The sequence below is a fragment of the Erwinia sp. S38 genome (assembly GCF_016624545.1).
Lineage (GTDB): Bacteria > Pseudomonadota > Gammaproteobacteria > Enterobacterales > Enterobacteriaceae > Erwinia > Erwinia coffeiphila.
On the sequence record NZ_JACVTS010000017.1, the window covers coordinates 1 to 113,150 of the forward strand.

General features: G+C 52.7%; 118 protein-coding genes (1 of these 118 running past the window's edge). 90 read left to right on the forward strand and 28 right to left on the reverse strand.

Annotation, left to right across the window (positions count from 1 at the left end; all coding sequences use genetic code 11):
• Positions 1–172: 172 nt before the first annotated feature.
• The gene (locus tag IBT46_RS18070; protein WP_200546778.1) at positions 173–397 is read left to right on the forward strand and encodes a hypothetical protein; all 225 of its coding nucleotides are present in this window, start codon (positions 173–175) and stop codon (positions 395–397) included.
• On the opposite strand, the gene IBT46_RS18075 is transcribed toward IBT46_RS18070, so the two are convergent.
• Positions 394–801, reverse strand: coding sequence for a hypothetical protein (locus tag IBT46_RS18075; protein ID WP_200546779.1), 408 nt, complete (start codon positions 799–801; stop codon positions 394–396). The two genes, IBT46_RS18070 and IBT46_RS18075, sit on opposite strands and share 4 nt — an antisense overlap.
• A 286-nt stretch (positions 802–1,087) precedes the next feature.
• Entirely contained in the window at positions 1,088–1,684 is a 597-nt protein-coding gene (locus IBT46_RS18080; RefSeq protein ID WP_200546780.1) for a helix-turn-helix domain-containing protein, read from the reverse strand.
• Positions 1,685–1,793: 109 nt separating this feature from the next.
• On the opposite strand from IBT46_RS18080, the gene IBT46_RS18085 reads away from it, so the two are divergent.
• The 7 genes from IBT46_RS18085 to IBT46_RS18115 all read left to right on the forward strand — a co-directional run bounded on the left by IBT46_RS18085 (position 1,794) and on the right by IBT46_RS18115 (position 6,148).
• Positions 1,794–2,024 (forward strand): helix-turn-helix domain-containing protein, encoded by a 231-nt coding sequence (locus tag IBT46_RS18085; protein ID WP_200546781.1) that lies wholly within the window; start codon positions 1,794–1,796, stop codon positions 2,022–2,024.
• Between the two features lie 25 nt (positions 2,025–2,049).
• Complete coding sequence (locus tag IBT46_RS18090) at positions 2,050–2,574, forward strand: YmfL family putative regulatory protein (RefSeq protein WP_200546782.1); 525 nt, start codon at positions 2,050–2,052, stop codon at positions 2,572–2,574.
• An 18-nt stretch (positions 2,575–2,592) separates the two neighbouring features.
• Positions 2,593–3,030, forward strand: a complete 438-nt coding sequence (locus tag IBT46_RS18095; RefSeq protein WP_200546783.1) for a hypothetical protein — start codon at positions 2,593–2,595, stop codon at positions 3,028–3,030.
• Positions 3,027–3,191: a DUF4222 domain-containing protein gene (locus tag IBT46_RS18100; RefSeq protein ID WP_105595576.1), complete on the forward strand. Its 165-nt coding sequence runs from the start codon at positions 3,027–3,029 to the stop codon at positions 3,189–3,191. The genes IBT46_RS18095 and IBT46_RS18100 overlap by 4 nt, the downstream gene beginning before the upstream one ends.
• The gene (locus IBT46_RS18105) at positions 3,188–4,282 is read left to right on the forward strand and encodes a conserved phage C-terminal domain-containing protein (protein WP_200546784.1); all 1,095 of its coding nucleotides are present in this window, start codon (positions 3,188–3,190) and stop codon (positions 4,280–4,282) included. Before IBT46_RS18100 ends, IBT46_RS18105 begins: the two co-directional genes overlap by 4 nt.
• Positions 4,279–4,728, forward strand: a complete 450-nt coding sequence (locus IBT46_RS18110) for a PerC family transcriptional regulator (protein ID WP_200546785.1) — start codon at positions 4,279–4,281, stop codon at positions 4,726–4,728. Before IBT46_RS18105 ends, IBT46_RS18110 begins: the two co-directional genes overlap by 4 nt.
• A gap of 115 nt (positions 4,729–4,843) precedes the next feature.
• Entirely contained in the window at positions 4,844–6,148 is a 1,305-nt protein-coding gene (locus IBT46_RS18115) for a chromosome partitioning protein ParB (RefSeq protein ID WP_200546786.1), read from the forward strand.
• 1 nt (position 6,149) lies between these two features.
• On the opposite strand, the gene IBT46_RS18120 is transcribed toward IBT46_RS18115, so the two are convergent.
• Complete coding sequence (locus IBT46_RS18120; protein ID WP_200546787.1) at positions 6,150–6,566, reverse strand: hypothetical protein; 417 nt, start codon at positions 6,564–6,566, stop codon at positions 6,150–6,152.
• A 272-nt stretch (positions 6,567–6,838) separates the two neighbouring features.
• On the opposite strand from IBT46_RS18120, the gene IBT46_RS18125 reads away from it, so the two are divergent.
• The 7 genes from IBT46_RS18125 to IBT46_RS18155 all read left to right on the forward strand — a co-directional run bounded on the left by IBT46_RS18125 (position 6,839) and on the right by IBT46_RS18155 (position 10,962).
• Entirely contained in the window at positions 6,839–7,240 is a 402-nt protein-coding gene (locus IBT46_RS18125) for a hypothetical protein (protein ID WP_200546788.1), read from the forward strand.
• 56 nt (positions 7,241–7,296) lie between these two features.
• On the forward strand, positions 7,297–8,112 hold the full coding sequence (locus tag IBT46_RS18130) for a KilA-N domain-containing protein (protein WP_200546789.1): 816 nt from the start codon (positions 7,297–7,299) through the stop codon (positions 8,110–8,112).
• A complete protein-coding gene (locus IBT46_RS18135) occupies positions 8,112–9,155 on the forward strand; it encodes a DUF968 domain-containing protein (RefSeq protein ID WP_200546790.1) in 1,044 nt (347 codons plus the stop codon). The genes IBT46_RS18130 and IBT46_RS18135 overlap by 1 nt, the downstream gene beginning before the upstream one ends.
• Complete coding sequence (locus tag IBT46_RS18140) at positions 9,148–9,540, forward strand: antiterminator Q family protein (protein WP_200546791.1); 393 nt, start codon at positions 9,148–9,150, stop codon at positions 9,538–9,540. The genes IBT46_RS18135 and IBT46_RS18140 overlap by 8 nt, the downstream gene beginning before the upstream one ends.
• A gap of 269 nt (positions 9,541–9,809) precedes the next feature.
• Positions 9,810–10,148: a phage holin, lambda family gene (locus IBT46_RS18145; protein ID WP_200546792.1), complete on the forward strand. Its 339-nt coding sequence runs from the start codon at positions 9,810–9,812 to the stop codon at positions 10,146–10,148.
• Positions 10,149–10,150: 2 nt separating this feature from the next.
• Positions 10,151–10,777 carry a glycoside hydrolase family 19 protein gene (locus IBT46_RS18150; RefSeq protein WP_200546793.1) on the forward strand — a complete coding sequence of 209 codons (627 nt, stop codon included), beginning with the start codon at positions 10,151–10,153 and terminating at the stop codon, positions 10,775–10,777.
• Positions 10,778–10,785: 8 nt separating this feature from the next.
• On the forward strand, positions 10,786–10,962 hold the full coding sequence (locus IBT46_RS18155; RefSeq protein WP_200546794.1) for a hypothetical protein: 177 nt from the start codon (positions 10,786–10,788) through the stop codon (positions 10,960–10,962).
• A gap of 37 nt (positions 10,963–10,999) precedes the next feature.
• Here IBT46_RS18155 and IBT46_RS18160 read toward each other — a convergent pair whose 3' ends face one another.
• Complete coding sequence (locus IBT46_RS18160; RefSeq protein ID WP_200546795.1) at positions 11,000–11,131, reverse strand: entericidin A/B family lipoprotein; 132 nt, start codon at positions 11,129–11,131, stop codon at positions 11,000–11,002.
• 342 nt (positions 11,132–11,473) lie between these two features.
• Between IBT46_RS18160 and IBT46_RS18165 the strand changes: the two genes are divergently transcribed.
• From IBT46_RS18165 to IBT46_RS18275, 24 genes are all read left to right on the forward strand, one after another.
• Entirely contained in the window at positions 11,474–11,719 is a 246-nt protein-coding gene (locus IBT46_RS18165; protein WP_200546796.1) for a DUF2560 family protein, read from the forward strand.
• A 36-nt stretch (positions 11,720–11,755) separates the two neighbouring features.
• Entirely contained in the window at positions 11,756–12,106 is a 351-nt protein-coding gene (locus tag IBT46_RS18170) for an HNH endonuclease (RefSeq protein ID WP_200546797.1), read from the forward strand.
• A gap of 158 nt (positions 12,107–12,264) precedes the next feature.
• Positions 12,265–12,765 carry a phage terminase small subunit P27 family gene (locus tag IBT46_RS18175; protein WP_200546798.1) on the forward strand — a complete coding sequence of 167 codons (501 nt, stop codon included), beginning with the start codon at positions 12,265–12,267 and terminating at the stop codon, positions 12,763–12,765.
• 3 nt (positions 12,766–12,768) lie between these two features.
• Positions 12,769–14,499 (forward strand): terminase large subunit, encoded by a 1,731-nt coding sequence (locus tag IBT46_RS18180; RefSeq protein ID WP_200546799.1) that lies wholly within the window; start codon positions 12,769–12,771, stop codon positions 14,497–14,499.
• A gap of 11 nt (positions 14,500–14,510) precedes the next feature.
• Positions 14,511–14,696, forward strand: a complete 186-nt coding sequence (locus IBT46_RS27325; protein ID WP_234480189.1) for a hypothetical protein — start codon at positions 14,511–14,513, stop codon at positions 14,694–14,696.
• Positions 14,696–15,934 carry a phage portal protein gene (locus IBT46_RS18185; RefSeq protein WP_200546800.1) on the forward strand — a complete coding sequence of 413 codons (1,239 nt, stop codon included), beginning with the start codon at positions 14,696–14,698 and terminating at the stop codon, positions 15,932–15,934. The genes IBT46_RS27325 and IBT46_RS18185 overlap by 1 nt, the downstream gene beginning before the upstream one ends.
• On the forward strand, positions 15,921–16,574 hold the full coding sequence (locus tag IBT46_RS18190; RefSeq protein ID WP_200546801.1) for an HK97 family phage prohead protease: 654 nt from the start codon (positions 15,921–15,923) through the stop codon (positions 16,572–16,574). The genes IBT46_RS18185 and IBT46_RS18190 overlap by 14 nt, the downstream gene beginning before the upstream one ends.
• A gap of 14 nt (positions 16,575–16,588) precedes the next feature.
• Positions 16,589–17,797 carry a phage major capsid protein gene (locus IBT46_RS18195; protein ID WP_200546802.1) on the forward strand — a complete coding sequence of 403 codons (1,209 nt, stop codon included), beginning with the start codon at positions 16,589–16,591 and terminating at the stop codon, positions 17,795–17,797.
• A 199-nt stretch (positions 17,798–17,996) separates the two neighbouring features.
• A complete protein-coding gene (locus IBT46_RS18200; RefSeq protein ID WP_234480190.1) occupies positions 17,997–18,422 on the forward strand; it encodes a head-tail connector protein in 426 nt (141 codons plus the stop codon).
• A gap of 69 nt (positions 18,423–18,491) precedes the next feature.
• On the forward strand, positions 18,492–18,695 hold the full coding sequence (locus tag IBT46_RS18205; protein ID WP_200546803.1) for a hypothetical protein: 204 nt from the start codon (positions 18,492–18,494) through the stop codon (positions 18,693–18,695).
• Positions 18,696–18,698: 3 nt separating this feature from the next.
• Positions 18,699–19,031, forward strand: a complete 333-nt coding sequence (locus IBT46_RS18210) for a phage head closure protein (RefSeq protein ID WP_200546804.1) — start codon at positions 18,699–18,701, stop codon at positions 19,029–19,031.
• Complete coding sequence (locus tag IBT46_RS18215; RefSeq protein WP_200546805.1) at positions 19,024–19,491, forward strand: HK97-gp10 family putative phage morphogenesis protein; 468 nt, start codon at positions 19,024–19,026, stop codon at positions 19,489–19,491. Before IBT46_RS18210 ends, IBT46_RS18215 begins: the two co-directional genes overlap by 8 nt.
• 1 nt (position 19,492) lies before the next feature.
• The gene (locus IBT46_RS18220; protein WP_200546806.1) at positions 19,493–19,858 is read left to right on the forward strand and encodes a DUF3168 domain-containing protein; all 366 of its coding nucleotides are present in this window, start codon (positions 19,493–19,495) and stop codon (positions 19,856–19,858) included.
• A gap of 55 nt (positions 19,859–19,913) precedes the next feature.
• Entirely contained in the window at positions 19,914–20,405 is a 492-nt protein-coding gene (locus tag IBT46_RS18225; RefSeq protein ID WP_200546807.1) for a phage tail tube protein, read from the forward strand.
• Between the two features lie 52 nt (positions 20,406–20,457).
• A complete protein-coding gene (locus IBT46_RS18230) occupies positions 20,458–20,808 on the forward strand; it encodes a phage tail assembly chaperone family protein, TAC (protein WP_200546808.1) in 351 nt (116 codons plus the stop codon).
• Between the two features lie 143 nt (positions 20,809–20,951).
• Complete coding sequence (locus IBT46_RS27330; RefSeq protein WP_234480191.1) at positions 20,952–21,107, forward strand: hypothetical protein; 156 nt, start codon at positions 20,952–20,954, stop codon at positions 21,105–21,107.
• 58 nt (positions 21,108–21,165) lie between these two features.
• Positions 21,166–21,561 (forward strand): hypothetical protein, encoded by a 396-nt coding sequence (locus IBT46_RS18240; protein WP_200546809.1) that lies wholly within the window; start codon positions 21,166–21,168, stop codon positions 21,559–21,561.
• Between the two features lie 62 nt (positions 21,562–21,623).
• Positions 21,624–24,047: a phage tail tape measure protein gene (locus IBT46_RS18245; protein ID WP_200546810.1), complete on the forward strand. Its 2,424-nt coding sequence runs from the start codon at positions 21,624–21,626 to the stop codon at positions 24,045–24,047.
• Positions 24,047–24,517 carry a hypothetical protein gene (locus IBT46_RS18250; RefSeq protein ID WP_200546811.1) on the forward strand — a complete coding sequence of 157 codons (471 nt, stop codon included), beginning with the start codon at positions 24,047–24,049 and terminating at the stop codon, positions 24,515–24,517. The genes IBT46_RS18245 and IBT46_RS18250 overlap by 1 nt, the downstream gene beginning before the upstream one ends.
• Positions 24,514–24,996, forward strand: a complete 483-nt coding sequence (locus IBT46_RS18255) for a DUF1833 family protein (protein WP_200546812.1) — start codon at positions 24,514–24,516, stop codon at positions 24,994–24,996. Before IBT46_RS18250 ends, IBT46_RS18255 begins: the two co-directional genes overlap by 4 nt.
• 9 nt (positions 24,997–25,005) lie before the next feature.
• Positions 25,006–25,386, forward strand: a complete 381-nt coding sequence (locus tag IBT46_RS18260) for a nitrite transporter (protein ID WP_200546813.1) — start codon at positions 25,006–25,008, stop codon at positions 25,384–25,386.
• Positions 25,383–28,466, forward strand: a complete 3,084-nt coding sequence (locus IBT46_RS18265; RefSeq protein ID WP_200546814.1) for a host specificity factor TipJ family phage tail protein — start codon at positions 25,383–25,385, stop codon at positions 28,464–28,466. Before IBT46_RS18260 ends, IBT46_RS18265 begins: the two co-directional genes overlap by 4 nt.
• Positions 28,467–28,518: 52 nt before the next feature.
• Positions 28,519–31,503, forward strand: coding sequence for a hypothetical protein (locus IBT46_RS27335; protein ID WP_234480192.1), 2,985 nt, complete (start codon positions 28,519–28,521; stop codon positions 31,501–31,503).
• A gap of 15 nt (positions 31,504–31,518) precedes the next feature.
• Positions 31,519–32,241 carry a hypothetical protein gene (locus IBT46_RS18275; RefSeq protein ID WP_200546815.1) on the forward strand — a complete coding sequence of 241 codons (723 nt, stop codon included), beginning with the start codon at positions 31,519–31,521 and terminating at the stop codon, positions 32,239–32,241.
• A gap of 137 nt (positions 32,242–32,378) precedes the next feature.
• Here IBT46_RS18275 and IBT46_RS18280 read toward each other — a convergent pair whose 3' ends face one another.
• A complete protein-coding gene (locus tag IBT46_RS18280; protein ID WP_200546816.1) occupies positions 32,379–33,506 on the reverse strand; it encodes an acyltransferase in 1,128 nt (375 codons plus the stop codon).
• A gap of 194 nt (positions 33,507–33,700) precedes the next feature.
• Between IBT46_RS18280 and IBT46_RS18285 the strand changes: the two genes are divergently transcribed.
• The 6 genes from IBT46_RS18285 to IBT46_RS18310 all read left to right on the forward strand — a co-directional run bounded on the left by IBT46_RS18285 (position 33,701) and on the right by IBT46_RS18310 (position 38,798).
• Positions 33,701–33,940 carry a DNA polymerase V gene (locus IBT46_RS18285; protein WP_200546817.1) on the forward strand — a complete coding sequence of 80 codons (240 nt, stop codon included), beginning with the start codon at positions 33,701–33,703 and terminating at the stop codon, positions 33,938–33,940.
• A gap of 4 nt (positions 33,941–33,944) precedes the next feature.
• Positions 33,945–34,268 carry a hypothetical protein gene (locus tag IBT46_RS18290; RefSeq protein WP_200546818.1) on the forward strand — a complete coding sequence of 108 codons (324 nt, stop codon included), beginning with the start codon at positions 33,945–33,947 and terminating at the stop codon, positions 34,266–34,268.
• Between the two features lie 408 nt (positions 34,269–34,676).
• Complete coding sequence (locus IBT46_RS18295) at positions 34,677–35,291, forward strand: hypothetical protein (protein ID WP_200546819.1); 615 nt, start codon at positions 34,677–34,679, stop codon at positions 35,289–35,291.
• A 361-nt stretch (positions 35,292–35,652) separates the two neighbouring features.
• The gene (locus tag IBT46_RS18300) at positions 35,653–36,342 is read left to right on the forward strand and encodes a YafY family protein (protein WP_200546820.1); all 690 of its coding nucleotides are present in this window, start codon (positions 35,653–35,655) and stop codon (positions 36,340–36,342) included.
• A gap of 70 nt (positions 36,343–36,412) precedes the next feature.
• A complete protein-coding gene (locus tag IBT46_RS18305) occupies positions 36,413–37,159 on the forward strand; it encodes an SDR family NAD(P)-dependent oxidoreductase (RefSeq protein WP_142981843.1) in 747 nt (248 codons plus the stop codon).
• A 925-nt stretch (positions 37,160–38,084) separates the two neighbouring features.
• Positions 38,085–38,798 carry a YoaK family protein gene (locus IBT46_RS18310; protein WP_200546821.1) on the forward strand — a complete coding sequence of 238 codons (714 nt, stop codon included), beginning with the start codon at positions 38,085–38,087 and terminating at the stop codon, positions 38,796–38,798.
• A 99-nt stretch (positions 38,799–38,897) separates the two neighbouring features.
• Here IBT46_RS18310 and IBT46_RS18315 read toward each other — a convergent pair whose 3' ends face one another.
• Both IBT46_RS18315 and IBT46_RS18320 read right to left on the reverse strand, forming a co-directional pair.
• Positions 38,898–39,482 (reverse strand): RraA family protein, encoded by a 585-nt coding sequence (locus IBT46_RS18315; protein ID WP_200546822.1) that lies wholly within the window; start codon positions 39,480–39,482, stop codon positions 38,898–38,900.
• Positions 39,483–39,523: 41 nt separating this feature from the next.
• Positions 39,524–39,991 carry a GNAT family N-acetyltransferase gene (locus IBT46_RS18320; RefSeq protein WP_200546823.1) on the reverse strand — a complete coding sequence of 156 codons (468 nt, stop codon included), beginning with the start codon at positions 39,989–39,991 and terminating at the stop codon, positions 39,524–39,526.
• Between the two features lie 154 nt (positions 39,992–40,145).
• Here IBT46_RS18320 and IBT46_RS18325 point away from each other — a divergent pair, with 154 nt between their 5' ends.
• The 4 genes from IBT46_RS18325 to IBT46_RS18340 are packed head-to-tail and all read left to right on the forward strand — an operon-like array spanning position 40,146 to position 44,742.
• Positions 40,146–40,577, forward strand: a complete 432-nt coding sequence (locus IBT46_RS18325; protein ID WP_105592844.1) for a MarR family winged helix-turn-helix transcriptional regulator — start codon at positions 40,146–40,148, stop codon at positions 40,575–40,577.
• Between the two features lie 60 nt (positions 40,578–40,637).
• On the forward strand, positions 40,638–42,275 hold the full coding sequence (locus IBT46_RS18330; RefSeq protein WP_200546886.1) for an MFS transporter: 1,638 nt from the start codon (positions 40,638–40,640) through the stop codon (positions 42,273–42,275).
• A complete protein-coding gene (locus IBT46_RS18335; RefSeq protein ID WP_200546824.1) occupies positions 42,275–43,366 on the forward strand; it encodes an HlyD family secretion protein in 1,092 nt (363 codons plus the stop codon). Before IBT46_RS18330 ends, IBT46_RS18335 begins: the two co-directional genes overlap by 1 nt.
• Positions 43,366–44,742 carry an efflux transporter outer membrane subunit gene (locus IBT46_RS18340; protein WP_200546825.1) on the forward strand — a complete coding sequence of 459 codons (1,377 nt, stop codon included), beginning with the start codon at positions 43,366–43,368 and terminating at the stop codon, positions 44,740–44,742. Before IBT46_RS18335 ends, IBT46_RS18340 begins: the two co-directional genes overlap by 1 nt.
• A gap of 35 nt (positions 44,743–44,777) precedes the next feature.
• On the opposite strand, the gene IBT46_RS18345 is transcribed toward IBT46_RS18340, so the two are convergent.
• A complete protein-coding gene (locus IBT46_RS18345; protein WP_200546826.1) occupies positions 44,778–46,787 on the reverse strand; it encodes a bifunctional diguanylate cyclase/phosphodiesterase in 2,010 nt (669 codons plus the stop codon).
• Between the two features lie 759 nt (positions 46,788–47,546).
• On the opposite strand from IBT46_RS18345, the gene IBT46_RS18350 reads away from it, so the two are divergent.
• Positions 47,547–47,720 carry a hypothetical protein gene (locus tag IBT46_RS18350; RefSeq protein WP_172606586.1) on the forward strand — a complete coding sequence of 58 codons (174 nt, stop codon included), beginning with the start codon at positions 47,547–47,549 and terminating at the stop codon, positions 47,718–47,720.
• Here the strand turns inward: IBT46_RS18350 and IBT46_RS18355 are convergent.
• Positions 47,702–48,865 (reverse strand): beta-glucosidase, encoded by a 1,164-nt coding sequence (locus tag IBT46_RS18355; RefSeq protein ID WP_200546827.1) that lies wholly within the window; start codon positions 48,863–48,865, stop codon positions 47,702–47,704. The two genes, IBT46_RS18350 and IBT46_RS18355, sit on opposite strands and share 19 nt — an antisense overlap.
• A 124-nt stretch (positions 48,866–48,989) precedes the next feature.
• Here IBT46_RS18355 and IBT46_RS18360 point away from each other — a divergent pair, with 124 nt between their 5' ends.
• On the forward strand, positions 48,990–50,456 hold the full coding sequence (locus tag IBT46_RS18360) for a phospholipase D family protein (RefSeq protein WP_200546828.1): 1,467 nt from the start codon (positions 48,990–48,992) through the stop codon (positions 50,454–50,456).
• A gap of 25 nt (positions 50,457–50,481) precedes the next feature.
• On the opposite strand, the gene mdoC is transcribed toward IBT46_RS18360, so the two are convergent.
• Complete coding sequence (gene mdoC, locus IBT46_RS18365) at positions 50,482–51,606, reverse strand: glucans biosynthesis protein MdoC (RefSeq protein ID WP_200546829.1); 1,125 nt, start codon at positions 51,604–51,606, stop codon at positions 50,482–50,484.
• 253 nt (positions 51,607–51,859) lie between these two features.
• On the opposite strand from mdoC, the gene IBT46_RS18370 reads away from it, so the two are divergent.
• The 3 genes from IBT46_RS18370 to IBT46_RS18380 all read left to right on the forward strand — a co-directional run bounded on the left by IBT46_RS18370 (position 51,860) and on the right by IBT46_RS18380 (position 56,351).
• Positions 51,860–53,413, forward strand: coding sequence for a glucan biosynthesis protein G (locus IBT46_RS18370; RefSeq protein WP_234480194.1), 1,554 nt, complete (start codon positions 51,860–51,862; stop codon positions 53,411–53,413).
• Positions 53,406–55,946, forward strand: a complete 2,541-nt coding sequence (mdoH, locus tag IBT46_RS18375) for a glucans biosynthesis glucosyltransferase MdoH (RefSeq protein WP_200546831.1) — start codon at positions 53,406–53,408, stop codon at positions 55,944–55,946. The genes IBT46_RS18370 and mdoH overlap by 8 nt, the downstream gene beginning before the upstream one ends.
• 171 nt (positions 55,947–56,117) lie before the next feature.
• Positions 56,118–56,351 carry a YceK/YidQ family lipoprotein gene (locus IBT46_RS18380; RefSeq protein WP_200546832.1) on the forward strand — a complete coding sequence of 78 codons (234 nt, stop codon included), beginning with the start codon at positions 56,118–56,120 and terminating at the stop codon, positions 56,349–56,351.
• 26 nt (positions 56,352–56,377) lie between these two features.
• On the opposite strand, the gene IBT46_RS18385 is transcribed toward IBT46_RS18380, so the two are convergent.
• Positions 56,378–56,776, reverse strand: a complete 399-nt coding sequence (locus IBT46_RS18385; RefSeq protein ID WP_105592833.1) for a MysB family protein — start codon at positions 56,774–56,776, stop codon at positions 56,378–56,380.
• 292 nt (positions 56,777–57,068) lie between these two features.
• On the opposite strand from IBT46_RS18385, the gene IBT46_RS18390 reads away from it, so the two are divergent.
• Complete coding sequence (locus IBT46_RS18390; RefSeq protein WP_200546833.1) at positions 57,069–58,418, forward strand: carbohydrate porin; 1,350 nt, start codon at positions 57,069–57,071, stop codon at positions 58,416–58,418.
• A gap of 66 nt (positions 58,419–58,484) precedes the next feature.
• On the opposite strand, the gene IBT46_RS18395 is transcribed toward IBT46_RS18390, so the two are convergent.
• Positions 58,485–59,405, reverse strand: a complete 921-nt coding sequence (locus IBT46_RS18395; protein ID WP_200546834.1) for a Kdo(2)-lipid IV(A) acyltransferase — start codon at positions 59,403–59,405, stop codon at positions 58,485–58,487.
• A gap of 444 nt (positions 59,406–59,849) precedes the next feature.
• Between IBT46_RS18395 and IBT46_RS18400 the strand changes: the two genes are divergently transcribed.
• Positions 59,850–60,896 (forward strand): rhodanese-related sulfurtransferase, encoded by a 1,047-nt coding sequence (locus IBT46_RS18400; RefSeq protein WP_200546835.1) that lies wholly within the window; start codon positions 59,850–59,852, stop codon positions 60,894–60,896.
• Positions 60,897–60,947: 51 nt separating this feature from the next.
• On the opposite strand, the gene IBT46_RS18405 is transcribed toward IBT46_RS18400, so the two are convergent.
• Entirely contained in the window at positions 60,948–61,520 is a 573-nt protein-coding gene (locus tag IBT46_RS18405; RefSeq protein ID WP_200546887.1) for a YceI family protein, read from the reverse strand.
• A gap of 25 nt (positions 61,521–61,545) precedes the next feature.
• A complete protein-coding gene (locus IBT46_RS18410) occupies positions 61,546–62,100 on the reverse strand; it encodes a cytochrome b (protein ID WP_200546836.1) in 555 nt (184 codons plus the stop codon).
• Positions 62,101–62,694: 594 nt separating this feature from the next.
• On the opposite strand from IBT46_RS18410, the gene proP reads away from it, so the two are divergent.
• On the forward strand, positions 62,695–64,173 hold the full coding sequence (gene proP, locus IBT46_RS18415; protein WP_200546837.1) for a glycine betaine/L-proline transporter ProP: 1,479 nt from the start codon (positions 62,695–62,697) through the stop codon (positions 64,171–64,173).
• A gap of 52 nt (positions 64,174–64,225) precedes the next feature.
• Here the strand turns inward: proP and solA are convergent, their stop codons facing one another.
• The 6 genes from solA to IBT46_RS18445 all read right to left on the reverse strand — a co-directional run bounded on the left by solA (position 64,226) and on the right by IBT46_RS18445 (position 68,393).
• Positions 64,226–65,341, reverse strand: coding sequence for an N-methyl-L-tryptophan oxidase (solA, locus tag IBT46_RS18420; protein ID WP_200546838.1), 1,116 nt, complete (start codon positions 65,339–65,341; stop codon positions 64,226–64,228).
• Positions 65,342–65,449: 108 nt separating this feature from the next.
• Entirely contained in the window at positions 65,450–65,707 is a 258-nt protein-coding gene (gene bssS, locus IBT46_RS18425; RefSeq protein ID WP_105592827.1) for a biofilm formation regulator BssS, read from the reverse strand.
• A gap of 211 nt (positions 65,708–65,918) precedes the next feature.
• Positions 65,919–66,194 carry a hypothetical protein gene (locus tag IBT46_RS18430; RefSeq protein ID WP_105592826.1) on the reverse strand — a complete coding sequence of 92 codons (276 nt, stop codon included), beginning with the start codon at positions 66,192–66,194 and terminating at the stop codon, positions 65,919–65,921.
• A 121-nt stretch (positions 66,195–66,315) separates the two neighbouring features.
• Positions 66,316–66,561: a DNA damage-inducible protein I gene (gene dinI / locus IBT46_RS18435; protein ID WP_105592825.1), complete on the reverse strand. Its 246-nt coding sequence runs from the start codon at positions 66,559–66,561 to the stop codon at positions 66,316–66,318.
• A 76-nt stretch (positions 66,562–66,637) separates the two neighbouring features.
• Positions 66,638–67,690: a dihydroorotase gene (gene pyrC, locus IBT46_RS18440; protein WP_200546839.1), complete on the reverse strand. Its 1,053-nt coding sequence runs from the start codon at positions 67,688–67,690 to the stop codon at positions 66,638–66,640.
• Positions 67,691–67,829: 139 nt separating this feature from the next.
• Complete coding sequence (locus IBT46_RS18445; protein ID WP_105592823.1) at positions 67,830–68,393, reverse strand: lipoprotein; 564 nt, start codon at positions 68,391–68,393, stop codon at positions 67,830–67,832.
• Positions 68,394–68,716: 323 nt separating this feature from the next.
• Here IBT46_RS18445 and rimJ point away from each other — a divergent pair, with 323 nt between their 5' ends.
• The 4 genes from rimJ to murJ all read left to right on the forward strand — a co-directional run bounded on the left by rimJ (position 68,717) and on the right by murJ (position 72,581).
• Positions 68,717–69,310 carry a ribosomal protein S5-alanine N-acetyltransferase gene (gene rimJ / locus IBT46_RS18450; protein ID WP_105592822.1) on the forward strand — a complete coding sequence of 198 codons (594 nt, stop codon included), beginning with the start codon at positions 68,717–68,719 and terminating at the stop codon, positions 69,308–69,310.
• A gap of 7 nt (positions 69,311–69,317) precedes the next feature.
• A complete protein-coding gene (locus IBT46_RS18455; protein WP_200546840.1) occupies positions 69,318–69,971 on the forward strand; it encodes a DUF480 domain-containing protein in 654 nt (217 codons plus the stop codon).
• Complete coding sequence (locus IBT46_RS18460; protein WP_200546841.1) at positions 69,972–70,895, forward strand: Gfo/Idh/MocA family protein; 924 nt, start codon at positions 69,972–69,974, stop codon at positions 70,893–70,895. It begins immediately after the preceding gene.
• Positions 70,896–71,042: 147 nt separating this feature from the next.
• On the forward strand, positions 71,043–72,581 hold the full coding sequence (gene murJ / locus IBT46_RS18465; RefSeq protein ID WP_200546842.1) for a murein biosynthesis integral membrane protein MurJ: 1,539 nt from the start codon (positions 71,043–71,045) through the stop codon (positions 72,579–72,581).
• 461 nt (positions 72,582–73,042) lie between these two features.
• Here the strand turns inward: murJ and rne are convergent, their stop codons facing one another.
• On the reverse strand, positions 73,043–76,816 hold the full coding sequence (gene rne / locus IBT46_RS18470; RefSeq protein ID WP_200546843.1) for a ribonuclease E: 3,774 nt from the start codon (positions 76,814–76,816) through the stop codon (positions 73,043–73,045).
• A gap of 590 nt (positions 76,817–77,406) precedes the next feature.
• On the opposite strand from rne, the gene rluC reads away from it, so the two are divergent.
• The gene (gene rluC, locus IBT46_RS18475; protein WP_105592817.1) at positions 77,407–78,363 is read left to right on the forward strand and encodes a 23S rRNA pseudouridine(955/2504/2580) synthase RluC; all 957 of its coding nucleotides are present in this window, start codon (positions 77,407–77,409) and stop codon (positions 78,361–78,363) included.
• A gap of 46 nt (positions 78,364–78,409) precedes the next feature.
• Here rluC and IBT46_RS18480 read toward each other — a convergent pair whose 3' ends face one another.
• Entirely contained in the window at positions 78,410–78,991 is a 582-nt protein-coding gene (locus IBT46_RS18480; protein WP_200546844.1) for a nucleoside triphosphate pyrophosphatase, read from the reverse strand.
• Positions 78,992–79,133: 142 nt separating this feature from the next.
• Here IBT46_RS18480 and yceD point away from each other — a divergent pair, with 142 nt between their 5' ends.
• The 22 genes from yceD (at position 79,134) to IBT46_RS18590 (ending at position 97,897) form a co-directional block, all read left to right on the forward strand.
• Complete coding sequence (yceD, locus tag IBT46_RS18485; protein ID WP_200546845.1) at positions 79,134–79,655, forward strand: 23S rRNA accumulation protein YceD; 522 nt, start codon at positions 79,134–79,136, stop codon at positions 79,653–79,655.
• A 14-nt stretch (positions 79,656–79,669) separates the two neighbouring features.
• Positions 79,670–79,840 (forward strand): 50S ribosomal protein L32, encoded by a 171-nt coding sequence (rpmF, locus tag IBT46_RS18490; protein WP_013025362.1) that lies wholly within the window; start codon positions 79,670–79,672, stop codon positions 79,838–79,840.
• A gap of 25 nt (positions 79,841–79,865) precedes the next feature.
• Positions 79,866–80,900 carry a phosphate acyltransferase PlsX gene (plsX, locus tag IBT46_RS18495; RefSeq protein ID WP_200546846.1) on the forward strand — a complete coding sequence of 345 codons (1,035 nt, stop codon included), beginning with the start codon at positions 79,866–79,868 and terminating at the stop codon, positions 80,898–80,900.
• 6 nt (positions 80,901–80,906) lie between these two features.
• The gene (locus tag IBT46_RS18500; RefSeq protein WP_105592813.1) at positions 80,907–81,860 is read left to right on the forward strand and encodes a beta-ketoacyl-ACP synthase III; all 954 of its coding nucleotides are present in this window, start codon (positions 80,907–80,909) and stop codon (positions 81,858–81,860) included.
• A gap of 16 nt (positions 81,861–81,876) precedes the next feature.
• Positions 81,877–82,806: an ACP S-malonyltransferase gene (fabD, locus tag IBT46_RS18505; protein WP_200546847.1), complete on the forward strand. Its 930-nt coding sequence runs from the start codon at positions 81,877–81,879 to the stop codon at positions 82,804–82,806.
• A 13-nt stretch (positions 82,807–82,819) separates the two neighbouring features.
• Positions 82,820–83,554: a 3-oxoacyl-ACP reductase FabG gene (gene fabG / locus IBT46_RS18510; protein ID WP_105592811.1), complete on the forward strand. Its 735-nt coding sequence runs from the start codon at positions 82,820–82,822 to the stop codon at positions 83,552–83,554.
• A gap of 154 nt (positions 83,555–83,708) precedes the next feature.
• The gene (acpP, locus tag IBT46_RS18515; protein ID WP_004157115.1) at positions 83,709–83,945 is read left to right on the forward strand and encodes an acyl carrier protein; all 237 of its coding nucleotides are present in this window, start codon (positions 83,709–83,711) and stop codon (positions 83,943–83,945) included.
• An 88-nt stretch (positions 83,946–84,033) separates the two neighbouring features.
• A complete protein-coding gene (gene fabF / locus IBT46_RS18520; protein WP_200546848.1) occupies positions 84,034–85,275 on the forward strand; it encodes a beta-ketoacyl-ACP synthase II in 1,242 nt (413 codons plus the stop codon).
• A gap of 223 nt (positions 85,276–85,498) precedes the next feature.
• Positions 85,499–86,293 carry an aminodeoxychorismate lyase gene (pabC, locus tag IBT46_RS18525; RefSeq protein WP_200546849.1) on the forward strand — a complete coding sequence of 265 codons (795 nt, stop codon included), beginning with the start codon at positions 85,499–85,501 and terminating at the stop codon, positions 86,291–86,293.
• A 17-nt stretch (positions 86,294–86,310) separates the two neighbouring features.
• Positions 86,311–87,336, forward strand: coding sequence for a cell division protein YceG (gene yceG, locus IBT46_RS18530; RefSeq protein WP_200546850.1), 1,026 nt, complete (start codon positions 86,311–86,313; stop codon positions 87,334–87,336).
• Positions 87,326–87,958: a dTMP kinase gene (tmk, locus tag IBT46_RS18535; RefSeq protein ID WP_200546851.1), complete on the forward strand. Its 633-nt coding sequence runs from the start codon at positions 87,326–87,328 to the stop codon at positions 87,956–87,958. Before yceG ends, tmk begins: the two co-directional genes overlap by 11 nt.
• Positions 87,955–88,953 (forward strand): DNA polymerase III subunit delta', encoded by a 999-nt coding sequence (gene holB / locus IBT46_RS18540; RefSeq protein WP_200546852.1) that lies wholly within the window; start codon positions 87,955–87,957, stop codon positions 88,951–88,953. Before tmk ends, holB begins: the two co-directional genes overlap by 4 nt.
• Before the next feature lie 11 nt (positions 88,954–88,964).
• Positions 88,965–89,756 (forward strand): metal-dependent hydrolase, encoded by a 792-nt coding sequence (locus tag IBT46_RS18545; protein WP_200546853.1) that lies wholly within the window; start codon positions 88,965–88,967, stop codon positions 89,754–89,756.
• Positions 89,757–90,053: 297 nt separating this feature from the next.
• The gene (ptsG, locus tag IBT46_RS18550) at positions 90,054–91,487 is read left to right on the forward strand and encodes a PTS glucose transporter subunit IIBC (RefSeq protein WP_200546854.1); all 1,434 of its coding nucleotides are present in this window, start codon (positions 90,054–90,056) and stop codon (positions 91,485–91,487) included.
• Between the two features lie 199 nt (positions 91,488–91,686).
• Complete coding sequence (gene hinT / locus IBT46_RS18555) at positions 91,687–92,037, forward strand: purine nucleoside phosphoramidase (protein WP_105592803.1); 351 nt, start codon at positions 91,687–91,689, stop codon at positions 92,035–92,037.
• A gap of 26 nt (positions 92,038–92,063) precedes the next feature.
• Positions 92,064–92,432, forward strand: coding sequence for a YcfL family protein (locus tag IBT46_RS18560; RefSeq protein WP_200546855.1), 369 nt, complete (start codon positions 92,064–92,066; stop codon positions 92,430–92,432).
• Positions 92,433–92,455: 23 nt separating this feature from the next.
• Positions 92,456–93,052 (forward strand): penicillin-binding protein activator LpoB, encoded by a 597-nt coding sequence (lpoB, locus tag IBT46_RS18565; protein ID WP_234471848.1) that lies wholly within the window; start codon positions 92,456–92,458, stop codon positions 93,050–93,052.
• A complete protein-coding gene (gene thiK, locus IBT46_RS18570) occupies positions 93,036–93,884 on the forward strand; it encodes a thiamine kinase (protein WP_200546856.1) in 849 nt (282 codons plus the stop codon). Before lpoB ends, thiK begins: the two co-directional genes overlap by 17 nt.
• 41 nt (positions 93,885–93,925) lie before the next feature.
• Positions 93,926–94,945 carry a beta-N-acetylhexosaminidase gene (gene nagZ, locus IBT46_RS18575; RefSeq protein WP_200546857.1) on the forward strand — a complete coding sequence of 340 codons (1,020 nt, stop codon included), beginning with the start codon at positions 93,926–93,928 and terminating at the stop codon, positions 94,943–94,945.
• A 35-nt stretch (positions 94,946–94,980) separates the two neighbouring features.
• Positions 94,981–95,523 carry an alpha/beta hydrolase YcfP gene (ycfP, locus tag IBT46_RS18580; protein WP_200546858.1) on the forward strand — a complete coding sequence of 181 codons (543 nt, stop codon included), beginning with the start codon at positions 94,981–94,983 and terminating at the stop codon, positions 95,521–95,523.
• A 243-nt stretch (positions 95,524–95,766) separates the two neighbouring features.
• Entirely contained in the window at positions 95,767–97,071 is a 1,305-nt protein-coding gene (locus IBT46_RS18585; protein WP_105592798.1) for an NAD(P)/FAD-dependent oxidoreductase, read from the forward strand.
• Positions 97,072–97,357: 286 nt separating this feature from the next.
• On the forward strand, positions 97,358–97,897 hold the full coding sequence (locus IBT46_RS18590) for a glycine zipper 2TM domain-containing protein (RefSeq protein WP_105592797.1): 540 nt from the start codon (positions 97,358–97,360) through the stop codon (positions 97,895–97,897).
• Positions 97,898–98,620: 723 nt separating this feature from the next.
• Here IBT46_RS18590 and mfd read toward each other — a convergent pair.
• A complete protein-coding gene (mfd, locus tag IBT46_RS18595) occupies positions 98,621–102,064 on the reverse strand; it encodes a transcription-repair coupling factor (protein ID WP_200546859.1) in 3,444 nt (1,147 codons plus the stop codon).
• Positions 102,065–102,455: 391 nt separating this feature from the next.
• On the opposite strand from mfd, the gene dgcQ reads away from it, so the two are divergent.
• On the forward strand, positions 102,456–104,117 hold the full coding sequence (gene dgcQ / locus IBT46_RS18600; RefSeq protein WP_200546860.1) for a cellulose biosynthesis regulator diguanylate cyclase DgcQ: 1,662 nt from the start codon (positions 102,456–102,458) through the stop codon (positions 104,115–104,117).
• Here the strand turns inward: dgcQ and IBT46_RS18605 are convergent.
• Together IBT46_RS18605 and IBT46_RS18610 are read right to left on the reverse strand one after the other, a co-directional pair.
• A complete protein-coding gene (locus IBT46_RS18605; RefSeq protein ID WP_105592793.1) occupies positions 104,114–105,334 on the reverse strand; it encodes a glycosyl transferase in 1,221 nt (406 codons plus the stop codon). The two genes, dgcQ and IBT46_RS18605, sit on opposite strands and share 4 nt — an antisense overlap.
• Before the next feature lie 29 nt (positions 105,335–105,363).
• Positions 105,364–106,179 (reverse strand): mannosyl-3-phosphoglycerate phosphatase-related protein, encoded by an 816-nt coding sequence (locus IBT46_RS18610; protein ID WP_200546861.1) that lies wholly within the window; start codon positions 106,177–106,179, stop codon positions 105,364–105,366.
• A 643-nt stretch (positions 106,180–106,822) separates the two neighbouring features.
• Here IBT46_RS18610 and IBT46_RS18615 point away from each other — a divergent pair.
• Together IBT46_RS18615 and dsrB are read left to right on the forward strand one after the other, a co-directional pair.
• The gene (locus IBT46_RS18615) at positions 106,823–106,981 is read left to right on the forward strand and encodes a YqaE/Pmp3 family membrane protein (RefSeq protein ID WP_034824466.1); all 159 of its coding nucleotides are present in this window, start codon (positions 106,823–106,825) and stop codon (positions 106,979–106,981) included.
• Between the two features lie 70 nt (positions 106,982–107,051).
• Positions 107,052–107,240 (forward strand): protein DsrB, encoded by a 189-nt coding sequence (gene dsrB, locus IBT46_RS18620; protein ID WP_105592791.1) that lies wholly within the window; start codon positions 107,052–107,054, stop codon positions 107,238–107,240.
• 41 nt (positions 107,241–107,281) lie between these two features.
• Here the strand turns inward: dsrB and rcsA are convergent, their stop codons facing one another.
• The 3 genes from rcsA to IBT46_RS18635 all read right to left on the reverse strand — a co-directional run bounded on the left by rcsA (position 107,282) and on the right by IBT46_RS18635 (position 110,277).
• Positions 107,282–107,923 carry a transcriptional regulator RcsA gene (gene rcsA, locus IBT46_RS18625; RefSeq protein ID WP_200546888.1) on the reverse strand — a complete coding sequence of 214 codons (642 nt, stop codon included), beginning with the start codon at positions 107,921–107,923 and terminating at the stop codon, positions 107,282–107,284.
• A gap of 578 nt (positions 107,924–108,501) precedes the next feature.
• Positions 108,502–108,711: a DUF2767 family protein gene (locus IBT46_RS18630; protein WP_200546862.1), complete on the reverse strand. Its 210-nt coding sequence runs from the start codon at positions 108,709–108,711 to the stop codon at positions 108,502–108,504.
• A 171-nt stretch (positions 108,712–108,882) separates the two neighbouring features.
• Positions 108,883–110,277, reverse strand: a complete 1,395-nt coding sequence (locus IBT46_RS18635; protein WP_200546863.1) for a GGDEF domain-containing protein — start codon at positions 110,275–110,277, stop codon at positions 108,883–108,885.
• A gap of 459 nt (positions 110,278–110,736) precedes the next feature.
• Here IBT46_RS18635 and lolC point away from each other — a divergent pair, with 459 nt between their 5' ends.
• The 3 genes in view from lolC to lolE are tightly spaced (each overlapping or abutting the next) and all read left to right on the forward strand, a layout consistent with a single transcriptional unit that may run on beyond the window.
• Positions 110,737–111,936, forward strand: a complete 1,200-nt coding sequence (gene lolC / locus IBT46_RS18640; RefSeq protein WP_200546864.1) for a lipoprotein-releasing ABC transporter permease subunit LolC — start codon at positions 110,737–110,739, stop codon at positions 111,934–111,936.
• Entirely contained in the window at positions 111,929–112,633 is a 705-nt protein-coding gene (gene lolD, locus IBT46_RS18645) for a lipoprotein-releasing ABC transporter ATP-binding protein LolD (RefSeq protein ID WP_200546865.1), read from the forward strand. The genes lolC and lolD overlap by 8 nt, the downstream gene beginning before the upstream one ends.
• Positions 112,633–113,150, forward strand: the start of a protein-coding gene (gene lolE / locus IBT46_RS18650; protein ID WP_105592784.1) for a lipoprotein-releasing ABC transporter permease subunit LolE. The gene runs 727 nt beyond the window's last position; only the first 518 of its 1,245 coding nucleotides appear in the window; the start codon lies at positions 112,633–112,635; the stop codon falls past the right edge of the window. Before lolD ends, lolE begins: the two co-directional genes overlap by 1 nt.

A 113,150-nucleotide genomic window follows, 5' to 3' on the forward strand; every position in this document is an offset into this window, starting at 1 on the left:
GTGAGCTGAGTAAAAAGGGCGGTTAACAGGGCTGTAAACTATCTACCCTGGGTGGCAATACCCTGCCAACCGCCAGGACTACACACAGCATTCGTACTACGTTGCCTGGTTACTTCTCCACCTCAGGCGGTGGTGGTATCCTCATGAACCTAAACATCAGGAGGAACTACTTGTGACAAATGAAGAATTAGCTGTTCGCCTTAGTGCGGTTGAGAAGGCTGTAACCTGTTTGGCGCTTACAGTCTCAGGCAACAGCACCTTTGATTTAGATGGCCATATTCTCTATTACAAAGAGAGAATTGGTCGCGGTGATTTATCACCAGAGCTAGAGCTCATTTACACACAGGTACTGGCACTTCTTGATCCACTTTCACCAAAGCCGGGAGATGAGTTCTAACCAACCCCATCACTGAGTAACTGGCTGGCTTGATAGCCGCGCTCAACAGAAGATCGGGACTTCAAAAATGATTCGGCAATCCTGATATTCTGACTGGTGCTGTGGCTTGGTTTGATTTCATGAAGCTCTTTTGAATCATTGAGCAGCAATTTAATCAAGGCCAAGTCACAGCCAGGATGACTGGCGCTGCCACCAATTGTTTCAATAGCAGCCTCAGCGGTCAGCTCATCAATTTCACGATTTAATTCAGCCAGTCTTATCTGCAGGCTCGATCTAGCTTGCAGGGCGTGATGCAATCTTTCGCCTGCGAATGCTTTCTGGCTTAACCAGCGGTGCAGTTCATCGTTAGTGAGATCACCCGCGATAATCTGCGGCTCACGCTTCTGCTGTTTAACATCTGGCATTCTAAACACCTCACTACATATGAAACGTCCCAATGAGTGAACTATGCTCTAAAGAATAATTTAAGTCAACAAGGAATAATTAAAAAAATTCTCTGGGTTGTTAGAGGTGGTTTTGACGGGTAATTTATTTTTGCAGTAAATGCTAAGGCGTGCTTATATACTGTATTAATATACAGTTGTTTGGAAGTGAATTTTATTCAACCGATGGGGGTGGTATGGGGGCTTTGTTGATCAGAACAGGTCCAGGGGAATTCGAATACTCCCCTGTGCCTGATGACAGGATTGTTCACCTGCTCAATTCGGGGATAAAAATTTGTTCAATTGGGCCGATGACAACTCCATCAGAAGCCACGGGAGCCAAAGGAATGCGGGAGTCATCGACTGAAAGAAATCCCGCACCATCTCCTGATAAGTGATATCTAAAAACGGAAATTTTGCCAGATATTAATGTTACGACAAGATCATTGGTTGAAGGTGGCAGTTGAGGGTTGACTATAACCACAGCCCCTGCAGGCGCTTGAGATATACCACTATTTCTTTTTAAAACATATGCGCGATAATGATCAGGAACATCCACTATCCAGGTTATAATTTCGCCAGTATCACCGTTTTCATCAAATACTTTTACAGTTTTTGATACATCTACCTTTTGTAGGCTGCCAACAATCCCGCCAAACATATCTCCAGCACCATTTATCAGCCAATCGGCGCTTACACCCATTGCAGCAGCAAGCATTCCGCTGTACTTAGAGGTTTTACTCCCGCCTGCAATAATTTTCGATATGACGGACTGATCCACGCCAGAAGCTTTTGCTAATTGCGTCTGGCTGATAAAGCCTGTCTCTGTCATGGCTTTCGCCAGTCTTTCTGAAAGTGTTTTCATAAAACAAAAGTTATTCCCAGAGGCATATCCTGTCAAAGGAGCTAGGGTGTTGCGTAAAATTATTCTTTAGCGCATAATTCATTCAAACTATGATGCAGGGAATATTTTTATGAATCTTGTAATTGAAAAAGCTATTGCTATCGCCGGGTCACAGTCGGAGTTGGCCAAACGTGTCGGTGTCGGTCAGTCAACAATCAGCAAGTGGTTGAAGGGTGCTGAAATCAGCTCTCGCTATATATCGTCTATCTCAGCGGCGGCAGACGGAAAGATTACACCTGCTGAAATCCTCAGCTCACTTGAGTTTTCAGCAAGTGCTAATCGTAACGGCACTGTTGTTTGAAATTAACTACTAAAAGGGATCGCAAATGGTGGATTTACAGGCGTTAGTCATACGGACCTGCAGAGAGAGTAGCTTCACGAACACTCAGATAGCAGATCAGCTGGGTATGACGTTCTCAGAGTTTAACAACCGGCTGCACATGAAGAACGGCACACGCTTTTTCGACATCCAGCACATGGACATGCTGCAGCGCGTCGTCGGCCATCCGTTCCTGGCTGACTACTTCGCTGCTCAATTCGGAATGCTCGTGGTTAAAAACCCGTTACCGGAGGAAATGGACAACGTTGAGCTGTTCAGTATTCAGATGCATGCAGATGCAGCCCGCGGGCTTGTCGCACAGGCAAAGCTGAACGCAGAAGAGGATGGGGTTGTAGACCGTGCAGAGCTGAAGCACGTCGGCGCTCAGGTGATGAATTACATGAAGTACACCGCAAAAGGTTTTCTGGCCTGGGCGGCATTACATGGTGTTCAGGCGGACGCGATGGATTTACTGACCTGCAGAAAGGTTGAGAGCCACCAGGTTGCAGCCCGTGGCTCTCGGTGCGGATGATTCTTGGGAGAACATCACATGAACAGTTTACTCATAAACGCTGGCATTCCGCAATTACGTTGTGTTTTCGCTGGTGGCCGTTTCGTCTATGAAGAGAAGTTACCTTGTGCTTCACCGGCTGACAACTACCAGGCCGAGTGGAAACAGGTGGATGTAGAAAGTCACTGGAAGAATTTCAATGCGATAGGGGGGGGGTACGCCGTGAACCCTGTCGACTTCATTCAAAAACACATCATTGAGAAGCTGGTTTCAGAGGGCTTTCCTGAAGATGTGGCCATAGCCAGCACCCGTGCTGGTGTCGATCACTATCACCGCTGCAGTCAGGCATCGAAGAAAGGCGCGATGTTTGACGACTGTCTTTACCACGCCCGGCAGGCGGCGACATACACCACACCGAAAAGCGAGCGCCCTAAGCGTGGTCGCGGCTCAAAGAGCGCATCTGGTGGCCTGCTATGACAGAGCTCAACCGAATCTATCGCGACCCGCGCGGCGTGCTCGTACGCGTCGTGCGCTGGGATGCAGAAAAGCAACAGGTTATTTATCTGCGGGAAGGCTATGAGCATGAGTGCATGCAGCCGCTGGAACTGTTCCGCAAGAAATTCACGAGGGTCTTATGAGTAAGATTTTCGAAGCCGTGCAGGCAATGTCAGGGCAGGGGAACTGCATAACCATTCCTGCCCCATATCTCGATTACTTCTCTGGTGACCCTCAGGCGCACCTGCTTGGAGCGATCCTGAACCAGTTAGTGTTCTGGTCTGGAAAGGCGTCAACACAGGGTGGTGGATGGTTTTATAAGACGCATGAAGAGATGGCTTCAGAGATTCGAGGTGTCACTGGCGAGCAGGTCAGAAAGGCCGTCAAAAAGCTTATCACTGCTCATCTTTCCGATGTGATTTTTACTGCAAAACGCAAAGTCAACGGCACTCCAACTATGCACTACCGAGTGGATGGCGATGCGTTAATTACCCGTATTTTCCCGGATTCACTGGAAACGGCAATATTGCCGAATGGAAACGTCAATATCGACGAATCCAAACGTCAATATCGCCGAATGGAAACGGCAAAAAAGACGAATCCTGGAAACGGCAATATTGCCGAATCTTATCTCTATACAGATCACTACACAGAAGATCACTTACAGAAAAAAAACACTTCTGGCCAACCGCCTTCAGCGGCTGACCGGGGGGGGGATTTTTCTGAAGAAATTCACATCACCGATCAGGCCATTCTGGTTCTGAAGCACCTGAACCTGATGACCGGGTCCAAATACACCACAGCAAAAACCACGCTGGAGAACATCCGTGCTCGTCTGGTTGACGGTAACACCCAGGAAGAGTTGGAAACCGTGGTCGAGTACATGGCGGACCGCTGGCTGGGAACTGAGTGGGCCAAATACCTGACGCCCGCAACGATTTTCCATCCTGGCAAATTCTCCGCGAATCTGCTCGGCGCTCAGGCATGGGCGAAAGCTGGGCGTAAATCCCACCAGGACAATCGGCCTGATGATTCCACGGAACGCGACGCTGCTTACCGCCGGTTCATTGGGAGTGCTAAGCCGCTTCGCAACCCAAGCCAGCTGGAGCAAACCGTTAAGGCTGAGGCCAGCAAAGCAGGTGTTCGTGGGATGCGTGCAGATTTCGCAGTAAGCCGCTGGAACAGCATCTGGAAAGACTGCGCAGGGCGTGTGTCGGGAGGAAAAGCAGCATGAATATTCGTGATAAGGCCGTTGAGTTCGTACGCAGTCACCCTGACAGCTCCGCTAAGCAGATTGCCGATGGTGCCGGGATACCTCGCCGGGTGATTCAGACGTTGCTGGCGGAACTGTTGGTGTGTGAAGTGCTTCAGCGCCACACGGTGAACAACAACCCGTATTCATACCGTCTGGTTCAGGAAGAAGAATTTACCGAGTCAAACCAGAAGTACCGCGCTCTGCGTGAAAAGGCGCTGTCTCGCGAGAAAGCAGGTTTGTGGCGTCGGGCAGCTCACTTCTGGTTGCTGGCGATGGACGCAGCGAAAGACGAGGAAACACGGGGCCGTGCAGCTGCCCGCCGTGAGCACTGCATCAGCTGCGGCGGCGCACTTCGGACACATCCTGAGGGCAGCAGCGTTAGTTCGGTATCAGTTCCACATCTGGACCTCTGGAGAGACTTTTGAAAAGCAAAATTAAGGCTCACTTCAGCCGCAACGAGATTTTTTATCACAGCATCCAGACGGCATGCGTTCTGATTTTCCTGCTCTTACTGGCACTGGTAATGGAGATGGTAAGCAAATGAGTTCACTTTCAATCGTACATAAAAACCGCGAAGAATCCGCCACCGATATTGTGCCACGCAAAACCTACTTTGCCGGGCTGAAAGAGTTCTACGTGGAGCCGGGTTACAACGTTCGTGATATTGACCAGGACCACGTCCGTGAATTCCGCGACGCATTCATCGCGGGTGAAGAGGTTCCGGCGCTAATCGTGCAGGTAACGGAGCAGGGTCTGAAAATCATTGATGGCCACCACCGTTACTACGGCGCAGTGATGGCCACCGAAGAGGGCCATGAAGTTGCACGTCTGGAATGCAAAGACGCGAAGGGCACAGAGGCGGACCGTATTGCGCTGATGGTCACCAGCTCACAGGGTCGTGCACTGCTGCCGCTGGAGCGAGCCGGTGCATATCAACGCCTGAAAAATCAGGGGTGGGAAAACTTTGAGATAGCCAAAAAAGTAAAACGCTCAGTCGCAGACGTTGAACATCACCTGCAGTTACTGGAGTGTGGCGACGAGCTTATCGGCATGGTGAAGGCCAAAGAGGTATCTGCCACCACGGCTGTTTCGATGTCCCGTGAGTTTGGAACCAAAGCTGGCGCGGTTGCCACCGAAAAACTGGCCGAGGCCAGGGCATCAGGCAAAAAGAAACTGACCAAAGCTGTCGCTATCCCGCAGTTCAACGCAGGTAAAGCCCGTCGGCTGGTGGAGTTGATGGCAGTATTTGATTTCACTGATGACGGCTACACCGCGCCGGATGATGTGTATCTGGAAGCGATGGGAATCCTGGCTGAGTACCGCGAAAAGCATGGACAGCCACAACCAACAGTTAAACCTTCAGAACCTGAAGCAAGCGACGAATACCTGCCATTGTCCAAACAGGACATTATCGATCACAGCGGCGTGGCAGTATGGGCCTGTGCAGCAGCTGCGTTCGGCGAGAAGGATGAATACACCTTCCACGAATCAAAATACGCGCACACATGGGCAGCAGACTCAGTAGAAAACCCGCAGGTTGTGACTATTCCCGCTGATGCCATTCAGAGAGCGTTAGACCTGATTGATCAGCATGACAGTTCCAGCGCTTTGCGTGAGTGGGTCGATAAGACATACACCGACGAAGGCCAGCGCGAAGACATGTTCGATCGCTTCCTGACGGTCTACCGGGAGAACCGCACTGCCATCAAATCCGTACCGGCATACCTGAGCCTGCTGCAGTGTACCCTCAGTGCCAGCTGGTCAAACATTCGCACGCTACGCTTAGCGATACGGCAAGCAATCTATGAACTAACTGATAAACCTGCTATCGCTAAAGCGAATTGATTTAGCGCCGAATAATTAAGTTGCAGCGCCTGGCGTCCCAAAGATGCCGGGCTTCACTGATACGGTTTTCCCCATTGTCAGTGATTCCTTTTGTATTAAGCGATTCAGAGATTAAAGCATTCGCATTTGCGACGCCAATCTGCTGATAAGCGAGTGCAAAATCGGTAGTTAATGTATCAGGAGATAATTTATAGGAGTACAGTACCTCTTCAGGCATTGTTTTTTTATAGATGTTAAGTGCTGATGATAATGACTCCCTAACATCTTCTCCATTTTTATCAAAATCGAACCCTTCCCCGGCAAGACCTGCACATTCGAAGACTGCCTGCATCTTTTCCAAAATCCCGAGTTTGACTGATGCAGTGGAAGTGCAAATGTTGAGTAGTATTAACGTAGCAATAAATAATTTTTTTCTCATTGAAATCTCACGTTTTGAGCATCTGTTCCATATGTGAATTTCACTATTCTTAAAGTGGGTTGTGCCAACTGTACCATGGCTAAAGATTCAGCCTGCGTTTATTTATTATTGCTCACGATTTTATAGGGGTATAGCAGTGTGACATGTCACGAAAAACAGTATTAACTAGCAATAAATTTCTAAGATGAATCGCTGTTTTGTGGTTGTGATGCCAGACTAGAACATGTAAATTTATACAGGCTGAAAATAGATGATAATTTCACGGATAGATTATGAATATTAAACACAGTGTTTTGTTAAGTGCAGTTTTATCCTTGTCAAGTTTCAGTGCCCTGGCCGCTGATTTTTCTGAGGCAGAAGTTTGTAAAGCTACAATCGCGTTCGAGTTCGGAAAGAACCTTGGCATTATCGATGCTGCCAGTGGAGACGGATATATTTCTCTTCAATATATCCGTCCGGACGACGAGACACTTTGGAAATACCACTGCAGAGTTCAGAGCGGCAACAAAATCTTGTGGCGTACAGCAGGTAGTGCTTCGGAGCCAAATTACATCGGGCGCTGGAGAAACGATCCTATGGACCCAACGATCACATATTCAGTTAGCGGTGATGTACTTACTATCACAGACAGCGAGATGGGTGATAAGAGCTTTAAGCGCTCTGAACTAAAGTAATACCAACCTGTGCCGTGCAGTTGCAGCTGTGCGGCATGAAAAAATTGGGAGAGCACATGAATCAGTTGTTAGTAATTGATGGCGTATCTGTACGTCAGGATAAAGACGGGCGTTACTGCCTGAATGATTTACACAATGCCGCTGGTGGGGTAGAGCGCCATAAGCCGAAGTTCTGGTTGAGCAATAATCAAACCCAGGAGCTTGTTCAAGAATTAATCGAGGGTGGAAATCCTCCCTCGGTCGAAATACAACCAGTCATTACCATTCGGGGTGGTCTTCAGCAGGGAACCTACGTTTGCAAGGAGCTGGTTTATTCCTATGCCATGTGGATCAGTGCTGCATTCCATCTGAAAGTTATTCGCACCTTTGACGCCGTTGTGACCGGTCACGCTAATCATTCAGCGCACGACATGACACAGGCAGGCATCACGCTTATTGGATTCATGCGGAAAGAGCTGAATCTGTCTAACTCCTCAGTGCTCGGTGCATGCCAGAAATTACAGAGTGCAGTAGGACTGCCAAATCTGGCACCGCAATACGCGATTGATGCGCCCGCAGACGCTGTTGATGGTTCCAGTCGCCCTACAACATCCCTGACAACACTCCTCCGCGATAACCAATTGTCCGTTACCACAGCAGAGGCATACAAGCGCCTGCAGCACTTGGGCATCGTTGAGCGCCTATCACGCCCCAGCAATTCCGCTACTGCCAGAAATGGCCGCAAAGAGTTCTGGTCTGTAACGGCTAAAGGGATGCGATTCGGTAAGAACATGACCAGCCCCGGCAATCCAAGAGAGACACAGCCGCATTTCTACACGTCAACGAAAGCGGAGCTTATCCGGTTGATGCTCACCTCAACAAAGGGGGAGTAATGCGAGCGATCCTTATGCCGTTCCGTGTTGAACAGCTTGGCACCGTGCTGTTAAAGCCGGGTAGCGAGGCTATGCCTTTGTTTCAGTCTGGCCGTGTTCTGATAAGCACCCTGCCGGAGTTCATGCAGAGCCTGCCCTCAGGCCGCCTGGTTGATGTTGCACAGCCGCTGCTGGATGATCCTGATGTTGTGATGTTCCTGTCTTCTGATGCGGTAATCAGTGCTGCTGGTGGCCGTGACGCGCTGGCCAACTGGCTAATCTCGCCAAACCAACGGCGTATCGGCACCGGATGCCAGAATACCGGACCTGACCACAGTCACGGTCAAACCATTCTTAACATCGGCAAATCAGCAGTGCGGCTCTGCTATCAGTGCGACAACCGCCTGAGAGAGCAGGAGTCATCTCCGGCACTGGAAGCAACGGCACGCAGAAATGCCGCTGAATGGTTGCTGTACCGCGTGCAAACAGGTTTCCAGATGCCTGAGGGGCATTACGTCACACTGCCCGAAGTAACGCTGTGGGCTTCAATGAAAAACGTCGCAGATAAGATGCCTGACACTCTGGCCCGGCGCGTTCTGAAGTTACCGGCACTACCATCTCCACGCGGAACGCTGAAAGAGACAGATATCAGGCACGAGCCAGCTGCAGCTGCAGAACTGGTAGAGAAAGTTGCTCAGGTGGTCGAGCTGGCAATCGATCCGGAGACTCCCGAATCCTTTATGAAACGGCCAAAGCGCCGACGCTGGACGAACGAGAAGTACACCCGCTGGATAAAGGAACAACCCTGCCTGTGTTGCGGAAGGCAGGCAGACGACCCACACCACCTGATCGGTTACGGTCTGGGTGGTATGGCAACAAAGACGCATGACTTATTCGTGATACCGCTTTGCAGGGCGCATCACGATGAACTTCATGCTGGTGTGGGCGCGTTCGAAGAGAAGTACGGCACCCAGCCTGAGCTGCTTCTGCGCGTTCTGGACAGAGTCCTGGCGATCGGCGTGATTGCCACGGGAAAAAAAATCTTGGGAGAGAAGAATGCGTGATATTCAGTTGGTACTTGAGCGTTGGGGTGGATGGGCCGCGAATGAGGGTAGTCAGGTTGGCTGGTCACCGACGAGCGCCATGTTTAAAAGCCTGCTGCCGCATAGCAGTAAGCCCCGGCCTTTATGCAGCGATAACGATGGATTAATCATTGATACTGCAGTGGGGATGCTTAGCAAAGCGAAGCGTCAGGATGAACTGGAGCTGATAATGCTGCATTACATGTATGACGTTTCCAAATCCACAATAGCCCGATGGAACAAATGTTCAGAGGGGAAAGTGAGACAGCAGCTCATGATCGCTGAGACGTTTATTGATGCCTGCATTTTGATGACTGAATCAGAGCTGGAAATGGATACATGGACGCAAAAGGTAATTCAAAAATAAGTTACACAAACGCTATTCGTTACGAATTTCAGCGGTTATTGTGTTAAGAGTGGTCACTTCGACACACAGCTTAATCATCGAAACCTCGCCAAACGGCGGGGTTTTTGCTTTCTGGTTCGCATCCTGCTGGCCGAACATCAATAAAAATCTTTGAATCAGATGTAAGGTGAGGCGAATAGCTCTGGCAATCGCCTCACCTTACATCTGATTTGCCCATTCCCCATAATCCAACACACAGCGCCCAACCGGTAATCCCGGAGGTGAGAGATATGCGTATGCCTAACAACCCCCACAACTGGGCTGAGTTCAGTGAAATCATTGCCGCGTGGTGGCGCGGAGATACGCCGGTTGGCTCAGTTCTACTGGCGTTTGTAATGGCCGTCTTGCGTATTGCCTACACCGGCGGCGGATGGAAAAAAATGGTGTTAGAGGGATTGCTTTGCGGTGCTCTGACATTGAGTGTCGCGTCTGGCCTTGAGTATCTGGAGCTTTCTCGCTCCCTGTCGATCGCTATTGGCGGCGGTATCGGCTTTATCGGGGTGGAGCAGTTCAGAAAAGTTCTTCTCGCCATCCTGAATACCCGCTTCGGAAACTCTCCAAGGGCATAATAATGAACCAATCACAATTTCAACGGGCGACTGGCATCAGCGCCGGGTTAGCTGCGCGCTGGTTTCCGTACATTGATGCAGCAATGACCGAGTTTGGCATCAACAGCCCAACAGCTAAGGCGATGTTTATTGCTCAGGTTGGCCATGAGTCCAGCGGCTTCAGCGCTACACGCGAGAGCTTCAATTACAGCGTGCAGGCTCTGATTGTCACGTTCGTACCAAAGCGCCTTACAAAAGACCAGGCGCTGACGCTTGGCAGAAAGCCGGGTGAAAGCGCTTTAACCATTGAACGGCAGAAGGCGATCGCAAATCTGGTATACCAGAAGCGATTCGGCAATAACCTGCCAGGCGATGGCTGGAAGTATCGCGGCGGTGGACTTATTCAGACCACATTCCTTGATAACTACCGAGCAACAGGCAATGCCATAAAGGTTGACCTCGTCAGCCAGCCAGAGCTGCTGGAACTGGAGCAGAACGCTGCCCGTAGCGCGGCATGGTTTTTCGTTTCTAAAGGCTGCATGAACTGGTTGCACAGTATCGAAAACGTAACCCGGATTATTAACGGCGGGACTAACGGCCTTGATGACCGCAAAGCCCGCTACACCCTGGCAAAAAGCATTCTCGTATAAGGAGTCTTATGAACTACCTGATTAATCGCCTGAAAGAGGCATCTACCTGGCGCGGCATTATTCTCGTTGTTGCAGGGGTTTTTGGCTGGCAGATGCCGCCCGGTATTCAGGAAACGGTCATTGCCGGTGGTGTGGCACTGGCTGGTGTGATCGGTGCTGTGGTGCCAGATAGCGTGAAAAAGTGAGCTCAGGCCAATAATTGAAATTGGCCTGATGAATTAATTACTGAGTGCTTTTCTGAATCGCTTTACCGCCTGCTGAGATATCTTCTCCGACTCCGCGAGTGGTGTTGCAGGCAGTTAATACAGAAGAAAGAACAACGACAGAGAGGATGGATAAGACGAATTTTTTCATCTGAACTTCCTTTTAACGATTGTTGAATAACCGGAATTTGGTCCTGGTTTCCAGGGGGTGTCAGACCTCATTAATCAATCATGAAAGACTGATATATGGAGGACGCCTTATGGATTTACCGGAAGATGAGCTATCGGAATAAATTAAGTGCTGCGCTGTTTTGTATCTGAAAAAAAAACCGCGTCAGGTAAGGGGTGAAAACTCTGACGCGGTACTTTCAAAGAAAACAACAATAACGAATTCCAGATAGACAAGATAAGTAATAGCGGATAATTCTTACATTTCCAGCTACGTATGAAATATTTTGAAAAATATTTCCAAGTCCTGCCTGCCGAGGTATCTATGACTGAAATTACAACTGAACAGACCAACCAGCTGGAACTGCTTGCCACGCTGGGCTATGACACTGCAGCAACAAAGGTGGCTGTAGCATTCATTCAGAACGACCCGTTTAAACATCGCCTGTTCATCCAGCAGTTCAACCGCGTATTTGGCGAGGCCGAGCTGGTAGCCCGTGCCACGAAAGCAGTGCAGGAATCAGTCGAAGCACTGGCCGTAATCAACGACACCACACCTGCGGCAGAATAATCAGCCCTCACCGGGTCAGTCAGCTTTGAGAGATCTATGCCTAAGTCCATACCCCGCGCATGCCGTAAACATGGCTGCGCAGCCACTACGACCGATCGTTCAGGATATTGCGTAACACATCGTAATACTGGGTGGGAACAGCATCAGCAGGGCAAGAGCAGGCATGAACGCGGGTATGGAAGCAAGTGGGATATTATCCGCGCCCGCGTTCTCAGTCGTGATAAACATCTTTGTCAGTCATGCACGAAGCTGGGGCGTGCAAAAGCGGCATCAACCGTTGACCACATTATTCCCAAGGCACACGGCGGAACGGATGACGATCGTAATCTGCAATCACTTTGCTGGGCATGCCACAGGAGCAAAACGGCCACTGAAAGATCCAAATGAGAATTGTTATCGTCTAATTCTTTTTTGGGGGAGGGGCGGGGAAAATCTCTGGAGCCTTTCGCCTAAAGGACCGCCGCCTAACCTTTTTTTACACCGCCGCAGGTTAGAAAACCTTTTTTTAGGTTCTGACCCGGCTTCATTAATAGGAGTTTTCGATTATGCCAGGACCGCCGAAAACCCCGACACACCTTGCTTTGGTGAAGGGGAATCCGTCAAAACGCCCGATCAATAAAGACGAACCAAAACCCCCTTCAGGGGTACCCCCAATTCCGAAGCATTTTGACCGACAGGGTAAGTACTGGTTTAAGCGGATCGGAGAAGAGCTGGACGCGATCGGCGTCATTACCCAGTTGGATGCGCGGGCTCTTGAATTACTGGTCGAGGCTTATACCGAGTACCGCCATCACTGCGACACCCTGGACCGTGAAGGTTACACCTATGCCGTTTACAGCGAGGATGAACCTGATGAGGGGAAGGAGCGTGAGGTCAGAATGATAAAGCCTCATCCGGCTTCTTTCATGAAGTCCGATGCCTGGAAGCGTGTCAGGGCAATGCTTGGTGAGTTCGGCATGACGCCAGCGACTCGTTCTAAAGTTGCGGGCAAAGGGGCTTCTGAAGTTGACCCTCTGGATGCATTTCTTAATAAAAAGCGCAAATGATGAATGGCAACCGTTCAGGCTGGTATTCAGTACGCAGAAAGCGTGCTGGCTGGCGAGATCGTTGCTGGCGAACTGGTGCGCCTGGCGTGCCAGCGTTTCCTCAATGATTTAGAGCAGGGGCCGGAGCGCGGCATCTACTTCAGTGAGGACCGCGCCCAGCATATTCTCGACTTTTATAATTTTGTTCCGCATGTAAAAGGTGCCCTGGCGGGTAAGCCGATTGAGCTGATGCCCTGGCATATTTTTATCCTGATTAATCTCTTTGGCTTCGTTATTCCGCTGATTGATGAAATGAGCGGCGAAGTGGTGCTGGACGAAGACGGCGAAACGGTCATGGTTCGCCGGTTCCGCACCGCCTATAACGAGGTCGCACGTAAAAACGCCAAGTCAACGGCATCATCGGGTATCGGTTTGTATATGACCGGCGCTGACGGGGAGGGTGGTGCAGAGGTTTATTCCGCTGCCACTACGCGCGATCAGGCCCGCATCGTGTTCGACGATGCCAAAAACATGATCAAGAAAGCGCCGAAAACCCTCGGACGACTTTTTGGCCACGTTAAGCTGAACATCCATCAGGAGCGCACGGCGTCAAAATTCGAGCCGCTTTCCAGTGATGCGAACAACCTTGACGGCCTGAATATTCACTGTGGGATAGTGGATGAACTTCACGCACACCGCACCCGCGATGTGTGGGACGTTCTGGAAACGGCAACCGGCGCACGTCTTCAGTCTTTACTGTTCGCGATAACTACTGCGGGAACGAATAAAGAAGGTATCTGCTACGAGCAGCGCGATTATGCCATCAAGATATTGCGCGGTGTGGTGGAGGATGACACCTATTTTGCTGTCATCTACACACTGGATGAAGGCGATGACCCGTTTGATGAGGCGAACTGGCCGAAAGCAAACCCCGGATTAGGCGTCTGTAAGCGCTGGGATGACATGCGACGTCTGGCCAAAAAGGCGAAAGAGCAGATAGCCGCCCGCCCCAACTTCTTCACCAAGCACCTGAACATCTGGGTAACCGCCGAAAGCGCCTGGATGGACATGGATCGCTGGGGGAAAATGCGGGGCATTGCACCGGCTGAACAGCGAAAACACTGGCCAATGTGGCTGGGTGTAGACCTTGCCAACAAAATCGACATTTGTGCAGCTGTTAAGGCATGGCAGGACCCGGAGGGGAAAACTCATATCCAGCCGCGATTCTGGATACCTGAGGGGAGGCTTGAGACTGCGCCGAATCACATTGCCGAACTGTATCGCAAGTGGTCGGATGCGGGGCATCTTCAGCTGACCGATGGTGATGTTATCGATCACGGCCTGATTAAGGCTGAAATCGTTGAATGGGTAGCGGGTGAAAGTCTGAATGAAGTTGCGTTCGACCCCTGGAGTGCCACGCAATTCAGTCTGGCACTGGCAGATGAAGGATTGCCCCTGGTCGAGGTGGCTCAGACGGTGAAGAACCTGTCTGAGGCAATGAAATCGGTGCAGGCAGAGGTCTACGGCAACAAAATTCACCATGACGGCAATCCTGTCATGACCTGGATGATGTCGAACGTCACGGTTAAACCGGATAAAAACGACAACATCTTCCCGAACAAATCCACACCTGAAAACAAAATCGATGGTCCTGTTGCACTGTTCACCGCCAAAAGCCGGTTACTGGTTAACGGCGGTGAACCTGAGCCATCACTTTCCGACCATATTACGAGCCACGGCATCCGCTCACTATAACGAGGCAACTTATGATTCTTGCGATACTCGCTCCACTGATTGGGGTGATTGGCGCTCTGTTGCTGTCGATCGGCGCATGGCTGATCTACGCACCGGCTGGTTATATCTCTGGTGGAGTGCTTTGCCTTCTCTGGTCGTGGCTTGTTTCGCGCGCGATTGGAACCCCGCAACCCGTAAAGCATGAGGAGGGTCAGTAATGTTTTTCCCTGCCATGTTCAAAAGTGGGGCCGCCGATACTGCAAGGGTTACAACGCCTGCCGAGTTGGCGGATTTGGCTGGACTTACCTACGACACCTATACCGGAAAAAACGTAAGCAGTCAGAAGGCCATGAGACTCACCGCAGTTTTTGGCTGTATCCGGGTGTTGGCCGAGTCGATCGGCATGCTTCCATGCAACCTGTACAAAGCGACAGACAAGGGAAAAGAAAAGGCAGCGAATGAGCGGCTGTTTAAAGTTCTTTCCCTGAAACCTAACGGTTACATGACCCCCCAGGAGTTCTGGGAGCTGCTGATTGTCTGCCTTTGTCTGCGTGGCAATTTCTACGCCTACAAAGTAAAAGCGCTGGGGGAGGTGGTAGAGCTGCTACCGCTTGATCCGGGTTCCGTGCAGCCAAAGCTTAACAGTCAGTGGGAGCCTGTTTATCAGGTTACTTTCCCGGATGGTTCGACGGATGTGTTAGGTCAGGACGATATCTGGCATGTGCGCATCCTTACCCTGGATGGCCTCATCGGCCTTAACCCTATCGCTTATGCGCGTGAGGCTATCGCGCTCGGCCTGGCGACAGAGGAGCACGGTTCCAGACTGTTTAAAAACGGCGCGGTGACTTCCGGTGTTTTGCGCACCGAGCAGACTCTGACGGATGAGGCTTACGGACGATTAAAAAAGGATTTTGAAGAGAGGCATACCGGTTTGGGTAATGCCCACAGGCCAATGATCCTTGAGATGGGGCTGGACTGGAAATCGATGGCACTCAATGCCGAAGACAGCCAGTTCCTTGAAACCCGCAAGTTTCAGCTGGAAGAGATATGCCGCCTGTTCCGCGTTCCGATGCATCTGGTGCAAAACACCGACCGTGCGACCTTCAATAATATAGAAAACCTCGGTATTGGCTTCATAAATTACTCACTGGTTCCTTATCTGACGCGCATTGAGCAGCGAATTAACATCGGCCTGGTGAGGGAGTCTAAGCAGGGGACATTTTACGCGAAATTTAACGCCGGGGCGCTGCTGCGCGGCGATATGAAATCGCGGTTTGAATCCTACGCCACGGCTATTAACTGGGGCATGTATTCCCCGAATGACTGTCTGGAGTTGGAAGATCGTAATCCGCGGCCTGGTGGGGATGTCTATCTGACCCCAATGAATATGACCACGAAGCCAACAACGAGTGAGGACAGCAAGCCCTCAGAGGAAAACAATAATGGCGATGACTAAACAGCGAATGGATATCCCGCTGAAGCTGAAATCCGTCAGCGAATCGGGTGAGTTCGAGGGGTATGGCTCGGTTTTTGGCGTGAAAGACAGTTACGACGACATCGTAATGCCCGGTGCCTTCGTGAACTCGCTTAACGCCTGGCAGGGAAAAAACAGCCTGCCGGCAATGCTCTGGCAGCACCAGATGCACGAACCTATCGGTGTATACACCGAGATGCGGGAGGATGATGTGGGGCTTTTCGTTAAAGGTCGGCTGTTGATCGACGATGACCCACTCGCTAAACGCGCTCACGCCCACATGAAGGCCGGTTCTTTAACCGGCCTTTCAATTGGTTACATGCTCAAAGACTGGGAGTACGACCGCACAAAAGACGCATTCCTGCTGAAAGAGATCGATCTGTGGGAGGTCAGCCCGGTTACGTTCCCTTCAAATGATGAGGCGCGTGTAAGCGATGTGAAATCGGCATTCGCACGAGGGGAGACGCCCTCGCCAAAAAGTATTGAAAGAGTCCTGCGTGACGTTGGGCTTTCGAGAACCCAGGCAAAAGCGTTCATAGCTTCCGGCTATGTCGCTATCGGTCAGCGTGATGCTGACGACCTGGGATCAGCATTAGATGCACTTAAATCCATCAAATTTTAATCTGGAGCAACAACATGGCCGTAGATATTAAAGACGTTGAACAAGTCGCGCAGGACCTGCAGAAGAAGTTCGACGAGTTCCGCGAAAAAAATGACAAGCGTATTGAAGCTGTCGAGCAGGAAAAGGGCAAGCTGGCCGGTGAGGTGGAAAACCTGAACGTTAAGTTGTCCGAACTGGACCAACTCAAGTCTGATCTGGAAGCCGAACTGGCGGCTGTTAAGCGTCCTGGCGGTGGTACGCAATCTAAAGCAGCCACTGAACATAAAACCGCGTTCATGCAGTTTGTGCGCAAGGGTAATGAAGACGGACTTCGTGAACTGGAGCAGAAAGCGCTTCAGACGGGTGTGGACGCAGACGGTGGTTACGCCGTCCCTGAAGAGCTGGACCGTACACTGCTGGATGTTCTCAAAGATCAGGTGGTGATGCGTCAGGAAGCGAACATTATTACTGTGGGAACCAGCGACTATAAGAAACTGGTTAATCTCCACGGCGCTGCTTCCGGTTGGGTAGGTGAAACTGATGATCGCCCGGCGACCAATACTCCCAAGCTGGCGCAAATCGTCCCATTCATGGGTGAGATTTACGGTAACCCACAGGCAACGCAGACCATGCTCGATGATGGTTTCTTCAATGTCGAAGAGTGGATTAACAGTGAATTGGCGCTGGAGTTCGCTGAACAGGAAGAAGTGGCATTCACTACCGGCAACGGCAGGCTGAAGCCTAAAGGCTTCCTGGCATATCCATCAGCACTGACCGATGATAAGACCCGCGCCTTCGGTACGCTGCAGCACATCCTGTCTGGCGCTGCTGGTGGTGTTACTGCTGACGCCATCATCAAACTGGTTTACACCCTGCGTAAGGTGCACCGCACCGGCGCCAAGTTCATGATGAACAATAACTCGCTCTTTCAGGTGCGCATCCTGAAAGACAGCGAAGGTAATTACCTGTGGCGTCCGGGTCTGGAGCTGGATCAGCCTTCCACTCTGGCTGGTTATGGTGTGGCAGAGAATGAGCAGATGCCTGATGTAGCAGCAGATGCAAAGGCTATCGCGTTTGGTAACTTCAAACGCGGTTATACCATCGTTGACCGCATTGGAACGCGCATCCTGCGTGATCCTTACACCAACAAGCCATACGTTGGTTTCTACACCACCAAGCGCACCGGCGGCATGCTGGCTGATTCTCAGGCCATTAAGCTGATGCAGATCGGCGCTGGCGCATAATCACCGGGGCTTCGGCCCCATTTTTCTTTGGAGTGAACTATGTTGCTCAAATTGCTTAAAGACCTTCAATGGTCACCGGATGGTTGTGTTGTAGTCACCATTCCTGCCGGGGATTACCAACAAGAAGAAATCCCCGAACGCGCTCAGGTCATTGCTGGCCAGCTCGGTATCATTGAAAAAGTTGCTGATGGACCGAAGAATGACAACATCCCGCCAGAGCCAGAGCCAGAGCCAGAGCCAGAGCCAGAGCCAGAGCCAGAGCCAGAGCCAGTCAAAAAAGGCCGAAAGTAATTCGGAGTCGATTATGTTCCCAACGATAAACGACCTGAAAGTGCAGTGCCGCATCGATCCCGATGATGACTCAGAAAATACTCTGATTGCTCTGTATGGCGATGCTGCACGCGAAAAGGCTCAAAAGTATTTGAACCGGCCTCTTTTCGACGACGAAGTACCGCCAGAGGTCACTAACGGTCTGCTGGTGGGCGCGACAGTGAAACTGGCGATCCTGTTAGCTGTGGGGCACTGGTATGAAAACCGGGAGGCCACTACCAGTACGGCTCTGTCAGAAGTTCCTTTGGGCTTCTTCAGTCTTTTGTCAGATGACCGGCACAGCCCGGGAACGTGAGGCCCTGTATGCCATGTGCATCCTGCCAACGCCGCCGAGAGTGGCTTAAAAAGTGGATGAAAATAGCCCATGAACGAGCAACTGGTAAACGCGCTGATAGCAGCGCTGACCGCCGAGACAGCGGCGAAGAAAGACCAGACGGCGGCTATAAACCGCCTGGCTGAGTCGAATGAATCGTTGTGCGCGATCCTCATTCAGTCGCTGGCCGAAGATACGGCTGAAGAAGAACAACTCGCCGCTCCGAAATACCTGAGCGGCAAACCAGTGGGGTGATGTATGCAGGCAGGTAAACTGCGCCATCGCGTGCGCCTGCAGCAAAAGGTCAGTCAGCAGGACCCGGTAACAGGCGCTGTCGAACCGTCCTGGCTTGATGTGGCAACATTGTGGGCAGAGGTATCACCTTTATCCGTTCGCGAGTTTATTGCCGCGCAGGCGGGGCAGGGGGAAGTAACCACCCGCATTAAAATCCGTTACCGGCCAGGCATTACCCGGCACCATCGCATTTTGTACCGTGAGCAAATTTTCAACATCGAAGGTGTTCTGCCCGATCCAAAAAGCGGTCGCGAATATCTGACCCTGCCGTGTTCTGAGGGGGTTAACGATGGCTGACGGTGTTGAATTCTCGCTTACGGGGATGGAGTCACTACTGGCCAAGCTTGATGTAATCCCTAAAGACCTCAAGAAAAAAGCGGGGCGTGCTGCGCTTCGTAAAGCGGCCAATGTCATTGTTAAAAAAGCCAAAGCAGGAGCGAGAAGGATTGATGATCCGGCCACGGGTCGAAGCATCGCTGACAATATCGCTCTGCGCTGGAACGGGAAATTGTTCAAGCGCACTGGCGACCTGGGCTTCAGAATTGGCGTGGTATATGGCGCGAAACTCAAGGACCATCCGGACAAGGCAAAAAACGCACCTACGCCGCACTGGCGCTTAATCGAGTTCGGCACTGAACATATGGCCGCTCAGCCATTCATGCGCCCGGCGGCAGAGTCCAGTATTAACGAGGTTGTGGCTACGTTCGGTATTGAGTATGAAAAAGCCATAGACAAGGCTCTGGCGCGGGGTAATTAACATGATGGCACCCATCTTTGAAGTATGTTCTGCCAGTGCCGGGGTTATTGCATTGCTCGGTAATATGCCGGTGCGTCTGTATCCGTTCGGGCAGTATGACGGTGAAATCCAGTATCCGTATGCGATATGGCAAAACATCGGTGGTGATCCCCCGCAGTATCTGGACCGAACACCCGATCATGATAACTATTCGCTGCAGGTTGACGTTTACGCGAAAACGGCCAGTGAGGTTCTGGCTGTTACTAAAGCGCTGCGTGATGCGATTGAACCTCACGCATACATAACGCGGTGGGGGGGACAGACGCGGGACACCGAAACTAAAACCTATCGCTATTCATTCGACGTTGACTGGATAGTGAAGCGTTAACGCTAATTCCAACAATACCGGCCGAGTGCCGGTTTTTTTATACCCGGAGATAATTATGTCTGTATTAACGCAGGGCACTCAGCTGTACGGTCTCATCAACGGTGCGGTGCATGAAATTGAATGCATTACCGCATTTAACCCCGGCGCTAACCCTGCCGATCAGATTGATGACACCTGTCTGAGCGACAGAAACAGTCGCAAGTATAAAAAGGGCCTGCGCACGCCGGGGCAGGCATCAGCAACTATCAACGCTGACCCGGAAAATGATTCCCATTATCTGCTATGGCAACTTGCTGAAGAGGATAGTGAAAGCAATGAAGATCAGTCCACTGTTCAGTGGGCGATCGGCTGGGCAGATGGAACAGCAGCGCCGACAGTGGTGAATGGTGAGATGAACCTGCCAGCAACACGCACCTGGTACACGTTCCAGGCTTATGTAAGTGATTTCCCGTTCGACTTCCAGGGCAATACTGTCGTTGCAACCAGCGCGACTATGCAGCGTTCCGGGCCGGGTGTATGGATTCGCAAAGCTCAGACTGGTTTGTAATCTGTCAGAGGGGCGCTGGCGCTCCTGATATTGAAACTAAAGGGATAATCACATGAAGCTAACTCTCGACTCTCTGAAAGAATCTGGTGCATTTACCGGACGACCGGTGGAAAAAGAAATCACCTGGAAACAGGGTGACACTGAACTGACGGCCACAGTTTTTATTCGCCCCCTTGGCTACCATTCAACAAAATCTGACCTGCTGGCGTATAACGGTAAATTTGATAATGTTGCCGGTCGCATCGCCGCATCTGTATGCGACGAGATGGGCCATCCTGTTTTTACACCTGCTGATATTACGGGGGAGGCCGATCCCGACCGTGGAGCCCTGGATGGCGATCTGACTATCAAGTTGTTGATTGCTATTCAGGAGGTCAATGACCTGGGAAAGACGAAGAGCTGACAGGCGACGATGAGTTCTGGTGCGAACTCGTTCTGAATGGCATCGGTGGTGCAACAATTGCCGAAGCGCAGGAGGCTCTTAGCATCTCGGAGTACCGGATATGGGTGAAGTATCGGGAAAGGTACGGGTCTCTTAATCACCTGATGAGAACAGAGATTTCAGCTGCGGTTATTGCCAGTACGCTGGCGAACATCAACCGTAAAAAAGATGCCTCTCCATTTACTGTCTCTGACTTCTCACCTCACCTGCAGGGCAGTCAGCCAATCAGTCTTGAGGATGCCATGAAAACATGGATGTAGAAAACAATAAAATGATGTTTTAATAGCAAAGATTTCTGAATATCTCATAGGGTATGTAATGAAAAAACTGCTGGTTCTAATTTTTTCCTTATTGCTATACGCTTGTGCAGCAACGCCGCCAAGTCAGATGCAATTGCATTCAGCTGATTACGGGGAACTACCTGAAAATTACCAACAGCAAGTGAAGAATTGGTGGGGGACAATGCTGAAAGACCCTTATTCAGCGCAGTATACCTTTGGTAAACCTTCGAAAGCCTGGTTTAAAGATGGAATATTGGCTGAATCTGGCGGCGCAATGAGATTTGGCTGGTTAATCCCAATAACTGTTAACGCTAAGAACAGTTATGGAGCGTATACCGGTTTGGAAGCTCACACAGTATTTTATTCTCATGGAAAAATAGAATCTGCTGACGCCCAGGTTGGTGTTGGCTATACCGGGAAAGCCCCTGATTAGTCAATATTAAATCCATTTATATAACCCGCTAACTGGCGGGTTTTTTTATGCCTGGAGTTCACATGGCAAGTAAATCCTTAGGCACACTTACAATAGATCTTATAGCCAAAGTTGGCGGGTTTGTTGCAGGTATGGATCGCGCTGAGCGCTCGTCAGAACAATGGCGAAGAAAAGTTGAAGCAAATATTAAAGCCACTGGTACTGTTATGGCCGGAATGGTCGGCATTGCTGCATCTGCATCAGCGGCGATTGGTGCTGTTGGTATTGCATTTCTGAAGAACACATCAGAACAGATAACCGAAACAGATCGCTGGGCAAAGTCGCTAGGTATATCTACGCAGCGTTTACTTGAATGGCAGTACGCTGCAAAACAGGCGGGCCTTTCTGGCGACAATATCGCTGATATCTTCAAAGATCTGAATGACAAAATTGGCGATGCTGTCCTTAACAATTCTGGTGAGGCTGCAGGGGCACTTGATACGCTAGGGTTATCAGCGAAAAAGCTGCAGGAAGTGTCACCTGATAAACAGTTGCTGGCCATAGCAGATGCCATGAAAGGCATGAATACTGCCCAAAAAACTAATATTCTAGAAAGCCTGGGTAACGACCTGTCAAAAATGTTACCCCTTTTCGATAACGGGAATGAGAAGTTAACCCAGTTTCTCAAACAAGCTCGGGATATTGGGGTTGCGCCGCCTCAGGAGGATATCGATAAACTGGTAAAGGTTAATACCATTTTTCAGGAGATTGAAGGCTCCTGGGATGGATTTAAAACAAAAATGGCGGTTGGCCTGGCCGATATAGACATTAAACCATTGGTCGATTCCGTTCAGACGCTTGAGAAAATTTTTACAGACCCCAAGGTGCTGCAAGGTATTGCCAATATGGCGACCGGCCTAACCAAAGTTGTGGGGCTGTTGGCCCAGGGCGCTAAGCTTGCAAATGATATGGCCTATGGGTGGGGGAAAACAGCGTCAACTACAAACGATTCATCATTTAACGACCTTCTTGAAAAACGTAAAGAGCTAAATGAATCGCTTGCATACTCAGAATCATTCCTGGGTAAAATTGACAGTGCTGCCGGGGTGATACGTAGCTCTGAGCAAATAAGAGCGGAAATTGCAAAAAACGAACAACTGATCAGTAGCTTTAATGGTAGATCAGGACTGCCCCTACAGCAGGCAGTAGTGGCAGAAAATCCGTTTTCTTTAGGTGCTGGTGAAACAAATGGCAAGCCAGCTAAAACCAAGAATAATAATACTGCGCTTAAACTTGATAATACTTTTAAAGCAACAGAGCAGGCTTATCTCAAGCAAATATCACTGATCGATATTACCGGAAAAAAGGCCGTTGAAGTTACAGAACAGCAAAAACTGGCTTTTGACTTATCTACAGGAAAACTGCATGGATTGAATGACGCACAACAGAAACGTCTGCAGCAGCTAGCAGAAGAAGTTGACCGCATCAATGCAGTAAAGAAAGCTAACGAAAACAGCATTAAAGCAGCGCAGTTCGCAACATCTTTACAGCGCGAAAATGCTGCAAAAAAGCAGGGCTTAGATGCTGATTTTATTGGAGCATATTCGGGAGGCGATCAGCGAGAACGGTTACGTAATGAGGCGTCAATCAGGCAGAATTTTGCGGGCCGACAGACAGATCTGCAATCACAGTTTGATGCGGGAGATATAGACAGAGACCTGTATGAAAAAAAGACTCAGGCCTTGTCTGACGCACTCGATAATCAGCTGGCTATGCAGGAGGAATATTACAAACAAGTCGATGAACTTAGAAATAATGGAACGGCAGGGTTTATGTCAGGGCTTGCTGATCAATTAACGGCGCAGTCTGACCTTTACGCAAATATGCAACAGGTTGGTGCTCAGGCGTTCAGCAGCCTGACGGATATGATTATTCAGTGGACAGAAACGGGTAAGTTAAACGTTAAAGATTTTGCCGCAACCTTCCTTCAGACGATGGGCGCTGCTCTTATGCAATATGCCGCTGCTCAGGTGGCAATGGCTGCGTTGCAGGCATTCAGTGCCATGATTGGCATTCCGTATGTTGGCCCAGAGGTTGCAGGGCCAGCGGCGATAGCGGCGGCAGCGGCTGCAGGCGTTTTGATGGTTGGGGTTAGTTCTGCGCTTTCCGGGCAGGCGCACGACGGTATCGACTCTGTTCCTGAAACAGGCACCTGGCTCCTTCAAAAAGGGGAGCGCGTTACTACTGCGAAGACATCCGCCAAGCTGGATGCAACCCTGGACAGGGTCGCCACTCAATCAAACAGTGGTGGTGTCGTCTATGCGCCTACGGTTCCCATAACCATTAACGGTAACCCATCTGATGCGACGATCGCGCTCGTGCGCAAAGCGGCAGAAGAAGGTGCAAATAAGGGATATCAAAAGGCGGTCAATTCTGTCGTGACAGGCACCGGTGATTTACACAAAGCTCTATCCACAAAAACGACAGCAGGAAGGAGGAAGGGCTGATGGCTATCACCACAAGCATCAATTATCCGCGTGATTACCTCCCTTTGCCGCTACAGGATGGGTATGGCTTAAAGCCCGTATCACCACTAATCCGAACACCGATGGTGTCTGGTCGTGCCAGACAGCGACGGCGGTATACGTCAACACCCACAGAGGCTTCTGTCAGCTGGTTGTTTACGGATACTCAGGCGCAGGTGTTTGAAGCCTGGTATCGGGATGCAATTAACGATGGCGCATCCTGGTTTAACATGCCGCTTAAAACGCCTGTGGGAACTCGGGATTATGTATGCAGAGTCCTCGATATCTATGAGGGACCAACACTTACCGGCGGACGATACTGGCGCTACAGCGCTTCACTTGAACTGTGGGAAAGGCCTCTACCACCGGTTGGCTGGGGTAATTATCCTGAACTTCTTGCTGGATCCTCAATAATTGATATCTCTATTAACCGGGAGTGGCCAAAAGCATGACGATACTCAACCGGCTTTATGCTTCCAGTGGTTCCGAAGTCATTATCGAAACGCTGCAGATCAATGTGGGCAGTCAGGTTTTTTACCTGTGCCGTGGCTGGGATGATGTGACGGCTAAGGATGAATCGGGAAACGCGCTGACATTCACGGCGTGTGGCATCGATATCGCTCTGCCGGCGCGTAACGCCGATGGCACGCAGGACCTGAAATTTGCGATCGGGAATATCGACGGTGAGGTTTCAAACACCATCCGCGACGCCCTCGCTGTTCTCGACCGCGCTTCGCTGACGTTCCGTCATTACGTTTCGACCGACCTTGCCGCGCCCGCATCGTCACCCATTCGCCTGGCTATCAAATCGGGCTACTGGACCGCATCGCAGGTGCAGATTACGGCTGGCTATATGAACATCCTCGACAGCGCATGGCCACGCAAGCGCTACACGCTGAACGAACACCCCGGCCTGCGCTACCTCAGTTAAGGAAATACCATGTTCGATCCTGATAAATACCGTTCAGTCACCTGGCTGAAGGGCGGGAGAGTGTTCCCGCAACTTGACTGTTTTGGAGTGGTTCTTGAAGTTCGTAAGGACCTGAAAATGAATGAATGGCCGGAATTTACAGGGATTACAAGAGATGATGGTGGCCTCGATAAAGAGGCGAAGAGATTTAATCTATCGCTGCTGCAATGCGATCCTCTCCCTGGAGCAGTTGCAGAGTGCTATACCGGCTCAAGCGTCACCCATCTTGGTGTTGTTGTCAGCATTGATAATCAGTTATTTGTTGTCGACTGTAACCCGCGCAGCAATGTCACATTTTGCCCGATTGAGCGGTTTAAACGGCGCTACGTGAAAGTGGAGTTCTGGCAATGACGATACGCATTTACCCATCTGTTTTACCTGGGGAGCCGCTGGAGGTGCATGAGCATAGAGATATGAGTTTGCATCAATGGATGGTTGAAAATGTACGGGAGTACAGTATAGAAAAACCAGCCCCGATTATTGCAGAAGTGAATGGCAAGCTAATATCTGCATCCGACTGGGGGCAGTGCCATATTTCATCGGGAACGATCGTCAACTTACGCCCAATTGCATACGGTGGATTTATCGGCGGTGCACTACAGGTCATAACCAAGCCTCTCCAGTGGGCATTTAGCTTGCTTGGGCTGACTCCAGATGTCGGGTTAAATTCAACGCCATCTGGCAATAGTCTTGATCTGACACCTACAAAGGCAAATTCGGCAAAACTGGGTAGTCCGATCCGTGAAGTACTGGGCCGCTACAGAGTGTTCCCGGACTATCTCATGCAGCCTGTCAGTCGTTTCGATAAGGACAATCCGCAAATCTACCGAACCAGCATGTTTCTTTCGCTCGGTGTGGGTAACTTCGCGATCAGCAATGCCGACATAAAAATCGGCAATACGCCCGTTTCGTCGTTCGGTGATGACGTCAGTTTTACGATTTATCCGCCGGGTGCGGATGTCAGCTCTGATCACCGTGCGGATAACTGGTACACATCAACAGAAATAGGCGGGACCACATCGGGCACAGCTGGCCTTGACCTCGCGTCAACCGGGCCATCGTCTGTCAGCATCTCTGCTGATGCGGTCAGCGTCTCAGGCAACGCCATTTCGATGATCGGCGGAACGTCCAGCGATGAAGATGACGACGATGATTCTGTTATCCCTGAATCGTGGAAAGAGGGCACGGTGATCACAGTGACCGCGCCGGAAACCTTCACTGTGGCCAGTGAAGAAGGGCGATCGGTTATCTACGGTGATATCACTGAGCTGGCTCCCGCAGTTGGCCAGCGTGTTGCACTGACCTGGAATAACACGGATTACGATCTGTATGTGTCGGCGTTTCACGCTGGCACGCCAGCGGTGCCCGGTGTTGGCGGTAATGCTGCGTCCCTAACCGGCAGCGCTGCGCCGGTAACATACGATTTCAGTGAATCACCGGTATCTTTCACACTGAGCTGGGCAGGCGCGAGTTATGTCGTTTCACTGTCTGCAAACTACACGACGATGGCAGGGCTGACGGATGCGATTGAGGACCAGCTGACGGGCAGCGGTCTGTCCGTTTCAGCAGTTGATACCCGTATTCGCATCGGTGAGGCAGACAGCCCCTACAGCGGTAACAGTATTGGTTACTCCCTGCTGCCGGTGGAGCTGTTTGGCGATGATCCTGCAGTTGTTGCTGGCGTGGCATCTTCGGGTGGTACGCCTGCTGTACTGCCGAGCGTATCACTTGCTTACGGCAGCGCATCAGGGCAGGCGTTTTCGGGTCTGCCTGTTGGCCAGCAGCGTCTGTCCCTGGCCCTGCGCGGGCGGCAGTACCGCATCACCGAAATCGACGGCCTGACAATTACCGTGCAACGGCTAGTCACGAACAATGATGGCTCTGTGATTACTGATGCCAGCTGGCCGGGATTCACTCCGCGCATTCTGCTTGACGCTGCTGTAACCGGGCTGAACGACGCCAGTGAGTGGATGGGGCCGTTTCTCTGCTGCCCGGCCAGCGAGACAACAACCCAGCTGGAGCTGAACTTTGTTTATCCGCAAGGGCTTGTCGATATCGGCAGTAAAGACGGAAAAATTCACTGGCATGACGTCGAAATTATGGCCCAGTACCGGCTCTCTGGCAGTGAGGCGTGGACCGATTTCAAAATAAAACACGGGAACGATACGGTTAATGAAATCGGCTATACCGAGTCCATCACATTCCCTGTTGCGGGTAACTACGAAGTCAGGATAAAGCGCATTACGCCCGTCTGGGGCGGCACCACGCGCGATTCTGTCCAGTGGCAGTCCATGAGAGCGAAACTGTCAGCCCGTCCGTTGAGATACCGCGATATCACAACGATGGCGCTGACCGTGCGCACCGGCAATCGCCTCGCTGCTCAGTCCGATCGCCGCGTGAATATCACCGGCACACGGCTGTACGGTAACGGCCTGCAAAATCGCAGTATCTCAGGTGCGCTTCACCATGTGCTGACGAGCGCCGGGATGGAGGCAGGGGAAATAGATTCAGCGGCAATTAACGCGCTTGAGGCCCAGTACTGGACGCCACGCGGTGAACGGTTCGACTTCTCTGCTGACAGTGACGACATTTCCGTACTCGATATGGTGCAGAAAATCACTAATGCCGGGATGGGGTACTTCCTGCTCAGCGACGGGCTGGCATCAGCCGGGCGCGAAGGGGTCAAGCCGTGGACTGGCATTATCAGCCCACAGGAATCCACGGAAGAACTGCAGACGTCGTTTTCCGCACCGTCGGCAGATGATTATGACGGGGTTGATGTGACCTATATCAACGGCACCACGTGGGCCGAGGAAACCGTGCAGTGCCGGACCAGTGACAATCCTGTGCCGGTGAAAATTGAGGATTACAAACTGGACGGCGTTACCGACCCGGACCGCGCATATCGCATCGGCATGCGCCGTTTAATGAAGTACCTGCATCAGCGGCTGGGTCACACGGTCAGCACCGAGCTGGACGCGCTCTGCTATGACTACGGCGATCGGATTGTGCTGGCCGACGATATCCCCGGTAGCAGCACCATCAGTTGCCTGATTGTGGATGTGGAAAGTGCTGGTGGTCTGGTCACGTTAACTGTCAGTGAACCGCTGGACTGGACCTTCACGAACCCGCGCTGCCTTATCCGGTTCCAGGACGGCAGTGCATCAGCCCTGCTGACGCCTACGCGCCTTGACGACTACACGCTGACCCTGCCTGAAACGGCTGCGTTGAGGCTCGATGAATGGGAAATGGATGACGGCGCGATTGAGCCACCACGGCTGGTGTTCTGTTCGTCGGAACGCGTGGGCTATGATGCGCTGCTGTCTTCGATCGAACCCTCTTCTGATGGCACGACGGCAGTTAATGCCATGCAGTACACACCGCTGCTGTATCAGCACGACGACGCGACGTATCCCGGCGATACCGTTTAACTAAATCAATTAACCTGCAACCCGCTCCGGCGGGTTTTTTTATGGAGTAAATATGGCTTCATTTACACCACCGCTGGGAAGTTCGAGCCCGGAAGTCCTGGCAGATAATGCCAGTCGCCTGGATAAATTACTTAACAGTCAGGAGTTGAACGTCCCTGATCGGTCAGGGGAAACACTGAAATCATGGTTCTCTATTCAGGATGGCTTCGACAAAATAGTCTTATCCCTTGACAGCGCTGGGGTCATCACTGTTCCGGATGAGGGGGCCGGCCTGGCTGCGACATCTAACGGGCAATACTTCAGAAAAATAATCGGCTCAGGCGATGATATCGCTTTTGTTTATTATCGAAATGTTGATGGTGCTGCTGTCGAAATCACATCAGTTGTAAGCTCCGATAAAGTTGAAGCGATTTCTTCTGATGTAACCGGGCTAATTAAGAAAACTGAGTCGCTGGATGAGTCTGAAGATTCTGTGTTTGATATTGCAACGAACAACGGTCTTCGGGTTTTTCGCATTCGGGAAGATCTTAAAACCGAGCTGACAGAAGTTGTTTCCCTCCAAACTGGCGACAGTGGGTTAAGTTTCTCTGGTAACGCAATTGATAATAACGCTCCTCCGGGCTGGGCATTCGTAATTCATTCCACAAATGGCCTGGTCATTGCGGGTGTGAAAGATGATGGCACTGTTGTTGGTTTTGGCGGCGGAGGGAGCAGCGGCGGGCAGTCGGGTGAAATCATTCCCGGCGATACCACTGCGACCTACGACGCTATCCGCCAGTACAGTGGTCCTGCGACAGTAAAAGATGTTGTGGGTAACCGTATTGCCGGTCGTTTCGTTGTGGATGCCAGCGACACGAGTTCGCCTGATGATGGCGGCGGCTGTCTGGTTGATGTGCTGGGGCGGCGCTGGATCAGACAGGCCGATTATGTGTCGTGGGATATGTTCGGTGCGCCACGTGTGCCCGGTGTCACTTATCTGGCATTTGCCGTTAAAGCCGCTAACGGCGACCGCGCTGGCGCTGCCGCGCTCATGGCTGACCAGACACCTGCGGATGACCGGATTGCCGCCTGTTTTGATTTTGCCAAAAAGATGAATATTCCGGTCAGGCAGAATGACGGCGTGTTTTTGTGGAAAAGCACTGAGTGGAATGTTTATACCAACACAAATCTGAACGGTTCATCCATTGTCACCACGGATATCTCCGGGGTTGCCGAGGACCGCTGGGGACCCATTCCCGGACTGGATGATGATGCGCCGGAGCCGGTGCGTATGTTTACCATCCGCAGCCGGAAAGCACGTATTCCGCTGACGATTGCGCAGGTTGCCGCGCTGAACACCACCTATGCAAAGTATCTCAAAGCGGGAAGCTGCCAGCTCCCTATGCCGGACCTGTATCCGTATCGCGGCGGGCTGCTGTTCGTGCGCTCCAGTGCGGTCAAGTACAACCGCAACGGGGACATGACCAACCCACGCCAGCGGGTGCTGTACCGTGATTTTTCCCGTATCGGAAAGAATGGCGCGCTGACGGATATGATGGTTGAGAACATCCCGAACGGGTCAGTGGCAGAAGCATTTATCGTTCCCAAAGAAGACAGCTATCTTACTTTCGAGCCGCCGTACTTCCATGAGTCCGGCAACAGTCGCCGGTTCTATAACATCGAAATTTACCGTCCGATGACCATTATCGGGGAAATGTCGCTGCGCACAGATGCCTATGGCTCAGCACCTGCCTGGGTGAAAATTTCCGCGCACGAGGTGTTCGACGTTAAATACAAAGGCGGTCAGTGCGATGGATCATTCCAGTATGCGGGGGCTTACGTGCTGTCCTTCCGCGACTGCATTAACATGCAGGTTCGTGACTTCACGGGCATGTATGGCTGGGGTGTTAACGGCCATCACGGTACCAAGGAAATCACGTTCCGCGACTGCATGATGAACCGCATTGACTGGCACACCTTCGGATATAACGTTACCGGTGAGAACGTGACCCTCAAGGGTGGTGGTGTCAATATGCACGGTGGAGGCACGTGGCGATTCAGAAACCTTACGCATATCATCTCGGCTAACAGTCAGGAAGCACGTGGTGAGTCTAAGCAAAATTATCTCGTCCAACTGCGGGAAGACTATGCGGCAGACTGCGATGGTGTTCTCGATATTGACGGATTAACCATCAAGTTTGACGTTACTGACATCCCATTCGCCGCATCCATTAATAGCTATGACGTTGTGCGCCTAGTGGGTACGCAGACGACCAATGATCGCCACGACACGCACACGCCAAACCGTATTGATATCCGCAATGTCACCGTGGACTGTCAGAACGTGCTCAACTTTGCAGCATCGCTGGGTAACTTCACCTTCACAGCGGTCCGGTCGGTGAGAAGCGAACGTATCGACTCCGCCTCAACGGGATACAAAACCTTCCTTCCTGAATTTATCCGGGTGGAGGGTATGACCGCTGTCAATGTTCCTGCAAGCCAGAACGTCTGGATGTCGGGTATTCGTTTCGCCAACGACCTGTACAAAAACACATTCGGCTCACGTACGAAAAAACGCGCCGATGGCACGAATGCGGATGTTGTGCTTCGTGACATTCGCAGCGTCGTCAACAATCCGTCATGCGAACTGAATGTGAACAACACGGTTTGGCTGCCGGGGTCGTCAGCTGACTGGACTGCGGCCTACCGTTCGTCAGATTACTCATGGGTGCCCCGCATCCAAATGGATAACTGTGTGCCTGCGATTATCGATACACGCGGGGCCATGTCAGTAATTTCGTTATCCGGTGGCGTGCTGGGGCGTTACCTGAACGGTAACCCGGAAAGCAGACTACGGGCGAACGGTGCGGATATTCAGCTTTATCCAGATGCGACAGGCACCACCTACTTTGACAGCGTGCACGCTGTTGCCTTTGGCTGCACCTGGCTTAATCCGGCTGGCGGCGTGTCATACGAAGGTTCGCTTCGTGGCGCGTCTAACGAAAACCGGGGGGATGTAACCAAAGCCCCGAATATCACTTCTTCTGTTTTTTTCTGAACGTGAGGTTTAAAAATGTCTGGCCTTCGCCTAGTGTCTAACAAATTCATCCCGGTTACATCGTGGGATCATGATTTCGTCGTTGTAAACTCACGGCTGGTGGATGATATCCCGCTGCCGTGCCTGGCTGCCTTTGATTTGTTAAATCCGCTTGATAACAGCGGTCATGGCTGGAAAGTTACGATAGGCGGGGGAATAATCAAAAAATACGGACTGGGATTCTCCCGTGTAGGCGGTGGTGCAGGCACTGACTTTATAGCTAATAAAGAGTCTATTTCTGTAGTGTGTGCAGTAAAACCTAACTCATTCGATGCATTTTCAACATTCATTGATTCACGAACTATTAACAACGGTGCATCAAGTGGTTTTGCTGTGGATTTTTCAAATGCTACACAAAAAATGCGTCTTAACCTAATCTATCCATCTGGAGTTACTGAGGCTGTGCAGTTTCCGACATTTGTTATGGGTGAGTGGAATATTTTTTGTTTTACCTTGTCGCCGAGATCCGTACGCGGTGAGAATCACTTAGGAGAAATCATTACAAAAGAATTTTCCACTCCAGTTAACGTAGGATTTTGGAGTATTCCATTGAAATTAGGAACATCTGTAACAAACGGAACTTGCGACGGGGATGTCGGATTTGTGGCTATTTATGATGGATACATGACGCCTGAGCAACGTAAGAATTCTGTTTCTGTTGCGAAAGATATTATTTCAAAAAGAAATAATGAATATTAAAAGCCAAGCAATTAAAATTGTATTCATTAAGAAACAGACTGGATTATCTTGATGGTTTTTTAAAGAACATCATTAAGTTAGCTGACAACTCACACAAGTTAGTGAGTTGTCAGTAATCTTCAATTTCGTTTGGGGGTTTATTCTTTTTTTGTTATTAAATATCTTCCCAGTTTGATTCCGGGTTTTTCAATGAATTTATAAAGCATGACAGCCGAGCCATATGTTATAGGGATTATTATGATGCAAGATAAAGCAAATCTAGTAATCCCGGGGAATTCTGAGAAGGAGGTGCTGGATAGTAAATATGAAACAACAGGCAGTACAATTAGCAAATGCAGTAGGTATACAGAATATGAAACATCACCCAAAAAAACGCTAAAGCGGTTGGTTAATATCAGTTTGGGATAATGTAATTTTCTAGCCCATTTACTGTCTTCTTCTCGTTGCCAGAGAATGATAAGCATCATAACTACCATTGAGACCTGAGCCGCAATATGAAGAACTTTTATCTGATTAGGTAGATAAACGCTTGCTGAGATAGCCAATAAAGAAAATATTGTGTACTTTAAACTTTTCCTTCTAACCGCCTCAGCTATAAGCATTCCTGAAATGAATACATTTAATTTCATGAGGATAAGTGATGGCATCGGGAAGGCGTTGAAGTAGGAGTGTGCTATAAACTTACATGTCGCGCATACAACAATTGCTAAAAAACATGCTCTGGCAAAACCAAGTTTAGTAACAACCAGCATTATAAAAGGGAACAAAAAATAAAATTGCATTTCCAGACCAATACTCCAATCTGGGAGTACGGTGTTGAAAGAGTATGATGGTATTATTCCAAATAAGAAAGTAACGTGGCTAATTATGTTTGCAAATGAATTGTCACTATATCGCGAGCTATTTGTTTGCGTTGCACTATAGAAATCACCAATTACATCGCGAGCTTCACCATAGTAGCTGCCCATCGTGATAGCTAAAATAAGTAACACATAATATAAAGGCGCGATTCTAAAGAATCGTCTCATCCAGAATTTTTTTATAGTATCGAGATCGTTCCAAGGTTCTTTATCTTTTCTCTCGACATAATTTTTTGCCATAAGATAACCTGAGAGTAAAATAAACAAGTCAACGCCCATTGCTGGATCTGCGAGGATTGGGAACCAAAAGTTGGTTAAAATACATATGTGGCCCAAAACAACCCATAGAGACGCTAAACCACGCAAGCCCTCAAGCTCTTGTGACCATTTTTTAACGGGTTGCATAAACCCCTCCCCTCAAGAAATTTTTCATATTTGAATCCAATTATTTATTGTTATTAGCACTTTAACACAACAGAGTTTGAGCTGTAAGTTGGCAAATTCTGAATGTAAAAAAATCAATCATAAAAAACTCTTGAACCCTTCGGAAAAGCAATGATACTGTTTATACATACAGTGTTTATTGATGAGAGGGTATCATGCCTCGCTACTACGAAATCCCCCACGCGTTTAAAAACAGTATCAAAAAAGAACCCAGCGGCCGCCGGGTAGTCCACACCGTCGATTTCGTGCGTGAACTCGCCGCCCTGAATCACCACTGGTCACTTAAAGAGGCGAATCGCTGGATCGAGCATTATCAGAGTTGCTTTAAAGACATCTCCACGGAAGAGGGCGAGCGCCGGATTTTCTTCTTAACCAATTCCGACCATATGAGGTAACAGCATGGGCTTTCCATCACCGGCTTCTGATTACGTCGAGACGCGGCTTGACCTTAACGAGCTTTTTATTCCTCACCCGTCAGCAACCTCACTGATTGAGCACAACGGCACGCGATATCTCGTTGATCGTGCGATAGTGCCTAAGAACGGTGGCAAGGTCTGCTATGAGCTTTTTGGCGAGGTTGGATTGGCAAGAGTTAGCCGTGGTTGCCTGATATCGGAGGATGGCAATACCATCGAAGGGGAGGTGATGCAGGACGTGCTCATAATGGGTTGCGTGACGCTGGAAATCCTGTCTGTGTACGACGAAAACCGGCCCACGATCTGACGATAATCACATGAAGATTTGACCGGGTTTCTCCCCCATTTTTCCCCATTGGCTCCCCGTACAAATTTCAGGCACAAAAAAACCAGCTGTAAGAGGCTGGTTTTTCTAAGGTATTTGGTCGGCACGAGAGGATTTGAACCTCCGACCCCGGACACCCCATGACCGTGATCTGTTATAAATCATTGGATTTCAGATATGTTTAAGATGAGCGTCTGCTTTGAGCGAGTAGCGGATATTGCTAACAGCATTTTGTTTGAATCAACGGGGAGGGGGGCAGATCTGATGCTTAATGCTTGTAAAAAGTGTTACATGCATGGCATTGATTCTGAATTTTTTGATTTTTTATTGGCTTACAACGGATTTTCCTCTTGAATAGTAGCGACACTTGACGAAGACCATAGGAATAAAATGAAAAATTATTTATACACCTTAAACCGCGCAATACAGATAGCGTTGCCTTTTGTCGCCTTTTCTGCGATGTCAGCGCAGCCGACCCATCCCGTAGATGTAAGAGCTTTTGACATTGCCGGGGTTAAGACAGGGATGAGCATTGAAGAAGCTCGTACTGCAATGGAGAAAAATTTCGGTGTGTCATCTAACTCTATCACCGAGTCAAAATCGTTACCGAGCCAAGTGACGACTCTCATCACTGGCACTGAACAGATTATGTATCTTGTATATGAAAAAAACGGCACGAGGATGCAGGTTAGTTTCGAGCCTCGCGTGCCATATGATAAGAATAACCCTATGGCCGTTTCTCAAATCACTTATGAGATCCCCTGGACCAAAGATAACGAAAGCGTGATGAAAGATGCTGCTCTGAAAAAATATGGGCAGGTGTCATCAAATAGCATGTATCCATTATGGTGTGACAAGCCTTTACCGGGGACAGGTATGGGATGTGCGCCTGACTCAGTAAAACTGGAAATGGCAAGCACTAAGTTGAGAATGTATGATCCGGTATGGACGAATGCCAGAATAAAGTTTATGGAAGATAAAAACGCTACAAAACCTCAGTTCTAAATTGTATGTGACATTAGCCTTTTTTAATTTAAACCCGATAATCAAGAAAGGCTAATATTATAATTATCCTGCCTTAGGATGACACTGAATGCTGATCCGTTAGAATGAACTAAAAGATTAATGGCTCAGACTTGAACTGACAGGTTTCGCAAGTAGAACATTATCAAATCCTACAGTCTGCTTTGAGCGAACTGCGGACCTTTACACTCACGAACACCGCTTATGTATGCATTACGAACATTACGCTGTAGTAATCATCGGTAGCAGTTCAACTTAGCCCTGTACACTTGCTCTGTACTAAGATGCTATATCTAATAGATGATTTAAGAAATCATCTCAAGATCAAGATGGATTTATCAACATGACTAGAACAGAAAGACTTCTCGAATTACTACAGATATTGAGGGCACAAAGATATCCGATCACTGCATCCACCCTCTCAGAAAGATTGGGAATAAGTGTGCGCTCCCTTTACAGAGATATAAGAACGCTGCAGCATCAAGGAGTATGCATTGAAGGTGGTGCTGGAATTGGTTACATCGTTAAGTCTGACTTTCATTTGCCACCCTTAAACCTTTCTCATGAAGAAATCAATGCCATTACACTTGGGTTAAATTGGGTATCTCATAATACAGATTATAGTTTCAAAATTACCGCAAAGAATGCACTTGCGAAAATACACGCCGTTATTCCCGGTGAATTAAAAAATCTTATTGAGAATCAATCCTATCTGATCGGTCCTTCAGAAAACAATGAGATTTTTTTTGAAGACATTCGCAATGCTATTAAAAATAGGAAGAGAATCAAAATAAAGTATTGTGATAAGAAGGATTCTTACTCTTCTCGAGTCATATGGCCCATCGGATTGGTATACATGGAGTCATGCTGGCTTTTGGTTGCATGGTGTGAGATGAGAAATTATTTTCGTCATTTTAGAACGGACAAAATTCAAGATATTGTGCAACTGGATTCCACATATAGTGAAAGTAGGGCTGTTTTATTGAAAAAATGGAGACTAAAAGAAGAGATCTGCGAGGAGAAAGAGTACTGACAAAAACTGTCACAGCTAATTTGTATACTAACCCAGATGAAAGACTCAATTCTACTTCATAGGGGGGATTATGAATTTCAAGAATAAAGTTGCTGTCATAACAGGAAGTACTGCAGGTATAGGTGAGGCAGTCGCAGAGCAATTACACAAACATGGATCTAAGGTCGTTATTGTATCCCGTTCGTCAGAACAGGCTAAACAAAAAGCGGAACAATTATCTTCACAGGGACAACAAGCCATGGGGATCGGATGTGATGTGTCACAGCCCGAGCAAGTACGGAAAATGATAGATGAGATTATCGAACATTTCGGCAGACTTGATTATGCTGTAAATAATGCAGGTTTAACAGGTGAACATGGTAAAAATATATCAGAGCAGACAATTGAAAACTGGGATAAGGTTATTGCCACCTCATTGAGCGGAGTTTTTTACTGCCTGAAATATGAAATACCCCAAATGATGAAGTTTGGTGGCTCTATAGTTAATTTATCTGCAGTAAATGGTCTGGTTGGCATTCCTGGATTAGCACCTTACACCGTGGCTAAACATGGTATAATCGGTTTAACCCAAACCGCAGCGTTAGAGTTTGCATGTCAAGGCATTCGAATCAATGCAATCGCTCCGGGCTATGTCCAAACCCCACGAATGAGTGAGTTCCCTGAAAAGATTGTAAGTAGTTTCGCAAATAGCCACCCTATGAAAAGGATGGCAAAAATGCAAGAAATAGCAGACTTCATATTGTTCTTGCTGTCAGACAATTCAGCCTTCTGTACTGGAGGAGTTTATCCAATCGATGGCGGTTATTTAGCTGAGTAAAATCCCCCTAACGTCTTTTTAATTTTAAGAAATTCCTTGCCAAAGTGGTATGCTCAATGAGGGCGTTAGAATATATAGTTAACGCTTCCATTATAGGGCCAGTGAAAACAATATTTCCGCTGTGGATTAATATGTGTAGAGATGATCGGTTCTCCATTGGTTTATACATCATCCATTAACAATGTCCGCTTCTGGCACATAGCAGACGTTAGGGCTACTGTCTACCATAACAGCAGAAATGTTACTGTTACTTCTAAACTTATGTTTAGGCCAATCGATATGCAAAAGGTTGGGTGTCAAAACAAGGCACAAAAAAGCCCGCAAAAGCGGGCTTTTTCATCGCTCAAGAGCCGCGGCTCCTTTACGTATCCTTTTTTGTCCGTTTACAGTCTGGTTACTGTCCGGACTCAGTGACTAACTGCATGAAAAATCAGGTGCTGTCCTGTCACTGTCCTGTCTAGATTGGTGGAGCTGGCGGGAGTTGAACCCGCCGCCGAACCTTCATAAAATGTAGCATAATCAATTTTTAACCATATGATTTATATGCAGTAAAATGATAGTGATTATTATGAAACATCAAATCATCTAAATGATTTATTTAGTAAAAGCACGCAATTTAAAATCCCTCGGCTTATGGCTGTGTGGGTTCAAGTCCCACTCCGGGCACCATATTCGCACTGTCGATTAAAACGAATAAAATCAAAGCAATATGTAGTAATGTCGTGACCGCCCAAGGGCGGTTTTTTTGTTTTTGTCCCGCAGTTTCCTGATAACCTCTCCTGATATTATTCAACTGAGCCCGGCCACTAACATGCGTCCGCGTATCGCACTCCACGATTAACAACAACATAGGTTCCTCCACTTGTTCTCCGGAACAATTAAGCCGATGATGGCGGCTCCTCCGCCAGAAAATGAGCCATCGCAGATGTTAATCAGTACCGACGAAGCCAGAACCATCAATACCGACAGCCGTCTGGCCTGTACGCTTGCCGCCGTTGCGGGTGCACTGAATACGGCGGCTTTTGAGATCGTTGGTTTTTTCTCGGCGAATATGACCGGCAACGTTTCGTCACTGTCGGACAATCTGGCGAAAGCAAATCTGAAGGCGGGCGTTCTGTTCCTGGCGGTTCTGCTGCTGTTTATTGCCGGATCTGCTTTTTCTACGCTGATCATCAACGCCGGGCGTAGAAGGGGAATTCGTACCATTTTCGCGGCAAATATTCTCGTTGAGGCACTGGCGCTGGTTGCGCTGGGCATCGTTGAAATGTGGTGTAATCCATCATATCCCGGTCTGCTGCTGATTTTTTCATTGAGCTTTTTGATGGGATTACAGAATGCGGTAGTCACGCGGATCTCTAATGCCAGGGTCAGAACCACCCATGTTTCCGGCACCGCCACAGATATTGGCATTGAGGTTGCGATGCTCATTGATGTCTTCCGACGTAAAGAATCGCCCAAGGATGCACCGCTTTACCTGGATCGCCTGGGGCTGCACTCATCAACGCTTTTAGCGTTTTTTGTGGGTGGAATCGCCGGGATCTGGCTATCTAAGCTGTTTGGCTATGTTTTTCTGATCATTATCGGTGCCGGGCTGCTTTATCTTTCGCTGGCAACGATATTCAGAAAACGCTCAGCATAAAAACGCCTTCAGGCCGAAATCACCAATATAGCTCTCCCATAACACCGATTCAGCCCGGCAAGCCACCGGGCAGATATCGACTTAAAAACGCAGAACGGTTTATCGCGGGAAGCGTTGTTCAAGCCTGTCGGCGACGTCGGCGACATACTGCAGCGGAATAACGCAAACGCCATTACGATCGGCAAATACAATATCTCCAGGATTTACCACTACGCCACCGCAGCTGATCGCGACGTTGATTTCACCGGTGCCCGTTTTTCCTGAAGCGCCACAGGTCAGCCCTCGGGCAAAAATCGGCAGGCCAATTTTCTCGCAGTCATCAATGTCGCGAAACGCGCCGTCAATAATCACCCCAATCGCACCGGATTTAAGAGCCAGGCTGCTGCGCTGATCGCCCCAGTAGGCGCTTTCAGTATTGCCTTTCCCGTCAACCACCACGATATCACCGGGCTGCGCCAGTTCGATGGCGGTGGGAATGATACCGCCTTCGCCCGGCGGCACCCTGACGGTCAGGGCCGGGCCAACGATTTTACCCGCTGATACCCACGGTTTGATGCTGCTGGTCATGCAGTCGAAGATACCCGCAACATCACATAAATCCGGTGTGGCATAAACCGCCAGCCGTGCCAGAACCTGCGGGTCAGGGCGTTCAAAGGAAGCGTTAATGCGTTTACCGTAGCTCATCGTCATTACCTTTCTTAGTCGTTGTGGGTTATCTATCGCCTTTATGCCGCCAGGTTCAGCACCATCACCGAAACCCATTCGCCGGAGACTTCTCGCTGTTCAATCTCACACCAGCCAAGCCGCTGATACAAACTCTGCTTATCCGGCGTATAGAGCCACAGACTGTCCATACGATCGTTTCTCGCATACTGGATACAGGCATTGACCAGCGCCGATCCCACGCCCTTACCGCGCCAGGCAACCGGCGTGAATACCTCTCCCAGCCAGAAGCGTCGCGACGGATCATCGTCGAGTTCGTACTCAATCACACTGGCAGTTCCCATCAGACTGCCGTCTGTGTGGTCGGCAAGCAGGGTAAAACTGCTGCGGTCCGGGTGATTACGTAAAAGCAGACGTTCATTAATCCGCGCTATCGAAGACCAGTTTTGCAGCGCTGACCATTCGCTGTGCAGCAGTTGCGCTATCTCCAGGCTTCTTTCAGGCTGTTGGCGCAGGGGCACAATCTCCATTCAATCCTCTCCGATGCGTGAATTCATTTCCACCGCCTGGCGGAAAGTTCAGGAACTATCTAAACTTTTTCCGATCCTCTTCCCATTTTTATCTGAGCTCGTTTATAATTGCCAGGTAATTTAGTTAGAACTCTAATCATCAGGTCTCTATATATTGAACTCCCAGGAACTGAACTTCTCCCGTTTGCTGCATCTTACGGCGCATGCCTGGCGTCAGGCGATCGATCGGCGGATGAAAGATAACGGTCTGAGCATGAGCAGCTGGATGGCGGTAGCCACCATTGCCATTCAGGAAACGCCAATCAGTCAGAAAGAGCTGGCTCAGGCGCTGGGGCTGGAAGATGCCAGCGTGGTGCCATTGATCGACCGACTGGTTAAACAGCAGCTGGTGGAGCGCATCCAGCCGGAGGAAGATCGGCGTAAACGGCTGCTGCACGTGACGCCTCAGGGCGAAACGCTGTATCAGCGACTGAAGGTTGAGGCGGATGCACTGCGCAATGAGCTGCTGGCCAACGTTGATAAAGATGACCTGGCGGTCACCCAGCGAGTACTGCAACAGCTACTGATTGCCACTGAGGGTAAGTAAGTGCGCCGCGATAAGCCTAACCCCTATGCGCCGCGGGAGTGGGCTCCCGGTGAAAAGCCGATGCTGCCCGGCTCCCCCTCCACGCCGCTGCACCCCGGCCATAAGCGTATTGCCTTTGGCATTGTTGGCCTGCTGATCTCCATCACCGGGGCATTGAGCAATGCGCTGGTGACGGCCAATCTGACCAATCTTCAGGGCGTCTTTGGCGCTTACAGTAATGAAATCGCCTGGCTGCCGGCGGTTTATGTGATGGGCAACATCTCCATCAACCTGCTGCTGGTCAAGTTTCGCCAGCAGTTCGGCCTGCGGGTGTTTACCGAGGCATTCCTGGTCCTGTACGTGCTGGTGGCGTTCTTCCATCTGCTGGTCAACGATCTCAGCTCGGCAATTATCGTGCGTGCGGCGCACGGTATGGTGGGGGCAGCGCTAAGTTCACTGGGTATTTACTATCAGATTCAGGCCTGGCCTGCGAAGCATCGGCTGAAGGCGTTGGCTATCGGGCTGGGCGCATCGCAGCTGGCGATCCCACTGGCGCGGCTCTTCTCTACCGAGCTGCTGCAGCTGGAGGAGTGGCGGGGGCTGTATCTGTTTGAGCTGGGGCTGGCGCTGATGGCGCTGGGCGCAGTGCTGATCCTCAAACTGCCGCCGGGCGAGCGGACCCGCGTGTTTGAGAAAAAAGACTTCCTCACCTTCTTCCTGATGGCGCCTGGCATGGCGCTGTTTTGTGGCGTGCTGTCACTGGGCCGCATTGAATGGTGGACCAGCACGCCGTGGCTGGGTGTCTGCACGGCGCTGGGCCTGGTACTGGTGACGGCCGCCGTGCTGGTGGAGCATAACCGCAGTAACCCGTTAATCAATACGCGGTGGCTGGGCAGCGGGGCGATTATTCGGCTCGGGATCGTGATGATCCTGCTGCGTATCATGCTGGCTGAACAGAACACCGGCGCGGTGGGCTATTTGCAAACGATTGGAATGTTAAACGATCAGATGCAGGGGCTGGCGCTGGCGATCCTGGCCGGCGTTGCGGCAGGCATTATTTTCAGTGCGTTGACCATTAATCCGAAGCATCTGAGCTGGCCGATCGTTGTTTCGCTGATTATTGTGATGGTTGCCTCGCTGATGGATGCACAATCCAACCCGCTGACGCGTGCGCACAATATGTATTTCAGCCAGTTCCTGCTCGGCTTCAGTACCTCTTTCTTTATCGCACCGGCGATGCTGCTGGGGGTGGGGGGCGTGGTCACCCAGCCTAAAAATCTGGTGAGCTTCGTAGTGCTGTTCGGCATGAGCCAGAACATTGGCGGACTGATGGGATCGGCGCTGCTGGGAACATTTCAGACATGGCGTGAGAAATATCATTCCAGCCTGCTTGGCGACCAGCTTTCGTTGCTCGACCCCAACGTTACCGATCGTCTCGCACAGTATTCCAGCCTGTTCAGCAGCCAGTTGACCGATTCTGTTCTCACCAGTGCGCAGAGCACCACGCAGCTACAAACGGTTGCCACACTACAGGCAAACGTCCTGGCTTATAACGATGTCTATCTTCTGACGGCGGGTATTGCCGCCGTTACCTTACTCTGGGTGCTGTGGCGGCTGTCCCGCCTGCGCTATCTCAACTGGCAGCAGGCAAAACGGGAAGCGGAAGCTGAGCAGCGGGCAATGCAACAAACGGCGACAACGATCGCAACGGGGAAATAATGAGCCAACAGGAACAGCAGCAGGCCGAGCGCCAGAGAAACAACAAGCTGCGAATTTTATCGATTGCTCTGGGATCGGGCATTGCCATCGTCGGTGTACTGGTGATCCTCTACGCCTGGCAGCTGCCGCCGTTTACCAGCCAGGTACAGTCGACGGAAAATGCCTACGTGCGTGGACAGGTGACCTTTATCAGCCCGCAGGTCAGTGGTTACGTTACCTCGGTTAAGGTGCTGGATTTGCAGCCGGTTAAGCGCGGCGATCTGCTGATGACTATCGACGATCGTATTTATCGCCAGCGTGTGCATCAGTCTCAGGCGCAGCTGGAGATGAAGAAAGCGGCTCTGGCGAATAACCAGCAGCAGCGGCGCAGCGCAGAGGCGGTCATCAAACGTAATGAAGCCGCTTTGCAAAATGCCAAAGCCCAGGCGGTGAAAAGCGGGCTGGATCTGAAGCGCGTAGAAAATCTGGTGGCGGACGGATCGCTGTCGCTGCGCGAGCGTGACGCTTCACGGGCCAGCAACAGTCAGACGCAGGCGGACGTTCAGCAGGCGCAGGCCACGCTGGAAGTGTCCCGTCAGGATCTTCAGACCACTATTGTTAATCGCGCTTCGCTGGAGGCCGACGTGACCAGCGCGCAGGCCGCGCTGGAGCTGGCGCAGATCGATCTGGATAACACCCGTATTATTGCTCCGGATAACGGCCAGCTTGGCCAGATTTCGGTGCGTCAGGGTGCATACGTGACCGCCGGCACCCGGCTAACGTCGTTGGTGCCGCAGCAGAAGTGGGTGATCGCCAATATGAAAGAAACGCAGATGGCCCGCATCCGCCCTGGGCTACCGGTCAGCTTTACCGTCGATGCGCTGAACAACACGCGTTATGACGGAGAAGTGGAGTTTATCTCTCCGGCAGCTGGTTCTGAGTTCAGTGCGATTTCACCGGATAACGCCACCGGTAACTTCGTAAAAATCGCCCAGCGTATTCCGGTGCGTATTCGCATTACCAGCGAGAACACGGAACAGCTGCGCCCCGGTATGTCGGTGGAGGTGAACATCGATACCACAGGGGATGATAACGGCAGGGAGAAACGCTGATGCCGGCTCAAAAAGCCCTGCTGGCACTGCTGCTGGCATCCATGCTGTCGGCCTGCGCCACACAAGTAGACCAGGCACCCGCTTCGCTGCCGATCCCTGATGGCTGGCGCAGCCAGGTCGGGGCGGGAGCCGCCGTTGAGGCGAACTGGTGGCGGGCGTTTGGCGATCCGCAGCTGAATCAGCTGGTGGAGCAGGCGCTGCGCAATAATCCGGACATCCTGATCGCCCGTTCGCGCGTGGATCAGTACCGTGCCCAGCTGCGTGGGGCGCAGGGCGACAACTTCCCGACGCTGGATGCCGGTGTGGCCGCGACCCGCGCGCGGGCAATTTCGGCCGTCACCGGGCAGCCGTATCAGTATTCGGTGTTCCAGGGCTTGCTGCAGGCAAATTATAACGTTGATCTCTGGGGGGCGCGCAGCAGCAGTATTGACGCGGCAAAAGCCTCTCTGGCAGCACAGCAGGCCGCCGCCAGTGCTGCGGAGTTGACCATTGCCGCGTCGGTCGCTTCTGGGTATATGACACTGGTCTCGCTGGACGAACAGCTGCGTGTTACCGAGGCAACGCTGGCAACCCGGAAGAACTCACTGAATCTGGCTAAACGTCAGTTTGAAACCGGCTATACCTCGAAGCTGGAATGGGTACAGTCCGAGTCGGAATATCAGACGGCAAAGGCACAGATCCCGCTGTTGCAGCATCAAATATCCCAGCAGGAGAATGCGCTGAGTATTCTGGTCGGTATGAACCCACGTCAGATCGCCCGGCAGAACAACTTTGACCATCTGGCTCCGCAATCGCTGCCTGCGGTGATGCCATCGCAGCTGCTGCAGCGACGGCCGGATATTGTGCAGGCCGAACACCAGTTGCTGGCGGCGGATGCCTCTTTACAGTCTTCCCGTGCCAGTTTGCTGCCGTCGCTGAATCTGACCGCCAGCGGCACGCTGCAAAGTTCCGTTCTGCATGAGCTGGCGGCCAATCCCTTCCGACTCTGGAGCATCGGTGGCAGCGTGCTGGCTCCGCTGCTCAACCGTGAAGCGCTGACCGCGCAGGTGGATGTCTCAATGGCGTCGCGAAATCAGGCACTCTACACCTATGAAAAGGTGGTGCGCAGCGCGTTCGGAGAGGTGAATGACGATCTTGATGCGATTACGCGCTACCAGCAGCAACTGGTCGAACTGGAGAAACAGCAGCAGGTGGTGAGCGAAGCGCTGCATATTGCCAGCAATCGCTATCGCAACGGCTACGCGTCTTATCTGGATGAACTGGATGCTCAGCGCACGCTGTTCAGTACCCAGCTGAGCGTGGTACAGGCAAAAAATAATCTGCTGCTGGCGCAGATCGATCTCTACCGGGCGCTGGGCGGTGGCTGGCAGCAGTGAATATCTGCCAGCAGGTTTTTTGCCCCGATCCCGCTTTAGTTAAACAGATGGACCAGTCTATCGGGGGTCTGAGAGCGGGAAAAATACCAGCCCTGAAAGCGATGACATCCCATATCGCACAGGGCTGAAAACTGCGTTTCTTCTTCCACGCCTTCGGCAACAATGTTGATCCCCAAAGCCTGGCACATGGCGATCATCGCGCGGATCGCCATCAGATGATCCGGATTATGTTCCATATCCATCACAAAGGAACGATCGATTTTGACCTCGCCGATCCCCAATTTACGCAGCCCGGTCAGCGATGCCATGCCCGTACCGAAGTTATCCAGCGCGATATTAATGCGCATGTCCCGCAGTGCGGCGAGTTTACGCTGAACGTCATCGATATCGCTGGCCAGCGCTGATTCCAGTATTTCAAAACTCAGACGCTGAGGATCAACGCCGCTGCGGCTCACAATGCGTTCCGTTTGCCGAATAAAGTCACTGCGTTTCAGCTGTCGCGGGCTGATATTGACCGAGACACGCACCGTTTCCATTCCGGGCTGAGTCTGCCACAGCTTGAGCTGTGCGCAGGTTTTCTCCAGCACCCACTCGCTGATATTCAGAATCAGCCCACTGTTTTCCGCTACGGGTATAAAGGTGGCTGGAGAGATCAACCGACCGTCCGGCGTTCGCCAGCGCAGCAGTGCCTCCAGGCCGGTAACGCTGCCACAGCGGGAAAACTGCGGCTGATATTCAAGGAAAAATTCGTCTTCTTTTAGCGCGCGCCGCAAACCGTTTTCGATAGTATCGCGCTGGCGCTGTTCTTCACGCAGGCGCGTTGACCAGAACATCCACTTGCGCTGATTCTTTTTGGAGTAGTACTGCGCCATATCGGCCTTGTGCATCATTTCGGCGATAGGAGCCAGATCGTGGCGGTAGAGGTAAATACCGATGCTGCTGGTGATATTGAGCTGGTTATCGCCAATAATAGCATCCTGCTCAAGATTCTGGAGTAAGCGTTCGGCGAGAAGGGTGAGTTTATTTCGCGCTTCCTGATAGCTGTCACCGAGATCGGTGACCAGCACGGCGAATTCGTCGCCGCCAAGGCGGGAGATTGCATCATGACTGCGCAGAGTGCTGCGCAGGCGTTGAGCGATAATTTTTAGCAGTTCGTCCCCGGCATTATGGCCGAGTGTGTCGTTAACCTCTTTAAACCGAGTGAGATCGAGATAAAGTAAGGCTGAAAACTGGTGACGATCCATTTGACCGCGTGCCTGTTCAACCTTGTCGTAAAACCGATTGCGGTTATCGAGTTGGGTTAACGGATCCTGCCACGCCAGCTGAAGCATCTCACGCTCGCGACGCTTTTTTTCGGTAATGTCTTTTGCTTTACCCAGCATCTCCAGCACCGTACCCGAATCGCTGTGACGTACCGCCTTGCCGTGATTGAGGATCCAGCGCTGTCGTCCAACCCGATCGACAACGCGGTATTCACAGTGAAAAAGTGGGGTCTGACCGGAGAGATGATTCTGGAAATGTTGTCTGGTGGCTGCGATATCATCAGGGTGGATCAGGTTAAACATCGCATCCTGGTGATGCGTCAGCCGATTATCATCAAAGCCAAAAAGTCGGTTCCAGTCCTGATTATGGGAAATAATCCCGCTGCTGATGTCCCATAACCAGAATCCCTCTTCCGTCAGCTCCAGCGTCTGTTCCAGGCGCCAGCGCGAAAGCGACTCTTCGCGCTGAGCCTGAACCTCACCGGTAATATCCGTGGCGATCAGCAGTTGGCCGGGCGTGCCCTGGGGCTTGCTGATGTCGACACAGCGGGTGCGCAACCAAAGAGGCGCATCGGCCGTGGACAGGTCAAGCTGAGGGCAGTCCTCGGTTAGCGTTTTAGCCAATTGTCCGGTTGCCAGCAAATGATGATAGAGCCGTTCACCCGGATGGTTGGCGAAGGTCAGCGTCAAACCACCGTCAACGATAAAAATCGCATTGCTACTGTGTTCAATAATCTGTTCAAAAATTAAAAAACTTTCTTCAGGAAGGCGATATCGATGCATGATAAACCTGGTCGCGCAGCAGGATAAATTGGCGATGCCGTTGAATGAGCGCCAGCATTATTCAGTCTTTTTTCACGCAAGTCTATCGGGGTGGCGAGAAAAGAAGCACCTGGATAGCCTGCCGAAAGAATTCCCTATTTTATCTCTTAAATTGCTTAAAATTGGTCGAATAATTCAGGGTCAACGGTATTCACCGAATTTATCAATTGTGCTAATGTTTTTTATAGGTGCCGGATTTTGCCACCATAGCTGATTTTAAGGTGTGATGACAAAAAGGAATATCTTATAGCCAATCGGGCCAGTGTTAACTGATTTGTCATGTTAATATGTTTATTCGCCATGTTATCATTGTTTTTAAACTTATTTTAGCGGTATCTGGTGTGAACAGACTGATTAAAACAGGCTGTTAATGATTTTTTCAGGTTAATTATTCTTTATTTAATCGCCGATAACATCAAAGCAAAGATACGTTTTCTTAAAATTTTTGAAAAGGATTTCGCACAGTTTTCTGGCTATAAAACAGGGTTGTTTTGCTCAAACGCTGCGGCTTAACATGAAAAAAAGTTCTGAATCTGGCTCCGAATCTGAAGTCGAAAAACACGCGCGGGTGCCGCTTGATGATGCCCCATTTGCGATTGTGGTACTTGCAGTCACCTCTTTTACTCTTATAATCTTTGTCCTCACCATAACGTTGCTGATGTCGTAAATTTTTCCGGGCGACATCATGACGTGTTGATTATCCTAAGGATTGAGGATTATATGGAATCCAGAGACGATAAATTACTGGCGCTGGTCGGACTGCTTTCCGCTGGACTGATTACTGTAACGGTACTGTTTACCCTGACCTGGCTTTCCGATGTGCGGTATCCCGCAGAGCAGCCGCTGGATACCCGAACCTGCCCCTCATCTTTGCATCATTCTTCCCGCTCCTGATTCTGCTTAAATTTAATTTGCTGGCTGCGCAGGGCTAAAGCGCAGGCTTCATTGACCGTGCGATTACCGTTGGCATCGGGCAGCCCAAACAGCCCCGCCGGTGAGCGACGGTCATCGTCCCAGCTGGGATAATCAACCAGCGGATAGAGTGAAATGCCTTCAACCGCAACGCCCATATCGAGTGCCGATCGGACTTCTTCACACACCCGATTTAGCCACTCCGCACATCTGATTGCTTCGGCACCGGTTTCTGCCAGCAGAAGGGGGCGCTGGTAGCGCGTGGCGATATCCTGCAGCAGCAGATGGAGCGGGCGATAATCGGGGTGATGAGGCTCCAGAGGATCGCCATTGTGAAACCACTGGTGGTCCGGGTACCAGGTCAGGCCAATAATATCCAGTAATTCTTCACTGCCCCCCAGTTCGGGAAGGCTGTGCCCCGATATCCAGTCCCACACTTCAAACTGCGCTTCATGCTGCTGCTGTGCCGCACTTTTCGCGGTGCTGGAATAGCCGGACGCAGCAACGTGCACCAGCGGATCGGTAATAATAAATCGGGTTTCCGGCAGTTCGTTACGTATCGCATACATTGCCGCGATCGCAGCCTTAGTGAGCTGCTGCTTAAGTTCGTATCCCCGGCCTGTATCAAACGGGTTAAACCAGGCGATTTCAGCCCCGGCCCAGGACCAGAATGAAATCTGATTCATCGGCGAGATCAGCGGCTGAGTTTCGCCTTGTTCGCGCAGAAGGCGGGCAAATGCCGCTCCGAAGGACGCGAAGCGGTCAACAAACTCAGGCTGCCAGATATCCACCCCATCCGGCCAGCCAAAGTGCGCCAGCTCCCATGTCATCTGAATATGGTACTTTCTTGCCGCTTCGAGCTGTGGCAGAAAGCTTTCCCAGCAGTACTTCCCCGGCTGATTTTCAATAAGATACCAGCGTACCCCGTCACGTGCGCTCAGTAGCTGATGCTCAGCCAGCAGGGCATAATCTTTATCCACCAGGGTATCGTGGCCGCTGTTGATCATCAGATCGGCGCGCTTTCCCGGCGATCGGCAGGCACTTGAACCGGGGAAACTGCCCTGGAAAAAACTCTGAAACAGACGCGGATGGTGCCGGGAGCGGGAGGAATCGGTGTCATTACACATGATGCTCTCCTGTTTGCAGTACTGAGCGGAACAATGGGATAAGTCTAGACTAAAAGTGCGACCAGGCCGGTGGATGAGGGAAGCCGACAATTATGATTTACCGTAACGCCGTTAAGGACAGATGATGAGTGATGTTACCGTTTCAATGCAGCCCGATGTCGACGGATTTACACGCCTTGCCCAGGCCATCAGACCGCTGGTGTCCGGGCATCCTCAGGACAGCGGTATTTATCCTCTTGCTGAAGGACTGGATGCGTTTGCCGCCCGCTATCTGCTGATTGCCATGGCAGAAAAAACGCTGGATATACAATATTATATCTGGGAAAACGACATGTCAGGGCAGCTGCTGTTCAGCGCCGTGCTGGAAGCCGCCCGGCGTGGCGTGCGCGTTCGTCTACTGCTGGATGACAACAATACCCTGGGGCTGGATAAGACGCTCAGTGCGCTTAACAGTCACCCTAATATTGACGTTCGTCTGTTTAATCCCTTTTCATTTCGCACGCTGCGCCTGCTGGGATATCTCACCGATTTCGCCCGGCTTAACCGCCGAATGCACAACAAAAGCTTCACCGTGGACGGTGAGGCCACCATCGTCGGCGGGCGGAACGTAGGGGATAAATACTTTGGTGCCGGTGACGAACCGCTGTTCTCCGATCTGGATGTGCTGGCGGTGGGGCCCGTCGTCATGGAAGTTGGGGATGATTTTGAACGCTACTGGCAGTGTCGCTCGGTTGCGCCGTTCAGTACGGTCGTTGATACGGATCCAGGCTCAGAAGCAGATATCGGTCTGCAAGAGGGGTGGCTGGAAAATGAACAGGTGAAGCACTATTTCACGCGCTTGCAGGAGTCGACGTTTATCACCCGGCTGGAAAGCCGCACGCTGCCGTTTATCTGGGCCAGCAGCCGACTGCTCAGCGACGACCCACGTAAAGGGCTGGGGCGAGCCAGAACGAAAAACCTGCTGCCCCAACGCTTACTCTCTGTGATTGGCCGCCCGCAGGAGCAACTGGACATTATCTCTGCCTACTTCGTTCCGACCCGTGCCGGGGTCGCCCAGCTGCTGGCGCTGGTACGCAGGGGCGTAAAAATTGCCATCCTGACCAATTCTCTGGCGGCCAACGATGTCTCTGTGGTGCATGCCGGCTACGCAAAGTGGCGTAAGAAACTGCTGCGTCACGGTATCGCACTCTACGAACTGAAGCCGACCAGTACGCCTCCGGGCGGCGTGCTGCACGACCGTGGCCTGACCGGGAACTCCGGCTCCAGCCTGCATGCGAAAACCTTCAGCGTGGATCAAAAAACGGTGTTTATCGGCTCGTTTAATTTCGACCCGCGTTCGGCGGTGCTGAACACTGAAATGGGGCTGGTGATCGAAAGCGGTGAGCTGGCGAACAGCATCCATCAAAACCTGCTGGTCAACCTGCGTGAACACGCGTGGACGCTGAAGCTTGATGAGCGGGGAAAAATCAACTGGGTGGAGTATCCGGGGGAAGCTGAGGAGGTTGTGCACCGGCATGAGCCACGTACGCGATTTATCCAACGACTGCTGGTCAGGCTGGTGTGGCGTCTGCCGATTGAGTGGTTGCTGTAGCCCGGCTGATGCCGGGCATTAAGGATCAGCGCTGGGGTTTGCCGGAAAACAGGAAACGCAGCAGCGGGATACGCAGATGGATCTCATACAGCAGGAATGCGATGCCGAAAACCATCACCAGGCCGACCAAGAAGCCCAGCGTGCTGCTGCCAATCAGCGGCACAACAAAAATACCGTACAGGATGGTCAGCGGATGGTGGACCAGATAGATAAATAACGATGAGTTCACCAGATAGGTGACGCGAGGCGAATGGGAATTCAGCATGCGGTGGCCGAAGGAGAATACCACGTTAACCATCCACAGCCCCATGAGCATAGATGCAACCGTGTCCAGTTCGTACATCCAGCCTTCGCCCGTACTCCACGTCAGATTCGCCACATAGGCAGCAAACGCCAGAGCGGCACCAAGAAACGTCCACGGATTCGGCTTCACAAACAGGGCCTTGATGGCCGGATATTTCCACGCCATCGCGCCGAGCATAAAGAAGGGCAGATACATCAGCGATTGCATTACCGCCATATTGAACAGGCCATCAGCAGTGACCTGAGGTGCCACGAACAGAATCAGTCGGCGGAACGCCCCCCATCCCAATGCACAAAGCAGGATAACGACGGTTAATTTTCCCCATGTCAGGTCAGAATAGTCTGCTTTTTCTCGTTTACCGTCGCGCAGTAGCCGGAACAGCCAGAAGCCGGCAACGGTCAGCACCAGCAGCACCAGCAGGAACCACAGATGAGAAATCAGATCCCAGACCAGCGCATTGTATTTCTGGTAGGGGCTCATCTGGCTCCAGTTGCCAATCTTGTTGGTCAACTCTTTCAGAATGAAAAACTGCGGCAGGGTAATTAGTGGAATGGCGGCCAGCATCGGGATGCCAACGCGCTCCACGCGCACCTTCAGCCAGTGGCCGGGGCTGTAGCGCAGAAACAGCATGTAGGAAAAATAGCCCGAGATAACAAAGAATACCTGCATACGAAAAGCATGAATAAATTCATTCAGCAAGGTCAGCCATTCCGACGGGGCCGGGCTGTTTACTGACCAGTTCTGTGACGAATAAATTAGCGAAAGATGAAAGGGTACGCCCAATAACATCAGCCAGGCGCGAATCGAATCCAGAAAATATTCTCGTTGCTGTGGTTTTTTAGTCATATTTGTCCAGTTTTCAATGTATTGCATTACTGGTTCGCCCTGAACCAGCCTAAAGCTTGCCGCTTACTCTAATAGAGTAAACACAGGTATACTATCAGTCGAATCTGTATCCGCTAACCACTTGAGAATACGACGCTTGCGCGTTCGGAATAGTGGAACAAAAACGCGGTCAGGCTGTCGGAATGCTTAATTATCCATTAAGATGTTTAGGATTGATTTTCGCACCCGTAAAGGGGGGGTTGTGCTGATTAAAATGAACAAAAAACCAAAACTTATGCAGCTACGTTGGGTTGGTGCTGCGGTTTTGCTTGCGATGTATGCCAATTCGGTATGGGCGTTTAGCATTGACGATGTTGCAAAACAGGCAAAGGATTTGGCCGGTAAAGGTTACGAAGCGCCGAAGAGTAATCTGCCTTCTCAGCTGCGGGATATGAAATATGCCGACTATCAGCAGATTCAGTTCAATCATGATAAAGCCTACTGGGGTAAGCTGAAGACACCCTTTAAGCTTGAGTTCTATCACCAGGGCATGTATTTCGATTTGCCGGTCAAACTCAATGAAGTGACCGCCAACAGCGTTCGCGCCATTAAATATTCCCCGGACTATTTCAATTTTGGCAATGTGCCGCACGATTCGGATACGGTGAAAAATCTCGGGTTTGCCGGATTTAAGGTTCTGTATCCGTTAAACAGTAAAGATAAGAAAGACGAGATCAGCAGTTTCCTCGGAGCGAGCTATTTCCGTGTTATCGGCGCGGGCCAGGTCTACGGCCTGTCCGCACGCGGTCTGGCGATTGATACCGCACTGCCTTCCGGTGAAGAGTTCCCGCGCTTTAAGGAGTTCTGGATTGAGCGTCCTAAACCGCAGGACAAGCATCTGGTTATCTATGCGCTGCTGGACTCACCGCGTGCGACCGGTGCCTATCGTTTCCTGATCTCTCCAGGTAAAGACAGCACTGTTGATGTCACTTCCAAAGTCTATCTGCGCGACAAAGTGGGTAAACTGGGCATTGCGCCGCTGACCAGCATGTACCTCTTCGGTGCAAATCAGCCGTCGCCGGTGACCAACTATCGTAAAGAGCTGCACGACTCGAACGGCCTGTCGATTCATGCCGGTAATGGTGAATGGATCTGGCGTCCGCTGAACAATCCTCGTCACCTTGCCGTCAGCACCTTCACCGTGGAGAATCCACGCGGATTCGGTCTGCTGCAGCGTGGGCGTGATTTCAACCAGTACCAGGATCTGGACGATCGCTACGATCTTCGCCCAAGCGGCTGGATTGAGCCAAAAGGCGACTGGGGTAAAGGCCGCATCGAGCTGGTGGAGATCCCAACCACCGATGAAACGAACGACAACATCGTGGCGTTCTGGAGCCCGGAAAGCCTGCCGGAAGCGGGTAAAGAGATGAACTTCTCCTACCGCCTGCACTTCACCCGCGATGAAAATCTTCTGCATTCGCCGGAAACGGCCTACGTGAAAGATACGCTGCGCTCTACTGGCGATGTTAAGCAGTCTAATCTGGTACGCCAGCCGGACGGCACCGTTGCCTTTATTGTTGACTTTGTCGGCCCGGAAATGAGCAAACTGGCTCAGGATACACCGGTCACTCCGCAGGTGAGTATCGGTAATAACGGTGAGCTGGTTGAGAACAGCGTCCGCTATAACCCGGTCACCAAAGGCTGGCGTCTGGTGATGCGTCTGCGAGTGAAAGACAATAAACAGCCGACTGAAATGCGTGCTGCACTGGTTAACGGTGATAAGACGCTGACAGAAACCTGGAGCTATCAGCTGCCTGCCAATGAATAAGACAACTGTGATACCCGTTGAATACATTGACGCGCTGCCGCTTCCCCCTGAACGGCAGGGGGAACTGCGTGGTGAAGAGAGCTTCAGCCAGCTGCATTTTGATCTGGCGGGTGAAGCTCCGTCTGAAATCCGTCCCGACGACGCACCTCAGCAGTCGGTAAAGGCACGTGTTGAGATGAGCTGGCCGGAGTCAATTGATGAAGGCCGTCAGTTCGATCGGGATGCCCTTAACCGTACTACGCTCAAGGCGATGCCGCCGCATACTCGCTCTTCGATGTATCCTGAAGAGTGGCGTACTAACCCGGTTGCCAGAGCGTGGGACTCGCTGCGCGGGCGCAAAAGTACCCATCGCTATGCCACTAAAGAAGAGCAGAAGAGCGAAGATAACTGGCGCTATGTTGGTTCCATTCGTCGCTACATTTTGCTGTTCCTCACCGTTTTCCAGACGGTGATTGCGACCTGGTATATGAAGACCATTCTGCCTTACCAGGGCTGGGCGCTGATCGATCCTATGGATATGATCAATCAGAACTGGCAGCAGTCTCTGCTGCAGATCCTGCCGTATGTGCTGCAAACCGGGATTCTGTTCCTGTTTGCCATCCTGTTCTGTTGGGTTTCGGCAGGTTTCTGGACCGCATTGATGGGCTTCCTGCAGCTGTTAATCGGCAAGGACAAGTACAGTATTTCGTACAAGACCACCGGCGACGAACCGATCAACCCGGAACACCGTACCGCGCTGATTATGCCGATTTGTAATGAGGATGTGGAACGCGTCTTCGCCGGTCTGCGCGCGACCTGGGAATCGGTGGTGCGTTCCGGAGAACAGCAGCATTACGACGTCTATATTCTGAGCGACAGCTACAATCCGGACATTTGCATGGCCGAGCAAAAGGCGTGGATGGAACTGGTGCGTGACGTCGGAGGGGAGGGGCGTATTTTCTATCGCCGCCGCCGCCGCCGTGTGAAGCGCAAATCCGGTAACATCGATGACTTCTGCCGCCGCTGGGGCAGCCAGTACAGCTACATGGTCGTACTGGACGCCGACAGTGTGATGAGTGGCGAGTGCCTTAATGGCCTGGTGCGGATGATGGAAGCTAACCCGAACGCTGGTATTATCCAGTCTTCGCCGAAGGCTTCCGGTATGGATACGCTCTATGCGCGCTGCCAGCAGTTTGCTACCCGTGTTTACGGTCCGCTGTTTACTGCCGGTCTGCACTTCTGGCAGTTGGGTGAGTCGCACTATTGGGGCCATAACGCCATTATCCGCGTTAAGCCGTTTATTGAACACTGTGCGCTGGCTCCGCTGCCGGGCGAGGGCTCCTTTGCCGGTTCGATCCTGTCCCATGACTTCGTTGAAGCTGCGCTGATGCGCCGTGCGGGCTGGGGAGTCTGGATCGCTTACGATCTCCCGGGTTCTTATGAAGAGCTGCCGCCAAACCTGCTTGATGAGCTGAAGCGTGACCGCCGCTGGTGCCACGGTAACCTGATGAACTTCCGCCTGTTCCTGGTTAAAGGTATGCACCCGGTACACCGTGCGGTATTCCTGACCGGTGTGATGTCCTATCTCTCCGCGCCGCTGTGGTTTATGTTCCTTGCACTGTCAACGGCGCTTCAGGTGGTTCACACACTGATGGAACCGCAGTACTTCCTGCAGCCAAGGCAGCTATTCCCTGTCTGGCCGCAGTGGCGTCCTGAGCTGGCCATCGCGCTATTCTCGACCACGTTGGTGCTACTGTTCCTGCCGAAGCTGCTGAGCGTAGTGCTGGTGTGGTGCAAGGGCGCGAAACCTTACGGTGGAGCCCTGCGCGTGCTGGTATCGCTGTTCCTGGAGATGCTGTTCTCTGTGCTGCTGGCACCGGTGCGTATGCTGTTCCATACGGTGTTTGTGGTCAGTGCATTCCTCGGCTGGGAAGTGGTGTGGAATTCACCGCAGCGTGATGATGATGCAACGCCGTGGAGCGAAGCCTTTAAGCGCCATGGTTCGCAGATGCTGCTCGGCCTGGTTTGGGCCGGTGGTATGGGCTGGCTGGATCTGAACTTCCTTTGGTGGCTGTCTCCGATTGTCTTCTCGTTGATCCTGTCGCCGTTTGTTTCAGTATGGTCCAGCCGTCGTACGCTTGGTCAGGCGTCGAAGCGCGGTAAACTGTTCCTTATTCCGGAAGAGTATCAGCCGCCGCAGGAACTGCTGGATACCGATCGCTACGTGGAGCTGAATCGTGAGCGTGCGCTGGATAACGGCTTTATGCATGCGATGTTCCACCCGTCGTTTAACGCACTGGCTAGTGCGATGGCAACGTCTCGCCACCTGAAAAGCGATATTCTCGACTATGCCCGTGACCGTCGCGTTGAGCAGGCACTCAGCCAGTCGCCGGCTAAGCTGGATCGTGACAGCCGCCTTGCGCTGCTGAGTGACCCGGTTACGCTTTCGCGTATGCATTATTGCCTGTGGCAGAATGCGGATAAGTATCACGACTGGCTGGATCATTACCACTCGCTGCCGCTCAATCCACTGGCGTTAAATAATGCGAAGTAATTGATTGTATTGCGCCTTAACGGGTACTGCATCAGAAAGCCGGGACAGTGTCCCGGTTTTTTTCGCTGGCTATCCGAGTATTTACGCATAATTTTCACTGTCGGCTATGGTGTGGCGCAGAACTGCGGGTAGAATAGTGCGTTTTTTATCCTAAAGTGTGATGTGATAAGTATGTTCTTACGTAGTTTAACGGTTGGTTTGTGCGTGCTGCTACTGAGCGGCTGCGGCAGCATTATCAGCAGAGCCGTGCCCGGACAGGGACACGGCAATCAGTATTATCCGGGGGTACAGTGGGACGTTCGGGATACGCCCTGGCGATTTCTGACTATTATCGATCTGCCGCTGTCACTGGTTGTGGATACGTTGTTGCTGCCGGTAGATGCTAAGCACGGACCCTACGAATAAAAATCACCCTCCGGCTGAATCGGGGTTTATGCCCAGCGGTCGGACTCACTGTTATCATCCTCCCACTCATCGGCAGCGGCGTCGGCTTCTTCACTGCCTTCCGGTGGCACCAGCTGAAATTCACCTTCATCCCACTCGTGCAGGGTATTTTCAGCCAGCCACTCCTGGCGGAGTTCGATCTCGTCGAAGTCACCGTCAAAAATTGCCTGCGCCGCCTCACCGCTTCGCAGCGGCAGGCATTCTCCTTCATCACCTTCGTTGGTGAAAAACTCCACCTGCCACATGATGTCGCCATCCTGCATCACGTATTTCTGCATCGCGAACTGTTCAACGGACGCTTCTTCCTCAATCACTTCAGGATTCGCGGCAAGATACTCTTCGCGAGCGGCGTCAATGGCTTCTTCCAGGGTTGCATAAAGGGTCATGTACTTCTCCTTGCTGGCGTATAGGTAAAAACATCGTTAAGTGTTGTCGCTGTGCTTCAAGATGCAAGGAGCCGGCGAGGAAATTTTTGCCAGATGTGCTGATGGCGTTGCTGTAGCGCAGTTATCTGCATCCGCAGGCATCGATGTCTACGCGACTCTGTGCGGTTTATCGGCCGGGCGCACGATTTAAATAAAGGAAAATGCCTGAGAAGTGGTTAATTAGCGCCGCACACAGTGATGTGCCGCCAGGCGGCCTGCCGCCCCGAACTTTCACTATTTAAGGATGACTGATATGGCAAGGAATTTAACCACGCGTAAACCCTGGCAAAAGAAAAAAGCCGGACTGCTACCTCTGGGACTGGTACTGGTTTCATTTTCCGCACTTGCTGATACCCCGCCATTTTCGCTGGACTCTCCCTGGCTCATGGGGGACTGGGGCGGCTATCGCCAGAAACTGGCCGATGACGGCGTAGATTTTCAGGTGGGCTATACCATGCAATCCGCCGCGAACCTGGCGGGGGGATATCGTACGGCAACCACCATGCGTTATGCCGACCAGTGGACTTTTGGCAGCACGCTCGATCTGGATAAATTATTGAACTGGCAGGGGGGGACCTTCCAGGCCACAATCACCAATCGAACCGGACAAAATTTAACCTCTCATATTAACGATCCGCGCACCGGTGGTTTATCCAACGTGCAGGGTATCTCCGCGCGTGGTGATTATCTGCGCCTGACGCAGTTCTGGTTAAATCAAAGCCTGTTTAATAACTGGCTGGACGTAAAACTGGGGCGCGTCACCACCAACGAAGACTTTGATACGGCAAAACTGGGGATGTTCCAGAACTGGGCGATGGGGAGCGGACAGCCCGGGCACTGGCGTAACGACCGCTGGTTTAACGCCCCGATATCACAGTGGGGCGGAAGGGTGAAACTGAATCTGCCAGAAGATCTTTACCTGCAAGTTGGTATTTATAATCAGAACAAGGTCAACAATACCAAAGCCAACGGCTTCCGTTTCGATATGCGCCACGGCGAGGGAAATCTGGTGCCGATGGAGCTCGGCTGGCAGCCGAAACTGGGGGCTGACGGACTCCAGGGTAACTATCGTCTGGGGGGCTATTACAGCTCAACCAGCGGCGGTAATTACAGCAGCTGGCATGACGGAAAATACGGCAAGAGAAACCATGCCTACGGCGGCTATCTGCTCGCTGAACAACGGCTTACCGCGACCGGCGGCGATAATACTCGTGGTCTCGGCATTAACTTTCAGTACATCATGAACGATCACCGAACCTCAAAACTGGATAACTACCAGTCGCTCGCCTTAACCTGGGCCGGGCCGTTCGATGCGCGTCCGAAGGATGAAATGGGTATCGGCATGGCGCGTATCCACGTTAACCACGACTACGCGAAGATGCGCAATGAGCAGAACCAGGGCAAGGGCGTCAGCGACTACCACGATATGTCCTATATGCCGCTGCAGCAAGGATCGGAGTGGAACTATGAGGTCTATTACAATGTGAAAGCAACGCGCTGGCTCAGCATTCGGCCTAACTTACAGCTAATTACTAAACCGGGCGGTGTTGATCAGGTGCAGGACGCGTTTGTTGGCGGTATTGCCGGGGACATTACGTTCTAAATAGATAGCGGTTTGAGGCGTTCCTGCCAGCCCGGCAACGCGGTCTGGCAGGAAAAACGCGACAGGTCAGTAAAGTGAAGGCTCGCCTTCCGGGCGAGTTTTAAAACGGCGGTGCAGCCACATATACTGCTCGGGGGCCATCAGCACGCCGTGCTCCACAATCTTGTTCATCCGTGCGGCGGTGGCGCTTTCATTTTCCAGGGGGATATCCAGTTCTTCCGGCAGGATCACCATCTCATAACCTTTCCCGGACGGCAGACGGCGAGGTACGAAAGGAATGACCGCCGGATTACCGCTGCGGATTAACAGATAGCTGCCTTTCGTTGAGGCGGCCTGCTCCACGGCAAAAAAGGGAACAAACACGCTGCTTTTTGGGCCGTAATCGTGGTCCGGCGCATACCAGATGATGTCGCCATTTTTCAGCGCGCGAATCATTCCCTTAAGATCTTTGCGGTCCAGCATGCTCTTGTTTGAACGCATACGTCCCCAGGTTTGCAGCCAGTCCAGCAGCGCGTTGTCATTCGGGCGATAAACGCCAATACCGGGGTTATGGATACCGAAAATGCGCGCGCCCAGCTCCAGCGTCAGGAAATGCATGCCGATCAGCAGCACCCCTTTTTTGTCGGTTGCGGCTTTGGCGATGTGTTCAAGCCCGCTGACCTGAAACCAGCGGCTTACCCGCCAGTCCGGCCAGAACCAGGCCATGCCGGTCTCTATCAGCCCCATTCCCAGTGACTCAAAATTACGGACTACCATCGCTTCACGTTCAGCTACGGGCATCTCCGGAAAGCAAAGTTCAAGATTACGTCTGGCGACGCTAACGCGGCGTTTAAGAAAGCGCATTGAAAGTCGCCCAAGACCGCAGCCGATATAATAGAGCACCGGGTAGGGTAACAGGACCAGAAGATAAAGCAGGGCAATACCCAACCAGGTAAACCAATAACGAGGATGCAGCAATGCGCGGCTAAATTGGGGCAGCTGAGTCATGAGTTTCCAGATCGTAAAGGGGGAAATGTTATCCTGTCCATAGGGGTTTATTTATGGCCTATTGTGCCATTTATTGTATATCCTGCGAAATAACGCGCCGTTTGAGTGATTTTTATTCGAAAAACCAGTCACTAATCCCGTTAATGATAGTTAATATTTTCCAGTAATCTCACTCCCAATGCCTGAGTTACATGGCTCCCCACAGGCCGAAAATGGCTGACACCATTCCCGCCTGAATGAGATCATAGCATGTGTCTGCGGTTTTTTCCTGGCACTGAACTTTACGTGATGGACTTTTATCCGACTGAATAGACTTGGAAAGTCGATGAGGTATCGGGAACCTGGGAGCTGTACAGGGACAACAGCGGGCAGTGCAATTCGCTGTAATTCAGGTATGATAGCGCCGCAAAAATTTCTCTCATTCAGAATTCAGGAACGAACACCATGCCAGTGTTACATAACCTTGTTTCCAATGAAGAGCTGAAGGCACGCATGCTGGCTGAAACCGAGCCGCGTACCACAGTATCTTTCTATAAGTATTTCAACATTGACGACCCAAAAGCCTTCCGTGACGCGCTTTATGTTGCGCTGACCAAACTGAAGGTTTTTGGCCGTGTTTATGTCGCCGCTGAAGGCATCAACGCTCAGATCAGCGTTCCGGCCAGCCAGTACGAAACTATGAAATCCACGCTGTATGCGTTCCATGCACAGTTGAATAATCTGCGCATGAACATTGCACTGGATGACGACGGTAAATCCTTCTGGGTGCTGCGCCTTAAAGTTCGCGAGCGCATCGTTGCCGATGGTATTACCGATGATACTTTTGACGCCAGCGACGTGGGCGCCTATCTGAAAGCGGCGGAAGTGAATGCCATGCTTGACGATCCGGAAGCCGTTTTCGTTGATATGCGTAACCATTATGAATACGAAGTGGGTCACTTCGACAACGCGATGGAAATCCCGGCGGATACCTTCCGCGATCAGCTGCCGATGGCCGTGGATATGCTGCAGCAGGACAAAGACAAAAAAATCGTGATGTACTGCACGGGCGGAATTCGCTGTGAAAAGGCCAGTGCGTGGATGCGCCACAACGGCTTTGAGAACGTTTATCACATTGAAGGCGGTATCATTGAGTACGCGCGTCGTGCCCGTGAGCAGGGGCTACCGGTTCGTTTTAAGGGCAAAAACTTTGTCTTTGACGAGCGTATGGGGGAGCGTATCTCAGATGATGTGATTGCCAACTGCCACCAGTGCGGCGCACCGTGCGATACGCACGTGAACTGCCTGAACGACGGATGTCATCTGCTGTTTATCCAGTGCTCGAGCTGCGCAGAGAAATTTAATCACTGCTGTAGCCCGATTTGCATGGAAGAGCTGGCGCTGTCGCCTGAAGAGCAGCGTTCCCGCCGTGCCGGCCGTGAGAATGGCAACAAAATCTTTAATAAATCGCGTGGTCTGCTCAGTACTACGATGCATATTCCTGAAGAGTAATATTCAGTGAAACACCACCTTCCCCGGCGGGGAAGGTGGCGATCTCCGTGCTTACTGACGCACGCCCTCAACGGAAATAATCAACTCAACTTCCTGCGAAGCCGGGCCTAAATCGGATTTGATATTAAAATCTTTCAGCGCAAATTTGCCGGTTGCCTCAAAGCCTGCTCGCTCGCCGCCCCACGGATCTTTACCTTCTCCAGTCAGCTTCGCTTCAAGCTTCACCGGCTTAGTCACGCCGTTCAGCGTCAGATTACCGTCCACGTTCAGGGCATCGCCGTTTTTCGTTACGCCGGTTGAGGTGAAGGTCGCCTGCGGGAATTTACTGGCATTAAGGAAATCGGCACTGCGCAGGTGTTTATCGCGCTCGGCATGGTTGGTATCGACGCTGCCGGTATTGATCGTTACGTTGACTTTATCTTTGGACGGATCGGCCTGATCGTAGGTGAATCCCCCATCGAAATCTTTAAAGCTGCCGTACAGCCAGCTGTAGCCAAGGTGCTTAATGCGGAACTGAACGAAGGCGTGCTGGCCTTCTTTATCAATTTTATAATCAGCCGCTGCGGCAGTACCGGCGGTCATCAGCAGTGCGGCGGTGGTTAATCCCAGAATAGTATTCTTCAACACGAGACTTCTCCTTTTCCAAAGGTTAATCGATGCGGGAACCCAGCATCCGTTTCAACGTAATATCTTTATCAATAAAGTGGTGCTTAAGTGCGGCAAACCCGTGAAGCCCTGACAGGATAACCACCCCCCAGGCCAGCCAAAGATGGATATCTCCGGCCAGGTCCGCCTGTTCACCGAGGTCGGAAAACGCAGCAGGGACGGGAACCACGCCGAAGACGTTAATCGGTTTTCCTTCAGCGGTAGAGATCAGATAGCCGCTAAACAAAATAGCAAACAGCACACCATACAGAAGGAGGTGCGCTGCGATCGCGCTATAGCGGGTGAGAGGCGAGTAGCTGCTGAGTGGTTTTGGCGGTGGGGAGATAAAACGCCACGCCACGCGGACCAGCATTACGGCGAACAGCACCATACCGATACTTTTATGCAGCTCAGGTGCTTTGTGATACCAGGTATCGTAATAGCCGAGCGTCACCATCCAGAGTCCGAGGGCGAACATACCATAGACAGCGATGGCCACCAGCCAGTGCAGACTGATGCTCAAAGAGCCATAACGGGTAACGCTATTTTTCCACTGCATAATTCACCGGTTGTCATTTTTTTGTTAAGACTGGCCAGGTGAAAGGTTAAAATCAATAGCTATTTTCATATAATGACGAAATAAATAATTATGTGAAAATATTTGAATGTTAATTGCAAAATACACTCAATAAACCAGATTATTTTTCTGGGTAAGCGATGTGTGAATGGCTTTATGGTAGGGTGTTGGGCAGTTTCGCATAAAAAAAACACATTCTATTTTTTTGTTTGTTTTATCTATTAATGTCAATTTAATGTCATTTTTTGTCAATCCATGCCGATAAAAATACATTAGGAATGCTAATTTTTTTCTCTTATGGATTATTTCGCCAGTGAAAAAAACCAGGAAGTGATATTTCGATATTTGTTAGTCACACTAACTTTATGTGATTTGGCTTAAAATGCGGTTAATTTGAAAGATATCGGAATTTTGTATACATTAAAGATACGTAAGCAAGGGTGCCAGGGGGTATTCGTTGCTTATCGTCATCTCACATTTCGCTGCGTTATAGCTTTCTTCCCCTTTATGTATTCCTGCTCGATCTGGCGACGAAAGCTATAAGGCTGCTCAATCTACTGCGTGACAGGGAGCGCTATGAGCAACTTATCCGATCACAATGCATCGCAAAAAAAACATTTCTGGCAAAAAAAATCAGCTAAAAAAGAGCTGAGTGTTGACGACATTACCATCGTCGATAAAGACATGCTTAAGCGCGCCGTGGGTGCGGCTGCACTAGGTAATGCCATGGAGTGGTTTGATTTTGGCGTCTATAGCTATCTTGCCGTAACCATAGGTAAGGTCTTCTTCCCCGGCGGTAGCCCTGCCGCTCAGCTGTTAGCCACATTTGGCGCGTTTGCTGCGGCATTTCTGGTTCGGCCTCTGGGAGGCTTAGTGTTCGGCCCGTTGGGCGATCGCATTGGCCGCCAGAAAGTACTGGCACTGACTATGATTTTGATGTCGATTGGCACATTCTGTATCGGCCTGATCCCCGGGTATGCCTCAATCGGCATCTATGCTCCGGTGCTGCTGCTGCTGGCACGTTTGCTGCAGGGCTTCTCTACCGGTGGCGAGTACGGCGGTGCGGCTACTTTTATCGCGGAATATTCTACCGATGAGCGCCGTGGATTTATGGGCAGCTGGCTGGAGTTCGGTACGCTCGGCGGTTATCTGCTGGGAGCTGGGTTGGTAACCTGCCTGACAGCGGCGATGCCTGAGCAGGCAATGCTCGACTGGGGCTGGCGCATCCCGTTCTTTATCGCGGCGCCGCTGGGACTGTTTGGCCTCTATATCCGACTAAAGCTGGAAGAGACTCCGGCGTTTCAGAAGCATATGGAAAAACAGGAGCAGCTTGAACATAGCAAACCGCAGATGGGGCTGTGGGCGATGTTGAAGACTTATAGAGCGCAGATGCTGAAGTGTATTGGCCTGGTGCTGCTGTTTAACGTCTCAAACTATATGCTGACCTCATATATGCCGAGCTATCTGACCGGCATACTCGGTCTGAGCGAGTTAAGCAGCCTGCTGCTTATTCTGGTGGTGATGTTTGTCATGATGCCGCTGACGCTATTCTGGGGGCACTGGAACGATCGCCTAGGTCGTCGTCCGGTTATCTGGGGCGGTGCGGTTGGCCTGATCCTGTTGGCGATCCCCTGCATGATGTTAATAGGCACGGGGAATATGCTGCTGGTCTTCCTCGGATTGATTATTCTCGGTGCGCTGCATACCTGCTTCAGCGGTTCAATGCCGGCCACGCTACCTGCACTCTTTGCCACCGATATTCGCTACAGTGCGCTGGCGATTGGTTTTAACCTCTCGGTTTCGCTGTTCGGCGGTACCACTCCGCTGGTCACCACCTGGCTGGTGGAGAAAACCGGTAATCTGCTAATGCCGGCATACTACCTGATGGGAGCCGGTGCGATTGGTGTGATTACCGTCTTCACCCTGCGCGAAACGGCACGTAAGCCGCTGCGCGGTTCTGCCCCTTCGGTTGGCAGCCGTGCCGAGGCGCATCGTCTGGTCAATAAGCTGCGCCTGCGTAGTCAGAAAGCGCTGGCGAGCGAAATCAAGAAGTAATGTTCAGCAGAAACTATGCAAATAAAAACGGCTCAGAATTGAGCCGTTTTTTTTAGGAAAAACGGGTAAGGCTGAACGGCGTTAAATCAAACTCGCTGCTTTTACCGGCGGCAAACTGTGCGGCAATCTCGCCCAGCACGCTGACGAACTTAAAGCCGTGCCCGCTCAGGCCGGTGATAATCATCCTGTCAGGGTGAGCGGAGAAGGTATCAATGATGAAATCCTCATCCGGCGAGTTGTCATAGGTACAGGACTCTCCGCGCAGGCAAACGCCAACGCCCGGCAGGAACTGGCGTAAAAAGCCAAACAGTTCGCTGCCGTCTTCCGCGACGCTGCCAAAGGGTTTGCGCTGTTCAGGAGTATCAATCGGCTGTCCACCTTCGTGTTTGCCAATTTTGATGGCATTGTTGTCTGCCGGGAAGCCGTAATAGTGAATGCCGTCCGGCATTTCGGCGGTAAACGCCGGGAACTTGTTGTTCTCACTGTACCGGCCATCTGCCTGGTGCCAGGCAAACACTTTACGTACCGGGGTCACTGGCAGAGAAGGATAGAGCGTTTTGACCCAGGTTCCCGCGCTCAACAGCAGCTTACGCGCCTGATAGACGCCTTCAGGCGTCGTCACCGTCTGCAAGCCATCCTGCTCATCGATCGCGCTGACTTCACAGTTAAATAGCTGGGCGCAGCCCGCTTCTTTTGCCAGACGGATATAGTTTTTAATGGCGAGTTCGGATTTCAGATAGCCGGAACGCGGCTCAAATACGCCAATATAGCCCTCAGGCACGCTGATCTGCGGCCAGCGGGAGCTTATTTCTTCACCCCGCAGGACCTGCACTTCAAGGTTAAACTCGTGTGCGCTGCTTATCACGTTCTGGATGAATTCGGCGTTTTCCGGACCAAGATTCAGCACGCCGCTGCGATGCATAATCTGTTCGCCACACTCTTTCTCCAGTGCGTCCCACAGCTGCTGGGCGTGAAGCACCATCGGCACATAGCGAGCGCCTTCGCCATAGGCATGGCGAATCAGACGGGTTTCTCCATGGTGGCTTCCTGCCGTGTGGGGGGGATGGGCACGGTCAATCATTAGCACTTTCAGTCCGGCACGTGTTGCATACCACCCGGCGGCGGCCCCAACGGAACCACTGCCCACCACAATTAAATCGTAAACCATTTTTACCCGGCCTCTGGTTGGAACACTATTCCGTGCAGAATAACAAATTATTGCGGGCATGAAAAAGGCACCCAATGGGGTGCCTGTCGATGTGGAACAGATTGAAGATCAGTGTTTCTTGTAATCGCGGTCCTGGTAATCGGTCGCTTCGATCTTGGCAATGCCAGCTTCAAGGATGGAAATAAACTGGCGAGCGACATCTGTGGTCAGCCAATAGGTCTGGCCGACTTCTGCTTCATCACTGTGTTGCTCGTTGGAGGACAGGGAATGCAGACGAATCATCATTGCATCGTAGCTGTCTACTGTACTGATATCCCACCCGATGAGGGGATGTGTCTGGATGACATCTTTGTTATTTCTGTCCATTATAACCCCCTTTTTACTCGTGTTAATGATGACAACGAAGTTATTTATCGAGGTTCAATGCGGCTTCTTTATTACAGCTTTGTAATTATAACAGCACTTTTAGTATGACAGAATTATATTTTTTACCGGTAAACAGCAGAGCGTGATTTGAGCGTTAATTGTACAGGCGTGGGTGAAAAATAGTCACTCCGGTTATTAAACCAGAATTTTCTCACTCGTGGGTGTCCGGTGGTGTCGCAGAAAAACCGAGCCGTTTTTCGATATCATCGGCAAAGCTGATAAAGTGCTTTTGCAGCTGCTCGTCGCGATTCTGATTTTGCCCTTCCAGCCGTAGACTGTGTATTAACAGCTGGTTAGCCTTGTCATCCAGACAGAAAGTCAGCCAGGAGAAGGCGTTTTCCAACACGGTAAGGCGGCGCTGCTGCTCGCCTATCACTTCCAGAAGCTCACCAAAAGTCATTGCCTGTTCAGGATGGTCATGGGGCATGAGCGACACCTCGGTAATAAACAACGGCGGTATGAGTGATTCAGAGTAGGGGATAATTTGAAAGTCGTCTATCCCCTGGATGGCTACGATCGCGCGGAAAGGCAATATTAAAGGGCAAGGCTTAGTCGGTAATAAACCAGTCGTCGGCGCTTTCCCAGGTTTCCTGTAAAATTTCGCTAATGAGATCTTTAGCTTCTTTACCGCCGCCCATCACCGTCAGGTTATTGGCACCGGCGTAGCGCACCGAAATAGTATTGGTGCCGTCTGGAAACTGTTTATCAATTCTTTTGCTGAGTTCCTGCGTCAGCGCTTCAATCGCGCCAGCAGGCAGTGAGGTGGTTTTTGCTACAGTGACTTCTACACGCATGAGAGCCTCCGGTTTATTTACTGTGAATATATACAGTAATTCAACCGAAGGCAATCATCAGATCGGCAAAAAATGCTTACGACTTAACGCGCCAGTTCAGGGTTTCACCGGCAAGGAACGGAATGACGGTGTGGCCATCGTTACCCACGGCAACGCTTTCGGCCACGGTCCACGGCTGGCGCTCCAGCGTGATGGTGCCCTCGTTCAGCGGCAGGCCGTAGAAGTTCGGGCCATTTTCAGAGCAAAATGCCTCGAAGTGATCCAGCGCGCCAATTTCTTCAAACACGGTCGCGTAGGCCGACAGCATGGATGGCGCATTGAATACCCCTGCACAGCCGCAGCTGGCTTCTTTGCGATCGCGGGTGTGCGGAGCGGTATCGGTACCGAGGAAGAAACGACGGTTGCCGCTGGCGACCGCATCACGCAGAGCCTGCTGGTGAATATTGCGCTTCAGAATCGGCAGGCAGTAAAGGTGTGGGCGAACGCCACCGACCAGCATGTGATTGCGGTTAAACATCAGATGTTGCGGGGTAATAGTGGCACCAAGGAACTCGTTGCCTTCCAGGACATAAGCGGCAGCTTCTTTGGTGGTGATATGTTCACACACGACTTTCAGCTCGGGGAACTGCTTGCGCAGCGGTTGCAGCACGGTTTCGATAAAGCGCGCTTCGCGGTCGAAGATATCAATATGGGCATCGGTCACTTCACCGTGGATCAGCAGCGGCATGCCGATTTTTTGCATCCGCTCCAGCACGGTCGCAATGGTGGCGATGCTGGTCACGCCGTGCGCCGAGTTGGTGGTGGCATGCGCAGGATAAAGTTTCGCGGCGGTAAATACGCCCTCGCGGAAACCTTTTTCAATTTCATCAGGATCGAGGCCATCGGTGAGATAGCACGTCATCAGCGGGGTAAATGCGTGCCCGGCAGGAACCGCAGCCAGAATACGCTCACGGTAGGCACGGGCGGCGTCGACGCTGGTCACCGGCGGCACCAGGTTTGGCATCACAATCGCGCGGCCACAGACCTCACTGGTAAAGGGCACTACCGCTTCCAGCATATCTCCATCGCGCAGATGGATGTGCCAGTCGTCAGGGCGGCGAATAATTAACTGCTGAGGTTGTGCGGTCATGCGATGTGCTCCGGCAAAAGAGAAAGGTAATGGCAGGTTTTGGCCGGGTACTAAGGATAGGGATAAAGCGAAGGGAATGCACCAGGTTTATGACGGATAAGTGAAAAACGGTACGGAAAAGCTCCGTACCGTCATGGCATCAGTCAGTGAACGGGATCACCAGCTCGCCAGGCTTCACTTCCAGCCCTTTGGCAAAGCGTTTGGCCAGCGATTCCGCTTTACTGCGGTCGGTACTTAACACATACGCCGGTTTCTGATTGAAGTAGTTTTTCAGCGATTCATTAAGATAAGGCGTGAGTGTTTTTAGCACACCCTGCATTTTTTCCGGCTGCACCTCAACGTCAACCAGCTCCATATCCTTCAGATAGATGGCACCCGCAGCGGCATCAAAGGTAGGCTGCGCTTTCATTTTCAGCTTCATATCCGCCTGCTGTGGGCCGAAAAGCGAGCTGATGTTGACTTTGGCATTTCCCGTCAGTGTGACTTTATTGGGTTCTTCACGACCAATCTGACTGTTCAGATCGTTGAGAACAATATGCGCATCAACCAGGCCAGGAACGCCGATCTGTTTTTCATAGTTATTATGCTTAACGAGCGCCTGATTAATTTCCTGCTCGCTGATACTGTACTGTGCAATCTGATTACAACCGGTGAGCAAGCCTGCTAACAGCAGGGCACACAGACCAAAATAACGTTTCTTCATAATTATCCTCTGTTATTACACCGGCAGTTTCCAATCCGGCCAGAGGGATAGCATGCACCACGTGGCCTGATTCGTCACCAGGACAAAGCCGATTACCCTCAGGGAAAATCACAACTGAATATGTCGGGCTATTCGAAAATACTCCGTGAACCCTGTTCTTATTCGTCTGTATTTTTCATGTTTGTTTCACACATTTTTTGTTGTCAGTATTTTCCCGGGATTCTGATGGCAGGTATAGTGGCAGACAGCGAGGCCAGCACCTTAAGATGCAACCGGCCTGATAAGTGAGAATATTGACCCGGCCACGGATTTCAGGAGAAAAGATGTTTGGCTATCGTACCGCTGCGCCGAAAGTGCGCCTGACTACTGACCGGCTGGTCGTACGGCTGGTCCATGAGCGTGATGCCTGGCGCCTGGCTGATTACTATTCTGAGAACCGGGCTTTCCTTAAACCGTGGGAGCCGGTTCGGGATGACAGCCATTGTTACCCCTCCGGCTGGCAGGCGCGGCTGGGACTCATCGCGGAAATGCAAAAGCAGGGCAGCGCCTTCTATTTCGCGGTGATGGACCCGGATGAAAATGAAATCCGCGGCGTGGCTAATTTTAGCAATGTACTGCGCGGATCGTTTCACGCCTGTTATCTCGGTTATTCTCTGGGTGAAAAGTGGCAGGGGCAGGGAATGATGTTCGAAGCGCTGCAGACCGCTATTCGCTACATGCAGCGTCAGCAGCGTATGCACCGTATTATGGCGAACTATATGCCGCACAATCAGCGTAGCGGCGATTTACTGGCGCGCCTCGGCTTTGAAAAAGAAGGCTATGCCAAAGACTATCTGTTAATTGACGGACGCTGGCAGGATCATGTCCTGACGGCGTTGACCTGGCACGAATGGCTGCCTGAACGGCGTGGAGCGTAACGTTATCATGATTAAAAGCCCTTTCAGCGCGATTGAAGCGCGAGTTGTTGGCTGCCTGCTGGAGAAGCAGGTCACTACCCCCGACCAGTATCCGATGTCGTTAAACGGCGTGGTTACCGCCTGCAATCAGAAATCTAACCGTGAACCGGTAATGACGCTCAGCGACAGCGAAGTGCAAAACACCCTCGATCTGCTGGTTAAAAAACATCAGCTCACGGCCATCAGTGGTTTTGGCAGCCGGGTGGTGAAATATGAGCAGCGTTTCTGTAACTCTGAGTTTGGTCAGCTTAAATTCAGCTCGGCGGAAGTGGCGCTGATTACCACGTTACTGCTGCGCGGGGCGCAGACGCCCGGTGAGCTGCGCACTCGCAGTTCGCGGATGCATGAATTTAGCGATATGGCGGAAGTTGAACAGACGCTGGAAGGGCTGAGCAAGCGCGAAAGCGGTGCGCTGGTGGTTCGCCTGGCGCGGGAACCCGGCAAGCGTGAAAGCCGCTATATGCATCTTTTCAGCGGAGAGCCGGATGAGGCCAGCCTGGCAGGTGGCGACAGTGAAGTTGCCGATGAAGGGCTGAGTACGCGCGTGGATCAACTGGAACGGGAAGTGGCACAGCTGAAACAGCAGCTGGCCGCACTGCTTGAAAACCGGGACGGTGAATAAATGGCCGCGCTAAGAGTAGGTATTGTCGGCCTTGGCGGCATTGCGCAGAAAGCCTGGCTACCGGTGGTTACCCGTACTGACGGCTGGACGATTTCAGGCGCGTATTCGCCCAATCAACAAAAGGCGCGGCCGGTCTGCGACGCGTATCGCATTCCGCTGCTGGCTTCCCTTAACGATCTGGCCGCGGTCAGCGATGCCGTTTTTGTACACAGCAGTACCGCCAGCCATTTTGGCATTGTTGATATGCTGCTACGTGCCGGGGTGGACGTCTGCGTTGATAAACCGCTGGCGGCCACCTATGACGAAGCAGAACAGCTGGTGGAACTTGCCGTGTCGAGAGGCCGTAAGCTGATGGTGGCCTTTAACCGTCGATTTGCGCCGCGCTACCTGCAGCTGCGCGCTGCACTCTCTCTGCCTGCCTCATTACGCATGGATAAACATCGCAGCGACAGCGTAGGACCGCAGGATGCGCTGTTCACCCTGCTGGATGACTACCTGCACGTGGTGGATACGGCGCTCTGGCTGGGGGGCGGGGATGGCGATCTGCAAAGCGGAGTACTGCAAACCAATCCGCAGGGGCAGCTGCTGTATGCCGAGCATCATTTTCGCGTTGGCAATGTCCAGGTGACCACCAGTATGCATCGCCGCGCCGGTAGCCAGATGGAAACGGTACAGGCGGTGGACGACGGGGCGGTATTCCGCATCGGCGATATGCGCGACTGGCAGCAGGAGAGCGGGGGGCGTATCGTCATCGATCCGGTTCCGGGTTGGCAGAGCACGCTGGAGCAGCGCGGTTTTGCCGGTGCCGCGCATCATTTTATCCGCAGCATTGAAAATCAGACAATGCCGGAGATTAGCGGTGAGCAGGCTCTGGTCGCGCAGCGTTTAGTAGAAAAACTCTGGCGTGACGCGGATCGCGGCTGATTAGCTTAACTCTGCGCGCATCCCGGCAGAGGCGATGGGTTTATAGGGTGTAACAATCGTGAGTGGTTATTTCCTTTCATTTCCGTAGACTATCCCCCACCTTATTCCGGCCAGTCCGATGGCCGGAAAACCCAAATCAGGAAACACATGAACCTGTTGAAATCACTCGCAGCGGTCAGCTCTATGACCCTGTTTTCTCGCGTGCTGGGATTTGCACGCGACGCGATTGTGGCGCGAATCTTTGGCGCAGGCATGGCCACCGACGCCTTTTTTGTGGCGTTCAAATTACCTAACCTGCTGCGCAGGATCTTTGCGGAAGGCGCATTCTCTCAGGCTTTTGTACCGATCCTTGCCGAATATAAAAGCAAGCAGGGTGAAGAAGCTACGCGGATATTTGTGGCCTATGTATCGGGTCTGTTGACCCTGGCGCTGGCGGTTATCACCCTTCTGGGGATGTTTGCCGCGCCCTGGGTTATTCTGATCACGGCACCCGGATTCGCTGATACGGCCGATAAGTTTGCGCTGACTTCATCCCTGTTGCGGGTGACTTTCCCTTACATCCTGCTGATTTCGCTGGCGTCGCTGGCCGGGGCGATCCTCAATACGTGGAACCGCTTCTCAGTGCCCGCCTTTGCACCGACCCTGCTTAACGTCAGTATGATCGGCTTTGCGCTGTTTGCCGCACCGCACTTTAATCCTCCTGTCATGGCGCTGGCCTGGGCGGTGGTTGCGGGTGGTGTGCTGCAGCTGGGTTATCAGCTGCCGCATCTGAAAAAAATCGGCATGCTGGTGCTGCCCCGGCTGAACCTGAAAGATGCCGGCGTCTGGCGGGTAATGCGTCAAATGGGGCCGGCGATCCTCGGTGTTTCAGTCAGCCAGATCTCGTTGATCATCAATACCATTTTCGCCTCTTTCCTCGCCTCCGGTTCGGTTTCCTGGATGTATTACGCCGACCGCCTGATGGAGTTTCCGTCCGGTGTTCTGGGCGTGGCGTTGGGCACTATTCTGCTGCCGTCGCTGGCGAAAAGCTTTGCCAGCGGTAACCAGGACGAATATTCGCGCCTGATGGACTGGGGCCTGCGCCTGTGCTTCCTGCTGGCGTTACCGAGTGCGGTGGCTTTGGGCATTCTGGCTAAACCCCTGACCGTGGCGCTGTTCCAGTACGGCAAATTCACCGCATTCGACGCGGCGATGACCCAGCGCGCGCTGATTGCCTATTCGGTTGGTTTGATGGGGCTAATCGTGGTTAAGGTACTGGCCCCCGGTTTTTACTCGCGTCAGGATATTAAAACCCCGGTAAAAATCGCCATGGTGACGCTGGTAATGACTCAGGTAATGAACCTGGCATTTATTGGCCCGCTGAAGCACGCCGGACTGTCGCTGTCGATTGGCCTTGCAGCCTGCCTTAATGCGGCACTGCTTTACTGGCAGCTCCGCAAGCAGGATATCTTCCAGCCGCAGCCGGGCTGGCGCAGCTTCCTGGTCCGTCTGCTGTTCGCCGTGGTGGCGATGGCCGCTGCGTTACTGGGTGTGCTGTACGTGATGCCTGACTGGGCGACGGGCAATATGCTGTGGCGTCTGATCCGACTGGCGGCGGTTTGTGCGGTGGGTGGGGGAGTATACTTCGCCGTGCTGATGCTGCTGGGCTTCCGGCTGCGAGACTTTGCCCGCCGGACGGTGGCTTAACGTCGTGCGTTGAACGATACGGATTAACGCTGAATAAGAATCGCCTTCGGGCGATTTTTTTTCGCCTGAAAACGGAATTGAAGCGCAGTCTGTTCGATGACTGATTTATTGCTTAATGATTTCAACCTCAGAGAATAGCCTGCCGCTTTTGCTGCATTAATCGATGAAGAGGGCAACTTTAATACCAGTCTGTGACGCTATCGTTAGCTATCGTCCTTTTAAATTTAGGTCGCCATTAGCAAAAGCTGACAATATACGATTCTGATGCTGATGCTGATGCTGATGCTGATGCTGATGCTGATGCTGATGCTGATGCCGCGGGTAAACTCTGAGTCGTCGTTCGCAGCGTCCAGGGAGGTGCGTTTTGCAGGGATTGAAGGGAAAATACTTATCCCACAGGCATAAAAAAGCCCCGGCACGTTGGCCAGGGCTGGATTTCACTTCCGCGTAAAGAATAACGCTTAAGGGCGGGTCGCCGGAGCGGTAGCCTGATGAGTGGCAGAGTGACCGCCCGCTGCACCTTTGCCTTCAAAGTTGAAGTCAGGGCGCACCCAGTCGCTCTGAGGTGCTGGTTCTGGCTGATATGCCGGAGCTGGAGCACTGGTCATTGGCGCGCTGGCATGATGCTTAAAGCTACCGCGGGTGACTGCATCACTCACTGGCTTATCGCGTGCCGGTACTGGCGCATGCGGCTCGCTAACGATCGGCGCATCTTCACTTACCGCAGTGCTCACGTTCAGTACTTCAGCGACCTGCTGAGTGGTTTCCGCGCTGACGCTCGTCGGAGCCTGCTCTGCCAGTTCGCTCGCTGCTTCAGCAATCTGCTGCTGCTCAACGATATCCGCAACGGCATCAACCGGGGCGAATTCAGCCTGAGGCTCTTCGGCAGCCGATACGGCTTCCGCGATAGTCTCAGCGGCAACGCTCTCTTTTGCCGGAGGAATGACCGATGGAACTTCCGCTGCTGGCGCTTCGATAGCGGCGGTATCATCGGTGTTCACCACGGTAACCTGTGGCTGTTGCTCTTCCGGCAGCGGTTCAGAGATATGAACCGGCTGAACTTCTGGCTGAACTTCTTCGGCAACGGTGACTGGTGCCGCAGCGATCGGTGTTTCGATTACTGGAGCAGATTCCACAACTTCTTCGGTCGGGATTGCTGCTGCCGGGACGACGTCAGCCGTTACAGCATCTTCCTGCACTGACGTAGCTTCTTCAGCCTGAACCGGTGTTGCTTCAACAGATGATGCTTCAACCTGTACAGGAGCAGCTTGAGCCTGCGGAGCTTCTACTGCCGCTGGAGTAGCTTCTACCGGTGAAGTTTCTGCCGACACTGGCGCAGATTCAACCGATGCGGCTTCTACCTGAGGAGCGACAGGTGCTGCCGGTGCCTCAACGGCTGGAGACGGCGATGCCACAGTAGCAGAAGCAACGGCTACGCTTGCTGCTGCCGCGACTTCAACTGCTGCCGGAGCTTCAGCGACGTCGTTGTCGACATCAGCGTGACCGTAAGCTGGAACAACGGACTGTTCCTGCTCTACTTCATCGCTTGCCTGAGCAACAGGGTAGGAGATCCACACTTTTCCTGACGCCATTTCTGGCGATGCAGCAGCACTGGTCAACGGCATTGGCGACTGTGTTGGGTAACGCTCATCGCGGTAGCGACGACGACGCTGGCCGCTAACGCGCAGATGGCGTGGCGAACGGCGTGAACGACGCGGCATGTTGTTGCTGTCACGATCGTCATTATCGAAGCTTTCGCTTGGCGTTTCTGCCGCTACCGGCTGAGCAGCTGGAGCAGGGACTGCCTCAGTCTCTTCCGGGCGGAAGGTACGGGCTGCCGTTTGCTCTGCGGTTTCAATGCGTACTTTCTGGTTCAGCTGGCGCGGTTTACGACGCGGCATTACCTGTACATTTTCTTCCTGAGCATCCGCATTCTCATCAACGGCAGTAGCCTGCTCGATGATTTTCTCTTCCTGTACCGCAGGACGCTTGTCTTCCTGACGACGACGCTGGCGATCCGCACGAGGTTCACGGCGCGGTTGCTGCTCAGCGCGGTTCTCTTCGTTCAGATTCTGACGATCGTCTGTCTGTTCAACCTGCGTGGCAGCGTTACGCTTGTTGCGACGATTGTCATCGCGGCCTTCACGCGCTTCATTGTTACGATCGCGAGAAGTATTGCGGTCGTTACGATCGTTACGGTCATTGCGATCGGTGTTGCGTTCAGAACGCTCATTACGATCGTTGTAACGGTCATTGCTACGCTCCGGACGCTCGGCATTACGGTCGTTCCGTTCGTTGCGATCGCTACGTTCATTACGGTCGCTGTTGCGCTCATTGCGATCGTTACGTTCAGTACGCTCACCGTTGCGATCGCGGCGGTTGTTGTTCTGACGACGATTGTTACGACGCTCACCGCGAGGCGCAGCACCATCGGACGCTTTCTTCTCGGTGGCAGGCTGAGGCTGTTCTACGGTTTTCTCTTCACCGGCAAACAGCTTTTTCAGACCGCTAAAGAAGCGGCTAATCAGGCCCGGCTGTGCCGGTTCAGATGCCGTTTTTTCAACCGGTTTCTTGCTTGCCGCAGTTGCAGGTTTTTCGCTGCTGGTTTCCTGCGGAGCCGGAGGTGCATCAGGCATCACGAAGGCGGCAAGTGCTGGCTGTTCAGGGCGCTTACGCTCGGCACGCTCTTCTTCCGAAGGCAGCGCCATTTCGGTTTCGTGCAGCTTAGGCAGGTGATAGCTCAGCGTCTGAGTTTCTTCGCCGGTACGAACGCGCAGTACCGAGTAGTGCGGGGTTTCCATCTGATCGTTTGGCACGATAATGGCACGAACGCCACCCTGACGCTTCTCGATAGCACTGACGGCATCGCGTTTTTCGTTTAGCAGATAGGACGCAACCTGCACCGGAACGATGGCGTGGACTTCTTTAGTGTTTTCCTTCAGCGCTTCTTCTTCAATCAGACGCAGAATAGACAGCGACAGCGACTCGTTATCACGGATGGTGCCGGTACCGCTGCAGCGTGGGCAAACGTGATGGCTGGACTCACCCAGTGACGGGCTGAGGCGCTGACGTGACATCTCCAGCAGACCAAATCGTGAAATATGGCTGATCTGAATTCGCGCACGATCCTGGCGCACCGCTTCGCGCAGGCGGTTTTCAACCGCGCGCTGGTGGCGAACCGGGGTCATATCAATGAAGTCGATAACGATCAGACCGCCCAGGTCGCGCAGGCGCAGCTGGCGGGCAATTTCGTCGGCCGCTTCAAGGTTAGTGTTAAATGCGGTTTCTTCAATGTCGCCGCCGCGGGTTGCGCGCGCCGAGTTGATATCGATAGCGGTCAGGGCTTCGGTGCTGTCGATAACAATGGAACCACCCGACGGCAGACGCACTTCGCGCTGGAAGGCGGACTCAATCTGCGACTCAATCTGGTAATGGCTGAACAGCGGGATCTCACCGGTGTACAGTTTAATTTTACTGCTGAAGTCAGGGCGGCCCAGCGCGGCAATGTGCTGGCGAGCCAGCTCAAGCACTTTCGGGTTATCGATAAGGATTTCACCGATATCCTGACGCAGGTAGTCGCGGAATGCGCGGACAATCACGTTGCTTTCCTGATGGATCAGGAACGGAGCAGGGCGGCTGTCAGCGGCTTTCTTAATGGCATCCCAGTGCTTCATACGGAAGCTCAGATCCCACTGCAGCGCTTCGGCTGATTTACCGACACCGGCGGTGCGAACGATCAGTCCCATGCCATCCGGCAGTTCCAGCGAAGAGAGCGCCTCTTTCAGTTCTGTGCGATCATCACCTTCAATACGGCGAGAAATACCGCCAGCACGCGGGTTGTTCGGCATCAGAACCAGATAGCTTCCCGCCAGGCTGATAAAGGTGGTTAACGCAGCACCTTTGTTGCCACGTTCTTCTTTATCAATCTGGACAATAACTTCCTGACCTTCACGGAGTACGTCCTTGATATTAGGGCGGCCGTGAGCGGAATAGTTAGCGGGGAAGTATTCGCGGGAAATTTCTTTCAGAGGTAGGAAACCGTGTCTTTCAGCACCGTAATCAACGAAGGCGGCTTCAAGGCTGGGTTCAATGCGGGTTATCTTCCCTTTGTAGATGTTGGCTTTTTTCTGTTCGTGTCCTGGGCTTTCAATATCCAGATCGTACAGGCGTTGGCCGTCTACGAGAGCCACACGCAACTCTTCCTGCTGAGTTGCGTTTATCAACATTCTTTTCATCGTAACTTACTCATTATTCTTACATTAGGGACAAAGCTGCGGGCAAAGTAACGCTGGACGTATTGAACCGATGGCCCCGTGTCTCATCGCTTAGTCGTCAACCTCTCGGGTGTCGGCAGCTCAAGGGGCGCAAAATCACGGTAGCCTGTTTTACATATGGAAAAACAGCGCTTTGTAAGGGGGGAACCGCCAGTAGATTACCAGGTGAACCAATCCCGTTTTTTCGTCCAGGCTGCAACCCGCAGCCCGCTAAATGCCTGATTGCACAATACGTCTTACGCCATTGCTGCGTGTATGGGCTATCCGGCAAAATTTTGATAATACACCCCAATTCTATTGGGTTAACGCTTTTTCTTGCATTCCCAAGATGTCGCGTTAAAAACGGAAACATTATTCCATTGCTAAGCTTGAGAGCGCAAGATGACTTTATCCGCGATGAGAAGTTTATCCCGTCTTTTAAAACGAATTGCAGTGCTTTTCAGCAAACTGTATAAAATCCGGCCATAACTTCCTTGCGGCGGTCATCCATGTCAGTTAAGCACAGAAAAAGATGTGGCGCTATCACTGCCGGGTATTTAGAATCGCCAACCATGAAAACCATGACTCCAGCCGTACAAATAATTGCCATTTCTGCTGATGAAGCGGGACAGCGCATCGATAACTTTTTACGCACTCAGTTAAAAGGCGTGCCGAAAAGTATGATTTATCGCATTTTGCGTAAGGGCGAAGTGCGGGTGAACAAAAAACGCGTCAAACCCGAGTACAAACTTGAAGACGGCGATCAGGTTCGCGTCCCGCCGGTGCGCGTGGCCGAGCGTGAAGAAGAGAGCGTTTCACCTAAGCTGGCCAAAGTGGCTGCGTTAAGTGATGCAATCGTTTATGAAGATGAGCATATTCTGGTGCTGAATAAGCCTTCCGGGACGGCCGTACACGGTGGCAGTGGTTTAAGCTTTGGTGTAATTGAAGGGCTGAGGGCGCTGCGCCCGGAGGCGCGTTTCCTTGAATTGGTCCATCGTCTTGACCGCGATACGTCGGGTATTTTGCTGGTGGCGAAAAAGCGTTCCGCGCTGCGTTCACTCCACGAGCAGCTGCGCGAAAAGGGAATGCAGAAAGATTACCTCGCGCTGGTGCGTGGGCAATGGCCGTCACATGTTAAATCGGTGCGTGCGCCATTATTGAAAAATATCCTGCAAAGCGGTGAGCGGGTGGTGAAGGTCAGTAGTGAAGGCAAGCCGTCGGAAACGCTGTTTAAGGTTGAAGAGCGCTATGCGTTCGCCACGCTGGTGAAAGCCAGCCCGGTGACCGGGCGCACTCACCAAATACGCGTTCATACGCTGCATGCCGGGCACCCGATTGCGTTTGACGATCGCTACGGCGAGGCAGAGTTTGATAGCCAACTGGCCGGCACCGGGCTTAACCGCCTGTTCCTGCATGCTGCCGCGCTGAAGTTTACCCACCCCGGCACCGGTGAAGAAATGCGCGTGGAAGCGCCGCTGGACGACGGCCTGAAGCGCTGCCTTGCTGTGCTGCGTAAGCAAAGCAGCTAATCATCCCGGCAATGAATGCGGCAGCGTCTGCGCCGCATTTTGTTGTTCAGCCCAACGGGTCCATTCCGGCCTTTCTTAGCATCTCACACAGCGCAATCAGCGGCAGGCCAATCAATGTATTCGGGTCCCGCCCTGAAAGGCGCTCAAACAGCGTGATGCCTAAACCTTCGCTTTTAAAGCTTCCAGCGCAGTTTAGCGGCTGTTCGCGACTGACGTAGTGGGTGATTTCGGCCTCGCTAAGCGTTCGAAAATCTACGGTGAAAGGCTCGCACAGCGTTTGCAGTAACTGATGGCGACTATCGTACAGCGCCAGTCCGGTATAAAACACCACGCTGCGTCCGCTGGCGGCGCGAAGCTGTGCGCGGGCGTTCTCCTCGGTATGAGGTTTGCCACAAATAACGCCGTCCACGACGCAGACCTGATCGGAACCGATAATCAGATGTTCGGGGTAACGTCCTGCCAGCGCCTGAGCTTTCGCTGCCGCGAGGCGCATAACCAGCTGCTCTGCTGTTTCATTCCCCAGCCGGGTTTCATCCACCTCCGGCGCATCGGTAATAAAGGGCAATTGCAGTTTCGTTAACAACGCGCTGCGGTAAGTCGACGTTGAGGCTAAAACCAGCTGTGACATATTTTTTTCCATAATAGATAGCGAATCGATGAAAGGCATTTTAAACTGTGCGCCGCACTGGATGCGAATAATGGCTGAAAGATGTCGTTACACGGCCTTTTTCTTTGACTCTATGTCGTTACAAAGTTAATATGCGCGCCCTATGCAAAAGGTAAAATTACCCCTGACTCTCGATGTGGTGCGAACCGCTCAAAAACGCCTGGACTACCAGGGTGTTTACACCCCTGAACAGGTTGAGCGAGTTGCCGACTCGGTGGTCAGTGTGGACAGTGATGTAGAATGTGTGATGTCGTTTGCGATCGACAATCAGCGTCTGGCGGTATTGAAAGGTACTGCTGAAGTTTCCGTGACGCTATGTTGTCAACGCTGCAACAAACCGTTCCCGCATCAGGTCCACGTATCGTACTGTTTCAGCCCGGTCGTTACTGACGAGCAGGCCGAAGCACTACCGGAAGCGTACGAGCCAATCGACATCAACGAGTTTGGTGAAACCGATTTGCTGGCAATGGTTGAAGATGAAATCATCCTCGCCCTGCCTGTCGTTCCGGTGCATGATTCTGAACACTGTGAAGTGTCCGAGGCGGACATGGTCTTTGGTCAATTGCCTGCAGAGGCAGAAAAACCAAATCCATTTGCCGTATTAGCCAGTTTAAAGCGTAAGTAATAGGAGTAAGGTCCATGGCCGTACAACAGAATAAACCAACCCGTTCCAAACGTGGCATGCGTCGTTCACACGATGCTCTGACCACTGCAACACTTTCCGTAGATAAAGTTTCTGGTGAAACTCATCTGCGTCACCACATCACTGCGGATGGTTACTACCGCGGTCGCAAGGTCATCGTTAAGTAATTCCGCGGAATAGCGCGGCAATACTTTGACACGATTGACCCTGGCGATAGATGCCATGGGCGGGGACTTCGGTCCCTGCGTGACAGTGCCTGCGGCAATGCAGGCACTGGCATCTGATTCGCACCTGCATCTTCTTCTGGTCGGCGATCCCGACAAAATCACGTCATTACTAGCCACAGCTGATTCTGCGCTGCGCGCGCGTTTGCAGATAATCCCTGCTGAATCAGTTATTGCCAGTGATGCGAAACCCTCGCAGGCTATTCGTGCAAGTCGCGGATCGTCAATGCGTATTGCTTTGGAGCAGGTCAAAGCGGGTAACGCCGATGCCTGTATCAGTGCCGGTAACACCGGTGCGCTGATGGGGCTGGCAAAAATATTATTGCAGCCGCTGGAAGGGATTAAGCGTCCAGCGCTGATGACAGTACTGCCAAATCAGCTGAAGGGTAAAACCGTCGTGCTGGATTTAGGTGCTAATGTCGAATCCGACAGTGCTATGCTGGTGCAGTTCGCCATTATGGGTGCGGTGATGGCAGAAGAAATTTTAGAAATTGCCAATCCGCGCGTGGCGCTGCTCAACATAGGCCAGGAAGAAACCAAAGGGTTAACGGCAATTCGCGAAGCCGCAGCAGCACTTCGTGATTCAGCAGAAGTTAACTATATTGGCTACCTTGAAGGTGACGATCTTCTTACCGGCAAGACGGATGTTCTGGTGTGCGATGGTTTCATCGGCAACGTGACGTTAAAAACTATGGAAGGTGTGGTAAGAATGTTTCTTTCGCTGTTGAAATCACAGGGCGAAGGTAAAAAAAAGGCATGGTGGCTGAGACTATTAGGGCGCTGGATTCAAAAGCGTCTGGCTAAGAATTTCGGCCATCTCAACCCCGACCAGTACAATGGCGCCTGTCTGTTAGGATTGTGCGGTACCGTCATTAAAAGCCACGGTGCGGCCAATCAACGCGCGTTTACCGTCGCGATAAAACAGGCAGAGCAGGCGGTGCGGCGGCAAGTTCCCGAGCGGATTGCTGCCCGCCTACAGGCTGTATTACCTAAGAGTGACTGAGCGTACATGTATACGAAGATTATCGGTACGGGCAGCTATTTGCCCGAACAGGTGCGGACTAACGCCGATCTGGAAAAAATGGTGGATACGTCGGACGAGTGGATTGTCACACGAACCGGTATCCGTGAACGTCGTATTGCTGGCCCGGATGAAACCGTGGCAACGATGGGCTTTCATGCCGCCGAGCGTGCGCTCTCTATGGCGGGCATTGATAAAAATGACATCGGTTTGATCGTGGTAGCAACCACCTCTTCCAGTCACGCTTTCCCAAGTTCAGCCTGCATGATCCAGCAGATGCTGGAAATTGACGATGCGGCCTCTTTCGATCTGGCTGCGGCCTGTGCGGGCTTTACCTACGCACTGAGCGTTGCCGATCAGTATATTAAAAACGGTGCGGTGAAATATGCACTGGTGGTCGGTGCTGACGTGCTGTCACGCACGCTTGATCCTTCCGATCGTGGCACGATCATCCTGTTTGGCGATGCTGCCGGCGCAGTTGTTCTTGGTGCCAGCGAAGAGCCGGGCATTATCTCTACCCATCTGCATGCAGATGGCCGCTATGGTCAACTGCTCACCCTGCCAAATCAGGATCGCGAGCATCAGGAACAGCCTGCGTATCTGACGATGGCGGGCAATGAAGTGTTCAAAGTTGCCGTGACCGAACTGGCCCATATCGTTGATGAAACGCTCAAGGCGAACGACCTTGACCGTTCTGCCATTGACTGGTTAGTGCCGCATCAGGCCAACCTGCGCATTATCAGTGCAACGGCCCGCAAATTGGGCATGGATATGGATAAAGTGGTGGTGACCCTCGATCGCCACGGCAATACGTCTGCGGCTTCTGTGCCTTCAGCACTCGATGAAGCGGTGCGCGACGGGCGTATCCAGCCCGGCCAGTTGATTCTGCTGGAAGCCTTCGGTGGCGGTTTCACCTGGGGTTCAGCTCTGGTTCGTTTTTGATTAACAGGAAATAACGATGACGCAATTTGCAATGGTATTCCCGGGACAGGGATCGCAAACGGTGGGCATGCTGGCTGATTTAGCCGCAGGCAATCCGATTGTGGAAAAAACCTTCCGCGAAGCTTCTGACGTGCTGGGTTACGATTTATGGCAGCTGGTCCAACAGGGGCCTGCTGAAGAGTTGAACAAAACCTGGCAAACTCAGCCTGCTTTACTGGCTGCTTCTGTTGCCATTTTCCGCGTTTGGCAGGAAAAAGGCGGAAAAGTACCGTCAATGCTTGCAGGCCACAGCCTTGGTGAGTACAGTGCCCTGGTTTGCGCCGGAGTGATTGCGTTTGCCGATGCCATTAAGCTGGTTGAACTGCGCGGTAAGCTGATGCAGGAAGCCGTACCGGAAGGGACGGGGGCCATGCAGGCGATTATCGGTTTGGACGATGAGTCCATCGCCAAAGCCTGTGAAGAGTCTGCCCAGGGGCAGGTTGTCTCGCCGGTGAACTATAACTCACCGGGCCAGGTCGTTATCGCTGGCAATAAAGAAGCCGTTGAGCGCGCGGGTGCAGCCTGTAAAGCTGCGGGCGCGAAGCGTGCACTGCCGCTGCCGGTGAGCGTACCTTCGCACTGTGCGCTGATGAAACCCGCTGCCGATAAGCTGGCCGTGGCGCTGGAGCAACTGACCTTTAACGCACCGGCATTCCCGGTGGTGAATAACGTTGATGTTCAGTGTGAGACTTCACCTGAAGCTATCCGCAGTGCCCTGGTCCGTCAGCTGTACAGCCCGGTGCGTTGGACCGGTTGCGTAGAATTTATGGCTCAGCAGGGCGTGACGTCGCTGCTGGAAGTGGGTCCGGGTAAAGTGTTAACCGGGCTGACTAAACGTATTGTTGACACCCTGACGGCGGCGGCGGTAAACGACCAGGCCAGCCTGTCAGCGGCGCTTGAACAATAACACGAGGAACAACATGAATTTCGAAGGTAAAATCGCGCTGGTTACCGGTGCAAGTCGCGGTATCGGCCGTGCAATCGCGGAAACGCTTGTCGCCCGCGGTGCTAAAGTTGTCGGTACGGCGACCAGCCAGAACGGAGCCGAAGCCATCAGCGCTTATCTGGGCGACAACGGAAAGGGCATGCTCCTGAACGTGACAGACCCTGCTTCGATCGAGACCGTGCTGGAAAATATTCGCGCCGAATTTGGCGAAGTGGACATTTTAGTCAATAATGCTGGCATCACGCGTGATAATCTTCTGATGCGCATGAAGGACGATGAGTGGCAGGATATCCTGGACACCAATCTGACTTCAGTATTCCGTCTGTCAAAAGCGGTAATGCGTGCCATGATGAAGAAGCGAGTGGGCCGAATTATTACCATTGGCTCCGTAGTTGGAACAATGGGTAATGCGGGTCAGGCAAACTATGCGGCAGCAAAAGCAGGTTTGATTGGCTTCAGCAAGTCACTGGCGCGTGAAATTGCGTCACGTGGCATTACCGTTAACGTCGTGGCACCTGGTTTCATTGAAACCGACATGACGAGCGCGCTGAACGACGATCAGCGTGCAGGTATTCTGGCGGAAGTTCCCGCGGGCCGCCTCGGCAGCGCGCAGGAAATCGCTAATGCCGTGGCATTTTTAGCCTCTGACGAAGCAGCTTACATCACTGGTGAAACGCTGCACGTCAATGGCGGAATGTATATGGTCTGATAATCACGAAAACTATTTGCGTTATTTGAGGCAAAAGCCGCAAAATAGCGTAAAATCGTGGTTTGACCAGCCGGGATTTAGTTGCATCTTTTTCAACATTTTATACACTACGAAAACCATCGCGAAAGCGAGTTTTGATAGGAAATTTAATAGTATGAGCACTATCGAAGAACGCGTTAAGAAAATCATTGGCGAGCAGCTGGGCGTTAAGCAGGAAGAAGTTGTTAATACTGCCTCTTTTGTAGAAGATCTGGGCGCTGATTCTCTTGATACCGTTGAGCTGGTAATGGCTCTGGAAGAAGAGTTCGATACCGAGATTCCGGATGAAGAAGCTGAGAAAATCACTACTGTTCAGGCTGCTATTGATTACATCAATGGTCACCAGGCATAAGTGAACATCTCCAGGCGGTCATTCGACCGCCTGAGTTTTATCTAAATATCCCTCATCGCGTCAATTTTTCCCTCCCTGGAGGACGAACGTGTCTAAGCGTCGTGTAGTTGTGACTGGTCTTGGCATGTTGTCTCCTGTCGGCAATACCGTAGAGTCTACCTGGAATGCTCTTGTTGCCGGTCAGAGTGGCATCAGCCTGATTGACCATTTTGATACTAGTGCCTACGCAACGCGTTTTGCTGGCTTAGTAAAGAATTTTAATTGTGATGAAATCATCTCGCGCAAAGATCAGCGTAAGATGGATGCTTTCATTCAATATGGCGTTGTTGCTGGCGTTCAGGCCATGCAAGATTCTGGCCTCGTTATTACAGAAGAAAACGCAGGGCGCGTTGGTGCCGCGATTGGCTCCGGTATCGGTGGTCTTGGTTTAATCGAAGAAAACCATTCCTCACTGGTCAACGGTGGTCCCCGTAAAATTAGTCCGTTCTTTGTCCCTTCAACCATTGTGAATATGGTTGCCGGACATCTGACTATTATGTACGGAATGAAAGGCCCAAGTATTTCCATTGCCACCGCCTGTACGTCCGGCGTGCACAATATCGGTCATGCTGCACGTATCATCGCCTATGACGATGCTGATGTGATGCTGGCTGGTGGTGCAGAAAAAGCCAGTACGCCACTGGGCGTGGGTGGTTTCGGTGCTGCTCGTGCACTGTCAACCCGCAATGAAAATCCGCAGGCTGCCAGCCGTCCGTGGGATAAAGACCGTGATGGTTTTGTTCTCGGCGATGGTGCTGGTCTGATTGTGCTGGAAGAATATGAGCACGCGAAAAAACGCGGTGCCAAAATTTACGCAGAAATCGTTGGTTTTGGTATGAGCAGCGATGCTTATCATATGACTTCTCCGCCGGAAAACGGCGCTGGCGCAGCCCTGGCGATGGTCAACGCGCTGAAAGATGCAAAGATTTCAGCGGAACAGATTGGCTATATCAACGCGCACGGTACTTCAACGCCGGCCGGTGATATCGCTGAAGCTCAGGCGGTGAAATCCGTCTTCGGTGCTTCTGCCGGTAGCGTGATGGTCAGCTCGACAAAATCCATGACCGGCCACCTGCTGGGTGCGGCGGGCGCGATCGAATCGATCTTCACCATTCTTGCCCTGCGCGATCAGGTTGTTCCTCCAACCATCAATCTGGATAACCCGGATGAAGGTTGTGACCTGGATTTCGTGCCGCATACTGCGCGCCAGGTGAAAGGTATGGAATACACTCTGTGTAATTCATTCGGATTTGGTGGCACCAACGGGTCACTGATTTTCCGTAAGGTCTGATTTTTTGCTCTTGCGTAAAGGCCCGCCTTATCGGCGGGCTTTTTTTTACCTGCGATTGAGGGGAGCGAATCACCACTACCCGATTTTGAACGACATATTCGTCTTTACGAGTTATAGCGAACCGGGTATTACCTGATATTGCTCATCATCCCCAGCAGATTCAGATGATTCTGGCACGACGGGCAGGTAATCTTGCAGCATGATCGAAAATAGAGGAATCAGCATGATGTGGGTCAATGGGGTGAAGCAGGGCGTTGTTGCCGCGAGCGATCGCGCCGTGCAGTTTGGTGATGGCTGCTTTACCACCGCTCGCATAAGGTCTGGCGAGATCGAGCTGTTTCCCGCACATATCGCGCGGCTGCAGCAGGGCTGCGAACGCCTGCTGATAACCGGCGTGGACTGGGAATTACTGCGCCAGGAAATGATTCGCGCAGCTGCTGACTGTGACGATGGCGTACTGAAAACGATTGTGACCAGGGGCAGCGGCGGCAGGGGATACAGTGCCGCGGGCTGTGCGGCACCCACGCGCATCGTCTCCGTTTCCGCCTATCCTGCACACTACCACACGCTGCGTGAGAGCGGGGCAAGGCTGGCCCTCAGCCCGATTCAGCTGGGGAAAAATCCGCTGCTGGCGGGGATAAAGCATCTTAACCGGCTGGAACAGGTGCTGATCCGCACACGGCTTGAGCAGACCGGTGCCGATGAGGCACTGGTGCTTGACACTGATGGCATGCTGGTGGAATGCTGTGCGGCAAATTTTTTCTGGCGCACCGGGGAGCAGGTTTTTACCCCGGACTTAAGCGCTTCGGGCGTGAACGGTATCCAGCGCCAGCGGGTGATGCGGCAGATCGCGGATCTGGGGTTTACCCTCAGCGAAGTCCGTGCAGGCGTTGAAGTACTGGCGGAAGCCGATGAAGTGCTGATCACCAATGCGCTGATGCCGGTGTTGCCCGTTCGTCAGATTGAGGCGTGGCACTTCAGCTCGCGCCGCTTGTTTCGTCTGCTTAACCCCCATTAATCAACCGTGGAATTTTCATGACTAAAACACGCAAAATTATCGCCGGGGTCGTTGCTGTCTCTCTGCTGGCCGTTGCTTACGGATACTGGCAAACCCGCCAGCTTGCAGACTCACCGCTGACGGTGGACAAAGAAACTATTTTTACCCTCTCGGCAGGTTCTGGCCGAGTGGTGCTGGAAGCCCAGCTGGAATCTAAGCACATCATTAAACAAAGTCCGTGGTTTGGTGTACTGCTGAAACTCGAGCCTGAGCTGGCAAAGTTTAAGGCCGGGACCTATCGGCTCGACCCCAAAATGACCGTCCGCGAGATGCTGGCACTGCTTGCCAGTGGTAAAGAGGCCCAGTTCCCGCTGCGCTTCGTGGAAGGTACGCGCATGCAGGAGTGGCTGAGCCAGCTGCGCAGCGCGCCGTATATCAAACACACGCTGGCGGATGACCAGCTGGCCACCGTCGCTGCTGCCCTTAAGCTGGAAGGTGAAGCGAAGGGCGTTGAGGGATGGTTCTATCCTGATACCTACCTGTATACCGCGAATACCACCGATGTCGCCGTGCTTAAGCGCGCTTACCAGCGGATGGAAAAAGAGGTGGATGCGCAGTGGCAGGGGAAAATGGATAACCTGCCGTATAAAAACAAAAATGATATGCTGACCATGGCCTCGATTATTGAAAAAGAGACGGCGGTCAGCGACGAGCGCAGCAAAGTGGCTTCGGTGTTTATTAACCGCCTGCGGTTGGGTATGCGTCTGCAAACCGATCCGACGGTGATCTATGGCCTGGGGTCGGACTACCGCGGTACGCTAACGCGCAAAGATCTGGAAACACCGACGGCCTGGAATACCTATACGATTAACGGCCTGCCGCCTGGTCCGATTGCAATGCCGGGTAAAGCCTCGCTGGAAGCCGCAGCTCACCCGCTGAAAACGAACTTCCTCTACTTCGTTGCCGATGGGAAAGGTGGCCATACGTTTACCACCAATCTGGCAAGCCACAATAAAGCCGTGCAGGTGTATCGCCTGGCGCTGAAGGAAAAAAATGAACAGTAAATTTATCGTTATCGAAGGCCTTGAAGGGGCAGGTAAAACCACTGCGCGGGATGCGGTAGTGGCTGAACTGCGTCGTCATGGCATTAACGATATTGTTTTCACCCGCGAACCCGGCGGTACTCCGCTGGCGGAAAAACTGCGCGATTTGATTAAGCAGGGGATTGAAGGCGAACAGGTTACCGATAAGGCCGAGCTGCTCATGCTGTATGCTGCCCGCGTGCAGCTGGTGGAAAACGTGATTAAACCCGCGCTGGCGCGGGGGGCCTGGGTGGTTGGCGATCGTCACGATCTTTCCTCTCAGGCTTATCAGGGCGGCGGGCGGGGCATGGACAGCCAGCTGATGAGCAGCCTGAAACAGGCGGTGCTGGGTGACTTTACCCCGGATCTGACGCTATATCTGGATGTCACGCCTGAAATCGGCCTACAGCGTGCCCGCGCGCGCGGCGCGCTGGACCGCATTGAACAGGAGTCGCTGAACTTCTTTATTCGCACCCGCGATCGCTATCTGGCGCTGGCCGCTGCCGATGCGCGGATTAAAACCATTGATGCAACCCGTGACCTCACGCAGGTGACGCAGCAGCTGGAGCTGACGCTACAGCAGTGGTTACAGGAACAGCAATGAACTGGTATCCGTGGCTGAATAACAGTTACCGGCAAATTATCAGCCAGCATCAGGCGCAGCGTGCGCATCATGCGCTGCTGATTCAGGCGCTGCCCGGTATGGGCGACGATGCGCTGGTGTGGGGGATCGGCCGCTGGCTGATGTGCCGCCAGCCCGATGGGCTGAAAAGCTGCGGTAGCTGCCATGCCTGCCAGCTGATGCAGGCGGGAACCCATCCTGACTGGTATCGGTTGGAAGCGGAGAAGGGTAAGAGTGCGCTGGGGATTGATGCGGTACGCAGCGTAACGGAAAAGCTCTATCACCACTCTCAACAGGGTGGGGCAAAAGTGGTCTGGCTGCCGGACGCCGGACAGCTGACCGAAGCCGCAGCTAACGCCCTGCTCAAAACGCTGGAGGAGCCGCCGCAAAATACCTGGTTCTTACTCAGCTGCCATGAACCCTCCCGCCTGTTGGCAACCCTGCGCAGCCGCTGTTTGCAATGGCACCTCGCGCCGCCGGATGAAACGCAGAGCCTGAACTGGCTGCAGAAGCAGTGCGCGGCGGGCCTGAATGAGCGGACCGCGGCGCTACGGTTGAGCAGCGGCGCGCCTGCGGCAGCGCTGATGCTGCTGGAAGAGAAAAACTGGCAGCAGCGCCAGCTGGTTTGTCAGGCGCTCCCGGCAGCTATTCAGGGCGATCTGCTCAGTCTGCTGCCCGCGCTGAATCATGATGATGCCGCACGTCGTATTGGCTGGCTTTGCTCGCTGCTGGTCGATGCGGTGAAGTGGCAGCAGGGCGGCGGGGCCTGGATCAGCAACGTCGACTGCCAGGCGCTGGTGATGCAAATCGCCAGCCTGCTGCCAGCCACGGCCATTGACGCCAGTCTGCGCCAGTGGCTGACCTGCCGCGACCGCCTGCTGAACGTCGTGGCGGTTAACCGCGAACTGCTGCTGACCGACCAGCTGCTGAGCTGGGAAGCCATTCTGCATCCTCACGCTACCGATTTAACGGGTTAAGAGTAACGATTATGTTTTTAGTTGATTCGCACTGCCATCTGGATGGCCTGAACTATGAAACGCTGCATCAGGACGTCTCCGACGTTCTGGCGAAAGCCGCCGCGCGTGATGTGAAGTTTTTGCTGGCGGTTGCCACCACGCTGCCCGGCTATAAGGCGATGATTGAACTGATTGGCGATCGTCCCAACGTGGCCTACTCGTGCGGCGTTCATCCGCTGAACCAGGAAGAAGCGTACGATTTTGCCGAACTGCGCCAGCTTGCCGCCGATTCGCGGGTGATTGCGATGGGTGAAACCGGCCTGGACTATTTCTATCAGAAAGAAACCAAAGCGCGCCAGCAGGCCTCATTCCGTGAACACATCCGCGTGGGCCGCGATCTGAATAAGCCGGTGATCGTCCATACCCGCGATGCGCGCAAGGATACGCTGGCCATTTTGCAGGAAGAACAGGCTGAAGGCTGCGGCGGCGTGCTGCACTGCTTTACCGAAGACCGTGAGACGGCGGAAAAGCTGCTGGATATGGGCTTCTATATCTCATTCTCCGGCATTGCTACCTTCCGCAATGCGGAGCAGATCCGCGAAGCCGCACGCTATGTCCCGCTGGACAGAATGCTGGTGGAGACCGACTCACCGTATCTGGCCCCGGTGCCGCATCGCGGTAAAGAAAATCAGCCTGCCTACACCCGCGACGTGGCGGAATATATGGCGGTGGTGAAGGGCGTGAGTATTGAAGAGCTGGCGCAGGCGACCACGGAAAACTTCTCCCGTCTGTTCCATGTGCCGATGTCACGACTGACGGATTAAGTGTCGGGCTTTCTTTTATAGCTCGTAATTAATAGCGAAAATTTGTAAAGTGCAGCCCGATAAAATCAGTGGCTGCATTTTTTTTGCTGAAAAAAGTCGCAAATCTTTGTGAAATCATCCAAAGAGCGGCAGCACGTTCAACGAAACGTGATAGTCATCAAACAAATTTACGCGGATTTATTTTACTCTTCGTAATAAATATCAGGGGCACAACGATGCCTCACCCGCTAAGGGTCCTCCCCCCTTTGCAACGCGCCCGGCGCGAAGAAAAGCACTCATACTCAGGAGCTTTACACTATGTTCAAAAATGCATTTGCGAACCTGCAAAAGGTCGGTAAATCGCTGATGTTGCCTGTATCGGTCCTGCCGATTGCAGGTATTTTGCTGGGCGTTGGTTCCGCCAACTTCAGCTGGCTGCCGGCGGTGGTTTCGCAGGTTATGGCGGAAGCGGGCGGTTCGGTCTTTGCCAATATGCCGCTGATTTTTGCTATCGGCGTAGCACTCGGCTTTACCAATAACGATGGCGTTTCCGCGCTGGCCGCCGTAGTTGCCTACGGCATCATGGTCAAAACCATGGCGGTTGTGGCACCGCTGGTCCTGCATCTTCCTGCGGAAGAGATTGCAGCCAAGCACCTGGCGGATACCGGCGTCCTGGGTGGGATTATCGCCGGTTCGATAGCAGCCTATATGTTTAACCGCTTCTATCGCATCCAGCTTCCTGAATATCTGGGCTTCTTTGCCGGAAAACGCTTCGTGCCGATTATCTCCGGCCTGACGGCAATTTTCCTGGGCGTGGTGCTCTCCTTCATCTGGCCACCGATCGGTACGGCGATTCAGACCTTCTCACAGTGGGCTGCGTATCAGAACCCGGTTGTGGCATTCGGTATCTACGGCGTGGTTGAGCGTGCGCTGGTGCCGTTTGGTCTGCACCATATCTGGAACGTACCTTTCCAGATGCAGATTGGTGAGTTCACCAACGCAGCGGGCCAGGTCTTCCACGGCGATATCCCTCGCTACATGGCGGGTGACCCAACCGCAGGTAAACTGTCCGGCGGCTTCCTGTTCAAAATGTACGGTCTGCCAGCGGCGGCGATTGCTATCTGGCACTCAGCAAAACCGGAAAACCGCGCTAAAGTCGGCGGCATCATGATCTCCGCAGCGCTGACCTCATTCCTGACCGGCATCACCGAACCGATTGAATTCTCATTCATGTTCGTTGCGCCGATTCTGTATGCGATCCACGCTATTCTGGCCGGTCTGGCATTCCCAATTTGTATTCTGCTGGGTATGCGCGACGGCACCAGCTTCTCGCACGGTCTGATCGACTTTATCGTACTGAGCGGTAACAGCAGCAAAATCTGGCTGTTCCCAATCATCGGTATCATCTACGGTCTGGTGTACTACACCATCTTCCGCGTGCTGATTGCTAAGCTGAACCTGAAAACCCCGGGTCGTGAAGACAGCTCCACCGAGCAGAGCACCGGTAACGCCACAGAAATGGCCGCTAACCTGGTTGCAGCCTTCGGCGGTAAAGACAACATCACTAACCTTGATGCCTGTATCACTCGTTTACGCGTTAGCGTTGGCGACGTCAGCAAAGTTGACCAGGCCGGGTTGAAAAAACTGGGCGCGGCCGGAGTTGTCGTTGCTGGTTCTGGCGTGCAGGCGATTTTCGGCACCAAGTCTGACAACCTGAAAACCGATATGGATGACTACATCCGTAAGATGTAATCGGGCAGGATGATGGCGCAAAAGGGGAGGCCAGCGGCTTCCCCTTTTGCTATTTAACAGATGGATAAATCGTGCTGCCGGGACGCTGAACTGCTGCAAAGCCGCGCAGTCGGGAAAGAAAAATCAGTTGCAGGTTGAAAGAAAACGATTTTCTCGCTCATACTGCGGTTATAAAAAAACACTGCTAAGGATATGCAACATGGCCGAAGAAACTATTTTCAGTAAAATCATTCGTCGCGAGATCCCGTCCGACATCCTGTTCCAGGATGAACTGGTCACCGCGTTTCGCGATATCTCACCGCAGGCACCGAGCCATATTCTGATCGTACCGAATGTGTTGATCCCGACCGCCAACGACGTTCAGGCTGAGCACGAGGCCGCGCTGGGTCGAATGATTACCGTTGCGTCTAAAATCGCTAAGCAGGAAGGCATTGCTGAAGATGGCTACCGCCTGATCATCAACTGCAATAAACACGGTGGCCAGGAGGTTTATCATATTCACCTTCACCTGGTTGGTGGCCGTCCTTTAGGCCCAATGCTGGCTTCCTGAGCGCCGCTGAACGGGGACACAATGTTATGCGGGCATGTCTGACGGCTCTGACGTTACTGATGACACTGGCAGGTTGCAGTAACGATCGCACCACCATTAATACTTCGCAATCGCTGGTGATGGAATCCTCGGTTCTTTCTGCCGGTATCACCACCGATGAGCCGATAATCAGCGAAACGGAAGGCCAGCAGCGCGCGGTAAGCACCCTGGTCAACCAGCAGGAAAAACCGGTCAAAGTCACCTATCGTTTCTACTGGTATGACGATCGTGGGCTGGAGATCCTGCCCTACGAGAAGCCGCGTACGCTGGTGGTGCCCGCGAAGGGTAAAATCGACATTTCCTCGCAAACCGGCAATCTGACGGCGAGCAAAGTTCGCCTTTACCTGTATCTGTAAGGAGTGATGGCGTGACAAGTCACCTGTTAAAATTCTCTGGCGTGCTGGCGCTGGCGCTGATCCTCAGCGGTTGTGTTATTAACCAGCAACAGCAGCCTGAACAGCCGCAGCAGCCTGCACCGGTAGAGCCGGTACAGCCGCAGCAGCCTCAGCCGGTGCCTTCCCAGCCCGGACCGATTGAAACCGTACCGCAGCCGCCGAAAATGCAAACCATTAACTGGCAGGCCAGCGTCAGCCCGCTGGTGGCGCAGATGCTGAAAGCCGACGGCGTGACGGCGGGTAGCGTGCTGCTGGTCGACAACGTGAAAAACAGTACCAATGGCAGCCTGCAAAGCGCGAAAGCCACCGCTGCGTTGCAGAGCGCGCTGGCTAACAACAGCCAGTTTACCCTGGTCACGCCGCAGCAGCTGGCGGTGGCGAAACAGACACTGGGTCTGTCGGCGGAAGACAGCCTGGTATCACGCAGTAAAGCAATTGGTCTGGCGCGCTACGTGGGTGCACAGTACGTGCTTTACAGCAATGCGCAAGGGGATGTGAAAGCGCCCGAGCTGCAAATGCAGCTGATGCTGGTGCAAACCGGCGAGATTATCTGGTCAGGCAGCGGTGACGTTCAGCATTAACGCCGATTTGCAGCAGCTGATATCCAGACAGTTTCCGGCGGCGCAGGCCGCCGGTACCGTTTTGCCGCTGGATGGTCTGAGCGGCTACAGTATGAAAGTTTCTCTCCCCTGTCAGACCCTGCTGGCGCGTCGGGCGGCAGGCTCGCTGGAGATGCCCGGCGTTAATCGTCAGCGCGAATACCGTATTCTGCGTAAACTTCATGACAGTGGCCTGGTGCCTGCGGTTTATGGCCGCAGTCGAAACTGGCTGCTTCTCGACTGGCTGCCGGGAGAGGTGCTGTCCGCAGCGGAATTCGATCGGGCAATTGAGCCGCTGTCTGAAATCATCAGTAAGCTGCACCGCCAGCCGCTCACCGGCTACCGGCTTCAGCTCATGCCGTTGCTGATGAGCTACTGGCAGCGTAGCCTGCCCTCCCGACGGAATCTCACCTGGCTCAGAGCACTCAAGCGTCTGCGGCGTCGCGGCGAACCGCATCCACTGCGGCTGGCGGTGCTGCATATGGATATCCATAGCGGTAACCTTATTGGCAACGGCGGTCGTTTGCGTCTGATTGACTGGGAGTATGCGGGCGACGGCGATGTTGCCCTTGAGCTGGCGGCGCTGATCGACATTAATGGTCTGGACGACGCGCAGCAGCAGCGGCTCATTACCGCCTGCGCTATCGGGCAGAAGATCGACAGCGGCAGGCTTTGCCGACAGATTCGGCGCTGGCAGCCCTGGCTTTTGCTGCTGGCTACCAGCTGGTACGAACTTCGCTGGCAGCAGACCGGCGAAAACCAATTTGGCGCGCTGGCAGCTTCAGGCTGGCAGCGGCTTTCACAGTTAAATTAGCCTGATAAACAGGTTTACAGAGGTGCAGTGTGGGACCGGTAATGTTAGATGTGCTCGGCTACGAGCTGGATGCGGAAGAACGCGAGATTTTACAGCACCCGCTGGTGGGGGGGCTGATTCTGTTTACCCGCAACTACCACGATCCGGCCCAGCTGGCCGAATTGATCAGACAGATCCGCGCGGCTTCGCGTCATCGTCTGGTGATTGCCGTTGACCAGGAAGGCGGGCGCGTACAGCGCTTCCGTGAAGGTTTTAGTCGGCTGCCGGCGATGCAGTCTTTTGCCGCACTGAATGATGCGGCTGAAGCGGCAAGACTGGCGCAGGAGGCGGGCTGGCTGATGGCTTCGGAGATGATTTCGATGGATATCGACATCAGCTTTGCGCCGGTACTCGATATCGGTCACGGCAGCGCAGCGATCGGTGAGCGTGCGTTTCATGAAGATCCGGTTCAGGCGCTAGCGCTGGCCCGCTGTTTTATTCGCGGCATGCATGAGGCCGGCATGAAAACCACCGGTAAACACTTCCCCGGTCACGGTGCGGTGAGTGCAGACTCTCATAAAGAAACGCCGCGCGATAACCGCAGCGAGGCGGAAATTCGCCAGCATGATATGGCGATCTTCAAACAATTAATTGATGAGCAGGCGCTGGATGCGATTATGCCCGCCCACGTTATCTATACTGAAGTGGACCCTCGCCCGGCCAGCGGTTCATCGCACTGGCTGCAAAAGGTATTGCGCAAAGAGCTGGGCTTTGACGGTGTGATCTTCTCGGACGATCTGTCAATGGAAGGTGCAGCGGTGATGGGCAGCTACGCCGAGCGTGGTCAAACCGCACTGGATGCCGGATGCGATATGATTCTGGTGTGCAATAATCGTGCAGGTGCGGTTAGCGTGTTGGATAACCTGTCACCGATCAATGCAGAGCGCGTGAGTCGGTTATACCATCGGGGTTCCTATACCCGCCAGCAGTTGCTGGGCTCTTCCCGCTGGAAGCAAATCAGCGCGACACTCGACAACCTTCAGGAGCGTTGGCTGGCACACAAAGCCGCAAAAGGTGACTGACTCCGCTGCCTGCGGCACGTTAAGTGAGAATGACGATGATTATCTACCTGCATGGTTTTGACTCTAACAGTCCAGGCAATCACGAAAAGGTTTTACAGCTACAGTTTATCGATCCGGATGTCCGGCTGGTGAGTTACAGCACGCGGCATCCCAGGCATGACATGCAACATATTCTTAAAGAGACGGATAAGCTGTTAAAGCACTGTACCGACCCATCGCCGTTAATTTGCGGCGTAGGGCTGGGGGGGTTTTGGGCTGAACGCGTGGGATTTTTGTGCAATATCCGTCAGGCAATCTTTAATCCTAACCTGTGGCCCCAGGAAGTGATGGAAGGGAAAATCGATCGGCCAGAAGAGTATCTGGATATTGCCACCAAATGCGTAAAGGACTTCCGCCAGAAAAACCATAGCCGCTGTCTGACTTTTCTCTCGCGCAATGACGATGCCCTTGATAGTCAACGCAGTGCCGCGCTGCTGCGTGAATTTTATGAATTGATTTGGGATGAAGTTGAGGGGCATAAATTTAAAAACATCTCACATCATCTGCCGAGAATTAATCACTTCAAAACCCTCGGATAATTATCCAAATACGCCTTTTACATCCATTCCGTAACCCGCCTTGAGCGGGTTGCGTTGCTAAGTTTATTCTTACTATTCTTGGTTTTTATAATAAAATTGACCAGGATCAATTTTCGTAGAACTCATGAATTCCCCCGTGATATCCTGCCCTCAGCTTGCGAATTAACATCGCCAACCCTATGTTTACCAAGGTTATTTATTTAACTTTTGGTTAACGATTGGTTCACTTTTAGAGAGGGTCGTTTGACAGCACCTATGAAGAAAATTGTTATTATCGGCGGGGGTGCCGGCGGACTGGAACTGGCTACCCAGCTGGGCCATAAGCTTGGGCGTAAGAATAAAGCACAAATCACGCTGGTGGATCGTAACCACAGCCATTTGTGGAAACCTCTGCTGCATGAAGTAGCGACCGGTTCACTGGATGAAGGCATTGATGGCCTGAGCTACCTGGCTCACGCGCACAAGCATAACTTCCAGTTCCAGTTGGGTACGCTGACTCAGCTGGATCGCGAAAACAACCGCGTTCACCTGGCAGAAATCCGTGATGCGCAGGGCAGCGTGCTGGTTCCTGAGCGCGAACTGGCGTATGACACGCTGGTGATGGCGTTAGGCAGCACCTCGAATGATTTCGGTACGCCGGGCGTGAAAGATAACTGCATCTTCCTGGATAACCCGCATCAGGCGCGTCGTTTCCATAATGAGATGCTGAACCTGTTCCTGAAATTCTCCGCCAGCGAAGGCGCAACGGAGAAAGTGAACATCGCCATCGTCGGTGCGGGTGCTACCGGCGTGGAGCTTTCTGCTGAACTGCACAATGCCGTTAAGCAGCTGCACAGCTATGGCTACAAAAACCTCGACAGCAATGCGCTGAACGTGACGCTGGTGGAAGCCGGTGAGCGTATTCTGCCTGCACTGCCTGCGCGTATCTCCAGCGCTGCGCATCAGGAGCTGACCAAGCTTGGCGTCCGGGTACTGACCCAGACCATGGTGACCAGCGCCGAGAAAAACGGCCTGAATACCAAATCTGGTGAATTTATTGAAGCCGATCTGATGGTGTGGGCGGCCGGTATCAAGGCTCCGGACTTTATGAAAGATATCGGCGGTCTGGAAACCAACCGCATCAATCAGCTGGTGGTTGAGCCAACGCTGCAAACCACGCGTGACCCGAACATCTACGCAATCGGCGACTGCGCGTCATGCGCGCTGCCTGCCGGTGGTTTCGTACCGCCGCGTGCGCAGTCCGCTCACCAGATGGCGTCCCGCGTGCTGGCGAATATTCTCGCTGACATCAAAGGCAAACCGCAGCAGGCCTATGTTTATAAAGATCATGGCTCGCTGGTTTCCCTGTCTCGCTTCAGTACCGTGGGCAGCCTGATGGGGAACCTGATGCGCGGTTCGATGATGGTTGAGGGGCGCATTGCTCGCTTCGTTTACATCTCTCTGTACCGTATGCATCAGATCGCGCTGCATGGCTACTTCAAGACGGGCCTGATGATGCTGGTGGGCAGTATCAACCGCGTGATCCGCCCAAGGCTGAAGCTGCACTAATTTCAGCAGATCGGTGTTAAACGGCCCGGGATAACGTTCTTAACTGCGCGTTATCAGCGGGCCGTTTTTTTATGATGGCCGCGAGAGTGCTTCGGAACACTCTTAAAACGCGGTACTAATCATGCGGTAATCTCATTTCTTCCCGTATTCCGATTGTCAGTTTTCCCTCTCCGCCGCAAACTTTGTCTTAATTACCCCGGCGCGTCGCGCACGCCGAGTATGCCGTACCTGTCACGGATGTCGCAGCAGGCAAAGATGCGCGGTAACACTTTCAGGAGGGTTTCCTGTGAATAAATCAATGTTAGCCGGTATTGGGATCGGTGTGGCTGCAGCCCTGGGCGTTGCTGCCGTTGCCAGTATGAACGTGTTCGATCGCGGCCCGCAGTTTGCACAGGTTTTGTCCGCCACCCCAATTAAAGAAACGATAAAAACTCCGCGCCAGGAGTGTCGTAACGTGACCCTGACTCACCGTCGTCCGGTGCAGGATGAGAACCGTATTGCCGGTTCCGTGCTGGGTGCCGTGGCGGGTGGCGTGCTGGGCCATCAGTTTGGCGGCGGGCGCGGGCGCGATGTAGCAACCGTTGCTGGCGCACTGGCCGGCGGTTACGGCGGTAATCAGGTGCAGGGTGCGTTGCAGGATCGCGATACTTACACCACCACCGAGCAGCGTTGTAAAACCGTCTATGATAAGCAGGACAAGATGATGGGTTACGATGTGACTTATAAGATTGGCGATCAGCAGGGCAAGATCCGTATGGATAACGATCCCGGCACGCGTATTCCGCTGGATGGCAACGGTCAGCTGGTGTTGAATAATAAGGCCTGATTGTTGGTTAGGGCGAATTCGGTCGAAAATCGCCGAAGTTACTGAAGTTACTGAAGTTACTGAAGTTACTGAAGTTACTGAAGTTACTGGCATCGCTGGAAGTTCAGGTGCTCGGTTCAGCCTCTGCGGCGGCTGCCGGGCGGTTCTCGCGTCGTGCTCTGCACGATGCCTTCGGTGTCAGCATCTGGCCGGTCGGACCGGCAAAGACGGGTCGTCCCTGACCCGACTCCGCCTGACGCCAGCGTCCTGCTGGCGTCTCCTGGCCAACTGCTTCTCCCTCAGCGCTGCGGATTGCCCGGCAGCCGCCGCAGAGGCTTTCCCTTTCAATCTTTCTTTATCGCGATGTGAAACGTATTTCTTGTGGCGAATTCCGCATATTTCGCCGCACATAAAATACCAGGAAAAATGCCAGCGATTGCCGCTAACGGGCTGCCTGCTTGCCATTCCGAACCCAACTTAGCCTGAAATCAGCTTCCTGCTGTCCTCTTCTGGCCAACTGCTGCCACCTCAGCGGCTGTCCTTTTTTATCCTTCGTTGTCGCGATGTAAATGCATTTCTGGTGGCTGACGAACGGAGAGAAGGTATCGCGAAGCGACGCGAGGACCCGCCCGAAGGGGGACTCTGCCGCTCAGCGCCGCACAACGGTTCAGACAGCTACAAGCGTTTAACTTAAACTCCACTGCTGAACCGAACTCAGCACAATGAAACGGGCCAGATCGCCCGTCAGCCCACGTTCTCCTGCATACGCTGCATAAACTCCTGTACCCACTTCATCCGCACCTTACGCTCCGCCAAATCGCGAATAAACTTCAGGCGCGTCGGGCCATCAAGACGCCAGTGCTTCGGCTCCTTTTGCAGCAGCCCAATCAGCCACATCGGATCGACCTTATTCTTCTCGGCAAACTCAACATAACCACCATTATCGCTGGCTTCAATTTTGCGCACGCCCAGCTTCTGAGCAATCAGCCGCAGAGCCGCAATATCCAGCAGGTTACGCGCCGCATCCGGCAGTAAACCGAAACGATCGATCAGCTCGACCTTCAGATCGTCCAGATCGCCCTGCTGCTGTGCACTGGCTATTCGCTTGTAGAATGAAAGGCGGGTATTCACGTCAGGAATAAAATCATCCGGCAGCAGCGACGGCATGCGCAGCTCAATTTCGGTCTGGCTGCTGGTCAAATCCTCCAGAGACGGCTCACGGCCTTCTTTCAGCGCGGTCACCGCATTTTCCAGCAGCTCCATATACAGCGAGAAACCAATGGTTTCCATCTGTCCGCTCTGGCCTTCGCCCAACAGCTCACCGGCACCACGGATCTCAAGATCGTGGGTGGCGAGCGCGAAACCAGCCCCCAGATCCTCCAGCGAGGCGATGGCCTCCAGGCGCTTATGGGCATCAACGGTCATCGCTTTCGGATGCGGCGTCAGCAGCCAGGCGTAGGCCTGATGATGTGAACGACCCACGCGGCCGCGCAGCTGGTGCAGCTGTGCCAGACCAAAGTGATCGGCGCGCTCAATAATGATGGTATTGGCCGTAGGTATATCGATACCGGTCTCAATAATCGTGGTACAGACCAGCACGTTAAAACGCTGGTGATGGAAGTCGTTCATCACCCGCTCCAGCTCGCGCTCGCGCATCTGGCCGTGACCGATCGCTACCCGCGCTTCCGGTACCAGCGCAGATAAACGCTGTGCGGCTTTTTCGATATTTTCCACGTCGTTATACAGGTAATAAACCTGCCCGCCGCGCAGCACCTCACGCAGAATCGCCTCGCGTACCACTAAATCGTCATACTCGCGAACGAAGGTTTTCACTGCCAGGCGACGTGCCGGCGGGGTGGCAATAATCGACAGATCGCGCATGCCGCTCATCGCCATATTCAAGGTGCGCGGAATGGGCGTGGCGGTCAGTGTCAGAATATCGACGTCGGCGCGCATCGCTTTGATACGCTCTTTGTGACGCACGCCGAAACGGTGCTCCTCATCGACGATGAGCAAACCAAGATCGCGCCATTTGATGTCATTTTGTAGCAGCTTGTGTGTGCCGATCAGGATATCGACTTTGCCTTCGCCGGCTTCGGCCTGAACCAGCGCCTGTTCTTTCGCGGTTCGGAAACGGGAGAGCATCTCAATACGTACCGGCCAGTTGGCGAAGCGATCGCGGAAGTTATCGTAGTGCTGCTGTGCCAGCAGGGTGGTGGGGACCAGCACCGCCACCTGCTTGTGGTTTTCCACCGCCAGGAATGCGGCGCGCATCGCCACTTCGGTTTTACCAAAGCCGACGTCACCACACACCAGGCGATCCATCGCCAGCGGCTGGCACATATCGCTCAGCACCGCGTTGATGGCCTGCGCCTGGTCCGGTGTGGTTTCAAACGGGAATCCGTCGCAGAACAGCTGGTACTGCTGGCGGTCGTGCTTAAAGGCAAAGCCTTTTTTCGCTTCACGCTGGGCATAGATGTCCAGCAGCTCGGCGGCCACGTCACGCACTTTTTCGGCCGCTTTCTGCCGGGCTCGCGTCCAGGCATCGCTGCCCAGCTTATGCAGCGGCGCATTCTCTTCGGCGCCACCGGCGTAGCGGCTAATCAGGTGCAGCGACGATACCGGCACGTAAAGCTTGGCATCTCCGGCATAGGCCAGCATCAGATATTCTGCCGTGATGCCGCCGGTCTCCAGCGTGGTCAGGCCGATATAGCGCCCCACGCCGTGCTCAAGGTGGACCACCGGCTGGCCCGGGTGCAGTTCGGCGAGGTTACGGATCAGCACGTCCGGGTTAATGGTCCGTTTGCTGTCCTGGCGGCGTCGACTTACGCGCTCGCCCAGCAGATCGCTCTCGCAAATCAGCGCCAGATTGCGCAGCCCGTCGATAAAGCCGTGCTCGCTGGCACCGATCAGCAGGTAATGACCCGGCTTACTGACCTCTTTCAGCGAACGTACCGTTTTGGGCTTCAGCTTGATACGGGCCAGCAGTTCCTGCAGCGTTTCACGGCGGCCTTCACTCTCAACGGAGAACACCACCGAACCGCTGAAGGATTCCAGAAACTTCCGCAGCGCTTCCAGCGGTGATTTGGCCTGCGCCTGCACGGCCAGATCCGGCAGCGGCTGATACTGCAGATTGGTATTCGCCGCCTTGTCTGTCAGCAGATCGGTGCGCAGCTGAATACGCGGCCAGTTTTTCAGTTCGGCAAATAATTCATCGCAGCGTAACCACAGAGCCGGTGGTGAAAGCAGAGGGCGCATCGGATCGACTTTGCGATTTTCGTAACGCGTATTCACATCCAGCCAGAAACGCTCGGCGCTGCTTTCCAGATCGCCTGCCACCACCAGCAGGGTACTGGCGGGCAGGTAGCTGAACAGCGCGGGTAAAGGCTTGTCGAAAAACAGCGGCTGCCAGTATTCGATTCCGGCAGGCAGGGTGCCTTTGCTGACTTGCTGATAGATATGTTCCGGTTCACGACGAACGTCAAATTGCTCACGCCACTGGGAGCGGAACAGCTCAATCGCATTTTTATCCGTCGGGAACTCGTGAGCAGGCAGCAGATTGATGGCGGAAACTTCTTCCTGAGTACGCTGAGTATCAACGTCAAAAAGACGCAGACTGTCGATTTCATCATCAAAAAAGTCGATGCGGTACGGGCGGTCGCTGCCCATTGGATACAGGTCCAACAGGGCACCGCGCGTGGCGTATTCGCCGTGTTCCATCACCTGATCAACGCTGCGGTAGCCCGCCTGTTCAAGCTGTGAACGCAGCATATCGCGGGAGAGTTTCTGCCCCTTGCTCATCACCAGCGCATGTCCGTGCAGGAAACTGTGCGGGCACACGCGCTGCATCAGGGTATTAACCGGTAAAATCAAAATACCGTGGCTTAGCGATGGCAGCTGGTACAGCGTGGAGAGGCGCGAAGAGATAATTTCCTGGTGCGGCGAAAAACTGTCGAAAGGCAGCGTTTCCCAGTCAGCCAGCGTCATCACCGGCTGTTCCGTAAACTGGCGGATTTCATCCTGCAACCGCAGAGCATTCTGCATATCTGGCGCAATTAACAGCACCGGGCCGGCATGGCGTTCAACAATTTCGGCGCATTCGACGGCGCAGGCAGCACCCGTGAGCTGCCCCAGCAGCCGCTGATCGCCGGCGCGTGAGGGAAGAGTATAACGATAGTTTTCAGGCATATTCAGTTCGATAGTCTCTACTCAAATGGGAGAGAGGGGAGCCGCCATGACGCCTGTCGGCTGTAATGGCTCGGACAGCAGGGGACCCCAATTCAGCTTTGCCGAGTATACCTTTTTTTTGCTGGCCGCTGGGTACTGTGTCGGTCTGGCTGATTAATGTTTATCCAAATTTTCATTTTTCGCTATGGCAATGATGTCCACTGCCGTAGTCGGACAGAATCAATATAGTGAAAATTCCCCGTTAGCGTCGTCTTTCCGGCGAAAGGGCACTTTTAAAATGTTTCAGATCAATAAGTGTCGATAAATAAGCCTGTGGCAGATATAGCGCCGATAGCACTCATTGTCTAAAATCATCAGGTAAAACAGCCATGGTGCAACCGGGAGAAATCGAGTGAGTTTGCCTAAGGAATCACGCTTTTTTCACCCTAAAAATATTGTGCACCTGTGCTTTGCCCTCGTGTTTCTGTTTTTAACGTTGCTCACCTGGCATGAAGCGATGGTGCTGAAGCGCACCTATGAGTCCAACCAGCTGGCCCGCCTCAGCGCCGTGGCGAACAATTTGGATAATCAGTGGCAGCATAACCTCGATGAACTGGCGTTTTTTCACAGTATGCTGGAGCATTCACTCGGCGATCCGTTGATTACCGACAAATCCACCGCTTTCTTGCAGCAATTTGAGCGCGTTCGCCATACGCCACTGTGGCATCTTAGCCCGAGTGAAACCCGTGGCATACCGATCAATGGTATTTCCGATGAGCTGCTGACGCGTTTTCCGCTGTTCAGTCGGTCTGATTCCCGGCGCCTGGCCGATGAGCTAAATGCGGTGCTGGAAATGAGCCAGATCCTGCAATTTAACCAGCCGGAGCGCGATTTCCACTATCGCTTCTGGTATATCTCTCGCGCCGGTTTCTACCTCAGTTCCACGCTGCCGGATGCCAGCAGCAATCACTCGCTGGAAAATTTCTCCGGCGTGGCACAGCGTCCTTACTTTGTCGACCTCGACCCAAAGGTCAATCCGCAGCGTAAGATCCTGTGGTCAGATCCCTACGACTCCATGGATAACGAGGGTAAGGTGGTGACGGTCGCGCGCCCGGTCGATCGTGATGGCTACTGGTACGGTGTACTGGCAATGGATTTCTCCACGCAGCAGATCAAGCAGTACCTGCAGCAGTCGCTGAGCGCGCGGCAGGAAGGGGGGGTAATGCTGGTCGGTCATCAGTTCAATCTGATCGCCTGGTCTGACGGCAGCCAGCTTGAGGAATACCGCCTGCACAAAGCACAGCTGGCGCAGCTGACCGAACAGGCTGCCGGAACCCACAGCGGGACAATGCGTTTTGACGGGCGTTTTGTCAGTTGGGTCCGCCTGCAGTATTTTGACGGCATGCTGGTCAACGTGCAGACGCTGCGTGAAGGGCTGCTGGGCGACAGTGGCCGTGTTGGACTGGTGCTGCTGCTGACGTGGCTGATGTTTAGCATTGTGGTGCTGGTTTCCCATCAGACGATTATCCGGATGACCGGCAGCTTGCTGAATTTGCAGGAAAAACTGAGCTGGCGCGCGAATTACGATGGCTTAACGCGGCTGTTTAACCGTACTGCCTTTTTCGATCGCGCTGAAAAGCTGGCGGCGCTTAATCAGCGACAGCGGCAGCCGCTCTCCGTGATCCAACTCGATCTCGATCATTTTAAATCGGTTAACGACAGTTGGGGACACCACGCCGGAGATCGCGTGCTGGCCCACGCGGCATCGGTGATTGGTCAGGCGCTACGGAAAACCGATATCGCCGGTCGGGTAGGTGGGGAAGAGTTTTGCATTTTGCTCCCGGCCACCCGGCTGGATGAGGCCGTGCTGGTGGCGGAACGCATCCGCCGCAAGCTGGCGGCAAAAGAGCTGCTGGTGGGCAAACATCAAACGCTGAAGGTTACCGCATCGCTGGGCGTGAGCAGCAGTGAAGAGCAGGGTGAGTATCAGGTGGATAACCTGCAGTCGGTTGCCGACCGCAGGCTGTATCTGGCGAAACAGGACGGACGCAACTGCGTCCGCCATCGAGATTAAACATCGCCGCTGTTATCGTCCTCAACCGCCTGATAGATGCGCTGCATAATATCGGGGAACGCTGACTGAACCCGGCTCCAGCTGGGAATAAACGGCTTTTCGTTAGGGCGTTCAATAAACGCCTGCCCGGCCTCGAGTATTGACTGGGTGAACATTTCTACCGCCGCCTCTTCGGCGTGCTGATCGAACTTCAGGCCATTCATCACCGCTTCGTGGTTATAAATCTCCATCATATCCAGCGCATTGCGATAGTAGGTTGCCTTCAACACCCGGAAGGAGTCGCTGGTGATGTTTACGCCCATGGTGGCCATTTTACGCAGCAGCGACTGCACAATATCATTGCTCATCCGCCGCAGCCCGCCGGTTCCGTCTTCCTCCGACAGCGGCTGATGCTTATGGTCGTAATTATCTGCGATCTCCACCTGGCAGCTCTGGCGGGTGGTGTAGTTGCGGTAAATCTCAGACAGGACGCCGATTTCCAGCCCCCAGTCGCCGGGAATTTTGATGCCGTTCAGCACGTGCGTGCGCATGGCGAATTCGCCGGAAAGCGGGTAGCGGAAACTGCTGAGATAATCCAGATATTCGGAGTGGCCGTAAACTTTTTGCAGCGAACGCAGCAGCGGGCCAACCAGCAGTCGGCCTACGCGGCCATTAAGCTTGTTATCGGCCACCCGGGCATAAAACCCTTTACAGAATTCGTACTGGAAATCGGGGTTAGCCAGCGGATAGAGCAGACGTGCCAGCATGCCGCGTTCATAGGTGACGATGTCGCAGTCGTGCAGTGCCACGCAGCTCGATTTATCGGAAGCCAGCGTATAGCCGGTGCAGAACCAGACGTTGCGCCCCTTGCCCGGCTGTGAGGGGGAGAGTCCTTCTTTATCCAGTTCGGCGTCCAGTGCTTTCAGACGCGGCCCGTCATTCCACAAAATGCGATGCCGCTGCGGCAGACGAGAGAAGAACTCGCGGGCGTGAAGAAACTGATCGCGATCGGCACGATCGAGGCCGATAACGATCTCTCCCAGGTAGGGAACCTGTGCCAGCTCATCAACAATATGGCTCAGCGCCGGGCCTTCAAGTTCCGAAAACAGCGAGGGCAGAATCAGCCCCATCTTACGTTTGCGCGAAAAGCGTACCAGGTCCTTTTCCAGCTCTTTAAGACTGCGCCCGGTGAGATTATGAAAGTTAGTTATTACGCCGTTCTGGTAAAAATCGCTCATCGCTATCCCCTTGGAATGTATGTGGTCAGTCAGGATGGAGTGATAAAATGGTTCAGGCCTTCAACCCAGCCTTCCGGGCCCCGGGCGGTACTGCGATAGATATGCTGTTTGTCGGCTCGCTCAAGGAGCACCGGATTTTTGCTGTAGCCGCGAATGACCACGGCATAATCGACACTGTCGAGCATTGGCGCATCGTTAGGCCCGTCGCCCAGGCCAATGGTGATTGGGCGGCGGCTGTGCGGAGAAGCCGAAGAAGGGGCGTGCTCAAGCAGCCAGCGCAGCGCAGCGCCTTTGCCACTTCCCTTGCTCATGACGTGCCAGAAACGCCCGCCCTGAACCAGCTCCAGTTCCGCCTCATTCAGCCGTACCCGGAACAGGTCAAATTGTTCTCTGCTGTCCCGCCAGATCAGGCTTTCGGATGCTTCGCGCATTTTGGCCCGGGCAGCTAAAGCCGGGGTTAGCCCGGTCCACTCGGCAATCTCTTTTTCACTGACATCGGCAAAGCCGATAAATTTAAAACCGTCACGCTGCCGGAGATTCAGCAGGGTATGGCAGATCGCCCGATAGTCCTGGGGGGATAACTGGCCGGTGAGTGATGACTGAGCATCGCCATAGTGAACGACAGCACCGTTTTCACTGATAAATGGCGAACCGCCGAAACCCAGTTCCTGCTGCAGCGGCACAATTTCCGCGGCTGTTTTACTGGAGCAGATCACCAGTGGGATGTGGTGTTCTTTCAGACGCGTCAGCCACTCCGTGGCGGGTTGCCAGCTGTAGGTGTGATGATCGAGCAGTGAGCCGTCGAGATCGGTAACGATCATCAGAGGTTCCTGCAGTGTAAGCATAGTTTTAACCTCGCGAATTTAGCCCGGTGAGACAGTAAGACCACCGTATCAGCACAAAGTATAGTCAAGCTATCATCACCTTGTGGGGTGTGGAAGTCCGCCTGATACAGGCTGATATGCGGATTAATCCTAAAAAAAATGCTGATTTTTTGGCCTGTTGCATCAGTGGCAGAATGCCCACAGCGCAGAACTGGTGCGGGTTTTCCTGTACAAGTTGACGATTGTTGTACACATTAATGCGTGAACTTAGGATTAGTCTTAATGCCTGGGCGGGTTAGGGTAGTGCTGTAAAAGGATTTCCCCGAGTAACGAATTTTATTTTTAATGTGAACAATTTACCCTGGCCAGCGGCTGGGGTTTTTTTTACCAATCGAAGGGCATCACGGGGATCAGGAAATAGATGTCAGGAACGGCGGGCAAAAAAAAGCCCGCGCTGCGCGGGCAAAATCCTTGTTACTTTTTAGGTTGACTGCGCCTTTGGGGTTGGTGCAGTGAGAATATTCTAAGTGTTCCCGATGTCAGAAGTCTTTGCGCGAAACGTAAAGAAAGCGAAAAGGCGGGTTATGACAGCGCCTTTCCCGATTGATTTTGCCACGCTGTCTATACTGTTTATCAGACAGTTATCGATTAAAAAGGAGAAAATATGGACTTTATTCGTATTGTGATTGCGATTCTTCTACCGCCTCTGGGCGTCTTTCTGCAGGTCGGTTTCGGTGGCGCTTTCTGGCTTAACATCCTGCTGACGTTATGCGGTTATATCCCCGGAATTGTTCATGCAGTGTGGGTGATTGCGCGCCGATAATTCTGGCTAAGCCCCTGCGCAGTATGCGGTTTTAAGTTAAACTGTTGGGAAAAATTGCACAGGAGTTACCATGAAGGTGAATCAGCAGGTGACGGTAAAAACGGACGGCGGTCCACGCCGGGTCGGCACGGTTCTGGCGGTGGAAGAGTTTAACGAAGGGACAATGTACCTGGTTGCACTGGAAGACTATCCGCTGGGGATCTGGTTCTTTAATGAATCGGGTCACGAAGACGGCGTTTTCGTTGAGCCTCACGCTTGAACACATTAAGGGGGGGGACTCCCCCCTTTAAACCGCTGCTGTCAACCCTGCCGTACGTTGACGTAAATACCGCTGGTGACGTTATCCATCAGGCGCACCACATGGTAGATCACCTGCTTGTTATGCGTCTTGATTTTGCGCTTAATATTGCCTTTATGCGACGAAACGGTTTTTACCTTGATTTGCATCTGGTCAGAAATCTCGCTCGTATCGTGTCCCGACATCCACATCCTCAACATATTGGATTCCGTCTGACTGAGCGTCAGTGGATGGACATCCTTGCCAGACGACTGGCGGGATGAAACATTAAGCCGTTGCTGGAAGTAACTGCCCAATAACTGATCCAGAGTGGCAGGCTTGATGGATTTCGACGTAATAATCAGGTTCTTCCGTACGTACAGATATTCTTCAAAATGGTTATTAGAAATAGCCATAAAGATAAAAAACAGCGTGTCCGGATTCTGGACTATCGCATCTCTGATTTGTTGGCTGGCTTCGGGTTCGTTAATGAAGCAGTCTTCATTGATAAACACAACGCCGGGATGCAGCTGTTGACAGCATGTTTGCAGCCGATCGATGCCGTTAACCGGCGTTATATTCTTGCTTTTAATCCCTTTGGTTGTCATATAGCTGATCAACCCTGCACGGGTATAATTACACGGGTCCATAATTATTGTCGGCATTCTAGCGGCCCTTACCGGTTCGTTATCCATTTAAGTCAACGATGAATTACACGTTAGCGTGTCAAAAGAAAGCGTTCTGTATGCACATTCTTGTTATAGCTGCCAACATTAATACTACCCCGCCGCAGGTGGCTGGAGTATTGACTCATCCTTGTAGAAGGGAGCTGCATTGGTCGCAGCGATCGCGGTCACTATCGCGTAAAATGTTAAAAATCATGATAGGATTTTTCTTAAAAAAATTCAATCAGAAAAACTTTCTTCAAAGCAGGCAGATTTTTCTGGCGTCAGTCAGTCATTCAAATGAAATAAATCATCGGTAAAGTTGTGCTAATAAACAGGAGGCTGTTCATATTTTTCTTATGATATCTTACTGTTTTTTAACCCTATTTTATTTCCGGTGTTCTCGCTGGCAGGACCCGCTCAGATTTAGCAAATCAATGACTTAAATTTGCCGGTTACGGCAACGAAAACTGACTGTTTTTAGTGCGCTTAATGATTTTTCTACCTGTGGGTCATAGGAAAACATTATTTCTTGTGCAAATTAATAATATCGATGTGCATATAAGTACTCATTACCTCTAATCTGGCTTTATTAACCGGATGGCATGTTCCAAAATTTTCTGTTCATCACGGTTAGCATCAACGCGATTCAGCCGCGTTTGCCTCAGCAGGCTGGCAATCATTCCCCTGGAAATATTATGGCCGTCCTCCGTCAGTACAATTGCAGCATCACCGATAACCCGGCAAACTTCATCATAATATTCTTCGCTCAGTACATCACGTTTCATTTTTACTCTCCAATCATTGCCAACGGCCAGGTGTTTATCCTCCGGCAGCGTGCGGAATAAGCTTATGCCCGCAGTATCGCGCCCTTTTCGTTAAATGACTCCAATGAAAAAGGGTAGCAATGATTGACTACGTGTCAAACCCACCGGCGGTCAGGCAACCGCCAACAGTTATTACAGGACGAATTCCGGCCTGACCTGGTTTCTGCCGCTGCTTTTGGCGATATATAATTGCTCATCTGCGCGGTTAATTGCTTCATCCAGGGCCTGTACGCTGCTGATATTCAGCAGGCTGATACCGATACTGGCCGTGACGCTAAGATCGTTGCCCTTATGCATAATGGCATTGTTTTCGATGCTGTTGCGCAGTCGATTGGCCAGAAGGAATGCCCGCGCTTCGTTTGCCCCTTCCAGCAGCACAAGGAACTCCTCGCCGCCCATCCGGCAGACCAGCGAAGTGGGGGGGAGCGCCTGTTGAATGCAGTGCACGGTTTGTGCCAGCACATAATCGCCGGCGGCATGGCCCCAGGTATCGTTAATATTCTTAAAACGATCGATATCGACCAGGAACAGCGCCCCGGAAAAACCCGTCAGACGGTTGCGTGGCGCGATTAAGCTCTGCAAACGGGATGAGAGGCCGCTGCGAGTCAGTGCACCGGTCAACAAATCGTAATCCGCCCGGCGAGTTACGCGCGCGACCAACCTTTTATTTGCTTCAATACTCAGCGAAACGATTAACGGGCTGATGGTCATGGCAGCGACTCCCAGCCGTGCCGCAGACAGGCTGTCTATGCGGAAAAGATCGTTCTCGCCCTGGATATTCAGGACGTTACCGGCCACCAGAATGATCTCGCTAATACCGGTTATCAGCGTCAGGCAGCAGGTAATAAACAGCGGGTAGCTAATGGCACACCACAGCAGCGCAGGAAGCGGGAACAGCAGACTACCGCCGCCGCCTACCCAGATACTCATGGCGGTGGTCACCAGCAGCGCGACCAGCGGCAGCAGCGAACTCTCAAACGTTTTTCTCAGTATCAGGCGCAGTTCGTCACGTCGCGGCAGGCTGATTACCGCCGGTAGCAGCAGAATGGAGGTCGACATCTGTTCTGAGAACCATGAAAACCAGGCCTTAAACAGCTCATCGTGAAAATAGCGCTCGCTGACAATGCCGCCGATCGCCGCGCAGACCAGCGCACCGGCAATTGACGCCGGAAATATGCGCATCAGCGACTGTAAGCGGCGCGGATACGGGCGGGTAAAGTGGCGAGTCAGCAGTACCCAGCGCGCGGCGGCAATAAAGGTAATGTTGGAGAAATTCACCCCCACGGAGATCATCGCCGGAGTGCCCCAGCACAAATCCGTGATCAGCATGCCGAAAAATAGCACCAGCAGCGAAACGCGGTTATCCAGGGCCGGAAAACGGATCAGTAAACCCAGCAGCACCGCATTGCCCGGCCAAAAGATCGACATGGATTCAAAATTACGAAAGCACAGGCCGATAACTGACAGCAAAATGGCGAAAAAAAATAGAACGATAACCTGGTGAATACGATTTTTATTGTTTGGCATCTTCAGACTCGCTGCTGCCTGATACGGCTGCTTATAGCATCTTTAATTGAGTCGCTGGCTTCCGGCCGGTAGACCTCCCGCAGCGGGTGACTACCTGAACTCACGTGCGAATGACATAAGTGACGAGCTGGATGAAAGCAAATACGTAAGAACATTCCTGGTTATCATAGTAGCAAGAGTTGGCCGTGTCTTTTCTGAAAATCATCACATTCTGTTCTTAATGAATAACTTCTCCGCCACTGGTGTGACGAAATCTTCCATTTCAGCGACATTCATTTAGCGGGTGGTGCGGGTAACTGATGCGAGTCCGGCTATATTTTAGGCATTGCCGTTGAGATTAGGCCGAATGTTTCAGCCATTGACAAAACAATGCGCACAGTCAGAGGCTTAGTAGTTCCATAAGACGGTACTAAGCTTTATCATTCCCCCCACTTATTGCATTAGCAAAAAACGGATTTCATGTATCAGCCTGTCGCACTTTTTATCGGCCTGCGCTACATGCGCGGGCGCGCCTCCGACCGCTTTGGGCGGTTTGTTTCGTGGCTTTCGGCTATCGGCATCACGCTCGGCGTAATGGCGCTGGTGACCGTGCTGTCGGTGATGAACGGCCTGGAGCATCAGCTGGAGCAAAATACCCTTGGCTTAATGCCGCAGGCGCTGGTGACCAGCGACAGCGGTTCCATTAACCCGCAGACAACGCCCGCCGATTCGCTGCATCTCAACGGTATCAGTAAGGTCACGCCGCTGACGACCGGAGAAGTGGTGATGCAGAGCGCGCGCAGCGTTGGCGTTGGGGTTATGCTGGGGATCAACCCCGATGAGCCCGATCCGCTCACGCCTTATCTGATGAACGTCAGGCAGCAGCAGCTGCAAAGCGGCGAGTATAACGTCATTCTCGGTGAGCAGCTGGCCGCGCAGTTAGGTGTGCGCCTCGGTGAACAGATCCGCCTGATGGTGCCTTCCGCCAGCCAGTTCACTCCAATGGGGCGCATTCCCAGCCAGCGTTTGTTTACCGTAATCGGTACTTTTGCCGCGAACAGCGACGTTGACGGCTATCAGATCCTCGTTAACCAGCAGGATGCTTCGCGCCTGATGCGCTATCCGGCAGGTAACATCACCGGCTGGCGTTTATGGCTGGATAAGCCGCTCGACGTTGACGTGATCACCCAGCAAAAGCTGCCTGAGGGGCTGGTGTGGAAGGACTGGCGCGAGCGCAAAGGCGAGCTGTTCCAGGCGGTGAAAATGGAAAAAAACATGATGGGGCTGCTGCTCAGCCTGATCGTCGCCGTGGCCGCGTTTAATATCGTGACGTCGCTGGGCCTGCTCATTATGGAGAAGCAGGGTGAAGTGGCGATCCTGCAAACCCAGGGCCTGACCCGTAGGCAAATTGTGGCGGTGTTTATGGTGCAGGGTGCCACTGCGGGCGTGGTTGGCTCCGTGTTGGGCGCGCTGCTTGGCATGCTGCTGGCCAGCCAGCTGAATAATCTGATGCCGGTTATCGGCGCGTTCCTTGATGGCGCGGCGCTGCCGGTGGACATTTCCCTGACGCAGGTGGCGACCATTACCGTAACGGCGATTGTCGTGGCGCTGCTGTCAACGCTGTATCCTTCCTGGCGCGCGGCCGCCGTTCAACCCGCTGAGGCTTTACGTTATGAGTAACAAGTTCCTGTTGCAGTGCGACAACCTGTGCAAACGCTATCAGGAAGGCAGCGTGCAGACCGATGTCCTGCGCAACGTTTCCTTCAGCGTGCAGCCGGGTGAAATGATGGCTATCGTCGGCAGCTCCGGTTCCGGAAAAAGTACCCTGATGCATCTGCTCGGCGGGCTGGATACGCCAACCTCCGGCAGTGTGGTGTTTGACGGCAAGTCGCTGAATGAGATGACCTCTGCCGCGAAAGCCGAGCTGCGCAACCGCGAGCTGGGCTTTATCTATCAGTTCCATCATCTGCTCCCGGACTTCAGCGCGCTGGAAAATGTGGCGATGCCGCTGATGATTGGCAAAACGCCGAAGGCCGAAGCCCGCACCCGGGCACTCGAAATGCTGAAGGCGGTGGGCCTCGATCACCGCGCCGAGCATCGCCCGTCGGAGCTGTCCGGCGGCGAGCGCCAGCGTGTGGCTATCGCCCGCGCGCTGGTGAATAATCCGCGGCTGGTACTGGCCGATGAACCGACCGGTAACCTGGACGCGCGCAACGCCGACGCGATCTTCGATCTGCTGGGTGAACTCAATCAGCGTCAGGGCACGGCATTCCTGGTGGTAACGCACGATCTGCATTTAGCCAAACGCATGCGTCGCCAGGTAGAAATGCGCGACGGCCAACTCAGCGATCGCCTGACCATGGTGGGTAGCCTCTGATGGCGAATTCGCTCTCTTTACTGCTGGGCCTGCGTTTTAGTCGCGGCCGTCGTCGCGGGGGGATGGTCTCGCTGATTTCGGTGATTTCTACCGTGGGTATTGCCCTGGGCGTGGCAGTGCTGATCGTCGGGCTGAGTGCGATGAACGGCTTCGAACGTGAGCTGAACAACCGTATTCTTGCTGTGGTGCCGCACGGTGAAATCGAACCGGTCAACCAGCCGTTTACCGGGTGGCAGGGTATGCTGCCGAAAATTGAGCGAGTACCCGGCGTGGCAGCGGCAGCCCCCTATATCAACTTTACCGGCCTGATTGAAAGCGGCAGTAAGCTCCAGGCTGTACAGGTCAAAGGCGTGGACCCGCAGCAGGAATCTCGTCTCAGCGCGCTGCCTTCCTACGTGCAGGGCAATGCGTGGCAATCGTTTGGTGCCGGCAAGCAGCAAATCCTGCTGGGGCAGGGTGTGGCAAACAGCCTGAAGGTGAAGCAGGGCGACTGGCTGACCATCATGATCCCCAACAG

Excerpts from the sequence above, each read along its gene's own strand:
- IBT46_RS18075 (WP_200546779.1), bottom strand. The coding sequence starts at position 801 with ATGCCAGATGTTAAACAGCAGAAGCGTGAGCCGCAGATTATCGCGGGT.
- IBT46_RS18080 (WP_200546780.1), bottom strand. The coding sequence starts at position 1,684 with ATGAAAACACTTTCAGAAAGACTGGCGAAAGCCATGACAGAGACAGGC.
- IBT46_RS18085 (WP_200546781.1), top strand. The coding sequence starts at position 1,794 with ATGAATCTTGTAATTGAAAAAGCTATTGCTATCGCCGGGTCACAGTCG.
- IBT46_RS18090 (WP_200546782.1), top strand. The coding sequence starts at position 2,050 with ATGGTGGATTTACAGGCGTTAGTCATACGGACCTGCAGAGAGAGTAGC.
- IBT46_RS18095 (WP_200546783.1), top strand. The coding sequence starts at position 2,593 with ATGAACAGTTTACTCATAAACGCTGGCATTCCGCAATTACGTTGTGTT.
- IBT46_RS18100 (WP_105595576.1), top strand. The coding sequence starts at position 3,027 with ATGACAGAGCTCAACCGAATCTATCGCGACCCGCGCGGCGTGCTCGTA.
- IBT46_RS18105 (WP_200546784.1), top strand. The coding sequence starts at position 3,188 with ATGAGTAAGATTTTCGAAGCCGTGCAGGCAATGTCAGGGCAGGGGAAC.
- IBT46_RS18110 (WP_200546785.1), top strand. The coding sequence starts at position 4,279 with ATGAATATTCGTGATAAGGCCGTTGAGTTCGTACGCAGTCACCCTGAC.
- IBT46_RS18115 (WP_200546786.1), top strand. The coding sequence starts at position 4,844 with ATGAGTTCACTTTCAATCGTACATAAAAACCGCGAAGAATCCGCCACC.
- IBT46_RS18120 (WP_200546787.1), bottom strand. The coding sequence starts at position 6,566 with ATGAGAAAAAAATTATTTATTGCTACGTTAATACTACTCAACATTTGC.
- IBT46_RS18125 (WP_200546788.1), top strand. The coding sequence starts at position 6,839 with ATGAATATTAAACACAGTGTTTTGTTAAGTGCAGTTTTATCCTTGTCA.
- IBT46_RS18130 (WP_200546789.1), top strand. The coding sequence starts at position 7,297 with ATGAATCAGTTGTTAGTAATTGATGGCGTATCTGTACGTCAGGATAAA.
- IBT46_RS18135 (WP_200546790.1), top strand. The coding sequence starts at position 8,112 with ATGCGAGCGATCCTTATGCCGTTCCGTGTTGAACAGCTTGGCACCGTG.
- IBT46_RS18140 (WP_200546791.1), top strand. The coding sequence starts at position 9,148 with ATGCGTGATATTCAGTTGGTACTTGAGCGTTGGGGTGGATGGGCCGCG.
- IBT46_RS18145 (WP_200546792.1), top strand. The coding sequence starts at position 9,810 with ATGCGTATGCCTAACAACCCCCACAACTGGGCTGAGTTCAGTGAAATC.
- IBT46_RS18150 (WP_200546793.1), top strand. The coding sequence starts at position 10,151 with ATGAACCAATCACAATTTCAACGGGCGACTGGCATCAGCGCCGGGTTA.
- IBT46_RS18155 (WP_200546794.1), top strand. The coding sequence starts at position 10,786 with ATGAACTACCTGATTAATCGCCTGAAAGAGGCATCTACCTGGCGCGGC.
- IBT46_RS18160 (WP_200546795.1), bottom strand. The coding sequence starts at position 11,131 with ATGAAAAAATTCGTCTTATCCATCCTCTCTGTCGTTGTTCTTTCTTCT.
- IBT46_RS18165 (WP_200546796.1), top strand. The coding sequence starts at position 11,474 with ATGACTGAAATTACAACTGAACAGACCAACCAGCTGGAACTGCTTGCC.
- IBT46_RS18170 (WP_200546797.1), top strand. The coding sequence starts at position 11,756 with ATGCCTAAGTCCATACCCCGCGCATGCCGTAAACATGGCTGCGCAGCC.
- IBT46_RS18175 (WP_200546798.1), top strand. The coding sequence starts at position 12,265 with ATGCCAGGACCGCCGAAAACCCCGACACACCTTGCTTTGGTGAAGGGG.
- IBT46_RS18180 (WP_200546799.1), top strand. The coding sequence starts at position 12,769 with ATGGCAACCGTTCAGGCTGGTATTCAGTACGCAGAAAGCGTGCTGGCT.
- IBT46_RS27325 (WP_234480189.1), top strand. The coding sequence starts at position 14,511 with ATGATTCTTGCGATACTCGCTCCACTGATTGGGGTGATTGGCGCTCTG.
- IBT46_RS18185 (WP_200546800.1), top strand. The coding sequence starts at position 14,696 with ATGTTTTTCCCTGCCATGTTCAAAAGTGGGGCCGCCGATACTGCAAGG.
- IBT46_RS18190 (WP_200546801.1), top strand. The coding sequence starts at position 15,921 with ATGGCGATGACTAAACAGCGAATGGATATCCCGCTGAAGCTGAAATCC.
- IBT46_RS18195 (WP_200546802.1), top strand. The coding sequence starts at position 16,589 with ATGGCCGTAGATATTAAAGACGTTGAACAAGTCGCGCAGGACCTGCAG.
- IBT46_RS18200 (WP_234480190.1), top strand. The coding sequence starts at position 17,997 with ATGACAACATCCCGCCAGAGCCAGAGCCAGAGCCAGAGCCAGAGCCAG.
- IBT46_RS18205 (WP_200546803.1), top strand. The coding sequence starts at position 18,492 with ATGAACGAGCAACTGGTAAACGCGCTGATAGCAGCGCTGACCGCCGAG.
- IBT46_RS18210 (WP_200546804.1), top strand. The coding sequence starts at position 18,699 with ATGCAGGCAGGTAAACTGCGCCATCGCGTGCGCCTGCAGCAAAAGGTC.
- IBT46_RS18215 (WP_200546805.1), top strand. The coding sequence starts at position 19,024 with ATGGCTGACGGTGTTGAATTCTCGCTTACGGGGATGGAGTCACTACTG.
- IBT46_RS18220 (WP_200546806.1), top strand. The coding sequence starts at position 19,493 with ATGATGGCACCCATCTTTGAAGTATGTTCTGCCAGTGCCGGGGTTATT.
- IBT46_RS18225 (WP_200546807.1), top strand. The coding sequence starts at position 19,914 with ATGTCTGTATTAACGCAGGGCACTCAGCTGTACGGTCTCATCAACGGT.
- IBT46_RS18230 (WP_200546808.1), top strand. The coding sequence starts at position 20,458 with ATGAAGCTAACTCTCGACTCTCTGAAAGAATCTGGTGCATTTACCGGA.
- IBT46_RS27330 (WP_234480191.1), top strand. The coding sequence starts at position 20,952 with ATGAGAACAGAGATTTCAGCTGCGGTTATTGCCAGTACGCTGGCGAAC.
- IBT46_RS18240 (WP_200546809.1), top strand. The coding sequence starts at position 21,166 with ATGAAAAAACTGCTGGTTCTAATTTTTTCCTTATTGCTATACGCTTGT.
- IBT46_RS18245 (WP_200546810.1), top strand. The coding sequence starts at position 21,624 with ATGGCAAGTAAATCCTTAGGCACACTTACAATAGATCTTATAGCCAAA.
- IBT46_RS18250 (WP_200546811.1), top strand. The coding sequence starts at position 24,047 with ATGGCTATCACCACAAGCATCAATTATCCGCGTGATTACCTCCCTTTG.
- IBT46_RS18255 (WP_200546812.1), top strand. The coding sequence starts at position 24,514 with ATGACGATACTCAACCGGCTTTATGCTTCCAGTGGTTCCGAAGTCATT.
- IBT46_RS18260 (WP_200546813.1), top strand. The coding sequence starts at position 25,006 with ATGTTCGATCCTGATAAATACCGTTCAGTCACCTGGCTGAAGGGCGGG.
- IBT46_RS18265 (WP_200546814.1), top strand. The coding sequence starts at position 25,383 with ATGACGATACGCATTTACCCATCTGTTTTACCTGGGGAGCCGCTGGAG.
- IBT46_RS27335 (WP_234480192.1), top strand. The coding sequence starts at position 28,519 with ATGGCTTCATTTACACCACCGCTGGGAAGTTCGAGCCCGGAAGTCCTG.
- IBT46_RS18275 (WP_200546815.1), top strand. The coding sequence starts at position 31,519 with ATGTCTGGCCTTCGCCTAGTGTCTAACAAATTCATCCCGGTTACATCG.
- IBT46_RS18280 (WP_200546816.1), bottom strand. The coding sequence starts at position 33,506 with ATGCAACCCGTTAAAAAATGGTCACAAGAGCTTGAGGGCTTGCGTGGT.
- IBT46_RS18285 (WP_200546817.1), top strand. The coding sequence starts at position 33,701 with ATGCCTCGCTACTACGAAATCCCCCACGCGTTTAAAAACAGTATCAAA.
- IBT46_RS18290 (WP_200546818.1), top strand. The coding sequence starts at position 33,945 with ATGGGCTTTCCATCACCGGCTTCTGATTACGTCGAGACGCGGCTTGAC.
- IBT46_RS18295 (WP_200546819.1), top strand. The coding sequence starts at position 34,677 with ATGAAAAATTATTTATACACCTTAAACCGCGCAATACAGATAGCGTTG.
- IBT46_RS18300 (WP_200546820.1), top strand. The coding sequence starts at position 35,653 with ATGACTAGAACAGAAAGACTTCTCGAATTACTACAGATATTGAGGGCA.
- IBT46_RS18305 (WP_142981843.1), top strand. The coding sequence starts at position 36,413 with ATGAATTTCAAGAATAAAGTTGCTGTCATAACAGGAAGTACTGCAGGT.
- IBT46_RS18310 (WP_200546821.1), top strand. The coding sequence starts at position 38,085 with ATGTTAATCAGTACCGACGAAGCCAGAACCATCAATACCGACAGCCGT.
- IBT46_RS18315 (WP_200546822.1), bottom strand. The coding sequence starts at position 39,482 with ATGAGCTACGGTAAACGCATTAACGCTTCCTTTGAACGCCCTGACCCG.
- IBT46_RS18320 (WP_200546823.1), bottom strand. The coding sequence starts at position 39,991 with ATGGAGATTGTGCCCCTGCGCCAACAGCCTGAAAGAAGCCTGGAGATA.
- IBT46_RS18330 (WP_200546886.1), top strand. The coding sequence starts at position 40,638 with ATGCTGCCCGGCTCCCCCTCCACGCCGCTGCACCCCGGCCATAAGCGT.
- IBT46_RS18335 (WP_200546824.1), top strand. The coding sequence starts at position 42,275 with ATGAGCCAACAGGAACAGCAGCAGGCCGAGCGCCAGAGAAACAACAAG.
- IBT46_RS18340 (WP_200546825.1), top strand. The coding sequence starts at position 43,366 with ATGCCGGCTCAAAAAGCCCTGCTGGCACTGCTGCTGGCATCCATGCTG.
- IBT46_RS18345 (WP_200546826.1), bottom strand. The coding sequence starts at position 46,787 with ATGCATCGATATCGCCTTCCTGAAGAAAGTTTTTTAATTTTTGAACAG.
- IBT46_RS18350 (WP_172606586.1), top strand. The coding sequence starts at position 47,547 with ATGGAATCCAGAGACGATAAATTACTGGCGCTGGTCGGACTGCTTTCC.
- IBT46_RS18355 (WP_200546827.1), bottom strand. The coding sequence starts at position 48,865 with ATGTGTAATGACACCGATTCCTCCCGCTCCCGGCACCATCCGCGTCTG.
- IBT46_RS18360 (WP_200546828.1), top strand. The coding sequence starts at position 48,990 with ATGAGTGATGTTACCGTTTCAATGCAGCCCGATGTCGACGGATTTACA.
- mdoC (WP_200546829.1), bottom strand. The coding sequence starts at position 51,606 with ATGACTAAAAAACCACAGCAACGAGAATATTTTCTGGATTCGATTCGC.
- IBT46_RS18370 (WP_234480194.1), top strand. The coding sequence starts at position 51,860 with ATGAACAAAAAACCAAAACTTATGCAGCTACGTTGGGTTGGTGCTGCG.
- mdoH (WP_200546831.1), top strand. The coding sequence starts at position 53,406 with ATGAATAAGACAACTGTGATACCCGTTGAATACATTGACGCGCTGCCG.
- IBT46_RS18380 (WP_200546832.1), top strand. The coding sequence starts at position 56,118 with ATGTTCTTACGTAGTTTAACGGTTGGTTTGTGCGTGCTGCTACTGAGC.
- IBT46_RS18385 (WP_105592833.1), bottom strand. The coding sequence starts at position 56,776 with ATGACCCTTTATGCAACCCTGGAAGAAGCCATTGACGCCGCTCGCGAA.
- IBT46_RS18390 (WP_200546833.1), top strand. The coding sequence starts at position 57,069 with ATGGCAAGGAATTTAACCACGCGTAAACCCTGGCAAAAGAAAAAAGCC.
- IBT46_RS18395 (WP_200546834.1), bottom strand. The coding sequence starts at position 59,405 with ATGACTCAGCTGCCCCAATTTAGCCGCGCATTGCTGCATCCTCGTTAT.
- IBT46_RS18400 (WP_200546835.1), top strand. The coding sequence starts at position 59,850 with ATGCCAGTGTTACATAACCTTGTTTCCAATGAAGAGCTGAAGGCACGC.
- IBT46_RS18410 (WP_200546836.1), bottom strand. The coding sequence starts at position 62,100 with ATGCAGTGGAAAAATAGCGTTACCCGTTATGGCTCTTTGAGCATCAGT.
- proP (WP_200546837.1), top strand. The coding sequence starts at position 62,695 with ATGAGCAACTTATCCGATCACAATGCATCGCAAAAAAAACATTTCTGG.
- solA (WP_200546838.1), bottom strand. The coding sequence starts at position 65,341 with ATGGTTTACGATTTAATTGTGGTGGGCAGTGGTTCCGTTGGGGCCGCC.
- bssS (WP_105592827.1), bottom strand. The coding sequence starts at position 65,707 with ATGGACAGAAATAACAAAGATGTCATCCAGACACATCCCCTCATCGGG.
- IBT46_RS18430 (WP_105592826.1), bottom strand. The coding sequence starts at position 66,194 with ATGCCCCATGACCATCCTGAACAGGCAATGACTTTTGGTGAGCTTCTG.
- dinI (WP_105592825.1), bottom strand. The coding sequence starts at position 66,561 with ATGCGTGTAGAAGTCACTGTAGCAAAAACCACCTCACTGCCTGCTGGC.
- pyrC (WP_200546839.1), bottom strand. The coding sequence starts at position 67,690 with ATGACCGCACAACCTCAGCAGTTAATTATTCGCCGCCCTGACGACTGG.
- IBT46_RS18445 (WP_105592823.1), bottom strand. The coding sequence starts at position 68,393 with ATGAAGAAACGTTATTTTGGTCTGTGTGCCCTGCTGTTAGCAGGCTTG.
- rimJ (WP_105592822.1), top strand. The coding sequence starts at position 68,717 with ATGTTTGGCTATCGTACCGCTGCGCCGAAAGTGCGCCTGACTACTGAC.
- IBT46_RS18455 (WP_200546840.1), top strand. The coding sequence starts at position 69,318 with ATGATTAAAAGCCCTTTCAGCGCGATTGAAGCGCGAGTTGTTGGCTGC.
- IBT46_RS18460 (WP_200546841.1), top strand. The coding sequence starts at position 69,972 with ATGGCCGCGCTAAGAGTAGGTATTGTCGGCCTTGGCGGCATTGCGCAG.
- murJ (WP_200546842.1), top strand. The coding sequence starts at position 71,043 with ATGAACCTGTTGAAATCACTCGCAGCGGTCAGCTCTATGACCCTGTTT.
- rne (WP_200546843.1), bottom strand. The coding sequence starts at position 76,816 with ATGAAAAGAATGTTGATAAACGCAACTCAGCAGGAAGAGTTGCGTGTG.
- rluC (WP_105592817.1), top strand. The coding sequence starts at position 77,407 with ATGAAAACCATGACTCCAGCCGTACAAATAATTGCCATTTCTGCTGAT.
- IBT46_RS18480 (WP_200546844.1), bottom strand. The coding sequence starts at position 78,991 with ATGTCACAGCTGGTTTTAGCCTCAACGTCGACTTACCGCAGCGCGTTG.
- yceD (WP_200546845.1), top strand. The coding sequence starts at position 79,134 with ATGCAAAAGGTAAAATTACCCCTGACTCTCGATGTGGTGCGAACCGCT.
- rpmF (WP_013025362.1), top strand. The coding sequence starts at position 79,670 with ATGGCCGTACAACAGAATAAACCAACCCGTTCCAAACGTGGCATGCGT.
- IBT46_RS18500 (WP_105592813.1), top strand. The coding sequence starts at position 80,907 with ATGTATACGAAGATTATCGGTACGGGCAGCTATTTGCCCGAACAGGTG.
- fabD (WP_200546847.1), top strand. The coding sequence starts at position 81,877 with ATGACGCAATTTGCAATGGTATTCCCGGGACAGGGATCGCAAACGGTG.
- fabG (WP_105592811.1), top strand. The coding sequence starts at position 82,820 with ATGAATTTCGAAGGTAAAATCGCGCTGGTTACCGGTGCAAGTCGCGGT.
- acpP (WP_004157115.1), top strand. The coding sequence starts at position 83,709 with ATGAGCACTATCGAAGAACGCGTTAAGAAAATCATTGGCGAGCAGCTG.
- pabC (WP_200546849.1), top strand. The coding sequence starts at position 85,499 with ATGATGTGGGTCAATGGGGTGAAGCAGGGCGTTGTTGCCGCGAGCGAT.
- yceG (WP_200546850.1), top strand. The coding sequence starts at position 86,311 with ATGACTAAAACACGCAAAATTATCGCCGGGGTCGTTGCTGTCTCTCTG.
- tmk (WP_200546851.1), top strand. The coding sequence starts at position 87,326 with ATGAACAGTAAATTTATCGTTATCGAAGGCCTTGAAGGGGCAGGTAAA.
- holB (WP_200546852.1), top strand. The coding sequence starts at position 87,955 with ATGAACTGGTATCCGTGGCTGAATAACAGTTACCGGCAAATTATCAGC.
- IBT46_RS18545 (WP_200546853.1), top strand. The coding sequence starts at position 88,965 with ATGTTTTTAGTTGATTCGCACTGCCATCTGGATGGCCTGAACTATGAA.
- ptsG (WP_200546854.1), top strand. The coding sequence starts at position 90,054 with ATGTTCAAAAATGCATTTGCGAACCTGCAAAAGGTCGGTAAATCGCTG.
- hinT (WP_105592803.1), top strand. The coding sequence starts at position 91,687 with ATGGCCGAAGAAACTATTTTCAGTAAAATCATTCGTCGCGAGATCCCG.
- IBT46_RS18560 (WP_200546855.1), top strand. The coding sequence starts at position 92,064 with ATGCGGGCATGTCTGACGGCTCTGACGTTACTGATGACACTGGCAGGT.
- nagZ (WP_200546857.1), top strand. The coding sequence starts at position 93,926 with ATGTTAGATGTGCTCGGCTACGAGCTGGATGCGGAAGAACGCGAGATT.
- ycfP (WP_200546858.1), top strand. The coding sequence starts at position 94,981 with ATGATTATCTACCTGCATGGTTTTGACTCTAACAGTCCAGGCAATCAC.
- mfd (WP_200546859.1), bottom strand. The coding sequence starts at position 102,064 with ATGCCTGAAAACTATCGTTATACTCTTCCCTCACGCGCCGGCGATCAG.
- IBT46_RS18605 (WP_105592793.1), bottom strand. The coding sequence starts at position 105,334 with ATGAGCGATTTTTACCAGAACGGCGTAATAACTAACTTTCATAATCTC.
- IBT46_RS18610 (WP_200546861.1), bottom strand. The coding sequence starts at position 106,179 with ATGCTTACACTGCAGGAACCTCTGATGATCGTTACCGATCTCGACGGC.
- IBT46_RS18615 (WP_034824466.1), top strand. The coding sequence starts at position 106,823 with ATGGACTTTATTCGTATTGTGATTGCGATTCTTCTACCGCCTCTGGGC.
- dsrB (WP_105592791.1), top strand. The coding sequence starts at position 107,052 with ATGAAGGTGAATCAGCAGGTGACGGTAAAAACGGACGGCGGTCCACGC.
- rcsA (WP_200546888.1), bottom strand. The coding sequence starts at position 107,923 with ATGCCGACAATAATTATGGACCCGTGTAATTATACCCGTGCAGGGTTG.
- IBT46_RS18630 (WP_200546862.1), bottom strand. The coding sequence starts at position 108,711 with ATGAAACGTGATGTACTGAGCGAAGAATATTATGATGAAGTTTGCCGG.
- IBT46_RS18635 (WP_200546863.1), bottom strand. The coding sequence starts at position 110,277 with ATGCCAAACAATAAAAATCGTATTCACCAGGTTATCGTTCTATTTTTT.
- lolC (WP_200546864.1), top strand. The coding sequence starts at position 110,737 with ATGTATCAGCCTGTCGCACTTTTTATCGGCCTGCGCTACATGCGCGGG.
- lolD (WP_200546865.1), top strand. The coding sequence starts at position 111,929 with ATGAGTAACAAGTTCCTGTTGCAGTGCGACAACCTGTGCAAACGCTAT.